This is a genomic window from Mesorhizobium tamadayense (assembly GCF_003863365.1).
Lineage (GTDB): Bacteria > Pseudomonadota > Alphaproteobacteria > Rhizobiales > Rhizobiaceae > Mesorhizobium > Mesorhizobium tamadayense.
In genome coordinates, this window is sequence record NZ_RQXT01000003.1 from 169,176 (window position 1) to 266,253 (window position 97,078).

Sequence of the window (97,078 nt, forward strand, 5' to 3'; positions counted from 1 at the left end):
ACATCGAGCTGACCTGCAGCGGCGCGCACCTCGCTGGAACGGTCGGCGGTGACCAATACGCAAGGCAGGTCCTGGCCGTAGGCGGCGCGCAGCCTGTCGATCGCGTCAAGCCCGGTGCCGCCGTCGAGATGATAGTCGGCAAGCACGACATCAGGCCTCAGCGCGCCCGGCCGCAACAAATCGCCCGACCCCGAAGCGGTCTCCACGCCGCAGCCCCAGCCTTCGAGCAGCAGCCGCATGCCGTCGAGTATGCGCGCGTCATTGTCGATGCACAGCACGTTGAGCCCGGCAAGTGAGGACGCCGCGTGCGGCGGCGTCTTGCCGACCTCGCGCGGCGGCGCCGCGACCACCGCGACCGGCAGGATGACGGAAAAGCGCGTGCCCTTGCCCGGGTTGGAGTAGATGCGGATTTCGAGCCTCAGCACCCGGGCGATACGGTCGACGATGGAGAGGCCGAGGCCGAGGCCCTCGGCCTCGCGCGCCCCTTCGTCCAGGCGCGTGAACTCGTGGAAGACGGTGTTCAGCTTGTCGCCGGCAATGCCGATACCGGTGTCGATTACCTGGATTTCCGCCAACACTCCGCGCCGCCTGACACCCACCAGGATCCGGCCCTCGCGCGTGTATTTGATGGCATTGGAAACAAGGTTCTGGATCAACCGGCGAAGCAAGTTGCGGTCGGTCATGACGCCGAGCGAGGACGGCATGATTTTCAGCCCGAGCTTCTTTTCGGCGGCAAGCGGGCGGAAGTCGTTGCCGATCTGGCCAAGCAGCCCGCCGAGGCTGAAGGCGGTGTCCTCGGGCTTCATCGCGCCGGCGTCGAGCCGCGAGATGTCGAGCACCGCGCCGAGGATGGTCTCGACCGATTCCAGCGAGGATTCGATGTTGATCGCTGCCTTGCCGGCCCGCCCCTTGCCGGCCTTCTCGATCAGCGACGAGCAATAGAGCCGGGCGGCATTCAGCGGCTGCAGGATGTCGTGGCCGGCGGCGGCGAGGAAGCGAGTCTTGCTAAGGTTGGCTTCCTCGGCCAGCATTTGCGCCTGCGCCAGCTCCTCATTGACGCGGGTAAGCTCGGCGGTGCGGCTCCTGACCCGCTGCTCCAGCGATTCGTTGGCCCGCTTCAGCGCCAGGTCCTGCTCGACGCGGCCGGAAATGTCGGCATAGGTGGCGACGATGCCGCCGTCCGGCATCGGGTTGGAGCGCAGCTCCAGGATGCGGCCGCTGGTCTTCAGCTCCATCTGCCATGGGCTGACGAAGCTGGTCAGCCGGTTGAGCATCGTCACCCGCTGGTCGGCGGGGATATCGCCGCGCTCGGCAAGATGCCGCAGGATCTGGTCGAGCGAGACGCCGACCTGGCCCATCTCGTCCGGCAGGTCGAACAGCGCCCGGTATTGCCGGTTCCAGCAGATCAGCTGGAAATCCCGGTCGAAGACGGTGATGCCCTGCTCCATCTGGTCGAGGGCGATCTGCAAGAGATCGCGGTTGTGCTGCAGCGCCTCGGTGGCGTCGTCGAGCAGCCGGAAAGCATCCTTGGAGTCGCGGTCGTTACGGCGGAACAGCAACGACAGGATCAGCCGCGCCGAGGACGAGCCGACGGCGCTCGCCAGCAACTGCTCCGAGAAGCGGATGACGTCCATGCTGGCTTGTTCCTTGCCGTGCAGGGAGACGTTCGCGTTCTTCTCGAAGGACTGGAAGGAGCGCTCGGTGCGCTCGACGCCGAGATAGCGGGAGATCGTGTCCTTGAGGTCGTTGACGGTGACCGCGGTGCGGAAGCGGCGCAGGCTCGGCATCGGACCCGCCTCGCGCGGCACGAAGATCGCCGCCTGGATGCGTTCCAGCGGTACGGACGCGCGCGACAGCGATCCCAGCACGAAGAACAGCGTGTTGACTGACAGGCTCCACAGCACGCCGTGGTTCAGCGGCTCGCCGACGGTGCCGAACAGCGCCTGCGGCCTGAGCGCCTCGAAGCCGAACAGACCATGGACGACAATGTCGGTATCGGAAGCCACCAGCGAAGGCAGGAGCAGCGTATAGCCCCACATCAGAATGCCGGCGACCATGCCGAGCGCGGCGCCCCGGCCGTTGGCGCGGCGCCATATCAGCCCGCCGATCAGCGCCGGAGCGAATTGCGCGATCGCGGCAAACGACATCAGCCCGATCGAGGACAGCCGCGCGCTGTTTGTGCTCTCGCGGTAGTAGAGGAAGGCGATGAACAGCATGATGAAGATCGACGCCCTCCGCACGTTGAGGATCAGTGTCGACCAGTCCTCATTGTCGGAAGAGGGAGTCTTGAGCAGACGGCGCACGAACAGCGGGATGATGAGGTCGTTGGAGATCATGATCGACAGCGCCACGCTCTCGACGATGACCATCGCGGTCGCCGCCGACAGGCCGCCGACGAAGGCGATCATCGCCAGCACGTCATGACCGCTGAATAGCGGCAGCGACAGGACGTAGAGGTCGCTGCTGGTCCTGGCGCCGACCAGCGACAGGCCGGCAAAGGCGATCGGCAGCACGAACAGGTTGATCGCCACGAGATAGAGCGGGAACACCCAGGTGGCGGTGCGCAGCTCCGCCTCGCTGCGGTTCTCCACGATGGTGACGTAGAACTGGCGTGGCAGCATCAGGATGGCAAAGCCGCTCAAGCTTGTCAGCACCAGCCATGTGGCCAAGGAGGTGCTGTAACCCATGGCCTGGCGCACCTGGTTGTTTGCGGCGAGCGTCGCCAGCATGTCGCCGGGGCCGCCGAAGATGAGAAAAGTCACCATCAGGCCGATGGCGAGGAAAGCGGCAAGTTTGACCACGGTTTCGACCGCCACCGCCAGCACCAGCCCGTCCTGGTGCTCGGTGGCGTCGGCGTGGCGGGTGCCGAACAGCACCGCAAACAGCGCCAGCAGCATCGCCACCACCAGCGAGATGTCGCTCACAAAAGGATCAAAAGAAGGCGGCGAGCCGGTATAGTGCTCGATCATCAGGCTGACCGAGCCGGAGATCGCCTTCAGCTGCAGCGCGATATAGGGCACGGCGCCGATCGTCGCGATCAGCGTTGCGATCGCCGCGACGGCAAAACTCTTGCCGTAGCGAGCGCCGAGGAAGTCGGCGATCGAGGTGATCTTCTCGCTCTTTGCGAGCCGGACGATACGGTTGAGCAGCGGGAAGCCGAACACGAAGACCAGCACCGGGCCGGTATAGATGCCGAGGAATTCGAGGCCCCGCTCGGAGGAGAGCCCGACCGAGCCGAAGAAGGTCCAGGAGGTGCAGTAGATGGCGAGGCTGAGCGCGTAGATGAAGGGTCGCGCCCGGCCGAGCCCGGCTGCCACCGAGCGCCGGTCGCCGACGCTCGCTATGGCGAAAAGCAGCGTCACATAGGCGATCGCGATGATGACGACGAACCAGCCTTGCACGGCTCGCACTTCCTCCCTGACCGGTCCTCACCTGGCCATCAAGACGCAACCACAGCTTGGAGCCTGAGTCCATCGCGGCTTTCGGCGCATATGTGGTTGATAGCGCAGGATAACCACAAACCGGTTCCTTCGCCCTTTTTCCGATTTTGCAACTGGGGGGTTTTGTTAAGGTTGGTTTGGGTCGGCGCCGGAGAGCCGGGCGGCAGCGCGGCCTGTCATGGCAAGGAGGGTCGAATGCTGAAAGAATTCCAGGAATTCATTTCCAAGGGCAATGTGATGGACTTGGCCGTCGGCGTCATCATCGGCGCCGCCTTTGGCAAGATCGTCGATTCGCTGGTCAACGACATCATCATGCCGATCGTCGGTGCGATCTTCGGCGGGCTGGACTTCAACAATTATTTCTTTGGACTGTCCTCGAACGTCCACTCAGCCACGCTGGCCGATGCCAAGAAAGAGGGCGCGGTCTTTGCCTATGGCAGTTTCATCACCGTGGTGCTGAACTTCCTGATCCTTGCCTTCATCATCTTCCTCATGGTCAAGGCCGTGAACAATCTGCGCAGGCGGCTGGAGCGTGAGAAGCCCGCTGTCGCCGCCGCGCCGCCCGCGGATGTGCAGCTTCTGACCGAAATCCGCGACCTGCTCGCCAAGAAGTAATCTCAAGACGAAGACGCTGGACCAAAACCCCGGCCGTTCGCGGCCGGGGTTTTCTGTTTGCGGCTTTCGTAAAAGGCGTTAGCAGTCGTGGAAAACCGGACGGATTCTTGCATGACCCTGATCCAGACCTTACGCACTGAGGCCCGCGCCGCGCCCGAAAGCGGCATTGTCGCCGTCGTCAAACATGGCCGCCTGCGCGAAGGCCTTATCCCGCTCTGGGCCGGCGAGGGCGACCTGCCGACGCCTTCCTTCATCAGCGATGCCGCCGCTCGCGGGCTCGCCAATGGGGAGACCTTCTACACCTGGCAGAAGGGCATTCCTGACCTCAGGCAGGCGCTCGCCCGCTATTACGCCAGGCATTTCGGCAAGCGCTTCGCCGAGGAAGAGTTCATCGTCACCGCTTCCGGCATGCACGCCATCCAATTGGCCATCGACGCCATCGCCGGCAGCGGCGACGAGGTGATCTATCTCTCGCCGGCCTGGCCGAATTTCGCCGCTGCCGCCGGTATTGCGGGCGCTGTTCCCGTGCCGGTCACGCTCGACCAGTCCGGCAATGGCTGGTCATGCGATGTCGACAAGATCGCGTCGGCGGTCACGGCTCGGACGAAGGCGCTGTTCATCAACACGCCGTCGAACCCGACCGGCTGGACCGCCGTCGCGGAGACCCTCAAAGCGATCCTCGATCTTGCCCGCGCGAAGAAGCTTTGGATCATAGCCGACGAAATCTATGCGCTGTTCCACTATGGCCATGGCCGCGCGCCGTCTTTCCTCGACATCGCCACCGACGATGACCGCATCCTGTTCGTCAACAGCTTCTCCAAGAACTGGGCGATGACCGGCTGGCGCGTCGGCTGGATCAAGACCCATCCCGCCTTGCAGCAGGTGTTCGAGAACCTGATCCAGTATTCGACCTCGGGCGTCGCCCAGTTCATGCAGCGCGGCGCGGTTGCCGCCCTCGACGAGGGCGACGGTTTCATCGTCGAGCAGGTGGAGCGCGCGCGAGCGGCACGCGATCTGGTCTGTGGCATCCTTGGCGAGACAGGCAAGGCGCGCTTCACCGTACCGCAGGGCGCGTTCTACCTGTTCTTCACCGTCGACGGCATCACCGATTCCCGCACCGCCGCCTTCGACATCGTCGACAACGCCAATGTCGGCCTGGCGCCCGGCACGGCCTTCGGCCCCGGCGGCGAGCACTTTCTCAGATTATGCTTCCACCGCCGCCTCGATCAGCTCGAGGAAGCGGCGCATCGCCTGGCGAAATGGATGAAGACAGTGTGAGACAGGCGGCTTCAGCCGCCTGACTTCGGCACCAGCAGCGGAATGATCCGGTCGCTCTTGGCGACGGCGGGGCGGCCGGATGCGGCATAGGGAATGCCGAGCGCGTCCCAGGTCTCGACCAGCGCGTCCTGCAGCTCGGCGATCAATGCGTCCGAGTGGAACGGCGTCGGCGTGATGCGCAGCCGCTCGGTGCCGCGCGGCACCGTCGGATAGTTGATCGGCTGGATGTAGATGCCGTGCACGCCGAGCAGCCGGTCGCTCGCCATCTTGCAGAGCTCGGGATCGCCGACCAACACCGGAACGATATGGGTGGCCGATTCCATCACCGGCAGGTCGGCGGCGGCAAGCACCTCTTTCGTGCGCGCTGCCTGGCGCTGCTGCGCGTCGCGCTCGGCCTGCGAGCGCTTCAGATGCCGGATCGAGGTGGTGGCGGCCGCGGCGATCGCCGGCGGCAGCGCGGTGGTGAAGATGAAGCCCGGCGCATAGGAGCGCACCGCGTCGATCACGGCGCTCGTGCCGGTGATGTAGCCGCCAAGAGTGCCGAAGGCCTTGGCTAGAGTTCCCTCGATGACGTCGATGCGGTCGGCCAGGCCCTCGCGCTCGGTGATGCCGCCACCGCGCGCACCGTACATGCCCACCGCATGGACTTCGTCGATATAGGTCATGGCGTTGTAGCGCTCGGCGAGCTCGACGATCTGCTTGATCGGCGCGATGTCGCCGTCCATCGAGTAGACGCTTTCGAAGACGATCAGCTTGGCGCGTTCGCGGCCGGCGGCCTGCAGCAGGCTTTCCAGATGCGCGACGTCGTTGTGCCGGAAGATCTTCTTCTCGGCCCCGGAGCGGCGCACGCCCTCGATCATCGAGGCGTGGTTCAGCTCGTCCGAGATGATCAGGCAGTTGGGCAGAAGCCTGGCGATGGTCGAGATCGAGGCCTCGTTGGAGACGAAGCCGGAGGTGAAGACGAGCGCTGCTTCCTTGTCGTGCAGGTCGGCGAGTTCATGCTCGAGCTCGACCAGCGGATTGGACGTGCCGGAGATGTTGCGGGTGCCGCCGGCGCCCGAGCCCATCTTGCCGGCCACGTTCTGGAAGGCGGCGATGACGTCCGGGTTCTGGCCCATGCCGAGATAGTCGTTGGAGCACCAGACGGTAATTTCCTGGGCGCGGCCGTTGGAGCGCCAGATGGCGCGCGGAAACTTGCCTACGATGCGCTCGAGGTCGGCGAAAACACGGTAGCGCCGCTCGGCATGGAGCTGGTCGATCGCGTCTTCGAAGAACCGCTGGTAGTTCATGTCGGCTTCCCAATTTTGCGCCGGGATCATAGTCACAGCCCTATGCCGCGTCCACCGCGCCACACCGGTCAAAATGCCACGCCCCAAGCCTGTTTCTAACGAGCACGGTTCGTGGCCTATTCCCTTGATGTGGATCAATTTTGTTTCAGTACGATGCCTCTGGCGGGAGGAACTGTTACGGACTTAACACTCAAGGAGTTGCTATTGGGGGGATGATAACGGGCTTGCGGCGGGGTTTCCAGTACGGCGGCTGTTAAGACAGTTTCCGATAAATCTTGATCAGCGAGGTAGATGATGACGGTTTTGGTGACGGGCGGTGCCGGCTATATCGGCAGCCACATGGTCTGGGAGCTTCTCGACGCCGGCGAAAGCGTCGTCGTCCTCGACCGGCTTTCCACCGGCTTCGAATGGGCAGTGGCGCCCGAGGCGAAGCTAGTCGTCGGCGACGTCGCCGACCGCGATCTGGTCGGCCGGATCATCCGGGAAAACCAGGTCGACGCCATCATTCACTTCGCCGGCTCGATCGTGGTGCCGGAATCGGTCGCCGATCCGCTCGGCTACTACGAGAACAACACCTGCAAGACCCGCACGCTGATCGAAACGGCGGTGCGCGAGGGCGTGCCGCATTTCATCTTCTCTTCCACCGCTGCCGTCTATGGCGGCGCCGGGCTGGAGCCGGTGCGCGAGGACGCGCGGCTGGCGCCGGAATCGCCCTACGGCCTCTCCAAGCTGATGAGCGAATGGATGCTGCGCGACGCGGGCCTCGCGCACGATATCCGCTACACGGCGCTGCGCTATTTCAACGTTGCCGGCGCCGATCCAAGGGGCCGCACCGGCCAGTCGACGCCCGGCGCCACGCATCTGATCAAGGTCGCCTGCGAGACCGCGCTCGGCAAGCGGCCCTTCATGCAGGTCTTCGGCAAGGACTATCCGACGCCGGACGGCACCTGCATCCGCGACTACATCCATGTCAGCGACCTGGCAGCTGCGCACCGGCTGGCGCTGCAGCGGCTGCGCGAGGGCGGAGAGAGCCTCGTCGCCAATTGCGGCTACAGCCACGGCTATTCGGTGCTCGAAGTCATCGAGAGCGTGCGCCGCGCCTTCGGTCATGATTTCGACGTCCGCATGGGCGACCGCCGGCCGGGCGACGCCGCCGCCGTGGTCGCCAATTCCGACCTTGCCCGCAAGGAATTCGGCTGGACGCCGCAGCGCGACGACCTCGACCAGATCGTCAAGGACGCGCTGGCCTGGGAGCGCATCCTGACCGGCAAGAACTCGGCTCGGAGCTGAAGCAGCGAGCTGTTGGGCCAAGGGCTCGTCCGGCGTGTCGGGACACGCTATTGAGGGTCTGAAGGCGGCGCGCGGAGGCGCATCGCCCGGTTCGATCCTTGAGGGGCGGCATGAAAGTTGTGGTGCTAGGAGCCGGCGTCGTTGGCACGGCGGCTGCCTACTATCTGGCTAAAGACGGCCATGAGGTGACGGTTATCGAGCGCCACGAAGCGGCGGCACGCGGTACCAGCCAGTCGAATGCCGGCCTGGTCTCGCCGGGCGACGCCACCGCCTGGGCCTCGCCGGCGGCGCTGAAGACCTTCCTGCGCGGGCTCTGGAACCACGATCTCGGCATCAAGGTCAGGCTGCGTCTCGATCCGTATTTTTATGCCTGGAGCCTGCGCTTCCTGCGCGAATGCACGGTCGCGCGGCTGTGCGCCAACACCGACATCAAGCTGAGACTCGCGCTCTATTCACGCGATTGCATCAATGCGCTCTCGGACGCGACAGGCATCCATTACGATGAGCGCAAACGAGGCATCCTCTACTTCTTCCGCTCGCAGAAGAGTTTTGACACCGGCACCGACAATTACCGCTACCTCGCCGACCATGGCCTGCCGATCGAGATCGTCGGCCGCGACCGGCTGGCCGAGCTGGAGCCGGGGCTCGCCGGCGTCAAGGACAAGATAACCGGCGGCGTCTATTCGCCAATCGACCAGACCGGCGATTCCAAGCAGTTCACAGACAGGCTCGCCGCCTATGCCGCCGAGAAGCTCGGCGTCAAATTCCTGTTCGGCACGACGGTCGAGGGCCTCGACATCGAGGGCGACCAGGTGCGAGCGGTGATGACCTCGGCCGGCCCGATTGCAGGCGACGCGGTCGTCATCTCCATGGGGCCGGAAAGCGGGCTGCTCGGCCGCCGCTACGGGATCGACCTGCCGGTCTACCCGGTGAAGGGCTACACCGCGACCATTCCGCTGGAGGACGAGAGCAAGGGGCCGACCATGGGCGGCGCCGACGAGGACCGGCTGATCGGCTATTCGAGACTTGGCAGCCGTCTGCGTATGTCGTCGACGGCCGAGTTCACCGGTTTCGACCGTACGTTCAAGCCGCGCGATTTCAAAAGCATCCTGGAAACCGGCAAGGATCTGTTCCCGGGCGCCTTCGACGAGAAGAAAGCCGTGCTGTGGGCAGGCTTGCGGCCGATGATGCCGAACTCGGTGCCGCTGATCGGCCAGGCGAAATACCGCAATCTCTACCTCGACACCGGCCACGGCCATGTCGGCTGGACCATGGCCTGTGGCTCCGGCAAATTCCTGGCCGACATCGTCGGCGGCCGCAAGCCGGAGATCGATCCGCAGGGGCTGCTCTACGGGACTGCGGGCTAAGGTGTCTTTAATTGCCGACCTGTCAAGCAGAGCGCTGCCAAGCCCTTGCATAATCGCGCCAGGCCGGATCCGCGGGCGGTTCGGTCCGCTCGCCTTTGCCCATCGCCTTAACACCATCCGACGCCAGCAATGCCGCGCCGATGCTGGTGCCGGTAGAGGTCTCGGACGTGATCACCGGCCGTCTTGTCGCGGCCGCAAGCATGCGGATGAACAGCCGGTTCTGCGCGAAGGGTCCTTCGACGGTCGTCGGCCCGTCGCTGCCGATCAGGTCGAGGCAGGTCGCGGTCATCAGCGCCAGATAGAACGAGATGGTAACGAAGCGCTGGCCGGGGCTCAAATCCTCGGCATTGCTCCACTGTGCGGCGCGATGCGGGAAAGGTCCGGAACCCTGCTGGGTGGCAGGCAGGAGCAGCGCTTTGCGCGCCAACACAGCGGCGACATCGTCCTCGCTCCACTCCTGCGGTTGACCCTCGGTGAGCAATGAGAACTCGCGCCCGCCCATGAACCGCGCCGACGGCAGGGGATCGCCGAGCGCGTTGACATTGACCAGCGTGTCGCGTGCGGGATCGAGTTTGACCTTCCGGCCGCCGACGGCCATCGATACCACCCAGGTGCCAGTCGAAACGACGGAGAAGGGCGGCCGATCGGACAACAGATGCGGCAACAGCGACGCGTTGGAATCGTGCAGCCCGCAGAGTACGGGAGTCTCGGGGTCGAGGCCAGTTCGTTGCGCGATCGCCGGCAGGATCGGCCCTAGCCGATCTTTCGCCGCCCGCACCGGCGCCATCAAATGGCGCCAGCCCATCGCGTCGACCAGCGACGAATAGTCGACCTTCCAAGGATTCCAGAGATCGGTATGGCAGCCGAGCGATGTCACCTCGTTGGCAGCCACGCCGGCAAGCCGCAGAGCCCAATACTGCGCATACATCAGGATCCCCGCCGTCTTCGCGAATTCGTCCGGAAAACGCTTCTGCTGCCAGAAAAGTTGTGCACCGATATTGAGGCCGGCCGGCAGGCGCGGAGTGCCTGTCTCGGCGAAGGGCGGGCGAACGGCGTCATAGTCCCCAAACAGCTCGTCGACGCCAGCGAATTCATAGTCGAGAACCGGCAGCGCAAGCCCGCCCTCGGCATCGAGCAGCACCGCCGTCGCGCCATGGGTGGTGATCGAGACGGCATCGATGTGCTGCTCGCGGTTCAGGCCCGCGAGGCTATCCAAGATGAAGGCCCACAGGCGCTCGACATCGTGATGCGGGTAGGGACCGTCGGTGGCGACGGCGTTGGCCGTGCGGCGCAGCGCCACTTCTTGCATGGTGGCGAGATCGACCAGCGCCACCTTGGCATTGGTCTTGCCGATATCGATGACGGCGACGTGGCGGATCATGCCATATGGAACATGGTTTCCAGCGGCGCCGCCACCGGCTCGTTGTCAGCCCTGGTCTCCATGAGATCGGCCATATGCGCCCACCAGCGCTGCATCACCGGGTGCTTCGGCAGATCGGCCATGCCATGGCCATCGCTGCGCCACAGCACGCCGAACAGGATGTCGGTTTCCTCGTCGAGGTGGATCGAATAGTCGGAAATGCCGGCCTCTCTCAGCAGCGCCACCAGCGACGGCCAGATCTCGTCGTGCCGCCGCTTGTACTCGGCCTTCATGCCGGGATTGAGCTTCATCTTGAAGGCGTATTTCTCCATCAGGCGAAGCGTCCTTCGCGCAGCCGCCGCCAGACGATGGGCAGCGCAATCACGATGATCAGCAGCAGGCCGATGAAGATCGACATGACGATGCCCGGTACGTTGAGCAGGCCGAGGCCGAAGGTCACCAGCCCCATGATGAAGGCGGCCAGCACGACGCCCAGGATGCTGCCGGCGCCGCCGAGGATCGAGACGCCGCCCAGCACCACCATGGTGATGGCTTCGAGCTCGTAGCCCTGCGCGATCGACGGCCTGGTCGAGCCGAGCCGCGAGGTAATCAGCACCGAGGCGATGCCCGACATCAGTCCGGTCAGGCAGAACAGGATGAACTTGATGCGGTCGACCCGCACGCCGGAGAACTGGCAGGCGACGGGGTTGCTGCCGATGGCAAAGACCCGGCGACCGAAGCTCGTGCGGTGGAGCACGAACCAGTAGATCAGCGCCGCGACGAGGAACAGCGCCAGCTCGAACGAGAAAACCCACCAGACATAACCCTGGCCGAAGAAAGCAAAGCTCTCCGGATAGCCCTTGTAGGCCTGGTCGCCGAGGATGATGAAGGCGATGCCTCTGAACAGGCTCATCGTGCCGATGGTGACGACGATCGAAGGCAGGCCGAGCCTGGTGACGAGGAGCCCGTTGAAGGCGCCGCAGCCGAGCCCGACCACGATGCCGATCAGCACCAGCACCGGCGCGCCGGCGCCGGCCTGCACCGCCATGCCCATCATCGTCGAGGCGAGCGCCACGATCGCGGCGACCGAAAGGTCGATCTCGCCGGAGATGATCAAGAGCGCCATCGCAAGCGCGATAAGGCCCTTTTCGGTGAAGTTGAAGGTCAGGTCCGACAGCGACCACGGGTCGAGGAAATAGGGCGAGGCGAAGCTGTTGATCGCGAAGATGGCGACCGCGATGACGACGAGCAGCGCCTCCCAGGAGAAGATCGCCGAGGAAAGCGGCTTGTCGAGCCGGTCGGGGATGTGGCGCGGGGCAGGGGTGTCGGTCATGCCGCTTCCGCCTTTCTGAGGATGATGCGGCCCTGCCGGCGTTCGCCGCGTGCGTTCAACACCACGGCCAGGATGATGGCGCTGCCCGAGATCGCCATCTGCCAGAAGGGCGAGATGTTGATGACTGGCAGCGCGTTGGAGATGATGCCGAGGAAGAGCGCGCCGAGCACCGCGCCGCCGACCGAGCCGATGCCGCCGGCGATCGAGATGCCACCGATGACGCAGGCGGCGATGATGTTGAGCTCATAGCCGTTGGCGACCTCGACCGAGGCGATCACATAGCGCGAGATCCAGAGATAGCCGGCGAGCCCGCCGATCATGCCGGAGATGCAAAAGACGATGAACTTGGTGCGGCCGACATCGATGCCGGCATAAACCGAGGCGGTCGGGTTGACGCCGATGGCATGGATCGAGCGGCCGATCTGCGTGCGCGTCATCACCACGAAGAACAGCGCGATCACCGCGATCGCGATCCACGACAGCACCGGCAGGCCGAGGAAGGCCGCGCGCTGGAAATTGATGAAGTCGGAACTCATCTGATCGGCGTTGACCCACGCGCCGCCGGAGACGACGAAGGTCGCGCCGCGATAGATGGTGAGCGTGCCGAGCGTCACCACGATTGACGGGATGTTCAGCCGCCACACCAGCAAGCCATTGATGGCACCGAGCACCAGCCCGACGAGCAGCGCAATGACGATCAACGCCGGGATCGGGATCGCTGGATGGGCGGCGTTCAACATCGCCACCACCATGCCGGTGAAGCAGAGATTGGACGCCATAGACAGATCGATCGAGCGCGTCAGGATCACCACCATCTGGCCAAGCGCCAGGATCATCAGGATCGAGGTGTCGTTGAACACCTGGCGCAGATTGGCCGGGTTGGCGAAGCCCGGGAATCGCGTGGAGATCAGCCCGATCAGCAGGACGATGCCGGCAAGGAGCCAGATCTCACGGTATTTAAAAAAGTTCTTCATGCCACGATCCCCGCGGCTGTTCTCACCAGCGTCTCGGCGTCGAGCCCCTTGTTGTCGTACGTGGCCGCGATGCGGCCCTCGCGCATGACCACGACGCGGTCCGACATGCCGAGGATTTCGGGCAGTTCCGACGACACCATGATCACCGACAGGCCTTGCGCCACCAACTCGGCCATGAAGCCGTGCACGGCCGCCTTGGAGCCGATGTCGATGCCCTTGGTCGGCTCGTCGAGGATGATCACCTTGGGCGCTGTCGCCAGCCATTTGGCGATGACCACCTTCTGCTGGTTGCCGCCCGAAAGCGTACCGACATCCTGGCTGAGCGATGAGGCGCGCAGATCAAGCCGCTCGGTGTAGGAGCGGGCGAGCGAGAACTCTTCCGCCAGCCTCAGCACGCCGGATTTCGAGGTGCGCCGCAGCGAAGGCAGCGAGACGTTCTGGAAGATCGGCAGGCCGATAACGACGCCCTGCTTGCCGCGCTCTTCCGGCACGTAGACGATGCCGGCCTCGATGGAGTCCGCCGCCGATTTCGGCGCGATCGCCTGGCCTTCCAGCGAAATGGTGCCCCGGCTGGTGCGCGTGATGCCGGCGATCGCCTGCATCACTTCGCTGCGTCCGGCGCCGACAAGGCCGTAGAAGCCGAGGATCTCGCCCTTGCGCAATTCGAAGCCGATGTCGTCGAATTCGGTCGGATGCGAAAGGCCTGCGACCGACAGCACCGGCGCGCCGATCTTCGGCTCGCGCTGCGGGAAGATGTGGTCGACGTTGCGGCCGACCATCATGCGCACGATCTGGCCCTGGCTGGCGTCCTTGAGCAGGCCTTCGCCGACCATCTCGCCGTCGCGGAACACGGTATAGCGGTCGGCGATGCGATAGATCTCGTCGAACTTGTGGCTGATGAAGAGCACGGCCTTGCCCTCGCTCTTCAGGAATTCGATCAAGAGGAAAAGCTCCTCGATCTCCTTCATCGACAGCGCGGCGGTCGGCTCGTCCATGATGACGATGCGCGCGTCGATCGACATGGCGCGCGCCACGGCTACCAGATGCTTGTTGGCGATGCCAAGGTCCTTCAGCCGCGTGTCGGCGTCGATGTGGCCAGCGCGCATCGTCTCCAGCACCTCGCGCGCATTTTTGCGCATGGTGCGCCAGTCGATGATGCCGAAGCGGGTGCGGGGCGCGTGGCCAAGAAAGATGTTTTCGGCGACCGAAAGGTCGTCGAACAGCACGGTTTCCTGATGGATGGCGGTGATGCCGTGGCCGAAGGCGGCATGGGCGCTGGGCAGCGCCGTGGCCTGGCCGTCGATGCTGATTTCGCCGGCGTCGGGCTGGTAGATCCCGGTCATGATCTTGACCAACGTCGACTTGCCGGCGCCGTTCTCGCCGATCAGCGCCGTGACCTGACCCGGATAGAGCGACAGGCTGACATTGTGCAGCGCGCGCACGCCCGGAAAGCTCTTGGAGATGCCGGAGAGCGTCAGGCGCGGAGCGGATGGCTGGGACAGGCCTGAAGGCTCTGGCCGTTCCGTCTCCATTTTATGTTGGGCTGTCGTGTCCATATCCGTATCAGGCCCTAAAGCAGGTCCGTTTGAAAATGCGGCGGGAACTATAGCCCGCCGCATCTGTTTGAAGGCGCCAGGATCAATAGATCTTGGAGAACTTCTCGATGTTGGTCTTGTCGAACTGGAAGGGCGGAGCCATCGCAGCCGAGTTGGTGTCGTCGAGCGTCACCTTGCCGACGCGGCCGATCGACAGCGTGGCGCCGGGCTTGGCCTCTTCCTTCTTCACTGCCAGGTCGTGGGCGAGGTAGATCGCCGAGTAGCCGAGGTCGATCGGGTTCCACAGCGCGACCGCCTGGCTGGCACCATTGTCGATGAACTTCTTGAACTCGGACGGCAGCGCCAGGCCGGTGACGTTGACCTTGCCGATCAGGTTTTCGTCGGTGACAACCTGCGCAGCCGCGACAACACCCACCGTGGTCGGCGCGATGATCGCCTTGAGGTTCGGATAGGACTTCAACAGGCCCTTCGCCTCATCCGTGCTCTTGGCCGAATCGTCATCGCCATAGACGGTGGCGACCAGCTTGATCTTCGGGAACTTCTCCGGCAGCACCTTCTTGGCCGCTTCGATCCAGGCGTTCTGGTTGGTCGCGGTCGAGGATGCCGACAGGATGGCGACATCGCCGCCTTCCGGCAGGTAGTCGGCGGCGAGCTTGATGATGGTCTCGCCGATCAGGTTGGTGTCCGACGGGTTGAGGTGGAGCTGGCGGCCTTCCTTGGCGACGCCGGAGTCCCACGAGATCACGGTGATGCCGCGATCCATCGCCTTCTTCAGCACCGGCACCAGCGCGTCGGCGTCATTAGCCGAAACGGCGATCGCGTTGACCTTCTGCGCGATCAGCGAGTTGATCACCTCGATCTGCGCCTCGGCGGTCGCCTTGGTCGGGCCGGTGTAGATGACGTCGACATCGCCAAGTTCCTTGGCCGCCTCCTCGGCACCTTTGTTGGCGGCGTCGAAGAAGCCGTTGCCGAGCGACTTCACCACCAGCGCGATCTTGACGTTCTCGGCATAGGCGGCATTCACGAACATGGCGGCGGAAAAGGCCGCCGTGACCAGCAGTTTCTTCAAAAAGCTCATCGAATATCCTCCCTTGAGCGTTGCATTCCATCGCCGCTGCGGGCGCGAGTTCTCCTCAGGCCTGCAGTGAAGATTCTTCCTTGTCGCTTGACTGCTTGCGGGCGACGACCAGCGCCACGCCCGCGGTTTCCAGCATCTTGGCCTCGCGGTCCTCGATGCCGTCGTCGGTGATCACGGTCGCGATGCGCGACAGCCCGCACAGGATCAGGCTGGAGCGCATGCGGAATTTCGAGGAATCGACCAGCACCACCAATTCGTCGGCCTGATCGATCAGCTTCTGCTCGGCCTGGATCAACAGCGGATCGCCTTCCATCAGCCCGAGCGGCCCAAGCCCCTGCGCGCCCATGAACATGCGGCGCGCATAGAAGTTGCGCGTCACGTCATTGTCGAAGGGTGACAGGATGATGTTCTGCTCGCGGTAGATCGTTCCGCCCGACAGCATCACCGTGTTCTTCGAATGTTTGAGCAGGTGCTCGGCGATCGGGAAGGAGTTGGTGAAGATCGGCATGCGGCGTCCGGTCAGGAAATGCACCATCTGGAAGGTGGTGGTGCCGCCATTGATGATGATCGGCTCGCCGTCCTTGCACAGGTCCACCGCTTCCCGCGCGATCGCCCGCTTCTGCGCGGCGTTCAGCGTCTCGTTGACCGAGAAGGGCCGGCCGGCAAGGCCGATGAACTGCGGCGGCGAGATCGCCTCGGCGCCGCCGCGCACGCGGCGCAGGCGTTTTTGCACGTGGAGGGCCGCGATATCGCGCCGGATCGTCGCCTCGGAGGAGTCCGTCAGGTCGACCATCTCCTGCACCGTCACCACAGGCTTTTCCTGGACGGCGGACAGAATGATCCTGTGGCGCTCTTTTTCGTGCATGGTTCCTCCCTGCCTGGCCATCTAGGCACTCACAACGCGCAGTGTCAATCATTTCCGATCAAATATTTTCATTGTGCAGTGCAATATGATCGATATTGATCGTTTGTGATTGACAAGAGCGTCTGTTGCGTAGACATTCCCGCCAAAATGGACCGCGCCTTTTTGCGTCCCAAGGGAGGATACACCTATGCTCGACAAGCGCTCCGGCTCGCGCCTCGCCAATCTGTGGGACGATGCAAAAGTCGAAGGGATGAGCGGCCCCGAGCTTCTGGTCTATCGCTCGAACACGCTCGGCTCCGACAAGCGCGTCACCAACTACGGCGGCGGCAACACCTCCTCCAAGGTCTGGCAGAAGGACCCGCTCACCGGAGAGGATGTCGAGGTGCTTTGGGTCAAGGGCTCGGGCGGCGACAGCGCCTCGATCAAGCTCGACGGCTTCGCCACCCTCTACATGGAAAAGTTGCGCGCGCTGAAGGGCCTCTATCGCGGCGTCGAGCATGAAGATCAGATGGTGGGCTACCTGCCCCACTGTACATTCAGTCTTAACCCACGCGCGGCCTCGATCGACACGCCGCTGCATGCCTTCGTGCCGAAGCCTCATGTCGACCACATGCATCCCGATGCGATCATAGCCATTGCCGCCGCCAAGGATTCCAGGGCGATCACGAAGGAAGTCTTCGGCGACGCCATCGGCTGGCTGCCCTGGAAGCGGCCGGGCTTCGAGCTCGGCCTGTGGCTGGAGAAATTCTGCCTCGAAAATCCCGATGCCAAGGGCGTGGTGCTCGAAAGCCACGGCCTGTTCACCTGGGGCGACACGCCGAAGGCGTGCTACGAGACGACGATCTCGGTGATCAACCAGGCGATCGACTGGTTCGAGCGCAAGTCGCAAGGCAAGGCGATCTTCGGCGGCGAGGTGGTGAAGTCGCTCGACGCGCCGGCGCGCCGCGCCATTGCCGCGAAACTGATGCCGAGGATCCGCGGCCTGATCTCCGAAAAGAGCCACAAGCTCGGCCATTTCGACGATCAGCCGGCGGTGCTGGAGTTCGTCAATTCGAAAGACCTGCGACCGCTGGCGGCGCTGGGCACCTCGTGCCCGGATCATTTCCTGCGCACCAAGATCCGGCCGCTGGTGATCGAGTTCGATCCGGCAAAGCCGGACGTCGACGCCGTCATCGCGCGTCTGGCAGACGACATTGCCGCCTATCGTGTCGGCTACCAGGCTTACTACGACAGCTGCAAGCACGCGGACTCGCCCGCCATTCGCGATCCCAATGCCGTTGTCTATCTGATGCCCGGCGTCGGCATGTTCACTTTCGCCGGCGACAAGGCGACGGCCCGCATCTCCGGCGAGTTCTACGTCAACGCCATCAACGTCATGCGCGGCGCCTCGACCGTCTCGTCCTATGTCGGCCTGCCCGCGCAAGAAGCCTTCGACATCGAATACTGGCTGCTCGAGGAGGCGAAGCTTCTGCGGCTGCCGAAGCCGAAGGCGCTGGCCGGCCAGATCGCGCTGGTCACCGGCGGCGCCGGCGGCATCGGCCGCGCCGCCGCCAACCGCCTGCTGCGTGAAGGCGCCTGCGTGGTGCTCGCGGACATCGACGAAGCGGCGCTCGCCGGCGCCCACGAAGAGCTGTCGAAGGCCTACGGAAAAGACTTCATCCGGCCGATGCGGATCGACGTTACTTCGGAAGATCAGGTCGCCTCGGGCTTTGCCGAAACTTCGGTCGAATTCGGCGGCATCGACATTCTGGTCTCCAACGCCGGTCTCGCCTCCTCCGCTCCCATCGAGGAGACCACGCTGGCGCTGTGGAACAAGAACATGGACATCCTGTCCACTGGCTATTTCCTCGTCTCGCGCGAGGCGTTCCGGCTGTTCCGCGCGCAGAAGATCGGTGGCAACGTCGTCTTCGTCGCCTCCAAGAACGGGCTTGCCGCTTCGCCCAACGCCGCCGCTTACTGCACCGCAAAGGCGGCCGAGATCCATCTGGCGCGCTGCCTGGCGCTGGAAGGGGCGGAGGCGCAGATCAGGGTCAACGTCGTCAATCCGGACGCGGTGCTGCGCGGCTCCAAGATCTGGTCCGGCGAGTGGAAGGAACAGCGCGCCGCCGCCTACAAGATGTCGACCGACGATCTGGAAGAGCACTACCGTTCGCGCTCGATGCTGAAGCGATCGGTCTTCCCGGAGGACATTGCGGAAGCGATCTACTTCTTCGCCTCCGACATGTCAGCCAAGTCGACCGGCAACATCATCAATGTCGATGCCGGCAACGCGCAGAGCTTTACGCGGTAGCCCTTCCTTCTCCCCGTTCTACGGGGAGAAGGTGCCGGCAGGCGGATGAGGGGCAGCGCCGGCCGAACGAGTACTGGGAGGAAATTGCAGTGTCCGAAACCATCATCTCCGCCGACCTCGTCGCCAAGCACAACGCGGCGCGCAAGGCCGAACTCGAGCGCGACTATCAATCGCTCGGCGAGCGCCTCGACCGGCGGGGCATCGCCATCGACGCCATCCGCGACAAGGTGGAAAAATTCGGCGTGGCGATCCCGTCCTGGGGCGTCGGCACCGGCGGCACGCGCTTTGCACGCTTCCCGGGCCCCGGCGAGCCGCGCGATATCTTCGACAAGATAGAGGACTGCGCCGTCATCGCTCAACTCACCCAGGCGACGCCGACCGTCTCGCTGCATATCCCGTGGGACAAAGCCGAGCCGAACCGGCTGAAGCAGGCCGCGTCCCGCTTCGGCCTCGGCTTCGACGCCATGAACTCCAATACCTTCTCCGACGCCAAGGACCAAAAACTCTCCTACAAGTTCGGCTCGCTGTCGCACGCCGACGCCGGCACGCGCCGGCAGGCGATCGAGCACAATCTCGAATGCATCGAGATCGGCAAGACGCTCGGCTCCAAGGCGCTGACGGTGTGGATCGGCGACGGCTCGAACTTCCCCGGCCAGGTCAATTTCGCACGGGCCTTCGAGCGCTATCTCGACGCCATGCGCGAGATCTACGCCGGTCTGCCCGACGACTGGCGGCTGTTCACCGAGCACAAGATGTACGAGCCGGCTTTCTATTCGACGGTCGTGCAGGATTGGGGCACTAATTACATCATCGCCAAGGAGCTCGGCGACAAGGCCTTCTGTCTGGTCGACCTCGGTCACCATGCGCCCAACGTCAACATCGAGATGATCGTGTCGCGACTGATCCAGTTCGGCAAATTGGGCGGCTTCCATTTCAACGATTCCAAATACGGCGATGACGACCTCGATGCCGGCTCGATCGATCCGTACCGGCTGTTCCTGGTCTTCAACGAGCTGGTCGATGCCGAGCTTTCGGGCGCGAAAGGATTCAATCCCGCGCATATGCTCGACCAGAGCCACAACGTCACCGATCCGATCGAGAGCCTGATGCTGTCGGCGGTCGAGGTGCAGCGCGCCTATGCGCAGGCGCTGCTGGTCGACCGCACGGCGCTCGAAGGTTTTCAGGAAGAGAACGATGCGCTGATCGCGACGCAGACGCTGAAAAGCGCCTACCGCACCGATGTCGAGCCGATCCTCGCCATGGCGCGCCTCAGGACCAGTGGCGCGATCGATCCGGTCGCTGTCTATCGCGAGGCCGGGTATCGGGCGAAGGTGGCGGCGGAGCGGCCGGCCGTCGCCAGCGGCGGCGGCGGCATCGTCTGACACGCTCCCCCTCATCCGGCCGCTTCGCGGCCACCTTCTCCCCCGAGGGGAGAAGAGGTTGGCATCGGCGCCCACAAGCTCCTCTCCCCTTGGGGAGAGGTCGGATTGCCCTGAATTCCCCTTCGCAATTCGGTTGGCAATCCGGGTGAGGGGGCTCTGCCAGGCGCTACTTCAATTGTTATTGGACTAACGCGCTCCGAGGGTTTTTCCTAGGCAACCCCACACCCCGGAGCCCCGCCATGCATATCACCCGCCGGACGCTGATCGCCGTCAGCCTTTCTCTCACCGTTGCCTTTACACTTCCGGCCGCAGTCTTCGCCGCCTCGCCCGCCCCGGCCAAGGGCGAGCACGGCATGGTGGTGACGGCCCAGCATCTCGCCACCGAAGTCGGCGTCGAGGTGCTGAAGAAGGGAGGCAACGCGGTCGATGCGGCGATTGCCGTCGGCTATGCGCTGGCCGTGGTCTATCCCAACGCCGGCAATATCGGCGGCGGCGGGTTCATGACCATCCGGCTGAAGGATGGCCGTTCGACCTTCATCGACTTCCGCGAGCGCGCGCCGCTTGCCGCGACCAAGACCATGTATCTCGACAAGGAGGGCAAGCCGGTGAAGGGCGCCAGCCTCGACGGCTATCTTGCCGTCGGTGTGCCAGGTTCGGTCGCGGGCTTCGAGATGGCGCGCGAAAAATACGGCACGCTGTCCAGGCAGGATCTGATGGCGCCGGCCATTGCCTATGCCAGGGACGGCTTCGTCCTTAACCAGGGCGACGCCGCTTCTTTCGCGGGCAGCGCCGCGCGGCTGGCGAAGGACCCGGCGGCGGCGGCCATCTTCCTGAAACCGGATGGCAAGACCTACGGCATTGGCGAGCGACTGGTGCAGCCGGATCTCGCCGCTTCGCTTTCGGCGATCTCCGAGAAGGGAGCCGACGCCTTCTACAAGGGCGGCATCGCCGATGCCATCGTCAAGGCCAGCGGCGCCAAGGGCGGCATCCTCGCCAAGGCCGATTTCGAGCAATATACGGTGCGCGAGCTGAAGCCCGTGACCTGCTCCTATCGCGGCTACGAGATCATCTCCTCGCCGCCGCCGAGCTCTGGCGGCGTGATCATCTGCGAGATCCTCAACGTGCTGGAGGATTATCCGCTGTCTTATCTCGGCGCCGGCTCTGCCGAGACGGTCCACGTCATGGTCGAGGCGATGCGCTACGCCTATGTCGACCGCAATTCGGCGCTGGGCGACCCGGATTTCGTCGACAATCCGGTCTCAAAACTGCTCGACAAAGCTTACGCCAAACAAATCCGCGACAAGATCGACCCATTCCGTGCCGGCGTCTCGAAGGATCTGATGCCTAAAGACTTCGGCGAGTCGAAGGAGACCACCCACTACTCGATCATCGACAATGACGGCAATGCGGTGGCGGTGACCTATACGCTCAACGGCTCGTTTGGCGCCGGCGTCGTCGCCGACGGCACCGGTATCCTGCTCAACAACGAGATGGACGATTTCACCCAGAAGCCGGGCGTGCCCAACCTTTACGGCTTGGTCCAGGGCGAGGCCAATGCCATCAAGCCGAAGAAGACGCCGCTGTCCTCGATGAGCCCGACGATCGTCACCAAGGACGGCAAGCCGTTCATGGTCATCGGCAGCCCGGGCGGCTCACGCATCATCACCATCACGCTGGAGGCGATCGTCAACGTCGTCGACCACGGCATGAACATCCAGGAGGCGATCGACGCGCCGCGCATCCACCATCAATGGCTGCCTGACACCATCTATGTCGAACCGTTCGGGCTTTCGCCCGACACCGAAAGGCTGCTGGCCGGCATGGGCTATCACCTCGACCTCGGCGACCAGACCTGGGGCCAGGCGGCCGGCATCCTGGTCGGCGGCAAAAGCCTGGCGGAAATCGGGAAGGGCGGCGGCGCGCGCTACAACGGCGCCATCGACAGCCGCGCCGCTTCCGGCGAGGCGCTTGGATATTAGATGACCAGCGTGACGGTTGAGGCGATGAGCAACACCGCGGCGATGCCGACGAACAGCGCATAGATGCGCGGCCGGTCGAGCAGCAGCGCGTTGCCGGAGATCCAGGCCGACGTGGCGCCGCCGAGCGCGAACAGGAAGCCGTTGCGGTGGCCGAAAGTCATCGAGGCGGCCATCAGGCCGCCGATGATCAGTGCTCCGAACACGATGATGACGGCGACGGCGTATTTCTCGAAATCGTTGCCGCTGCCCATCGCCGGCCCCATGGCGTTGAGATTCGGCAGATCGTCCGGATCGAAGGGGCTGGCCGAGCCATATTCGTCTTGACCGAGGGATTCGCGCATCATTCGTTCTCCGCTGAGCGGCAACAAACCATCAACGCTTGCCGATGGCAACCGGCAACGCCATCGCTGTCATGCGTTCGCCGTACGGCTGGTGCCAACGTGCCACGGTTTCCTGGACAGGCTCAACGACCGAGGATGCGCTCCGGTTCCACAGGCTTGATCTATCTGGAAAAATCGCTGCGCACGATGCCGTGCCGCTGCAGCTTATCGTAGAAGGTCTTGCGCGGGATGCCGAGCGCCTCGATCGTGCGCCGTACATCGCCGTCGTTGCGACCAAGTGTCTCGCGGATGATCTCGGCCTCGTAGCGCTCCAGCCGTTCCGGCAAGGGCATGGAGGCATCCGAGTCGGTCGGCTGAGGGGAAGGGTAGCCGCCGATCTCCTCCAGTCCGAGCACGAAGCGCTCGGCGAAATGGGCGAGCTCGCGGACATTGCCGGGCCAGTCGTGTTCCCTCAGATGACGCTGGACGGCCGCCGGCGCCGCAGGCACGGGGCGGTGGAAGCGGGCGGCGGCGCGCTCCGCGAAATAGCCGAACAGCAGCGGCACGTCGTCCCGGCGCTCGCGCAGGGGTGGGATCGAAAGCGTCACCACATTGAGCCGATAGTAGAGGTCCTCGCGGAAAGCGCCGCGCTGGCTCGCGTCGCCGAGATCGACCTTGGCGGCGGCGACGACGCGCAGATCGACCGGCCGAACCTCGTTGGTGCCAAGCGGCGTCACCTCGCGCATTTCCAGCACGCGCAGCATCTGCACCTGCGTCGAAGGCGGCATGCTTTCGATCTCGTCGAGGAACAGTGTGCCGCCGCTCGAATGCTCGATGCGCCCGATCCGCTTCTTCTGCGCGCCGGTGAAGGCGCCGGCCTCATGGCCGAACAACTCGCTCTCGATCACCGTCTCCGGCAGCGTGCCGCAATTGAGCGCTACGAAATTGCCCTTGGCGCGGCGGCTCCAGCGGTGCAGCAGGCTCGCCACCACTTCTTTGCCGGAGCCGGTCTCGCCGGTCACCAGCACGTCGACATCGGTGTCGGCAATTTGTCTGAGCGTGCGGCGCAGCCGCTCCATGGCCGGCGTCTGGCCGATCAGCGGCAGGCCTTCCTGCGCCTGCTCGGCCGCCTCGCGTAAGGAGCGGTTCTCCATCACAAGGCGGCGTTTCTCCGCCGCGCGCCATACACTTTGCGCCAGCCGGTCGGCCGCGAACGGCTTGGTGATGAAATCATAGGCGCCATCCTTGATCGCCTTGACCGCCATGGCGATGTCGCCATGCCCGGTGACCAGAATGACGGGGATATCCGGGTCGAGGTCAACCACGCGGTCGAAGAGCTGCAGGCCATCCATTTCGGGCATGCGGATGTCTGACACCAAGACGCCGGCAAAGCCGGCATCGAGGCCGGCAAGGGCCTCGCTTGCCGAGGAAAAGGCAGACACGTCAAAACCGGCAAGCTCCAGCGTCTGTTTTGTCGCCTTGAGCAGTTCGCTGTCGTCGTCGATCAGGATGACCGGATTGCCGTTCGTCATGTCGCGCCAGCCTTCGAGAGATGGATGGTGAAGCGGGTGCCGCTGCCGCTGCTTGCCACATCGATGCGGCCGCCATAATCGGCGACGATATCTTTCGAGATGACCAGGCCGAGCCCGAGCCCCCTTTCCTTCGACGTGTTGAACGGTGTGAACAGCGATTTCAGGATCGCGGGCGGGATGCCTGGGCCGTTATCGGACACGATCAGAGCAACGCCGTCGGCGGTTTCCGCGGCGGACACTTCGACCCGCGCACCGTCGCGGCCTTCCAGGGCTTCCAGCGCGTTCTGGAACAGGTTGATCAGCACCTGTTCGAGCCGCAGCCGGTTGCCCATCACCTTGAGCGCCGGTGGCGGCAGCGTGATCGCCAGCGCCTCCAGTCGCCCGGCAAAACGGCTCCTGAGCAATACGACCGCACCCTCGATGACGCTGCGCAGCTCGACCGGCTCGGCGGCGGTACGACCCTTGCGCGCGAAGGCTTTCAGCTCTTCGGTGATGGAGCCGATGCGCTCGGTAAGCGCTGCAATCGCGTCGAGGTTTTCCTCGGCCGGCGCGCTCTGCTTGCGCTCCAGGAAGACGCGGGCGTTGTCCGCATAGGCGCGAATGGTGGCGACCGGCTGGTTGATCTCATGCGCGACGCCCGCGGCAACCTGGCCGAGGGTCGCAAGACGGTTGGCCTGCACCAGATCCTGCTGCATGACCTGCAGTCTCGCTTCGGTGCTGCGGTGATCGGCGATCTCGGCCTGCAGCCGGTCTCGCGCGAGGCTCAGATCCTGGGTGCGCTCGACGACGCGGCGTTCGAGCTCCGCGCGCGCCGCCTGCTCGGCGGCAATCCGCATCTGGGCGGACTGCCGGCGCCACAACAGATAGGCGGCTAACGCAAGGAGCGGGACGAGGACGCCGAGCGCCAAGAGCCGCATTTCGCGCTGGGCCGAGGCGATGGGCGCCTCCGCCGGAACGAGATAGTCGAGCCGCCACGGCGTCGAGGGCACGGCCGTGGCTAGCCGCAGATATTCCGCGTCGCTGCCGCCAGGCGTGATGGCATGGACGAGCGCGACATCGGGGCTGAGCGGTCGCGGCCTCGTGATCGGCAAAGGCACCAGCGGCGCGTCGCCAAATTGCTGGCTTGCCCGGATCCCGGCAAGCACCGGCTGGCCAAGCGGCGCCGTCGTCATGAAGCGCCAGGAGGGCACGCTTGTGATCAGCACCACGCCATGCTCGTCGCTGACATAGGCCGGGCGGTTCGCCTCGTGCCAGTCGGCCTCGAGCTGGTCGAACTCCATCTTGACCACGACGACGCCGAGTGGGGCGGCCGCGCTGCCGACGCGGCGCGAAATGTAGAGGCCCGGCCGCTTGCTGACATTGCCGAGCGCGAAATACTCGGCTGTGCCGGACTGCATGGCCCCCGAGAAATAGGCGCGAAAGCCGTAGTCGTTGCCGACGAAGCTCACCGGCTCGCGCCAGTTGCTCGAAGCGATGGCCAGCCCGTCCGTGCCGGTAACATAAAGCACCGAGGCCTTGGTGCCGGAAACCAGCCCTTCGAGCTTGCGATTGAGCACGTCGATCGCGGCGGGGCTGCGCTCGGTCAGTGCATCATGCACCTGCTGGTCCTCGGACAGAAGCAGCGGCAGCGCGCGCGGATTCTCCAGCACCGCGCGCAGCAGCGCGACCTTGAGATTGGCGTCGGTGCGTCCCTGAGCGGCCAGCGCCTCGATCTCGGTCGAGCGGCCATAGAGGCCGGCGCCGTAGAGTGCTGCGGCAACGATCAGCAACGCTATCGCTGCAAACAGCAGCCAGGCGCGCCGCGCCCGCCCGGCAAGCAGTTCGGGTGTCAGGGGAGCGGCGGAGCGTTGCAGCATGCCGCATTTGTGCATGATTTCGCACAAAGCACAATTCGACCTATGCGGATCGCCGCACGCGGTATCTTGGACAGAAAATCTTTCAAGCCAAAAAGTTGAATGAAATCAGTCTGAAATGCCGTCGGCTCGAATCTGGCACGCGCGTTGCAAATGCTTACGCAGCAGCCGCGAGGCTGTGGAGGTCAAATGCCCCGGGAGGTCGAGCTTCTCGATCGGGGCTGAACGGAGGATATCATGCAGACGGCTATCGCTGCCGCGGAACCGCGCGGCAAAATTCCCTTTTACCGGCATCTCTACGTGCAGGTCCTGGTGGCGATCGCCGCCGGCATCCTGCTCGGCCATTTCTATCCCGACATCGGCGCCTCGCTGAAGCCGCTTGGCGACGCCTTCATCAAGCTGGTCAAGATGGTCATCGCGCCGGTGATCTTCCTGACGGTCGCGACCGGCATCGCCGGTGTCTCCGACCTGCACAAGGTCGGTCGCGTCGCCGGCAAGGCGATGATCTATTTCCTCATCTTCTCGACGCTGGCGCTCGTCGTCGGCCTGGTCGTCTCCAATGTCGTCCAGCCTGGCGCCGGCATGCACATCAACCCGGCGACCCTCGACGCCTCGAAGATCTCGACCTTCACCGAGAAGGCGCATGACACGACGATCGTCGGCTTCCTGATGAACATCATCCCCGACACCATCACCGGCGCCTTCGCCCAGGGCGACATCCTGCAGGTGCTGTTCTTCTCGGTGCTGTTCGGCGTGGCGCTGGCGCTCGTCGGCGACCGCGGCCGCCCGGTGGTCGATTTCCTGCAGGCGCTCACCGCGCCGATCTTCCGCCTCGTCGCCATCCTGATGAAGGCTGCCCCCATCGGCGCCTTCGGCGCCATGGCCTTCACCGTCGGCAAATACGGCATCGGCACGATCGCCAACCTCGCCTTGCTGATCGGCACTTTCTACCTGACGTCGCTGCTCTTCGTGCTGGTCGTGCTCGGCGCCGTCGCATGGTACAACGGCTTCTCCATCCTGGCGCTGATCCGCTACATCAAGGAAGAGCTGCTGCTGGTGCTCGGCACCTCATCCTCGGAAGCAGCGCTTCCCGGCTTGATGGCCAAGATGGAACGCGCCGGCTGCAACCGCTCGGTGGTCGGCCTGGTCATTCCGACCGGCTATTCCTTCAACCTCGACGGCACCAACATCTACATGACGCTGGCAGCGCTGTTCATCGCCCAGGCGACCGACACGCCGCTCACCTTCGGCGACCAGATCCTGCTGCTGCTCGTCGCCATGCTGAGCTCAAAGGGTGCCGCCGGCATCACCGGCGCCGGCTTCATCACTTTGGCCGCCACGCTCTCGGTCGTGCCTTCGGTGCCGGTCGCCGGCATGGCGCTGATCCTCGGCGTCGACCGCTTCATGTCGGAGTGCCGCGCGCTGACCAACTTCGTCGGCAACGCGGTGGCGACCGTCGTCGTGGCGCGCTGGGAAGGCGAGCTCGACCAGAAGCAGTTCGCAGCCGCCATGGCCGGCCAGCTGCCGGAAGAAGCAGACCTCGCGCTGTCAGGCGGCCTGCAGCCCGCCTGAGCGACCGAAGCAGTTCCAGGAAAAGTGTCCACCGGTTTTCCGTCCGGAATTGCGCCAACAAAAGAGGCATCCTCCCGATGCCGAACAGGCCGCGGCTCTGCCGCGGCCTGTTCTTTTTATCGGACGCCGCATAGGGTGCGCGGGCCGGTTTTCCCGCCGGTGTAACCATTCAGCCGTGAGGGCGGTCGATGAGCAGCGCGTTTCCCGAGATCTACCTTCTCCGTCATGGCGAAACGGAATGGAGCGCATCGGGCAAGCACACCGGCCGCACCGACATTCCGCTGACCGCGAGAGGCGAGGAGGCAGCGCGCGCCATTGCCGGTCGCCTCGCGGGCCTGACCTTCCAGGCGGTCTGGTCCAGCCCGTCGCAGCGCGCCTTCGACACCTGCCGGCTCGCCGGCTTCGGCGAACGCGCCGTGAAGAAGCCGGACCTGCAGGAATGGGACTATGGCGCCTATGAAGGCGTAACGACGAAGGAGATCCTTGCCGGGCGCCCCGGCTGGCAGCTGTTTCGCGACGGCTGTCCGGGCGGCGAGGCGGCAGCCGATGTCGGCTCCAGGGCCGACGCGATCATCGCCGGACTGCGCGCCGTCGCCGGCAATGTGCTCATTTTTTCCAGTGGGCATTTCCTGCGCGTGCTTGCGGCGCGCTGGGTCGGCCTCCCACCTCAGGGCGGCGCGCACTTCGTGTTCGATACCGCCAGCCTCAGCATCCTCGGCTATGAGCACGATCTGACCGAGCCTGTCATCCGGCGATGGAACCAGAATTAGTCCGGCCGGATAGCACATCGGATGCCTTGGAGATTGGGCGAAACGCCTTACGCCTCGTCATCCTATGGCGGAGCAAGGAGCGAAGCGACGCGGCGCAGACCATAGGATCCATGCCGTGGCTTCGACGAGTTGCGACGGTCCAGAATTCTGCTCCGCCGCGCTCTTGGCTAAGGTCACGGCATGGATCCTTGGGTCTTCGCACCGCTTCGCGGCGCTACGCCCAAGGATGACGACGTTAGGGGAGCTTCGAAACCATTGTGTCAAAAAGCTAAGCTGAAAGCATCGCCAGCTCCTCGGCCGTCAGATGCCGCGCCTTGCCTTTCGCCAGCTCGCCAAGCTGCAGCCGCCCGATCGCCACCCGCACCAGCCTCAGCACCTCGACGTCGAAAGCGCCGAGCAGGCGGCGGATCTGGCGGTTGCGGCCTTCGTCGAGCACGATCTCCAGCCACGCCGTGCGTCCGCCGCTGCGCAAGAGCTCGATCGAGCTTGCTGTCAGCAATTCTCCGTCGACGACTGCACCAGTGCGGAACCGCTCGAGCATCGCTTCGTCAGGGGCGGAAGCGATCTGCACGTGATAGGTCTTGGCGACATGCGAGGCGGGGTCGAGCAGGCCGTTCGCCCAGCGCGTGTCGTTGGTCATCAAGAGCAGACCTTCGCTTGCCTTGTCGAGGCGTCCGACCGCCGAAACGAAGGGCAGCTCTAAATCGGTAAGACAGTCATAGACGGTGCCTCGCCCTTCGGGATCGTCGCGCGTGGTGACCAGCCCGCGCGGCTTGTTGAGCATCAGATAGACTTTTCGCTCCGCGGCGACCTGCGCGCCATCGACTGTGATGCGATCGCGATCTGGATAGACGCGCAGCGACGGGTCGCGCGCCACCTTGCCGGCAACGCGCACGCGTCCCTCGCCGATCATGAGCTCGGCCTGCTTGCGCGAGCAGAATCCAAGCTTCGACAGCGCCCGGTTGAGGCTGACTTTCCCGGCGATGGGTCGTCGCGCGAGTTCGGCAGACGGTCGTACAGGCTTGCGTGTCATCGGCCGACAGATGCCATGCAACGCGACGCATGCGCAACCTGACAGGCTTAATGTTGACTGTTGAATTCATGTTTCGTAGTCAACCGGCTCGATGATGGATTTCGAAAACCTGGCATGTGGGAGAAGGAGCGGGGATCGTGACGGACAATCATGGCCTCGCCGGCGCCTTGGCAGACTGTTCGCCAGCACTCGGGACAAGAACCGGCGTGCGTAGGCGTCAGCCTTCCCGCATGACCCGGCGCGCCGCGCTTGGGCTTTTCGCACTACCTTTCGGGGCCATCCGGCCGGTTAATGCGACGGCGCGGCCGTTGCGCATCGTCTGCCTCGACGACGGCTTGGCCGAGACCTTGCTGATGCTCGGTGTCAGGCCGGTCGCCATCGCCGACCGCAAGGTCTGGGAGGAGTGGGTGGTCGAGCCGGCGCTGCCGCCGGAGGTCGCCGATATCGGCACGCTGCTCGAGCCCAATCTCGAATTTCTTCAGCAGCTCAAGCCCGACGTCATCCTCACCACCCCCTATCTCGATGGCATCAAGCCGCTGCTCGAGCGCGTCGCGCCGGTGACGACGATCGGCATCTACACGGACAACGGGCAGCCTTATCGCAATGCCGTCGAAGCCACTCGAAAGCTTGCCGGCCTAGTCGGTCGGGAAGCCGAAGGCGAGGCGCTGATCGAAGCGACCGAGGCAAAAGTCGGACGGGAACTGGCGCCGCTCGCCGCAAGGCCGGTCTATGTCGTGTCCTTCATGGATCCGCGCAACGTGCGCGTCTACGGCCGGATGAGCCTGTTCCAGGATGTGCTCGACCGCATCGGCATCCGCAACGCCTGGACCGCCGGGACCAACTACTGGGGGTTTTCGACCGTCGCCATCGACGGCCTGGCGACAGTCGATGACGCGCGTCTTGCCTATCTCGAACCCTTGCCCGCCGGAGCCGGCGGCACGCTCACCGAGAGCCCGGTCTGGAACGCGATGCCCTTCGTGCGCAATCGCTCGATCATGCGCCTGCCTCCCGTGCTGATGTTTGGCGCGCTTCCCGCTGCTGCCCGCTTCGCACGCGTGCTTGCCGAAGCGATGACAGCCCATGGCTGAAGGCTTCGGCAGCGTGGCGCAGAGCCGCGACATTGCGGCCGGCGCCAAACGCCGGGTTGCAGCCAGGCACGATTGGCGAATTGTCGCCATCCTGCTCTGCGCCGCCCTCGCCGCACTGGCTGCAGCGGCAACGCTTCGCAATCTATCCGTCCAACTGCCGTCGGCGTTCTGGCTAGACGCAGCGTTTACGCCCGACATCGACGACATGCGGCAGGTGCTGGTGCACTATGCCTTCCTGCCGAGGTTTTTCGTCAGCCTGCTCTGCGGCGCCGCGCTCGGCTTGGCCGGCACGGTGCTGCAGCAGGTGCTGCGCAACCCGCTTGCCTCGCCCGAAACCGTCGGCGTCTCCGCCGGCGCCTATCTGGCGCTGGCTCTGGCGACGCTCGCCGCGCCCTCGCTGCTTGCCTTCGGGCGCGAATGGGTGGCGCTTGCCGGCGCCTTCGCCGCCCTGGCGGCCGTGCTCGCGCTCTCCTGGCACAAGAGCTTGTCGCCGCTTTCCGTCGTGCTCGCAGGTCTCCTCGTCAGCCTCTATACCGGAGCGATCGGCGCAGCGCTGGTCGTGCTCAACCACGAATGGCTGGCGGGCCTGTTCATCTGGGGCGCCGGCTCGCTCGGCCAGCAGGATTGGGTAACGACGCTGTGGCTGCTGCCGCGTCTCAGCGCCTCCGCGCTGGCGATCGGCCTGATGACGCGGCCGCTGACTTTGCTCGGCCTCGCGGCCGCCGCGCTCGCCCGCATCGGCGGAGCGCGCCGGTTCGGTCAGCGGCTGGTAATGGCGCCGCTTCTGGGAGCCGCGTTGCTGTGGGCCGCCGATCAGGCGGTGCAGCTGGCGACCGGCCCGCAGGGCAACCTGCTGCCGACGGGCGCCGTCACCGCGCTGCTCGGCGCGCCGCTGCTGCTGTGGCTGCTGCCGCGCCTCAGTCTGGGCGCCGAACTTCCAGTGCTGGCGGCGGAGCGCCTGCCCAGGATACGGCGCTCGGGCATCCTGCTGGCGGCGATCGGTCTTGCCTTGCTTGTGGTTCTGGGTCTCGCCCTGTTTTGCGGACCCGGGCCGGACGGCTGGAGCTTCGCCTTCGGCGATCAACTGCAGCCCTTGTTGTCCTGGCGATGGCCGCGCGTGCTCGCAGCGCTTTCCGCCGGCGCCATGCTGGCGCTCGCCGGGCTGATGATGCAGCGGCTGACCGGCAATCCGATGGCAAGCCCGGAGGTTCTGGGCATCAGCGCCGGCGCCGCCCTCGGCATGGTGGTTGCGATGTTTGCCGTGTCCGATCCGGGCCGTCCCGTGCAGACCACGGCCGCCGCCGCCGGCGCCTTCGCAACTTTGCTCATCATGCTTGCCATCGGCCGCCGCGCTGCCTACGCGCCGGAGCGGCTCCTGCTTGCCGGCGTCGCGCTGACGGCCCTCTTCGACGCATTGATCTTGGTGCTCACCGCCGCCGGCGATCCGCGCGCCATGCTTCTCATCAACTGGCTGACCGGCTCGACCTATGGCGTCGATCAAGGCGCGGCGGTTCTGACGGCGTCGGTCGCGCTTTGCCTGTTGCTGACGGCGCCGCTGTTCATCCGCTAGCTCGACATGCTGCCGCTGGGCACGCCGGCGTTGCGCGCGCTCGGCGTCGATGTGGCAGGTATCCGGCTGCTGGTGCTGCTGATGGTTGCCGTGCTGACCGCCGCCGCCACGCTGATCGTCGGTCCGTTGACCTTCATCGGCCTGATGGCGTCGCATTTGGCCCGGCGCCTCGGCTTTGCCCGCGCCTTGCCGCAGGCCATCGGAGCCTTGCTTGCCGGGGCGCTGATCATGGTCCTGGCCGACTGGATCGGCCGCACTGCCATCTTCCCGCGCCAGATCCCGGCCGGTCTCGTCGCAACGCTCATCGGCGGTCCGGTGCTGATGTGGCTGTTGCGCCGCCACTGAAGATCAACCGGGCGGGGCAGGCAGCGTTTTGGGTGGGGTAAAGCACCGGCCTTTGGAGAAGCGGCGGCCGGCGCTGCTGGGTCATGGTTCCGGCGGTGCGCTCAACCGCCGGTAAGGAACGCCGTCGAAGGTTGCCGTCACGAAGCTCTTGACCGACATCCTGCGCTTGCGGCCGTCGCTGCAGGCATAGACCGGCCAGCCGGCCTCGCTGCATTCATATGCCGCGCAGATGCGGGCAAGGCAGTTGCCGACAGTCAGCCGGAAGCCACCCTTGCCGGCGAAGCCCTGCAGCAGGCTGCCATCGGCCGAACGCCACGTCCGCTGGCGAAACTCCGGCCGCAAAGCCGAGGGTTCGAGAGGGGCGGCGAGGTTGGCCGTTCCGGTACGCGCCATGAGCTGAAGACGGTAGCGGGCCATTCCGGTCGTATAGGCGGTCACAAGATCGGACTCGCGCGAATAGGCGGACGCCAGATCGGAGTGGTCGAAGAGACGAGGCAGCCTCTCGCCTGCTTCTGTTGGCCTCACTAAGGCAACAAGGGCGACAAGGGCCAGGCAAGCGCGCAACATTTCGATTTCCAGCAGCCATGCATATCTGGCCTGCCAGCGCCCCCGGCTGCCTTCCATACCATCCCGCCAAATGGCCTCTGGCGCAAGATCAGGCGTGGTTTCGCATCCGCGCCAGGCATCGGGCCTGGTCGCGCGGCCGGCCGAGTTCCTCGTAGCGGCCGGCTGCCTCTTCGAAGGCGGCGAGCGCGCGCACTTCCTTGTTCTGTTCCCGCCGCTGCACGCCGCGCGCTTCCCAAAGCGCTGCCGCCCAAGGGCCACCTTGCCACATGCCGGCGATACGTTCGGCGTCGTTCAGGCGGCGCTCGACCTGTTGGAGCTCTCCCGCCTTGGCAAGAGCGATTGCCGACGCGGTGCGCAATGCCATCGAGCAGGGCTGGCAGGCGCCCGGTGTCAGCAGCCGGTCGCCGGCGAGGATCTCTTCCGCCACCATTTTCGGCGTCGATGCCGCTCGCACGGCGAGCGCCTGCATGCGCATGATAAGATGCGGCGAAAGCCATGAGCGCTCGGCATCGGCGAGGCCGCGCCGGATCAGACGGCCGGCCCGCCATTTCTGGCCGCGCTCCAGGGCGATCTCGGCCAGCCGCTCGATGGCCAACACGCGGCCGGCGACCGCATCCGCCTCCAGGAGCAGCCGCTCGGCTTCGCTGAGGAACTGCTCGGCCTCGTCGAGGTCGCCCGAAAACAGCGCCGCCTCCCCGAGAAGCAGGCAGGCGAGACCACGTCCTGCGCTCGATTGCGCCTGCTCGGCGACGGCGAGCAGCTCTTGAGCCAGTCCTGCGACTTCGGCATGGCCTTTGGCGCTGCACAGACAGAACTCGGACAGGCAGAGGTGGCCATCGAAGACATGTTGCACGAAGGCCGGCTTGGCGCGGACCCATTCGATGAATTCGGACCGGAACAGTTGCGGCCATTGCGCCCGCATCATCGAGGCAAGCCCCAGCAGCGCGCTCGCTTCGCCAACTTCGCGCGGCAGGTCGGCAGCCAGCGCAAGATCGCGGGTCTGCCTGGCAATCTCGCTCGCCTTGTCGAACTCGCCGCTCTGCAGGTGCACCAGACCCCAGGCGAGCGAGGTGCGGATGCGCTCCGAGGGATTGACGGTCTCCGCGCCGGAGAGCGCCAGCGCCTTCTCGTAAAGCGCGATGGTCGCGGCACTCGGCCCGACGCCGAGCTCAGCATGCAGATTGTCGCGAAGCTGGTTGAACTGGCGGATCGCCTCGACCCGGTTGCCCGCATCGAGTGCGGCCTGCATCAGCGCGCATTGCGCCTGCTCGTCGGCCGGATCGAGCGCGATCAGCCGCTGCCACAGCCCGCCGATGCGCAGCAGGTGGCTGTAGCGCTGCTGTATTTGCGCGCGGGGAGCGTCGAGCCATTCGACAAAAAGATCGTCCGGCAAAAGCCTACCACCATAGTGGTCGGCCGCACGTTCGAAAGCGCTCTTGTCGCTGCCTCGGAGCGCCGTCCTGGCGGCTGCCTCAAAGCTTTCGATATCGATATCGAGCTCCGCATTGGGCGCAAGCGCGATGATGTCGTTGTTGATCTCGATGAGTTCATGGGCGCCGAGCGCACGGCGCGCGAAATGGACGGCTTTGCGCAGGTTGGCTCCGGCGGCCTCGGGGTCGGCGTCCGGCCAGAAAGTTTCCATCGCCTGCTCGCGGTGCATGCGATGGGCGGGTTGTAAGGCGAGGAGCTTGACCAGCGCCGCGGCGCGGTCACGCCGCCAGTCGGCCGCCGGGATCGGCCGGCCATCGACACTGACGGCGAAGCGGCCGAGCAGATGGATCGAAACGCGCATTGAGGCACCATCCGGAAGAAGGGGAGCCGGCGCCGAAGCCGTCACCGGCCATCGGCCGTCGAGGAACGCTGGCGGAACATAGATTTCCTAATATGCCCTCGCAATCGAATTCGAACCGGAAAGGAAATAACCATGTCACTCCGTATCGCAGACATCGCCCCCGACTTCACCGCCGACACCACGCAAGGTCCGATCTCCTTCCACGAATGGCTGGGCAAGGACTGGGGAATCCTGTTCTCGCATCCCAAGGACTACACGCCGGTCTGCACCACCGAGCTCGGCTACATGGCGCACCTCAAGCCCGAGTTCGACAAGCGCGGCGTCAAGGTCGTCGGCCTGTCCGTCGACCCGGTAGAGAAGCATGCCGGCTGGGCGAAGGATATCGCCGAGACGCAAGGCATGGCGCCGAACTTCCCGATGATCGGCGACCCGACGCTCGCTATCTCGCAGCTCTACGACATGCTGCCGGCTTCGGCCGGCAACAGTGCCGACGGCCGCACCGCCGCCGAAAACCAAACGGTGCGCAATGTCTACGTCATAGGCCCGGACAAGAAGATCAAGCTCGTCATATCCTATCCGATGACGACCGGCCGCAACTTCGACGAGGTGCTGCGCGTGGTGGACTCACTGCAACTGACGGCCAAGCACCGCCTGGCGACGCCTGTCAACTGGAAGCCCGGCGACGAGGTCATCATCGCGGGTTCGGTGTCGAACGATGAAGCAAAGCAGCTTTATCCGCAGGGCTGGAAGGAACCGAAGCCGTACATCCGCATCGTGCCGCAGCCTGTGCTGACCTGACAGCTCTGGCGTCAAGGTTTGGGCGGCGGGCATCGGCGGCGAGAGCATCGGAGACGCGCGTCCTCGCCGCCCTGGCAAAGACAATAAGCAAATTCAATCCGGCGCCTCGGCATGGCGCCAAGACGTGGGGAACCAAGATGAGCACTGCAAATAAACCGTGCATCGTCGTCCTGGGGGCAGGCTTTGGCGGCCTGGAACTGACGACGCTGCTTTCCGAGGCGATGGGCGACGGCATCGACGTCACGCTCATCGACAAGAGCGACACCTTCGTATTCGGCTTTTCGAAGCTTGACGTAATGTTCGGCCTGAAGGCGCCGGAGGCGGTGCGCCTGCCTTACAACCGCTACGCCAAGCCCGGCGTGCGCTTGCTGAAGCGCACCATCATCGCGATCGATCCGGAAAAGCGGCGGGTCACCACCGATGACGGCGTCTACGATGCCGACTACCTGATCGTGGCGCTTGGCGCCGAATATGATTTCGAGGCCACGCCCGGGCTGTCGGAAATCAATGAATTCTATACCGTTGCCGGGGCGGAGCGGCTGCGTGATGTGCTGCCGACCTTCAAGAAGGGCAGGGCGATGGTCGGCGTCTGCGGCGCGCCCTACAAATGCCCGCCGGCTCCAAGCGAATGCGTGCTGATGCTGCATGACTATCTGGTGCGACAGGGTGTGCGCGAGGCCTGCGAGATATCGCTGGTGCTGCCGCTCGGCAGTCCGGTGCCGCCTTCGCCCGACACCTCGAGGGCACTGCTTGCCGCCTTCGCCGAGCGCGACATCAAGTTTATCCCGAGCCGTCGCGTCGCCTCGGTCGACAACGCACGCAACGCGGCAGTGCTCGACGACGGCACCGAAATGCCGTTCGACCTTTTCCTCGGCGTTCCCAAGCATCGCGTCCCGCTGGTGGTTCTGGAAAGCGGCATGTCGGAGAACGGCTGGATCCCGGTCAACCCGCGCACGCTCGAAACGAAGTATGAGAACGTCTACGCCGTCGGCGACGGCGCCAACACCGGCACGCCCAAGGCCGGCGTATTCGCCGAGGGCGCCGCGCGCGCCGTCGCCAGCGCGCTCATCGCCAAGCTCCGCAGGAGCGGCAGCGGCACGCTCTATGACGGCTTCGGCACCTGCTACATTGAGTTCGGCGGCGGCCGCATCGGCAAGGTCGAGGTCGATTTCTTCTCGGGTCCCGCGCCAACCGGCAACTACTATGAGCCTTCGGTGGCGCTGCGCGCCGACAAAGAGACTTTCGGCTCTAGCCGGCGGTCAAGGTGGTTCGGTTTGTGAACCGACGATAGCCGAAGCGAAGGCGGCTCAAGGCACAGCTGTCAGGGGGAGAAGCGGCGCGCCGACGAATCCGGGGACGTCCCGTCGGCGCTGCTCAGCCGCCAGGGGCCGGCGGCAGCTCGAACAGCGTCGCCCCGTCCTCCCGTCCTCGCTCGACATAGCCGATCACCCGAAACCATCTTGCGACGTCCGGTCCCCGCAGCCAGCTGCGGGAATGGACGGGAAGGTTGCCGGCGAGCGCCTGGATGTGGCGGATGTGACGCCTGCAGAAGCGGACCGTCGCCGCCCTGAAGAAGTCCTCCTGCGCGGCAAACAGCGTGTCGGCCGCGTCGCCATGCTCATGCCAGGCGATGATGGCGACGGCCTTGTCGCCCTCGACCAGCGCATGCGCCCGGCCTTCCTTGAGGTTCATCATCAGGTTGTCGTACGCGGCCTTGCTGTCCTTGCCGGCCGCCAGGTACTCGTCCGACATTCGCTTGGACAGGCCACGGAAAACATCCTCGAGGTCTCCGACCGTCGCTGCGCGTGCTCTCATTGCTCCTCCTGACAGCCCGGCAGGCAGTTTGCACTATCGATGGGGGATCACCAAGCAAATGAAATCCGCCATCCGCCCGGTGCACGCAAATGCATTTCACTTTGGCCAGATCCCTAGTGCCGCGCCCATGCGACGCGTTGGCTCGATCGCCAATGGACACAGGTGTACATTCAAGCTAAGTTCGCGCTTCGCGAGGTCGGACGGCCTTCGTCGATCCGCAGTGGAACGGAATGGAATGGACCTTCGAGGCGGGACGAGCTGATTGCGCGGGTTTGGCATTGCACCGCCGACGCTGCGTTCTCAAAGCCCCTTCGCGCCGTTGCAATGCCAGTCGCGGGATGATGCGGGGCTTGAGCGCATGACAAGACACTATTCAGCGCTTTCACTCTTCAAGGAAGGCGTCGCTGGCCAGACCGGTTGGGAAAAGGCCTGGCGTTCCCCCGATCCGAAACCGCGCTATGACGCCATCATCATCGGCGGCGGAGGCCACGGCCTCGCCACGGCCTACTATCTCGCAAAGAACCACGGCGTCACCAACGTGGCATTGCTCGAGAAGGGCTGGATCGGCGGCGGCAACACCGGCCGCAACACCACCGTGGTGCGCTCCAATTACTTCTATCCCGAAAGCGCGGCGATCTACGGGCTGGCCCATAGCCTCTACAAGACGCTCTCGAAGGACTTGAACTACAATGTGATGTTTTCCGCGCGCGGCATCCTCACCCTTGCGCACAGCGAAGCGGGAATGGAGACCGCTGCAGGCAACGTCAACGCCATCCAGGTCAACGGCATCGACTGCGAAATATTCTCGATCGAGGACGTGCGTCGCGTCGTGCCGATCTACAATTTCAGCCCGCATGCCCGCTATCCGGTCTATGGCGGCACATGGCAGCCTAGCGGCGGCACCGCCCGACACGACGCCGTCGCCTGGGGCTACGCGCGCGCCGCCAGCCGTCTTGGCGTCGACATCATCCAGAACTGCGAGATTACCGACTTCATCATCGAGAACGGACGCTGCCGCGGCGTCGTCACGTCGCGCGGCGAAATCCGCGCCGAGCGTACGGGCATGGCGGTGGCCGGCCATTCGTCGGTGCTGGCGGCGAAGGCGGGGTTTCGGCTGCCGGTCAATTCCTACGCGCTGCAGGCCTGCGTGTCCGAGCCGGTCAAGCCGATCCTCGACACGGTGGTGATCTCGCCGGACACCGGCGTCTATGTCAGCCAGTCCGACAAGGGCGAGCTGGTCATCGGCGGCGCGCTCGACCGCATCCCGTCTTATGGCCAGCGCGGCAACCTGCCGGTGCTGGAAGCCGTGATCGCCGGCATGCTCAACATGTTCCCGATCTTCGGCCAGTTGAAGATGATGCGGCAATGGGCGGGCATCGTCGATGTCGTCCCGGATTCCTCGCCGATCATCGGTGAATCGCCGCTGCCCGGCCTTTTCCTGAATTGCGGCTGGGGCACGGGCGGCTTCAAGGCGATTCCCGCCGGCGGCACGCTGCTTGCCCATCTGCTTGCCACCGGCAGTCACCACGACATCAGCCGGCCGTTCGATCTCGACCGCTTCGCCCGCGGCCGGCTGATCGACGAGGCGGCCGGCTCCGGCATTGCCCACTGAAGGTGTAGAAAAAGATGCAGCTCTTTCCCTGTCCGTTCTGCGGGCCGCGCGAAGAAAGCGAATTTCACTATGGCGGCGAGGCCGGCAACCTGAGGCCCGACGGCGGCGACGTGACGGCCGAGCGCTGGGCCGGCTATCTCCATATGCGCGACAATCCGAAGGGCCCGGGCCGCGAGATCTGGGTGCATCTGACTTGCGGCGAGTTCTTCGCGATGAGCCGCGACAGCGTCAATCACAAGGTCTCGGGTTCTTCCACGCTCGGCAAATCGGAGCACGGCGCATGAGCGCTTCCCGTCTCGCCGATGGCGGCAGCGACATCGATCGCGCCCGTCCGCTGAGCTTCACTTTCGACGGCAGGCGCGTCGAGGGCTTCGCAGGCGACACGATCGCCTCTGCCTTGCTGGCGAGTGGCCAGGCCGTTGTCGGCCGCAGCTTCAAATATCATCGGCCGCGCGGCATCTGGGGCTCCGGCGTCGAGGAACCCAACGCGCTGGTCGACGTCGAGAGCGCCGACGGCCGCGTGCCGAATGCGCGGGCGACGACCGTGCCGGCCAAGGACGGCCTCGTCGTCAAGAGCGTCAACGCGTCGCCGACGGCGCTGGCCGACCGCAACGCGGTGCTCGACCGCTTTGCCCGCTTCCTGCCCGCCGCCTTCTACTACAAGACCTTCATGTGGCCGGACTGGCACCTGTTCGAGCCGCGCATCCGCGCCATGGCCGGACTTGGTGTCGTCGACCGCGACTGGAAGCCGCGTCAGGTCTCGGCCCAGATCAATCATCACTGCGACGTCCTGGTGGTTGGCGCCGGACCGGCAGGTCTCGCCGCGGCTGCCGGCGCGGCCGCGGCCGGGCACTCGGTCATCCTGGTCGACGACCGGACGCATCCCGGCGGATCGCTTCGCCACCGCGCCGGCGAAGTCGACGGTGTCGAAGGGACGGCGTGGGCCGAGGCAATCGTAGCCAGGCTGAACAGCGGCGGCCACCTCATGCTGAGCGATACGACCGCCTTCGGCCTCTACGATCACAATCTGGTCGCGCTCAATCAGCGGCACCACGACGGCCGGCCCGACACGCTGTGGCGCGTGCGGCCGCGACGCATCGTGCTGGCGACGGGAGCGATCGAGCGGCCCGTTCCGTTCGCCAACAACGATCTTCCGGGCATTCTCTCCGCCGATGCAGCACTTGCCTATCTGCGCCGGCACGGTGTGCTAGTCGGCCGCGAGATCGTGGTCGCGACCAACAACGACAACGCCTATGAGCCGGCCTCGGCGCTGGCGGCGGCCGGCGCCTTGGTGACGGTGGTCGATTGCCGGCGCGAGGGCGGCGCGCAGATGGGAACGGGTATTCGCGTCTTGGCCGGGCGTACGGTCGCGGCGGCGCGCGGACACAACACCGTCCAGGGTGTGCTGCTCGATGACGGCACGACCCTCGTGGCCGATTGCGTGCTTGTCTCCGGTGGGTGGACGCCCACCGTGCATTTGTTCTCGCAGGCGAAGGGTAAGCTCGCCTGGAGCGATCAACTCACGGCTTTCGTTCCGGGAGAGGCTGTCGACGGGATCGGCGTGGCCGGCGCCTTGGCCGGCACGGTCTCGCTTTCCGAAACCTTGGCCAGCGGCACGGCGGCTCTCGATGGGTTCGGCTCATCGTCGTCGCCGGTGCCTCACAGCACAGGAGTTGAGGCGACGCTAGGCGTTGTCGGCCTGTGGCCGAAGCCCAAGGCCAAAGGCCGTGTCTGGATCGACTATCAGAGCGACGTCACAGCCAAGGACGTTGAGCTTGCGGCGCGGGAGAATTTCGTCTCCGTCGAGCATCTGAAGCGCTACACGACGCTCGGCATGGCGACGGACCAGGGCAAGACATCGAACCTGAACGGCCTGGCGCTGCTGGCCGAGGTTACCGGCCGCGCCATCGCGGAAGTGGGCACCACGACCTACCGGCCGCCATTCACGCCTGTGCCCTTTGCCAGCCTGGCGGGATCGCGCCGGGGCAGCATGCACGCTCCGGTCCGCCGCCTGCCGCTGGAGGCAAAGCATCGCGCGGCACGCGGGGTGTTCCAGGAATATGGCGGCTGGCTGAGGCCTGCCTGTTACGGAAACGGAGAAGCCAGGGCCGCGATCCAGGAGGAAGCGCGGCGCGCCCGCCAGTCGGTCGCACTCTTCGACGGCTCGACGCTCGGCAAGATCGAGGTGATCGGCCCGCGTGCGGCTGAATTCGTCGACTTCATCTATTACAACACCATGTCGACCCTGAATCCGGGCCATTGCCGCTACGGCTTCATGCTGTCGGAAAATGGCGTCGTGTTCGACGACGGCGTGCTGGTTCGTCTCGACGAGCATCGCTTCATCGTCTCTTGCTCGTCGTCGCATGTCGCCGCCGTCCATGCTCGGCTGGAAGAGTGGCGGCAGGATCGTTTTGGTCGCGATGCGGTCTATATCCACAACGCCACCGCGCAATACGCGACGTTGACCGTGTCAGGCCCTAACGCGCGCGGGCTGATGGAAGCGCTCGATCTGGGTGCCGCGCTGGACGATACCAGCCTGCCGCACATGGCGGTCAGCGCCGGCCGCTTTGCCGGCGACGAGGTGCGCATCGCCCGGGTCTCCTTCACCGGCGACCGGAGCTACGAAATCTCCATCCGCGCCGACCGGGCCGAGGCGCTGTGGGAACGCATGCGGCAGGAGGCCCGCGCCTTCGACGCCGTTCTGCTCGGGCTCGAATCCCTGATGATCCTGCGCGCCGAGAAGGGGTACATCGTCATCGGCAAGGACACCGACGGCAACACCATGCCGCACGACCTGGGCGTCGCGGGGCCACGGACCAAGCGGACTAATGAGTTCGTCGGCCGGCGTTCGCTTTTCACCGAAGCGGCGAACAGATCCGATCGCAATCAGCTTGTCGGCCTGGCTGTCCGCGAAGGCGAGGCGCCGCTGGCGACCGGCGCGCATGGCGTGGAGAAGAGAGAGGGCCGTCCTCGAAGCATCGGCTTCGTCACCTCCAGCTATCAGAGCCCGACCCTGGGGCGCCCGGTCACGCTGGCGCTCATCGAACGCGGCGCCGCGCGGCATGGGGAGACGATCGACGTTCAACATCTCGGCGTCGTGCGGCAGGCAACCATAGTCGCGCCCTGCGCCTTCGATCCGGAGGGGAGGCGCCTGCATGCGTAACCTTGCCGAAAAATGGCCGTCGGCGCCGGACTGGGCGACGGCGGTGCTAGACAAGGACGAGGTCAGCGTGCGCACGCTGGGCGGATTGAACCAGCTTTTGGTCAGCGGCGATCTGGCGGCCTGGGCGCTGGCATCCGGCCTCGCCGGCGAGGGCGTCGGAGCCGGCGCGGTTGCCAGCGGCGACAGCTACATGGTGCGGATCGCACGCGATCGCGTTCTCGCCGTCGGCGAACAGGCGTTTCCCATCGCGGCCGGTTGGTATGAGGCCGGGTTCGCGGTCTCGGTCATGGATGCCGGGCTCCATGTGTTCGAGATCGAGGGGCCGGGCCTGGCCGGCCTGGTCGCCAGGGCCACGGCGCTCGATCCGGGGCAAGCCAGCCGTTCGGCTTCCGTGCTCTTTGCCGGCGTCAATGTCTTGTTCTACCGGTTCGGCAATGCCAATCGGGGGCGCCTCCACGTCGACCGCGGTTTCGCGCCTTACCTGTGGGAATGGCTCGAACAATCATCAGGATTGTAGTGGCGCGGTTTCGCGTCTATCTAGCCGGCGTCTAAATCTTGGCCGGCTCGCTATGCCTTCCGATTCCAGTTTTGATGAAGTCGCGCGACGGTCCGGTCTGATCGGCAACACCAAGGTGACGCGCGAGGACTGGATGAAGCTCGCGCTCGAGACGCTGATCTCCGAGGGCGTTGAAGCGGTGCGCGTGCTCGCGCTTGGGCAGAAGCTGAACGTCTCGCGCTCCAGCTTCTACTGGTATTTCAAGAGCCGCCAGGACCTGCTGGATCAGCTTCTGGACTATTGGCGCAACAACAACACCCGTTTCATCGTCGAGCAGGCCGGCCGGCCCGCCGCGACGATAACGCAGGCCGTGCTCAATGTCTTCGAGTGCTGGCTGGATGAATCGCTGTTCAATCCGCGGCTGGATTTCGCAGTGCGCGCCTGGTCGCGACAGTCCGCCGAAGTGCACCGGATCGTGAACGAGGAGGACGACGCGCGGGTCGATGCCATCCGGGCGATGTTTTCACGGCACGGCTATGAAGCCACGGAAGCGTTCGTGCGGGCGCGCGTGCTGTACTTCACGCAAATCGGCTATTACTCGCTCGAGATCGTCGAGCCGGTAAGCAACCGTCTCTTCCTGACGCCGGCCTACCTGCTCACGCACACCGGCAAGGAACCTCGCCAAGGAGAGGTGGAGGCCTTCGCCGAAAAGGTACGGTGGCGAACGCGCAGTTGAGCGGGGCCGGTTGAACGACCTGCGGAACGCCACGCACCGCCGCTTTCCTTGGTTGGAGATCCGGCCGGCAGAAGCGGCGCCTAAGCGGTCTTCATCGCATTGCAGATTTCTTCGACCAGCATTGCGGCCGAAACCGAGCCGGGGTCCGGATGGCCCAGCGAGCGCTCGCCGAGGCGCGCGGCGCGGCCGACGGTTGCGATCATGTCGCGTGTCGCTTCCGCACCCTGGCGGGCAGCGGCGGCTATGGCGTCGGCATCCTGGCCATCGACTGCCGCGTCCGCGGCCGGAGCCCAGGCGTCGAGCATCGTCTTCTGGCCGGGTTCCGCCTTGCCGCGCTGCACGATGCCGTCGCGCATCGCCGCAATGACGGTCCGCAACTCGCCGCTCGGCATCGATCCGCGCGGACCCGCGGCCTTACCGGCGCGCAGAAGGGCGGTCGCGTAGAGTGGCCCGGAGGAGGCGCCGACCGCGTTGAGAAAGCCTTTGGCGGCGGCATTGAACACATCCTGCAGCGTGCCCTCGGCTGCCCGGGCTGCGTCGGCCGCTGCCTTCATGCCTTGTTCCATGGCGATGCCGTGGTCGGCGTCCCCGATCACCCCGTCAAGCGCGCAGAGCCTGTCGCGCTCGGTCGCCATTCGTACGGAGAAGGCGCCGAAAAGGGCTTTCAAATCCCCGGTCGTGAACTCCATCGCGCTCAACTCCGGAACATGGCGCAGTCGCAGGGATGGTCGATCATGCGCTGCAATTCGTCATCGAGATGCATGATGGTGATCGACGCTCCGGCCATGTCGAGCGACGTGCAGTAGGGGCCGACAAGCGTCTTGTGAACGACGAGCCCAGCAGCCTTCAGGCGTTCCGCGATCCGGGCGTTCAGGATGTAGAGTTCCATCAGCGGCGTCGCGCCGAGCGAGTTGACCAGCATCGCGACACGATCGCCGGCCGGCGCCTTCATTTCCGCCAGGATCGCATCCATGATCTCGTCGGCGACATCGTTGGCCGAACGCAATGGCCCGCGCCGCACGCCGGGCTCGCCATGGATGCCCATGCCGATCTCCATCTCGCCATCGGGAAGATCGAAGCTTGGTCGCCGCGTCTGCGGCAGGGAACAGGACGAGAGCGCCACACCCATGGTGAAGGTGCGGTCGTTGGCATGACGGGCGATCCGCTCCACTTCGTCCAGCGGCATCATCATGTCGGCGGCCGCACCCGCCGCCTTGAAGATGAACACGTTGCCGGCCACGCCGCGGCGCTTTTGCCGTTGGTCGCGCGGCGCCGACGCGATGTCGTCGGTGGTCAGCACCGTGCGGGCCTCGATGCCTTCCATCTCCAGCAGCTCGGCGGCCATGTCGAAGTTCATCACGTCGCCGGCATAGTTGCCATACATGAACAGGACGCCGGCGCCGCCGCTCGCGGCCATCGCCGCGTCGACCGCCGGCTGCGGAGGGGGCGAAGCGAAGACGTTGCCGATCGCGGCGGCATCCGCCAGGCCCCTGCCGACATAGCCGAGGAAGGTCGGCTCATGGCCTGAGCCGCCGCCGATCACCAGCGCAACCTTGCCGGTCCGTGGACCGTGCCTGGCGACGACCGCACGCGGCGCGTTGTCCGGACGCCAGAGATGCTCGGGATGCGCGGCCAGGATGCCGGCCAGCATTTCGTCGACCGCCGCATTGCCGTCATTGATCAGCTTCTGCGTCAGGTTCATTGGCATCTCCCTGCATGGTCCTCGACCATGAGACTAGAGCGTTTCGCGGCTGCGTGGAATCGTTCTTCTTCTGGTCCAGCCAAGGTCGCGAAGCGGGAAGTATCGAGGGGTCAGCGAGCGTTGTACTTGGCGTCGACTTGATCGATGGCGGCGACATTGCCGGCCGAGCGCCCCTTCGGATCGAATGTCTCCTTGAGGAAGGCATTGGCGATCGCCTTGGCCAGCTCAGGCCCGATCACCCGCGCGCCCATGGTGATGATCTGGGCATTGTTCGATAGCGCGGCGCGCTCGGCGGAGTAGGTGTCGTGGGTGAGCGCCGCGCGGATGCCAGGCACCTTGTTGGCCGAGATGCAGACGCCGATCCCCGTGCCGCAGATCAGGATGGCGCGGTCGTATTTGCCGGCCAGCACGTCGTTCGCGACGCGGTCGGACAGATTGGCGTAGAACGGGTCAGGGCCGGCTTCGGTGCGCGACACTTCCGACACCTCGTGCCTGTCCTTCAAATGGTCGGCCAGGACCCTGGCCAGGCCCTCGCCGGCGCTGTCTCCCGCAATTGCAAGCTTCATGACCTCTCCTTCATATTTTGGCGAAGCATAGGATGTCGAGATAGCCCTCAACCTGCCAGGCGGCACGTCCGATGAACAACCCGTCGATATGCGGGCATGCGATGAGTTCGGCGCAATTGTCCGACGCAGAGCCGAATGCGGGTGAGTACGGCACGGCGCTTTCACCCGCCGAGACCGTCACGGATGGCCGAGAAATAGCGATCGGTTCCGACCTGCCCGCCCTTCAGCGCCACCTCCAGCCCGTCGATCGCCTCGAAGCTCGAATGAGCCACACAAAGCGGCGAGCCGGGAGATGCCGGCAGCGGCATCCTGACCGTCAGCGCATCGACACCCATCTGGCCGAGCGCATGGCTCGACGTGTCGCCGCCGGCGATGATCACACGCTTTAACGTCTGGTCCACCGTCAGCGCGCGAAGCAGTTCGCCGAGACCGCGGCCGAGCTTGTGGCGGGCGCCTTCCTGGCGGTCGATCTCGGCGCCGCGATCGGCCGTCGGGCCAAGCGCCGTATAAAGGATCACGCTGCGCCCGGCTTTCAGGCTGGCCTTGCCGGCCGCTGCGGCGCGCGCGATCGCGTTCTCGGAACGCTCCGAGACCAGCTCGAGCGGGTCGACCTCGATGCCGTCGAAACCGTCGCCCATCGCATGCCGGATCTGCCGTTCCGTCGTCGGCGAGCAGCTGCCCGACACCACCGCGATGCGGTCGGCGGCTCCCGGCGGCGGGAACACCCCGCTGCCCGGAGCGGTATCCCCCGCCCATTCGGAAAGCAGCGCATATTCGATGCCGGAGGAACCGACGACGAAGTGCCCGCCCGGCTTACGGCTGCGCCATATTTCCTTGCCGGCGAGCGCCTGCGTTTCGCGGCTGTCGACATCGATAAGCACGATGCTGCAGTCTCCGAGAAGGCGGTCCAGGGCGTCCGATCGCGACGGTGATTGCAGCGTCGCCAGGTCGAGCAGTCCCGAGGCCAGTTCCGTCTGACGTGACAGATGCACCAGGAGGTCGGCTTCATCCATCGGCGTCGCCGGGTGGCGGCTCATCACCGGGTGGCGATCGATGCGGTAGTATCTGTCGCGATAGGCCGCGAACAAATGGCCGAATGCGGTGTAGCGCTTGAGCTGCGGCGCGCCGACCACCAGCGGCACGCAGGCTTGCCCGAACACCGCGCGGCCGATCTCGATCGCCCGGCCGATGCTGCCGATCGTCGGGCTGGAATCGAAGGTCGAGCAGACCTTGTAGTGGCAGATCTCGGCCTGCAGCGTCTTCAGCCAGGCGAAAGCCTCTTCAAGATGCGTGTCCATCCATTGCGGCGTTTCGCTGCGGCTGGTTCCGGCAAGCCCAACGGCACGGCAATGCGCGAAGCGTGCCATCAGTCCGGCATCCGGCTTGCGCATGAAAAGCACGGTCGGCACGCCGCCGAGTTCCAGCGCTTCCATGACGTCGGTCGAGCCGGTGAGGTCGTCGCCATAATAGCTGAGGAGCAGGTCCTGCATGCTCAAGCCGCCTTGCCGTCGGCGAACTTCGCGATCGAGCGCGCCAGCTCGACATGGCTCCTGGCGAAGTCCTCGAGCGGAATGCCTTCGACCGCTGCCTGCCACGCCTGCTTAACGGCGCGCACGCCGGCGCCCGGCCCGTCCGGATGGCTGACGATGCCGCCGCCGCAGAGATAGAGGAGATCGACTGTGCGTCCCGTGCGCTCATAGGTCTCGGGCGCCTGTCCGCCCCACTGGCCGGAGCCCGCCACCGGCAGGGCGCAATCACCAGGCGAGAACAGCGGCGTCGTCACCGCCTCGAAGGAGCGGATGAATGAGTCGTCCGGCTCCCAGTATTTCGAGGCGATGCCGTTGATCTGGAACTGGTCGACGCCGAGCAGCCGCCAGAACTGCTGCCAGACCTTGAAATCCATGCCGAGGCCCGGATGGCGCGTGAGGATGTCCCAGCCGTTGCGATGCGCGTGCAGCACTAGGCCGGAGCGCTTCCTCAGGAACGCCATGCCGCCGAAGCCGATGGAGTTGATGTTGATGACCGCGCAATTGCCGCCGGCTTCAAGCACCAGATCGTGGTTGCGCATCATCTCGTCGGGATCGGCGTGCGAGATGCCGAAGGCGTACATCACCTTCTTGCCGGTCTTCTGCTCATGGTCGAGGATCAGCGGCATGATCGCCTTGACCCGCTCCGACAGCGGCGAATAGACCGGGCTCATCAGCTTCTCGTCGTCCTTGATGAAATCGACACCGGCCTCGATCAGCTCGCCGACCATCCCGGCCGTCTCATGCGGCCTCAAACCCAGCGCCGGCTTGACGATGGTGCCGATGATCGGGCGGCCCTCGACGCCAGTCAGCCTGCGGCTGCCGGCGACACCGAACTGCGGGCCGGGATGAGCGCCCCTGAATTCCTCCGGCAGCTTCATGTCGACGACGCGGATGCCGGACATGCCCCTGATCGAATAGGTGCCGCCGATCGCAATCGTCATCAGCGCCGCGAGATCGGTGCCGATCGCGTCGAACGGAAAGGCGATGTCGACGTCGGCGCGCCTGAAGGGACCGATGCCGCCCTCGGGTATCGAAGGTTGCGCCGCGTCCGGCAAATGCCGGATCGCCAGAACGCGCGCCGCCACCCGTGCCTTCAGCTCCTCGGTTTCCCCAGGCAACGCGACGAAGGTGCCGGTCGACTGGTCGCTGGCGATCTTGGCCGCCAGCGCCTCGATGCTCCCTGCGGTCTCGATGCGAAAGGTGAGGGTGATCATGGCCGGCCGTACCCAGTCGAAAGGCAGGAAAAGAATTCCCTGCGCTCGAAATCTGGTATAATGAGTACATAAGCATTGCAAGCAATATCCTGCCCGGCTGAGCGCCATGCGATAGGGCGACGGGCATTCCGGAAATTGCGGCTGCGGTGCTAGATTAGGACTGGGTCAAGGGAGTGATTCGCGGCGATGAACCGTTCGGAACCGATCGTCCGGCGCAAGCTTTCCGACGAAGTCTTTGTCAGGCTGAAGCGGCTGATCACCAGCGGCGAATTGCAGCCGGGCGACGACATGCCGTCCGAACGCGAACTGATGGAGCGCTTCGAGGTCGGCCGGCCGGCGATCCGTGAAGCGATGCAGGCGCTGAGCAACATGGGTCTCGTCGCCATCTCGCATGGCGAGCGCGCCAAGGTGCTGCAGCTCACCGCCAAGTCGATCATCAAGCAGGTCGACGGCGCCGCCAAGATCATCCTATCGTCGTCGAAGGACACACTCGAGCACCTGAAGAGCGCGCGCATCTTCTTCGAGCGCGGCATGGTCAGGGAAGCCGCCGAGAAGGCGACGCCCGAGGACGTGCAGCGGCTCAGGGCAACCGTCGCCGAGCAACGCGCCGCGCGCGGCGACGCCGAGGCGTTCATCTCCGCCGACATGCGATTCCACACTCAGATCGCGGCGATTTCGGGCAATCCGATCTATGTCGCGGTCAGCGAAGCGATGCTCGGCTGGCTGAAGGAATATCATACCGAGATGCTGATCTGGACCGGCAAGGAAAAGTTCACCCTGACCGAGCACGAGGAGATCATCGGCTGCATCGAGAAGAAGGATGCCGAAGGCGCCGAGAAGGCGATGATCAAGCACCTCGAACGCTCGCGCGCCCTCTACGTGATGAACTCCGGGAAGTAGCTTCCTTCAGCCGATCCTGGCTATGGCATAGGCCGGCATCGTCAGGCGTCCTGAAGCTGCGCCTGGGTCGAGCCTGCGCGCACCCGCTCCGTCCCAGATCGTGACCGGAGCTGCCGCTCCGCGAACTAGCGCCGAGGCGTCGACGGGCACGTCGTCCGCGGTGATGTTTGCCAGCCAGGCTGTGACGGCGCCGGTTGGCGAGCGGCCCGCCAGCGCGGCCACGCGATCGTCGCTGACGCCCGCAGCGATATGCGCATGGCCGGCCAGCGCGGCGAGGCCTTGCACCGCGTGGAAGATCGGCCGAGGCGTTCCTTCCTCGGCGGATTCGCTAGCTGCCGCCAGCACGCCGAACGGCCCCGTGAAGCTGGAGAGCGTCAGCATCTCCAGCCCGGCCGGCGCCACGCGCGCGGCATAGCCGATCGTCCAGGCGGCAGCGAACAAACCGGCATGGCGCGGATCGAGATTGGCCATGGCAATGCGCTGGCCGCGAAAATTCTCCTTGGTCGCGCCGCCATAGGGGTTCTGCCGCATGGCGATGGTCGAGGGTCCGATGCGATAGGGCTTCGCTCCGTAGATCGCCCGTGTCGACTGGGTGATGAAAGGCAGCGCCTCCAGCGATTGCATGACGCTAAGATCGTCGGCGGCGTGCACGATCGGACAGGTGCAGTGGGTGACGAAATCAAGCAAACCGGCGGGAACGCGCTTACGGTTGAGCTCGGTGAAATAGCTGAACATGCCGCCGCCGAGCCGGATGCCGGGGAAGGCGCGGCGGGCTGCGGCGTAGACATCTTCTAACGGCGGACAAGCCGGCCAGACGCTGCCGGGCGGCGTCGACTGGCGGTCGACCGAAGGTGAGACCGCGATGGCATCGAATCTCAAGCCTGCCCGGCGCGCCATCTCGGCAATGTCCGAGAGTTCAATGTCGAGATCGCCGGCGCAAGCGACGACGCATTCGAGGGTCGTCTTGGCGGGGAACCCGGCGGCTAGTTCGGCATGAGCCCGCAAGGCATCAAGGCCGTGGCCACGCGTCGGGTCGTAATGGAGGAGAAGCTGCTGCGGGCCAAGCTCAGACAGCAGCGGTAGTTCGTGCAAAGCCGCCTCGACATCCTCCGGATAAATGACCGCACCGACATCGGGCAGCTTCGCTCCGGTCTCGCCGGGCTCGATGCGGACCGGCTCGGCGCCGGTTGTCGCGGCAGTCACCTGGGAGTCGCCGGTGATGCGCAAGGTGATGGTCTGGCGCATCGGCTGGCCGACCGGCAGCACATAGGGCCAGGGCAGAGCGAGAGGCCGCACATAGGTCTTGTAGGAAGCATCGGACCAGTTGCGCTGGTCTTCCATCTCGAACGTGTCGCCTTCCATCCGGCATTCGGCTCTGACGCCTGGACGGACCTGATGGGTGATGGCGCGCATATCCTTGAAGGGCTGCCAGGGGTCGATCAGCAGCGGCAGTTTCGTGTCCATCACGCTGCCATCGGTATGCTCGACCTTGACCGCGCTGCCGGCGAGGCCGGCGATCGGATGCAGGATGCAGAAGCCGCAGCGATTGGTCTCGAAATCGCTTTCGGGCAGCGCGCTCACATCGAAACTGAGACGGCCGTCGGCATCGCCCTCGATCTTGGCGCCAAAGCCGAGCCGGCTTCCGCCCGGTCCTTCGCAGCGTGCCGAGTAGCGCACCGAGAAACTGTCATCGCTCTGTTCGATGACCAGATCCTCCAGCGCCAGCTCGTAGGTGCCCCAGTCACGATCGCGCACGATATAGGCGATGGCGCGCAGCACCTCGATGCCGCCATGCCGGATGGTGCGCAGATTGCCGTTGACGAAATCGGCGCTGAGCAGGCCGGCGCTGAGCCGAACCGGTTCGGCGTCGACCGCGTGCGTGCCGCAGAGGAGGAAGGGATCTTTGGTCATTAGAGCAGGTCGTCGATCCGCACCGGTTGCCGGCTGGCGGCACCGGCATAGGCGGCCTCGACCAGCGCGAAAGTCTTGAGATTGTCGGCGCCGGACGTCGCCGGCTCCTTGGCCGTCGTCAGGCAGTCGACCCAGTGCTTCTGGATCGCAACGACGCTTTCCTGGATGTTGTGCCAGGGCCGCGACGCCCAGGAAAGCAGCGGCGGCGAGACGTCGCTGACCGTGGTGCCGCTCTTGCCGGTAACCGTGAGTTGGTAGCCCTGCGCCAGCCGGATCGTGCCGTCGCTGCCGTCGAGCTCGATCAGCGTCTCGGGGAACGGCTCGGCGGCAAGCTTCGTCGCATAGCTGCAATCGACCATAGAGGTGGCGCCGCCCTCATGGTCCATGAGCATCGTTGCCACGTCCTCGCCGGAGATGCCGGGGTTGACGCGTGCGGTGCGCGCGGTGAGGTTCGAAACATCGCCGAGCAGGAAGCGGGCGATGTCGAGGATATGGATGCCGAGATCCTCGATGATGAAGCGCTTGCCCGTCGCCAGGTAAGGCTGCCCGGAAAACACGTCATAGGCCGACCGGAACGAGATGCGTCCGAAGAACGGCCTGCCGATCTCGCCGCAGTCGAGCACGGCGCGCACCGCCTGGATCGGCGACTGCCAGCGAAAGTTCTCGTGCACCATCAGCGGCACGCCGGCGTCGGCGCAGGCCTTCACCATGGCCTTGGCGTCGGCAAGCGTCGGCGCGAATGGTTTTTGGCAGATTGCCGGAACGCGGTGCGCGGCCGCCATCTCGACCAGCGGCCGATGGCTGCCGACGGTGGTCGCGATGTCGACGAAGTCGAGCGTCTCGCCTTCAAACAGCGCAGCCGCATCGGTGTAGCGCCGCTCGATGCCGAACTGGTCGCCGACGATCCTGAGTCGCGCGGGGTCGCGGTCGCAGATCGCCATGATCGAAGCGCCGTCGATGTCGTGCCAGGCATGCATCTGGTTGACGGCGAAGAAGCCGCAGCCGATCAGCGCTCCGCGCAATTCCGCCATGCTCAGCCCGCCTTCGCCATCTGCATCAGCGTCACGCGGCTCTGCAGCCGGCGCTGCGCCTGGTCGACGACGACCGCGACGATGATGACGAGACCCTTGATCACCATCTGCCAGAACGAGCTCACCCCCATCATCACCAGCCCGTCGGAAAGGATGCCGATGACGAAGGCGCCAACGATCGTGCCGCCAATCGTGCCACGGCCGCCCGACATCGATGTGCCGCCGAGCACGGCGGCTGCGATGGCGTTGAGCTCGAAGCTCTCGCCTGTCGCCGGGTGCGAGGCCATCAGCTCGGACGAGATGATGAGGCCGACGATCGCCGCGCAGAAGCCGGAGAACATGTAGACGAACATCTTCACCATGTTGACCCGCACACCCGAGATCCGCGCCGCGCGCTCGTTGCCGCCGACCGCGAAGATGTGCCGTCCGAGCGGCGTGTACCTGGCGAGATAGGCAGCGCCCAGCGCCACCATCATGAGGATCCATATCGAGACCGGCAGGCCGAGCAGCCGGCCGGCGCCGAGATAACCGAAGCCGGTGGTGCCGAGGTCCGGCTTGCCGACGAGGTTGGGGAAGGTGCGGCCGTCCGACGACAAAAGCGCAAGGCCGCGCGCGACATAAAGTGTCCCGAGCGTGGCGATGAAGGGCGCGACGTTGAGCCTGGTGATCAGCAACCCGTTGACGGCACCGATCAGTATGCCGACGCCAAGCGTGATGAGGGCGATCTCGACGACGTTGAAATAGACGGTGTAGCCGAATTGCAGGTCGATGCCATTGAGCACGAGATAGCCGGCGACCATGCCGCACAGGCCGACGATCGAGCCGACCGACAGGTCGATGCCGCCGGTGATGATGACGAAGGTCATGCCCATGGCGAGGAAGGCATTCAGCGCGACGTGCTTGGCCATCAGGATCAGATTGGCGGCCGACAGGAAGTTGGGCGCCGCGATCGAGAAGAAGACCAGCACGGCGATCAACGCGATGAAGGTCCTAAGCTTCATCAGCGTCAGCAGCACGGAGCCGCTGGATGTGGGTGGCGCGGCAGCCTTGGCTGGAATGTCGGTCATCGGCGTTGCTCTCCGTGCACGGGTCCATGGCCAAGCGCCGATGCCGCGACGATCGCCGCTTCCGTCGCCTCGGCGCGTTCGAACATGCCCGTCAGCTTTCCGTTGCTCATCACCGCGATCCGGTCGGACAGCGCCATCACCTCGTCGAGATCCGAGGTGGCGAAGAGGATGCCCAGCCCATCGCGCGAAAGCTTGCGCATGGTGCGGAAGACATCGGCCTTGGCGCCGACATCGATGCCGCGGCTGGGCTCGTCCATCAAAAGCACCTTCGGCCCGGTGAGCAGCGCCTTGCCGATCACAACCTTCTGCTGGTTGCCGCCCGACAGCGACGAGACTTCCTGCGCCGGGTCGGCAACCTTGATTGCCAGCTCGCGCACCATTTGCGTGACGGCCTGCCACTCGGCGCCGCCACGGATATGAAACAGGCTGACGAAGCGCGACAGGCTGGCCAACGTCAGGTTGCTGGCGACGGACAGGATCGACACCAGTCCCTCGCGCTGCCTGTCTTCCGGGATCAGCGCCAGGCCGCGCCGGATGCGTCGCGCCGTGTCGCGCTCCTTGACCTGCTTTCCGTCGATGAAGATCCTGCCGCTTGCCTGGCCGTGGCGGCCCATGATGCAGTCGAACAGCTCGCTGCGTCCGGCGCCCATCAATCCGTAGATGCCGAGGATCTCGCCAGCGCGCAAGGAGAGCGAGACATGGTCGACCGCAAGTCCGCCGGTGACGCGGGGCAGGCAGATTTCCTCGGCGCGGAACACCTCGTCACCTGGGACATGGCCGTCGGCCTTGGCGAAATCCTTGGCGTCGGAGCCGATCATCTGCCGCACGATCCACTGCGTGTCGACGTTGCGCATCTGCTCCTGGCCGGTGATGCGACCGTCGCGAAGCACGGTGATGTAGTCGCCGATGCGGATCAGCTCTTCCAGCCGGTGCGAGATGTAGACGATCGCCACGCCGCGCGCCTTGAGGTCGGCGATCACCTTGAACAGGATCTCGACTTCCGCCGCGCTCAGCGCCGAGGTCGGCTCGTCCATGATCAGGATGCGCGCGTCAAGCGAGACCGCCTTGGCGATCTCGACCAACTGCTGCTGGCCGATGCGCAGGTCCTCGACCAGCATGTCGGGTCTTATGCCGGCTTCGAGCTGTTCCAGGAATTCGGCGGCGCGCCGTTCCTGCTCCCTGTGGTCGATCTTGCGGAAGGCGTTGGTCAACTCGCGCGTGGCAAAAATGTTCTCGGCGACCGAGAGATTGCCGAACAGGTTCAGCTCCTGGAACACCATGCCGATGCCGCGGCCGACGGCGTCTCCCGACGATGAGAACGAAACCTCGTTGCCGTCGAGCAGGATGCGGCCCGCGGTCGGCTGCTCGACGCCGGCGATGATCTTCATCAGCGTCGACTTTCCCGCGCCGTTCTCGCCGACGAGCACGTTGACCGCGCCCTTGCGCACCTCGAATTTCGCATGCTTGACCGCAACGGTGCCGGCATAGACCTTGGAGATATCCTCCAGCTTCAGGATGACGTCGTGACCGGGCGAGGAACTCATGGCTTCGGCCCGATCTCGGCCTCCGCCGGCGTCACCAGCGGCAGGTTCTGGGCGCTTTCGATCGTGTAGGCGCCGAGCACCTTGGCGGTCCGGCCCTCCAGCCCGTCGCGCGACAGCTTGGACAGCACCATCTTGTCGGCATAGGCGTTGAAGGCCTTGCCGAACTGGGCGAAGTCGATCTGGTTGGTGAAGTCGTTGAACTGCACGAAATCCAGGCTGTCGCGAATGGCGGTTCCGCGCATCGCCGGCCCGATCTGCACCCGCGCATCCGCCTTGCCGTCGCCATCGACGTCGACATCGATGGTTGCCGCGCGCGACTGCGTGTTGGCGGCGATTATCTTGCCTTCGACGCGCACCGCGAAGGTCCACGGCGAATTCGCCTGCTTCTTCGGATTGCCGTATTTTGCGCCGGCGGCGGCTGGATCGGTCTTCGCCAGCGCATGGACTTCGGCAAACGGCCCAGCCTTCTGCTGCAGATAGGGGATGACCTTCGAGGCCCAGATATCCTTGACCCTCTTGTCGGGATTGAAGGCCGAACTGTTGTCGCTACCGCCGCCTTGCGCCGATGGCGTCGGCAGTATTTTGCAGGCGCTCAGGCTGAGGCCTGCGAGCGCGGCAAGGGGCAGCCCAAGAGTCAGCCAGGTCAACTTGTTCGGCATGGCGGTCAAAAAGCACTCGGATAATGAAATGGAGGCGAGGGACGAACGAGCGTTCGCCCCTCGCAGCTTCGATCGCGCCGACTCAGTTCTTGAGCGCGAAGGTCTCCAGCTTGGGCGCATTGTCGCCGTTGATGAGGACGCAGTCCATGAGCTGCTTTTCCTTCTCGGGCGACTTCTTGTTCTTGATGAAATCGCTGGCCTGCTCGACGGCCATCTGCGCCTGCGCAAAGGCCGGCTGCAGCACCGTCGCCTTGATGCCGCTGGAGGTGATGGAGTCGCGCACGTCGTTCGAGCCGTCGAAACCGACGACGATGACATCCTTGCGGCCGGCGGCGGCAAGTGCCGCATAGGCGCCCATCGCCATCGTGTCGTTGCCGGAGATGACGCCCTTGATGTCGGGATTGGCCTGCAGGATTGATTCCATCTTGGAATAGGCTTCGGTCTGGCTCCAGTTGGCTGACTGCTGCGCCACCATCTTCAGGTCCGGATAGTCGTCGATGACGTCGTGATAGCCTTTGGAGCGGATGCCGGCATTGGTGTCGGACTCCTTGCCGACCAGCTCCACGAAATTGCCCTTCTCGGCCATCAGCTTGACGAATTCCTGCGCGCCGAGCTGGGCGCCCTGGTAGTTGTTGGAAACGATCTGCGCCACAGCGACGCCGGTGGCGTTGATCTCGCGATCGATCAGGAATGACGGGACGCCGGCGTCCTTGGCCTTCTGCACGGCGGCAACGGTTGCGTCGGCGCCGGCATTGTCGAGGATGATCGCCTTGGCGCCGCGGCCGATCGCAGTGTCGATCAGTTCCGATTGCTTGTTGGCGTCGTCGTCATGCACCAGCACCAGCGTGTCGTAGCCGAGCTCCTTGGCCTTGGCCTCGGCGCCGACGGCTTCCGCCTTGAAGAACGGATTGTCGTGCGAAGGCGTGATGATGGCGATCAGGTCCGCCGCATAGGCCGGCATCGCGCCGCCGAGTGCAAGCACGCCGGCGAAAGCTGCAAGCGTCATTCTGCGAGTGAGTTTCATGAAGTCCTCCCGTTGAAAAAACCTGCCCCGGACGACCGAGGCCATTTGTCTGAATTCGTCAGGCGGTGCAGGCCGCGCCGCTCGGATCTTGAACGCCTTTGCCGGCGTTTATCCGAACCTGGCCTCGCTGCCGGTCCCGCCATCCTCCTCCGCTCGTCCCAGCAATCCGAGCCTGGACAGCTAAAGCTAACTGGTATGATGAGTCAATCACTAATTCAGGTGATATGTATCTGATGCACGACTTCCATCCGGCTGCCCTTTTCAAAAGGCAAACGGATCGACGCGTCAGGTGATGCGCTGGATGCTGGCTGCGATCTCCTCCGGCTCGAAAACGCGCTTCCAGTCGTCGCGCATCAGCACCGGCTTGCCGAATTCGATCGCCTTGTTGCAGGCGTCCGAGAACACGCCCTTGGTTTCGCCGAAGATGACGGCTCCGAGCACGTTCATGTGGCCGAGCAGGAAGTCGAGCGCCGCCTGCCGGTCGACGCCGCGCGCCACGACCTCGTCGAGGGCTTCCTTCATGACGACGAGCAGCGAGGCGCAAACCGTTTCCGAAAGGCCGGGCTCGAGCAGCGCCATCTGCTCGACGGTGACCCGATGCGAGCGCATCACCGGCGCCCAGATGATCCGGGCGATCTCCTCGCCCTTGGCGTAGTCTTCCTCCGGACCCTGCATCAGGGCGCTGACGAAATGCTGCTTGGCCTTGACGCCGCCGAAGAAGTCCTTCTTGGCCGCCATGTCGGTCTCGTCGTTGAAGATCGGCGGATGGCAAGGATGGGTGACGAAGTAGGTCAGGTCCGAACGCTTGGGCAGATGACCGGCAAAGGGCGCCGCGGCATCGAGCACAATGACCATCGTACCCGGCGCCAGCTTGCTTTCGATGCTGGCCGCCACCTTGCCGATATGTGTATCGGGAACGGCCAGGATGACCACGTCGGCGCCCGCGAGCGCCTCGTCGACGCTAAAGGTGTCGATGCCGAGCCCGGTCTTCAGCCGCTCCTTGCCCGCTTCGCTGATCTCGACATGGCGGATTGTGTAAGGCGACCCGCGAAAGTTGGTCGACAGGCGGTAACCCATTTTTCCGCCGGCACCGAACAGCGCAATCGTTGTCATCTAACCCTGCTCCTGATGTTCAGACGACGGTCAACGCAATCGTCATCTTATATACTGGTATGATCACTCTACCACGATTTGGCAAGAAGAATCGTCTGTTGTCCGTCCGTCATTCCGGCCGAGCTGCCGCGGTGTTCGCGTCCGTTCTCGCCGTCGGGTCCTTGTCGCCGTCCGCGAGGTCGACGGACGCACGCCCCGCCAATGCCTGCCGCCCGGCCAGCGCCAGCACGAAGATGACGACGATGCCCTGCACGATGTCCTGGGCGCCCGGAGGCAGGCCGATGATCTGCATGGTGGTGACGATGAGGATGAGCAGGATGCTGGCGAAGAGCGTGCCGAGCGCGGTTGCCGAGCCGCCGAAGATCAGCGTTCCGCCAAGCACCACGGCGGCGATCGACTGCAAGAGATAGGGCTGGCCCATTTCGAGGAAAGCCCCGCCGATATAGGCGCCGAGCAGCAGCCCGTCGAGCGAAGCCAGAACAGACGAGATGATAAAGGCCGCCGCGATGATGGGGCCGTTGCGGATGCCGGCGAGCCGCGCCGCGGCGCGGTTCTGGCCGACCGCAGACAGCAATTGCCCGAACACGGTGTAGCGCAGCACGAAGGACGTCGCCGCCACGCCGATGATGGCCATGATGGCCATGATCGGCACGCCGGAAATGCGCCCCGTCGCCAGGTCCTTCAGCGCCGGGCTGACGGCGAAGCCGGCTATCGCCTTGTTCGACAGAAGGGTAGCGGTCGCCAGCACATAGCCGGTCGCCAGTGTCGCGATGATCGCAGGGATGCCGAGCCCGACGACGAGCAGCGAGTTGAGCGTTCCGACGGCAAGGCCGAGCAGGATGGCGGCGACCACGCCGACGGCGAGGTTCGCGTCCTGGCCCTTGACGGTGAGCAGAGCGACAAAGGCGCTGAGCGTGATCACCGAGGCGACCGACAGGTCGATGTTGCCGCGCCCGGTCGTCACCACGAACATCTGGCCGACGCCGACGACCGTCAGGAAGGACGCCGACAGAATGACGCCGGACAGGCTGGACAGGCTGAAGCGGTTGGTGACGACGGAGAGCACCAGCCACAGAAGCAGCACGCCGAGCGCCGACCAGATCCAGCGGTTGCGCTGCGCCCAGATGCCGAAGCCGGCGAGTGCGTTCATGGCTCGCTCCTGCGGTCGGCGGTCAGGCTGCGCAGCGTCAGCAGCGCGACCAGGATCAACCCTTGCGTGGCGGCGTTGTAGTCGCTGCTGACGCTGAGCGTGCCGAGCAGCGCGCCGATCAATGACAGCGTCACCGCGCCGGCGACGGCGCCGATCGGCGAGATGATGCCGCCAAGCAGCGAGCAACCGCCCATCACCACGGCGGCAACGCTGAGCAAGGTATAGGAATTGCCGGAATTGATGTCGCTCGCCGTGTTGATGGCCGTCAGCGACAGGCCGGCGGCAGCGGCGAACACTCCGGCGATGAGATAGCGCACCAGCGCGTAGCGCGTCGGCGACCATCCCGAGCGGATCATCGCAGCCGGGTTGTTGCCGAAGCCGCGCAGCACCACGCCGAGCGGCAGCCGGTCGATGACGAGCACGATCAGCGCCACAGCGGCGATCAGGACGATCGACGTCGGCACGAAGCTGAGCGACCAGTTGAAAAGCATCGACAGCCAGTCCGGGCTGGCGCCGCCCGGCGTCGGCTGCAGCGCATAGCCGATGCCCACCCAGATGAAAGATGCGCCGAGCGTGACGACGATTGCGGGAATCTTGCGCGCCTGGATCAGGCCGCCAAGCCCCGCATAGGCGGCTACCGCCACGACTAGTGCCAGCGCGCCTAGCCACGGCTGGTCGTAGAGCAGCGTTGCGCTGAGCACGCTAACCAGGCCTGCGAAGGCGCCGACGCCGAGATCGATCTCGCTGCCGCCGACGATGAACACCTGCGCCGCCGTCACCAGCACCAGCGACAGCGCCGGCAACAGGAGCAGATCGAGCCCGAAAGTCGAGGCGACCGCCGGGTTGATTGCGATCATGATGGCGAGCACGGCGGCGAGCCCGATGAACGGCGCCGCATCGACCAGCCGGCGGCCGAGCTTCGCCATGGCGGCCTGGTTTCGCGTCGTGCTCGCTTGCCTGTCCGTCGATTGCGCGAAGGAGGCGCCCACGATCGCCTGCTCGGTGATCGCCTCGCCTGCCAGTTCCTTGACGATCCGGCCGCCGGAAAAGACCAGCACGCGGTCGCAGGCGAGCAGTTCCGTATCCTCGGTCGTGTGCCAGACCAACGCGCGGCCGCCGCGCGCGACCTCGTTGCAGAGCCGGTAGAAATCCTGCTTGGTGGCGATGTCGACGCCGCGCGTCGGGTCGTCGAGCAGGATGATCGGCGTGTCGGCGACCAGCGCCCGCGCCACCAGCGCCTTCTGCTGGTTGCCGCCGCTGAGCTCGGTGATGTTGGACTGGAAGCGCCGGTCGTCGAGCCGCAGGCGGCCGGCGGCACGCGAAGCGGCATCGCGGCTGGCGCGGTCGGAAACGACACCCAGCGCCGGGCGACGCGCAAGCGCGCCGATGCTGATGTTGCCGAGCACGCTCCACAGCGGGAACAGGCCTTCCTTCTGCCGGTCGCCGGCGATGAAGCCGGCATCCGCATGCCTGGTGACAGCAGCGTGTTGCTTTCTGCCGGGGTTGAAGATCGCGTGCAGCAATTCCTTCTGCCCGCTGCCTTCGAGACCTGCCAGCCCGACGATCTCACCGCGCACGATGTCGATGTCGCGTCCAAGTTCTGCCGTCAGCGGTCCGGAGAGCCGCACCAGAACATCCTCCGAGGATGCGGCCGCGACGGCGTGCTGATGGACCGGATTGGCGTCGCCGCCCATCAGTTGCACTAGCTTGCCGATCGAAGCATCCGCGGCGTGGCCCTGCCAGGCGGTGCGGCCGTTGCGCAGCACCACGACTTCGGTGGCGATGTCGATAATTTCCTGCAGCTTGTGGCTGATGAAGATGAAGGCGAGCCCGGCTTTCGCCCGCTCGCGAATGAAGGCCCTGAGCTGCTTCGAGCGGTCGAGGTCGAGCGAGGATGTCGGCTCGTCGAGCACGATGAGCTTGACGCCGGGTGTCGCCGCGGCGCGCGCGATCTCCACCATCTGCCGCTCGGCGATGGTGAGGTGTCCGACCTCAGCGTCGGTGTCGATGCCGTTGCCGGGAAAGACGGCGTCCAGGGCGGCGCGGGAGCGGGCGCGGTAAAGCGCGCGCCAGCCGGGCCGACTGGCGGAATCGTTCGGGGTTTCCAGGAAGAAGTTCTCGGCGACGGACAAGTTGGCGCAGAGCGAAAGCTCCTGGTGCACCATGCGGATGCCGCGGCGCTGCGCTGCGCCGGTGTCGTAGCCGGCGAAAGCCACGTTTTCGCCGGCAAAGGAAATCGCGCCGAGCGTCGGCCACATCGCGCCGCACAGGATGCGCATCAGCGTCGATTTTCCGGCGCCGTTGCCGCCGACCAGCCCGATCACGTCGCCGGCGCGGACGGAAAGATCGATCCCCGCATTGGCGAGCGTCGGCCCGAAACTCTTGGTGATCCCGCTCAGGGAGACGACGCTCGGCCCGGCAGGAGCTGCGACGGCAGCGGTGCCCTGTACGGCGACGGCGATGTGGGACATTCGTCCTCCGATTCTGCGCGGGCGAGGATCGGGCGCGGCCGTGCGGCGGCGCCCGATCCCTAGGCTGGTTGCCTTATTTGCTGAGCAGGTTCTGCTTGACCCAGTCCAGCGAATAGCTCGGGCTGATGATCTGGCCGCCCGGCAGCTTCGCGTAGTCCTTGAGGTTGGCGGCGTCGACCGTCGCCACCGGCATGATCATCAGCTTGGGCGCCTTGGCGCCCTTCAGCAGCGACAGGCCGAGCCAGAAGGCGGCGCCGCCGATGCCGGGCGTGGTGTTCATCGAGACGGTCTGGTAGCCGTTCCTGGCGTTTTCGTGGGCCCACCATTTGACGAAGTCGGTGCCGCCGCCGCCTTCGATGACCGGCATCTTGTCCTTGTAGTCGGCGCCATACTGGACGAAGGCCTGCGCGATGCCGACATCGTCGCTGCCGCCCTGGCCGAGCACGGCGTCGACATGGGGCAACGAGGGCAACACGTTGGCGATCGCCGCCTGCGCCACCGATGCCGTCGCCTGGCCGTAGACGGTTGCGACCACTTTGATGTCGGGATATTTGGCCAGCACCGACTGCTGCGCGTTGAACATGTCGTTGTCGGGCGCCGAACCCTTCACGCCGCGCACCTGGATGACGTTGCCCTTGCCGCCCAGCATCTTGAACACGGCTTCCGCCTGGGCGGCCTTGTAGCCCTTGAAGTCGAAATTGAGCTGGTAGTTGCAGGGCGCCGAAGCGACCGAATCGAAGGAGATGACGATGATGCCGGCCTTGCAGGCCTTTTCGATGATGCCGTTGACTGCGGTCTCCGAGGCGGCGTCGACGGCGAGCACGTCGACCTTCTTCAGGATCAGCTCGGCGATCTGGCTGTTCTGCTGCGCGACCGAGCCGTCGCCGTTCATGACGATATAGTCGGCGATCTGCCCGGCGGCCTTCGCTTCCTTGGCCGAAGCCTCGAAAGCCTCCACCATCTGGTGCCGCCAGGTGTTGCCGTAATAGGCATTGGCCAGCGCGATGACGGGGGCGTCCGGTGACGCCATTGCCGGCAGCGCAGCAACACCTGCCAGTGCGACGCCGGCGAGCGCCGCAATGATTGAAACTCTCATAGCTATTTTCCTCCCAACGAACGACTGGCTTGAAGCCCTCGGCACAGCGCATCTGCTGACGATGACGCTATGTCAGGTACACATTATACCAGCATACCAAATAGGCAAGCGCTTTGCTGGTCTGGTCGCGTAGCCGCTCGATGGAAGGAAATCCGCTGCGCATGGCATTCTGTGAAGCGCGGCCGCAGGCACCGGTGTGTGCCCTGGATCGGCCGAATTGACGCATTCCGGTCTTCCGCATTGGCGCGAAGCAATCACGGTTGCGATGACGCGGCACTGGATAGCGGCGAGGTCGCGGGGACGACCCAGTCCGGATTTCAGGCCGGAAACAGGAATGCCGCGGCGGGATCGAAGAAGATTTGCTGGCCTGAAGCGGAATCGGCGTCGCCCGGTTCGGCTGTATCCGAAGTCGGCCTGACATCAATCTCTTCGCCCGACCCGGTGCGGGCCACGACGCGCCGGCGGTCGCCGAAGAAGGCCGTATCGACGATCTCGACAGCGAGTGACGCGTTCCCCGGCGCGGGCATCAGGCGGAATGCTTCCGGCCGGACCATCAGCCTGGCTTTCTGGCCGTGGCCGAGCGCATGTGTCGCTTTCACGCCCTTGATGATGGAGCCATCGGCCAGCCGCACAACAGCTGTGCCATTCTCGGTTTCGAGATGCTCCGCCGTCAGGAAGTTGGAATTGCCGATGAAGCCGGCGACGAACTCGCTCGCGGGCCTCAGATAAAGGTCTTCGCCGGTGCCGATCTGCTCGATGCGGCCTTCCTTGAACAGAGCGATGCGGTCGGAAAGGTGCAGCGCCTCCTCCTGGTCGTGGGTGACGTAGAGGATGGTGACGCCGGTCTCGCGGTGGATGCGGCGGATCTCGGCCTGGATCTCCTGGCGCAGCTTCTTGTCGAGCGCCGACAGCGGCTCGTCCATCAACAGGATCGGCGGATCGTAGGCGAGCGCGCGGGCGAGCGCGACACGCTGCTGCTGGCCGCCCGACAGCGCGCCCGGATAGCGGCCGGCGAAGCTTTCCAGGCGCACCAGCGCCAGCATGTCGGCGACCTTGCGCCTGACCTCGCTGTCCGGCCGCCCGCGCACGCGCAGCGGAAAGGCGACGTTCTCGGCGACGCTGAGATGCGGGAACAGCGTGTATCGCTGGAACACCATGCCGATGTTGCGCCTGTGCGACGGCACGGCAAGCAGCGACTTGTCTTCCAGCAGCACGTCGCCGGAGGTCGGGTCCTGGAAACCGGCGATCGCGTAGAGCGTCGTCGACTTGCCGGAGCCGGACGGCCCGAGAAAGGTCAGGAATTCGCCCTTGGGCACATCGATGGTGACGTCATGGACCGCGACGAAGGCGCCGAACGCCTTTCTCACCGCGCGAATGGACAGGAACGGTCGGGTCATCTGGACAGTCTTCTGCGAAGGAGTGCGGTCACGACCATCAGGGCGAGCGTCAGGCCGACGAGCAGGCTGGAGGCGGCGGCGACAACCGGGCTGAGGTCGGCGCGCAGGCTGCCCCAGATCTTGACCGGCAAGGTCTGCAGGGTCGGGCTCGCCATGAAGATCGCCACCACCACCTCGTCCCAGGAGGCGAGGAAGGAAAAGATCGCCGCCGAGAAGATGCCGATGCGGATCGAGGGCAGCGTGATCCTGAGCCTCGCCTGCAGCGGACTTGCTCCGCAAACGATCGCCGCATCCTCGATGGATTTGTCAAAACCTTCGAGCGCGGTGGCGATCGGAATGATGGCGAAGGGCAGCGCCAGGATGGTGTGTGCAATGACGAAGCCGGTCGTGGTGCCGGCAAGCCCGATGCGCAGGAAGAAGGCATAGATGGCGATGGCGAAAACTACCACCGGCAACACCATCGGCGTCAACAGCAGTCCGCGCAACAATTGCCGACCGCGAAATTCGCCCCTGACCAGGCTGAAGGAAGCGAGCAGGCCGATGACGACAGCCAGGATTGCGACCATGGCGGCAATGCGCGCGCTGGTCAGCGCCGCATCGATCCAGGCCGGATCGGCGAGCAACTCCTGATACCATTTCAGCGTCCAGCCGGGCGGCGGAAAAGCCAGCCAGCGCGACGAGCCGAACGACAGCAGCACGATGAAGATCACCGGCAGCAGGAGGAAAGCGGCAACGAGCGCGGTGAAGCCGGCAAGCGCCGCGCGCAGCCATCCGAGCCGGTCGTAGTCGAGCAGCATCTCAGAGCCCTCCGCCGAGGCGCCTGGCGCCAACCATCCGCAGCTGGATCGCGTAGAGCGCCATTGTGACGACGAGCAGCACGAAGGCGGCAGCACTTCCGAGCCCCCAGTTGAGCAGCGACTGCACCGTCTGGGCGATCATCTCGGCCAGCATCATGTTCGATGTGCCGCCGAGCAGCGCGGGCGTCACGAAGTAGCCGAGCGACATCACGAACACCATCAGCCCGCCGGCGGCGATGCCGGGTAGCGACAACGGCAAGAGGATGCGGCGGAACGCCTGCAACGGGCTTGCGCCGCAAAGGGCTGCGGCGCGCAGCGTCATCGCGTCGATCGCGCGCAGCGTGCCGACCAGCGGCAGGATCATGAAAGGCAGCATGATGTAGACCATGCCGATGGTGACGCCGGTCAGGTTGTTGATGAGCGGCAGCGGCTCATGGATGATACCGAGGCCCATCAGCGCCCGGTTGATCACCCCGGTGCGCTGCAAGAGCACCATCCACGCATAGGTGCGGGTGAGGAGGTTGGTCCACATCGACAGGATGATGATGCCGAAGACGATCGAGCCGAGCGCCGGCGGCATGATCGCCAGCATCCAGGCAACCGGAAACGCCACGATGATGGTGACTACGGTGACGACTGCCGCCACCAGGAAAGTGTTGAGGAACACCCGCACATAGGTGCCGCTGCCGAACAGGGCGGCGTAGTTCTGCAGGCCGGGCTCGGGATCGGTGACGCTGCGCAGCAGCAAGGCGACCACTGGCACGATGAAGAACAGGCCGACCAGGGTGAGCGCCGGCAAGGCGCCGCCGCTGCCGGCGGGCAGGCCGGCAATCGAGCGGCGTCTGAGGGAGTTTCCTTGCATCGGGCGGTTCCGTTGTCCCGAACGGGCGCGGCGTGCCGCGCCCGTTTGGTTTCCTATGGCGCTACTTGGTCTGCCAGGCGTACCAGCGCGTGGCGATCTCGTCGCGATGCTCGGCCCAGTAGTTCATATCGAGGTTGATCTGGCCGTCGACATGAGCGTCGGGCAGGCCCTTGACCACGTCGGCGGCCATCTCGGCCTTGGCCTTGGTGTTGATCGGCGCGTAGCCGCTCGCCTCGGCGAATTTGGCCTGGCCGCTCGGGCTGGTGGCAGTGGCGAGGAACTTCATGGCGCTATCCTTGTTCTTGGCGCCCTTCGGCACGACGAGGACGTCGGCGGCGGTGAGGTTCTGGTTCCAGGAGACACCGACATCGGCGCCGTCCTTCTCGAGCGCGAAGACGCGGCCGTTCCAGAGCTGGCCGAAGGCGGCCTCGCCCGAAGCGATGAGCTGCTGCGACTCGGCGCCGCCGCCCCACCAGACGATGTCGGACTTGATGGTGTCGAGCTTCTTGAAGGCGCGGTCGAGGTCGAGCGGATAGAGCTTGTCCGCTGGCACGCCGTCGGCCAGTAGCGCTATCTCGATCACGCCCGGCGCAGACCATTTGTAGAAGGTTCGCTTGCCGGGAAACTTCTTGGTGTCGAACATGTCGGCCCAGCTCGTCGGCTCGCCCGAAACGGCGCCCTTGTTCCAGGCGAGCACGAAGGAATAGTAGAAGCTGCCGACCGCATGTTCATTGCTGAAGCGCGGGTCGAGATCGGCCTTCGGCACGGCGGCGAAGTCGATCGGTTCGAGCAGCCCGTCCTTGGCCGCCTTGATGGCGAAGTCCATCTCGACGTCGACGACGTCCCAGGTGACGTTCTTGGCGTCGACCATGGCCTTGAGCTTGCCGTAGTCGGTCGGGCCGTCCTGCAGCACCTTGATGCCGGAGCTGGCCGCGAACGGCTCCGCCCAGGACTTGGTCTGCGCTTCCTGCGTGGTGCCGCCCCAGCTGGTGAACACCATTTCATCGGCCTTGGCGGCGGTTGCCGCCAGCAGTCCGGCGAGGACGCCGGCTAAGATCAGTTTCATGTCATTCTCCTCTGATTGGTTGTTCCGTTCCTTGTTCTTGTCGACGCACCTTCGTCATGCCGTTCTCAGCGCATGACGAAAGGATCTGGGATGGGCTCGTCCGAGGTCTTGATCCAGACCGATTTCGAGCGCGTGTAGTCGCGGATGGCGTCGAGCCCGCCTTCGCGGCCGAGGCCCGACAGGCCGTAGCCGCCGAAGGGGACGAGCGGCGAGACGGCGCGGTAGGTATTGACCCAGACGACTCCGGCATGGATGTCGCGCGCCATGCGGTGCGCCTTGCCGAGATTGCTGGTGAAGACGCCGGATGCCAGGCCGAAGGGCGTGTCGTTGGCGAGCGCCAATGCCTCGGCCTCGGTGTCGAAGGCGAGCACGCTGAGCACCGGCCCGAACAACTCCTCGCGCACGCAGGGCAGACTGGCGTTGCCGGCGTCGATGATGGTCGGCGCGTAGTAAAAGCCGGCGCCGATTTCCGGACGCGCCCCTCCGGTGACCAGCGTGCCGCCGGCGGCGAGGCTCTCGGCCACGACCTTCTCGATCCAGTCACGCTGGCGCTGCGTGGCTAAAGGCCCCATTTCGGTCGCCGGATCCTGCGGGTCGCCGATGCGGATCGCTTCGGCCTTGCGCTTCAGCCGGCCGAGGAATTCTTGCCTCACGGAGCGCTCGATGAGCAGGCGCGAGCCGGCAACGCAGCTCTGGCCTGTCGCGGCAAAGATGCCGGCGACGACCGCATTGGCGGCGCTGTCGAGATCGGCGTCGGCGAAGACGACGACGGGGCTCTTGCCGCCAAGTTCCAGCGTCGTGTGGGCGAGGTTCTCCGCCGTGTTCCTGACAATGGCGCGCGCCGTCGACGGGCCGCCGGTGAAGGCGACGCGCGAGACCAGCGGATGGCTGGTCAGGCGCCGGCCGCACTCCTGCCCGAAGCCGGTGAGGATGTTGACGGTGCCGGCGGGAAAGCCGGCCTCGTGGACGAGTTCAGCAAAGGCGAGCAGCGGCGCCGGGCCGTCCTCGGATGCCTTGAGCACCACCGTGCAGCCGGCGGCCAGCGCCGGGCCGAGCTTGACCGCCGAGAGGAACAGCTGCGAGTTCCACGGCACCACCGCGGCAACGACGCCGATCGGCTCGCGGCGGATGGTGACGTCGAGGTCCGCCTTGTCGATCGGCACATGCGCGCCTTCATGCTTGTCGGCGAGCCCGCCATAATAGCGGTAATAGTCGCCGACATAGGCGATCTGGGCGCGCGTCTCGCGGATGATCTTGCCGGTGTCGCGCGTCTCCAACTCGGCCAGGCGTCCGGCATTGGCGGCGACGAGGTCGCCGAGCTTGACTAGCAGCTTGCCGCGCGCGGTTGCCGTCATCGTCCGCCACGGGCCTGAGCGCAACGCGCGGTGCGCCGCCTCGACGGCGCGGTCGACATCGGCTTCGGATGCCGCCGGCATCTTCGCCCACGGCGCGCCGGTCGAGGGATCGACGCTGTCGAAGCTGGCGGACGGCTCGTCGAAGCGGCCGTCGATGAAGTTCCTGAAAAGAGCGTCGGTCATGGAGGCTCGCGATCAGAGGAAGGCCGGCATCACCCGGTCGATGAACAGTTGCAGCGATTTCTTCTTGCGCTCGTGCGAGAGGCCGCTGTCGATCCAGATCGAGTACTGGTCGTAGCCGAGCGCCTCATAGGCCTTCAGCCGGGCGATGACTTCATCTGCCTCGCCGATCACGAGATTCCTGCGCATCTTGTCCGGCGCATATTGCGGCATGGCGGCAATCTCGTCGGCGGTGAGCGGCTCCAATATACCCTGGTGCACCGGCTTCTTGTTCTGGAACCAGGCGCCGAACTGGCAGTAGAAGCTCGACAGGTCCTGGGTGAGCCGATCGGCATCGGCCGCGTCCTCGGCGACGAATGTGTGCATCAAAAGCATGATCTCCGGGCGCGGGATCTCGGGATGAGCGGCGCATGCGGCGTCGAAGCGCTGCATCAGGCTTGTCACCTCGTCGTCGCCGGAGGCCAGCGGCGTCACCTGGACATTGCATTGATTGGCGACGGCGAAGTCGTGTGAGTTCGGATCGCGCGCCGCCACCCAGATCGGCGGGTAGGGTTTTTGCACCGGCTTCGGCGAGGAGGTGGTCGGCGGGAATTGCCAGAACTCGCCGGAGTGCTCGTAGTCGCCGTCCCAGAGGCCGCGGATCGCAGGCACCATCTCGCGCATACGCTGGCCGGCGCCCCAGGCGTCGAGTCCGGGGAAGACGCGCTGATATTCGTAGCTGTAGGCGCCGCGCGCGATGCCGATGTCGAGCCGGCCGCCGGTGATGACGTCGGTCATAGCCGCCTCGCCGGCGAGCTTTATCGGATGCCAGAAGGGCGCGATGATGGTTCCGGTGCCGAGACGGATGCGGCTGGTCCTGGCCGCCAGATAGGCGATGTTGATGAACGGATTGGGCGAGATGGTGAACTCCATCCCGTGATGCTCGCCGATCCAGGCGGTCTCGAAGCCCGCTTCTTCCGCCAGCACGACCAGCTCACCCAGCTCGCTCAGCAGCTCCGAATGCGGCTTGGCGAGGTCCGGGCGTTCCATATGCACGAAGAGCGAGAACTTCATCCCTGGTCACCTGTGTTGAAGCCAGTGGTCCTGGCGAGCGGCCTCACCTCGCCTTCGACCTCGTTGCCGACATAGACGCCGAATGCGTCCTCAGTGCATTCGCGCACATAGCGGGTAAGCATCGAGCGGATCGCCGGATCGGCGATCTTCAAGCCGTCTATCGCGTCGATGTCGATCAGCCGGATGCCGCGATCGCTGGAGGCCGGCACGTCGAAGGTACCGCGATAATAGACATGCGTGCGCGAAGCGTTGCCCGCGTCGTCCCAGACGGCGAAGAGGAAGCCGAGCTGGGCCTCGATGGCCTTTGCGGCCAGAAGCCCGTTGAGGCTCTTGCCGTCGTTTGCCGAGCCCAGTCCCCGGCCGCGCGGCAGCTCGAGGAAGCCGTCCGTCGTTTCCAGGAACAGGACACGGCCGCCGTTTTCGAGAATGGCGCCGACATCGGTGCCGGGAAGGGCGGCGGCCAGCGCCTCCTGGCTGAGGCCGGGCGTGATGTAGGCGCCGCGGCAATAGCCGAGCGGCTGGGCGGAACTGTGCTGGAAGTCACGGACGCGGCCGATGAGGATCGAATGATCGCCTGCCTCCACAAGCCGCTCCATGTCGCAGTCGAAGGTTGCCACCGAGCCATCCAGAACCGGGCTGCCGGTCTGTCCCGGGCGCCAGTCGACCGAGGTGAACTTGTCCGCCGCTTTCGAGGCGAAGATGCCGGAGGCCGCTTTCTGGGCCTCGTTCAAGATATTGATGGCGAAGCTCTTCGATGTCGCGAAGACAGGATGTCCCAGCGCCTTGTGGGCGATGCAGACCAGCACCAGCGGCGGATCGAGCGACACCGAGGTGAAGGAGTTGGCGGTGAAGCCGCGCGGCTCGCCTTCCGGTCCGATCGTGGTGACGATGGTGACGCCGGTAAGGAAAGATCCCAGCGCGCGGCGGAACTCGCCGCTGTCGAAGCTGGCGACCGCTGCCGCTCCGTCGCTTTGCTCCAGCCTTTCACCTTCGTTGAGGAAATCGACGATGTGGCGTGTGGTGAGATCGGGTGCCGCCACCGCCATCATATGCCTCTGGCCGGGGAGCACGGTGCATCGGCCATGCGGCGCGAGTCTCGCCATGGCGGCCGACATTGCCGGCGAGGAGTTCTTGTCCTGTGAGCCGGTCATGAACAGCGCCGGCACGGCCAGCGTCCGCAGGCGCTCGGCGTGGTCGCTGTCGGCGCGGGCGAACAAGCGGTAGGTGCGGGCATAGCCTTCGGGGTCGACCTCGCTCAATGCTTCCGCCGTTTTCCCGGCGGCCGCCGTGAGCTCGGCCGGAACCGGATCGCCAAACCAGCGAGCGATGGTCTGGGCGGCACCCGCCGCATCGCCGCGGCCGGTGAGCGCCGCCGCGCGCTCGCGCACGGCTTGGGCCAGATCGGGCGGCCGGTGGAACACGGCGTTCAGCGAAACGACGCGGCGAATACGCTCCGGCGCCATGAGGGCAAGTTCCTGCGCGACGAGCGCGCCCATCGAGTGGCCGACGACCGATACGCTTGTGAGGCCGAGATGATCGAGCAGCCGGATTGCCTGCCTGGCATAGTCGGCGAGCTCCGGCACCTGCGGCGGCAGCGGCGAGCGGCCGTGGCCAAGCATGTCGATGGCAATGACGTCCCAACGGTCCGCCATCCGCTCGATCTGCGGCTGCCAGATCGCCGCGTTCATGCCGACGCCATGGATGAAGAGCACCGGCGCGCCCGATCCGGCGCGGATGAAGCTGGTGCCGTCGGGCGCGGCGGCCCGGCTCCATTGAGGTGCGACGGCGTCAGCCATGCAGGTCGCCCACTTCCTTGAGGTCCTGGTAGCGGTCGCCGATGCGATGATGCGGGCGGCCGCCGATCGAAGCGCCGAGCGCCACCACCAGCTCATCCGGCGCCGGCGCGTCGCCGATCTGGAAATGCACGGTCAGATAGTGCGAGCGCCGGCCTTCGTCGTTCTTGTCCATCAGCGGGATCATGATCGGCGTGTTCGGCCCGCCGCGCAGATTGGTGAAGGCAAGGTAGGTCTTGGCGCCGACGGCGCGGCGATAATGGTTGCCGAAATGCAGCGTGTGGATCAGCGCCGAAGCGTGCTCGATCTCGCCTGACGTGCCGCAGATGGCGGCCTTGCCGTAGCCCTCGATCGCCTCGCCGGAGCCGGCGGCAGCGATGATCTCGCGGGTCAGGATTTCTCCGAGCACCGGCGCGCAGGCGCGGATCTCGGGCGAGAGGTCCTCGGTGAAGCCGCGTCCCGCCCAGGGGTTGGTCACCACCGCGGCGACGCCGATCAGGCGCAGCGGCCGCGGCGCTGTCTTGCCGCCTTCGATCAGCGTGTTCTCGCTGTAGGTGACGATCTTGCGAATGGCCGGCTGCATGAAAACCTCTGTCGGGCGGCGCCAGAAAGCGTCGTTTCGTGTCTCGTCTTATGGTATACCATACTATGGAGCACCAAATACCTTGTCAATCGGCTATGGAATCTGTTTTCGTGGCGGCGCAGGGAGCAAGCACATGCAGGACGACACGCTTCGCATCGATCGCAGCGCCAAGACCTTGAGAACATTGGCTCTCGAGCGCATGCGCGAGGCCATCATGGATTTTCATTTCCAGCCCGGAGAAAGGCTGGTCGAGCGGCCGCTTTGCGACCAGCTCGGCGTCAGCCGCTCGGTAGTGCGTGAGGTCTTGCGGCAACTGGAGGCTGAGGGTCTCGTGCAGATGATCCCCGGACATGGGCCGGCGGTGGCCAAGCCGGATCTCGGCCGCACCGACGAGATCTACGAGCTCAGGGCCTTGCTCGAAGGGATCGCGGCGCGCGCCTGCGCGCTGTCTGCGACCGAGGCGCAACTGGCCGCACTGGAGCATGCCCTCGGCGAACTCTTCGAAGCTTGGGCGTCCGGCAAGCCGCCGGCGGTGATGCGGGCGACGACGGGGTTCTACGAAGCGCTGTTCGAGGCCGCGGACAAACGCGTCGCCTGGGAGATCGTCAGCGGGCTGAACGTGCGCATCAACCAGTTGCGTTCGATGACGATCGCCTCGGCGAACCGGCGCGAGCCGGCGATCGCCGAGATGAACGCGATCATGGATGCGATCCGGGCGCGCAAGCCGGAGGAAGCGGAAGCCGCGGCGCGGAGGCACGTCGAATCCGCCTGGAAGATCGCGCGGGACAAACTGCGCCTTGACCCTCACATCTAATGCGCTTCACCGTTTCACGGAAGCGCCGAACCGCTCTATCTCTTTGTTTTCACGCAATTCCAGACGGAAGGCTACGGCGAAGTCGCCGAGCCTAACCGTTCCACACTTTTCCTGGAATTGCTCTAGCCATCCCACGCTGCCCGAAGGCGGACTCCCGCCGCCCCCAGGGAGGGTCCAACCGCCAGCCCCGCCATTGTCGGTTTCGTACCAAGCTGCCTTTGGTACGTTTCCGACACTAACTTTCCGTTTCGACCTTTTGTAGGCAGGTGGCGAAGGGGCCATCGTGCATCAATTCGATTTCCGCTGTCATTGTCGTGCCATACGGCGTAAGGTCGCTCGATCGTCGGCAAATTTGCACGGGCGCGGACGACTGGGAGATCGAATGGCTCTTGCCCTTCTTTGGGTAGAGCCATGACCAGTCCAGAGAATTTTCCTTACAGGAACGAATTGCTGCGGCGCATGAGCCAGCCTGATTTGGCGCTCCTGCAACCCCACCTCGAGCGGTGCGCACTCGATCTGAGAATGACGATGGAGACTGCCGGTTCAAAGATCGGGGCGGTCTACTTCCTGGAGGAAGGCCTCGGCTCCATTGTTGCTATGAATCCCAATGGAAAGGATGCCGAGGTTGGACTGATCGGCTTCGAGGGAATGACAGGCTCCGCTCTGGTGATGGGCGTTGATTACGCTGCGCTCGAATGCTTCGTTCAGTTGCCGGGTAGCGCAATGCGAATTGAAGCTGATCCATTCAATTCCGCTCTCAGCAATAGCCCAAGCCTGCGGCTCTTTCTTTTGCGCTATGTCCATGCCCTCCACATCCAGACCAGCTATACCGCCCTGGCAAATGCACGAACGAAAGTGGAAGACCGCTTGGCGCGATGGCTGCTGATGTGTGCCGACCGGGTGCATGGCGGCCATCTTGCAATCACTCACGAGTTTCTATCGGTCATGCTCGGCGTGAGACGTCCCGGCGTTACTATCGGGCTCCAGGTACTGGAAGGGCGCGGGCTAATACGCTCGCGACGTGGCGAAATCACCATTCGAGACCGGGACGGCCTTGTGGCACACGCAAATGGTGCCTATGGGCAGTCGGAGGCTGAGTATCATCGCTTATTCGGGAACATCGCCCGGCTTTGATTTCCGGTTGTCGATCGCGTATAATTTCCTGGTGGCCTCGTCGGCTGCCACGCCAATCAGCGCGTCGAACTCTGGTACCTGATCGATATGACCGCCCGATGCGACGGACCTTCGGATCTGAAGCAGCAGGAGCCTGGCATCGTGCAGGACGGAGGAAAGGTCGTTCTTGTGCATGGCTCGCCTCATCGTAAGATAGTCGAGAGACCGCGCCGGCAGGCCGTTCTTGCCCAATATACGCTATTCGCAAGAGAATTGTCGGAAACGTACAAAACTCGACGTACGTGTAACGAGCTTCGAGCGATTTGGTTGCGCCGCTCGGGCCGTGCGGGCCACATGCTTCCTTTTCGCCGCCAGGGGCGGCCATGCCCTGACGATCCGTGCCGACGCCGGAGAGCTACAGGAGAGCCATCACGTTATTCGTGCAGGTCAAAGGCGACAAACAGCCCGCGGCCGGTCGCCTCCATCACAACCATCGCCACCAATTCGCAGTTGCTCTCGCGCAGATGCGGCCCACGTTCGCGAATGCGTATAATAGCGGTCCTGACGGAAATGATGGCACCATCCAAATCCATGCTAACAGCTTCCTGCACAAGTTCTTGCGCAGTAGGTCCATGTAGCGTTTGGACGTCCATCTCTAAGCCTCCCCGAGACAGAACCCAAACATTTTGCGGCCCACTCCTGCAGAAATCAACGTCGCAAACGTACCAAGTCACGAGGCCTGAATGTTTGGTACCAATCCGCGAGCGGCGATCCGATAGTCGCGCGGCTCGACGCTGATGAACTGACAGGTTTCGATGAGCGAGGCGCCGACGCCCCAGTCCGCACCGCCGTCCGATCCGCAACGCTATCTGTTCGTGCGCATCTTCTGCCTTGGATTGATGCCCCCGGCGGCTGTCGTATCGTTTTCAACGTCGCCCTCGATGGTGTTTTCGCCCTCGAGTTCTAATTCATCGCCTTCCTTGATTGTGCCCTTCGAGGACCCAATGCCGGGATTGTTCTTGAGATCGGCGTCGCTCGGCTTCTTCCACTTGGGATGTTTGGTTCCAGTCATGACACATCTCCTTGAGAGAGAGACCTGTTCCAGAAACAGCAGGATGTGACGATTGTTCCGCTCCGCTGCGGCTTCCTGCGGCAACAGCCTAAAGGCCAAACGGATATGTGTCTGGGACGCCTGTCGCGGCGTGCTCCGGCCCAATCGGGGTTACCGCAGTGGTCTCGTCAAACCAGACGAAGGCATCGAATTGCTGGGCGAGAGAAACGTCCGCGTAGTGGCTGTGCAATTCCGTTTCCGGCCGATAGATGACCCCGATGAACCGCTCCAGCCGGCGCTCCAGAAGCCGCCTGCGCAGGCCTTCGTCGCGGCTGAAATCGAGCAGGAAGCGTGCGATGCCGCAATCGTGACAAAGCCGCTCGTAGCTGTCGCCACGGGAAGGCCGGATCGATTTCACCTCCATCTTGCCATCCCAGTCGGAGGCTGCGGCGACCGTTCCCGAATGTGTGCCGAAGCCGATCAGCGCTGCCTCGTCACCGAAGCGTTCCCGGCAAAGCTGGCCGACATTCACCTCGTCCCGGACGGTGCCCATCTCGGTGTAGCGGGCGTCGCCAATGTGAGAGTTATGCGCCCACACCACTGCCTTGGCGTTCTGGCCGCGCGCCTCAAGCAAATGTTCCAGGGTTTCGAACATATGAGTGTCGCGCAGATTCCACGACTGCGAGCCGCCATAGTACATGGTTCGATAGTAACGCTCGGCTGAAGCGACAAGCCTTGCGTTCTGCGTGGCATCGAGCAGGTCCGCGCCGTCTTGCCCGGCACGTTCGAGTTGCCTCGCCAGCATGTCTCGGCATTGCTGCAGCACCGCTTTCTCGCAGTCCTTATAGCCATCGGTAAGTGCCGCGCGGCCGTAGGTGGAGGGTTCGTTCTGCCACGGCGTCAGGCAGCCGTAGCGTTCGCGGGCAATGGCTGCCGCCTGCGGATCGACACGGTCAAGATACTGCAGGACCGCAGCGATGGACCCGCTCATGTTGTAGATGTCGAGACCATAGAAGCCTGTCTGGCGGAACGGCTCGAGCTTTTCATTATGCCTCCGCAGCCAGTCGACAAACGCTGCGACATCGGTGTTGCGCCACATCCAGGTGGGAAATCGCTGGAACGGTGGATCAAAGCTGGCTGGAGACAGTCGGTGGCGGACGTAGCGATCGATCGCCGCGGCGTCGGGCCAGTCGGCCTCGACAGCCACGATCGTGAAGCCGTGCTCCACGAGCCTTCGGGTTATCGCGGCGCGGGCTCGGTAGAACTCGGACGTGCCATGACTGGCCTCGCCCAGCAACACGACGCGCCGATCAGCAAACCGGTCGAACAGTTCGCCGAATGCCGGATCGTCGAAATCCGGAAGCGGTTCGGCCGCCGCTGCGATCATGTCCGGCAGTCTGCGAGCGGTGCGGGTCAGACGATCGGTCACAGTGCGGTCGCCGTTTTCGGGCCAGCCTTGCTCGCCGATCAGGGGAACAAAGCGCACGCCGCCGAAATCTTCCTCGGTGTAGGTCGCCGCTCCGGTTCGCACGACCTTCAGAAGGCGCTGCTCATCCTGTTCGTCGCCGATCGGGATGACCAGCCTGCCGCCGACGTCCAGTTGCTCCTGAAGCGCCGCCGGCGCGCCTGGTCCACCTGCCGCGACAATGATGGCGTCGAACGGAGCGGCTTCGGGCCAACCTTTGGTGCCATCGCCAGTCCGCACCTCGATATTGCGATAGCCAAGTTTATCGAATCGTCGTCTTGCTGTTTCCGCCAAACCGGGGTGCCGCTCGATCGTATAGACATGCTCGACGATGCGGCTCATTACGGCGGCCGCGTAGCCGGAGCCTGTGCCTACCTCGAGCACATGATCGCCCGGTCTGACTTCCGCCATTTCGATCATGAGGGCGACGATGTAGGGCTGCGATATCGTCTGGCCGTCGGCGATCGGCAATGGCCCGTCTTCATAGGCGAATTCTTCGAAGCCCGGATCGACAAAGGCTTCGCGCGGAACCTCGCGCATTGCTTGCAGGATCTCCCGATCGTGGATGCCGCGGCGGCTGATGTGGACGTCGACCATCCGATTGCGTTCACGAGAAAGATCTAGCAATTCTTCGTCTCCCGTATCCTTAGCTCACGAGCTCACGGGCTTGTTCCCGGCGCGGGCCATCGGCGACATCTGGTGCCTTTCTCTCCTGGATCCCTAACCCGTGCGGGGCCTCAAGGTTCCTCGCGGTGCATGAGGGATTCTTGGACCTGGTTGTACTCGGGCACCAACACCGATGGCGCATACAGTCCGGCCACGTATCGCCGTCGTAAGCTCTAGCGACATGCTGTCGCTCAATACGTTCTTATCTTCGGCCTGACACCGCGCTCGATTGGGCTCTGTTCTGCGACAACATATCCCCAGCGATAACTGCCAGGAGAGTGTCGGCGCCCTGCATTCGTCGGCGGAACATGGGCCACGGGGGCGCTGCCCTGCACGAATGCTGCTGAATGAAGGTTTTGCGACAGCGTCATACGCGGTCGTGGCCAAACTAGACAAACATCATGACGATAGTCGCGCCGAGGACTATCAGAACTAGCCCGCCAAGAAGCATTGGCAGAAGACTGTTGTCGGAGTCGATACCAGAATCGATCTCCCTCGGGAACGGCTTGTCCTTCTTCTTTGGGTCAGGCATCGGGCGTCTCCATCGGAGCAAAACGGCGTGTAACGAAACAATCATGCGACGTTGTGCGCGGCGCCGTTTCTAGCGGGTCTTTTCGGGCTGCCAAGGAAGTCCTTCGGCGTCAGCATGATGTCGGCCAGCGTGTAGCGGTCCAGGGTGCTCTGGAACGAGGCAAAGGCGACGGACTGCTCGTGAAGGCGGGTTACGGCGCTCTTGTGCTGGCCTTAGAAGGCCTTGCGTTTTGGGCCGATGCACTCAGCCTCCGGCAACGGATCGACGCACGTCTATGGTGATTATCGACGCCGACAGAGCCGCGCCCAGCCGCCCACCGTCCCGACAACACCGCGCGGAGGCGCAACGAAGCGGTCTGTCCGCATTCACCCCAGAGCTTCCCGACGGCGGTCACGCCATCGCCGACATCTGCCGAAATCCGAAATCCCCATAGCCATCGCCTGTGGCCCGCGGGTTCCTTCCTCGGGGACTTTCGTACGCCTGCCGGCACCCGAAACTCTTCACGATCTCGGTCATCTAAGCCATCCCGGCCGCCCACCAAAAGCGGTCATAGCTGGTGTCAACGCCACGGGCGAGGTTGCGCCATGAGCAGATCTCCACAATGATTCCAGGAAGATCGCGTTTCGATCCCAAAAACGGACTTCGCAGTGTCCTTGCGGATGCCGGCTGGACCCAGATTGCACCCTTAGGCGCGTGGCGGCACAGCTGCACAACAAGCAATGCACCGGTGAGGGACAGCTGATGGCGACAAAAAAGCGCGGGTTGCTTCTGATCGAACCACGTCGAACGTCGCCTGTCTCGTTTGCAAATTTTTGCCCATTCGGCGCTTGCTAACCGTGGCCGAACACTCTTGCAGTTTCAAATAATATCCCGTAGGCTGTTTTCATATCTGAAAGAAAATTTGTTAAATTCTTTCCATTTATGAAAGCCTGAGCGTTTGCGGGAACATCTCGATCAGACCGACCGGCGACTGGTCAAGCTGCTGTCGCAGGATGCGCAGCTTGGCGTCAATCGCCTCGCCGAGAAGATGGCGATCTCGGTGCCGACTGTGCGCATGCGGCTGCGCAACCTACTCGACCGCAACCTGCTCAAGATCGTCGGGCTGCTCAACCTGACCGAGCGCCCGGAACTGATTTCGGCGATCGTCGGCATCAACGCGCAGGGGCGCGGCCGCGCCCGGGAACTGGCGCAGCGTATCTCCGAACTGCCTTTCGTGAACTCGGCCTCCGTCGTCACCGGGCGCTTCGACATCATCGTCGACGTGACCGTGGCCGGCGATGTCGCCGATCTCTATCGCATCACCAGCGAGTTGATCCCTGGAGCGGGTATTCCAGGTGAAGTCGTGCGCAGCGAGACCTTCGTCGTCATGGCGTCCTGCAACAAGTGGGTCAGCCTGCCGGAAGGCTGCTGGTCGGAGGAAACGCCGGCGCGCAAGGAGCCGACATGAAGATCGCGGTTCTCGGCGGTCTCGGCTTGCAAGGCCGGGCGGCGATCGCCGATCTCGTCGCCAGCGCAGGTGTCGAAGAAGTCGTCTGCGTCGATACCGCGCCGGACGGGGCGGCTCGGCTTGGCGGCTTGACCGACCTTGGGCGCGTTCGTTTCGTCGTCCCTGAGGGAGCGATCGGCACGGTGCTGGCCGATGTGCTGACGGGCGTCGACGCGGCCATCGACCTGTTGCCGCAACCGCTGATGCGCGAGGCAGTGCAAGCCGCCATCGCGACGCAAACGCCGCTGGTCACTACCAACTACAGCAAGGCCATCGCCGATCTCGCTCCGGCGGCGGAAAAGGCCGGCGTTTCAATCATGACCGAATGCGGGCTCGACCCCGGCATCGACCTTGTGCTTTACGTGCGTGCCGCCCGGCAGTTCGACACCATCACCTCAATCGATTCCTATTGCGGCGGCATCCCCGAGCCGAAGGCGATCGCCAAGCCGCTGTGCTACAAGGTGAGCTGGAACTTCGACATGGTTCTGGCCAGCCAGAACCGCGACAGCGTGATGATTGAAGACGGTGGGCGGGTCGAAGTTCCGGCCGGCCGGCAGCACGACAATCACTTTATTCACGAGATCGAAGTCGCGGGCTTGGGCCGCCTGGAAGCCTTCCCCAATGGCGACGCACTGCATTATGTCGAGATGCTGGCGGCCGCCAAGGAGCTGCGCCGCTCCGGCCGCTATACGCTGCGTTGGCCGGGGTGGTCGGAGTTCTGGGCACCGCTCAAAGAGCTTGGCTTCCTCTCCGAGGACAAGCTGCCTGGCCTCGGCACCAGCCCACGCGAGTTTCTCGGCCGGCTACTCGGGCCGCAATTGCAATATGGCGCCGACGAGAAGGACCTTTGCGTGATGCGCAATGTCTTTTCGGGCGCGCAAGGCGGCCGCGGCAAGACGGTGACGTCGGATCTGATCATCGAACGCGACCTCCAATCCGGCCTGTTCGGCATGAGCCTCGGCGTCGGCTACCCCGCGAGCATCGTGGCGCAGATGCTGGCGCGGGGCGATATCGCCACTTCCGGCCTGCTCAACCCGCTGCTGCATGTGCCTGACGGCCGCTTTCTCGACCAACTGGCGATGCGCGGCATCCGGGTCACTGAGACGGTCCGTTGGGATTAGGAGTTTTCGAGCGGTAGTCGCCGCCGGCATCGGCACTGCTGCTCAAAAAGCACCCCGAAGGGTGGAACACCAACGACAGAATGGAACAACAAATCAAGGAGGAATGCCCAATGAAGATTGCCAAGCTTTTCATCGCCGGACTTGCGCTCGCCGGGCTCACCACTGCTGCCAGTGCGGGAACCCTGGACGACATCACCAAGCGCGGCGAACTGCGCGTCGCCGTGCAGACGCAAGGACCGCCCTTCTCGCTTGTTGGTGCGGCCGGCGAACGCACCGGCAGTTCGGTCGAACTTGCCGAACTGATGGCCAAGGAAATGGGCGTCAAGATCACCTTCCTCGACTTCGACTGGGACGGGTTGATCCCGGCACTGCTTTCGGGCAAGGCCGATCTGCTGGTCGCCGACATGACGCCGACGCTGGCGCGCGGCATGAAAGTCGCCTTCACGACGCCTTACATGTATACGGGTAGCACCGTCTTCACCAAGGCCGACAGCAAGTTCAAGACCACCGAGGACTGCAAGGCCAAGGGCACCAAGATTGCCGTGCTGTTGGGTGCCACCGGCGAGAAGGAAGCCAAGACCGCCTTCCCCGATGCCGACATCAAGAGCTACAAGGGCGGCGGTCCGCTGCTGCTCGACGCCGTCAATAACGGCCAGGCAGATTGCGGCGTCAACGACATCTCGGCGGTCAAGGGTCAGTCGACCGCCTATCCGGCCGGCAGCTTCACCATCATGCCCGACCTCCTGTCGAAGGAGCCGCTTGCGTTCGCCACACGCTATGACGAGCCGGACCTGCTGGTCTGGATGAACCTGTTCCTCAGCCAGGTCAGCATCGACGGCCGCCTGCAGAAGAACCTCGACTACTGGGTCAATTCCGACGCCTGGAAGAAAGACCATTAAGCAGCGATAGATCCGGGCGGTTTCGCGCGCGCCTGGCGCCGCGAAACCGCCCGGAATTCGCTTCGTCCGCTTTGGGGAAACCACCTGGCGATGCTCGAAAACTTCAGTTTCCGCACCATCGTCGAATATCTGCCCCTGTTCGGGCAGGGCCTCATCACGACCGTGTGGCTGTCGGCGTTGTCCTTTGTCGGCGCACTCGCCGTCGGCATCGTGCTCAGCGCCATGCACCTGCAGCGTGGCTGGCTGTTTCGCGTGCCGGCCAAGGCCTATATCGACGCGGTGCGCGCCACGCCGTTGCTGGCGCAGCTCTATTTCCTCTATTTTGGCCTGCCGCGGCTCGGCTTCATCCTGCCCGAGCTCGTCGTCGGCATTCTCGCCTTGTCGCTGAACAGCGGTGCCTATGTCGCCGAGATCATTCGCGCCGGCATCCTGTCGATCCCACGCGGCCACGCGGAGGCCGGCGTCGCTTCAGGGATGACCTACGTCCAGCGCATGCGCTTGGTCATCCTGCCGCAAGCGTTCAAGGTAACGATCCCGCCGCTGCTCGGACAGGCGATCGTGTTGGTCAAGGATTCGGCGCTGCTGTCGCTGATCTCGGTCGCCGAATTGACGCGCGCTGGCCAGCTGCTCGCCTCCGACCGCTTCATGCCGGCCGAAGGTTTCATCACCATCGCCGCCTTCTATCTGATGCTCTATTACTGCCTCAAGGGGCTGGCGGCACTGTCCGGACGCTGGCTCGGCCTGGCAGGGGCACGGACATGATCTGGCAGCAATTGCAAAGCCTTGTCGGCAGCTATCCCCTCGCCGTGCGCGGCCTCGGCATGACCGTGATGCTGTCGCTGATCAGCCTGGTGCTGGGCACGTTGCTCGGCTTTGGCCTCGGCGTCCTGCGAACCGGCGGCAACAGGCTGATCAGTACGGCGATCGGCACCTGGGTCGACCTGATCCGTGGCACACCGTTCCTGGTGCAGATCTTCCTGATCTTCTTCATCCTCCCCGAACTCGGCGTCGAGCTCGACGCCTTTACCGCCGGCATCATCGCGCTGACCAACCTGGCTGCCTGCTTTATCTGCGAGATCGTCGTCGCCGGCATCCGCTCGGTGCCGACCGGCCAGGTCGAGGCGGCGCTGGCATCGGGCCTGTCACGCTGGCAGCGGATGCGCCAGGTCGTGCTGCCGCAGGCGATGCGCATCGTGCTGCCGCCGCTGGTCGGGCAATATGTGCTGCTGATCAAGGACTCCTCGGTCGTTTCGGCCATCGGGCTCACCGACCTCACCCGGGTTGGCTGGCTCGTGGTGCAGCGCGTGCCGAACGGCCTGCTGGTCTTCTTCCTCGTCGGCCTCGGCTATTTCATCGTCTGCTATCCGCTGATCATGCTGGCCCGCCGGCTGGAACGCCGCATGGGCGCGGCGCATGGCGAGGTGCAGCTGTGACGTCGCCACTGATTACGAAAGGTCGCACCGGCATGATCGAATTTCGCGGCGTCAACAAATGGTTCGGCGCGCTCAACGTGCTGAAGGACATCACGCTCAGCGTCGAGCCGGGCGAGGTGGTCGTCGTTTGCGGCCCGAGCGGCTCGGGCAAGAGCACTTTGATCCGCTGCATCAACGGCCTGGAGACGATCAGGGACGGCGATCTGGTGGTCGACGGCCGGCGCCTCGGTGATCCCGCCACCAACATGACGCTGCTGCGCGCCGAGATCGGCTTCGTCTTCCAGTCGTTCAACCTCTACCCGCACAAGACGGCGCTCGAGAACGTGACCCTGGCGCCGATCCATGTGCGCAAGATCCAGCGCGCCGAGGCCGAGAAGGCCGGGCGCGAGCTACTGGCCAAGGTCGGCCTTGCCGACAAGGTGAATGCCTATCCCGCGCAACTGTCCGGCGGCCAGCAACAACGCGTTGCAATCGCACGCTGTCTCGGCATGCGCCCCAAGATCATGCTGTTCGACGAGCCGACCTCGGCGCTCGATCCGGAGATGATCTCGGAGGTGCTGGACGTCATGGTGGCGGTGGCCGAGGAGGGCATGACGATGATGGTGGTGACCCACGAAATGGGCTTTGCCCGCAAGGTCGCCCAGCGCGTGGTGTTCATGGATGCCGGCGCGATCGTCGAGAGCGGCACTCCGGAGGAATTCTTCTCCGACCCGAAGACCGACCGCAGCCGCGCCTTCCTGAGCAAGATCCTGCGGCATTAGGGTCGAGACTCAGTCAACTGGCTGCATGCAAATAGGCCGGCTCGAGCAGGCCCGGATAGGCTCTGTTCGATCGCCAGTTTGCGCAGCAGCGCGCCGAGGCCGCGGTGGCGGTCGATCCAGGCGGGGCGATCAGCCCCAGCGCGGTGTAGGGGATGATTCTGCGCCCGACTTCCTCGCTGCTGCGGCCGGCCGCCGCCCCATACGCGACCGGAAAGGTCATCACTATGTGTGGGAAGTCAAGGCGATGATAATCCGGGAACCTCCCGGCGCTGGAAAATTGTGGGCACGGGGTTTGAAGCTTCGCGACTCCCGAATGGCGCGGACGCCAGCTTTACGATGCTGCCCAACGGAAGCCCGGCTGCAATCGTCGCGCTCCATACAGCTCGCCCGGTGGAATCTCGCGTCTCGGTTGCCTGTTCCTCATGATATCGATAACATATACCCGCGATGCGATTCCAGAAGGTGGTGTATGAAGGGGGACAAAGGCCATGTGGCGATGCGTGAGGTATCTGCCCCGAACCGGCCGGCGCGGCCGACCACTGGAGCAGCATAATGGGCAAGGCCGCATCGTCGAGGCCCATTGAAAGCCAGGCGCCGACGATGGCCGACGTGGCGTTGCGCGCCGGCGTGTCGGCCATGACTGTTTCGCGCGCCCTGAAAGAGGGGAGCCGGGTTTCCAAGGCCACGCGCGAAAAGATTATGGCTGCCGTCAACGAGCTTGGCTACGTGCTCGACCAGTCGGCCGGTAGCCTTTCGTCGCGCAAGACAGGTTTTGTCGCGGCGATCGTTCCCTCGATTAACAATTCCAACTTCGCCGACACGGCACGAGGCATAACCGACGAGTTGGAGAGCACCGGCCTGCAGCTGCTGCTCGGTTACACGGACTACACAGTCGAGAAGGAAGAGAAGCTGATCGAAGCGATGCTTCGCCGGCGGCCAGAAGGTATTATTCTGACAGGCGGTGCCCATACGGAGCGCGCCCGCAAACTTTTGAAAAGCGCCGGCATTCCAGTGGTCGAGACCTGGGAGTTGCCGTCAAAGCCTATCGATCAGGTGGTCGGGTTCTCCAACGAGGAAGCTATGGGTCTTCTGGTCAAGACGCTGGCCAGGAAAGGTTACCGAAAGTTCGGATACATTGGCGGCACGACCTCGCGCGACACGCGTGGCAGCCAGCGACGCGAAGGCTTCGTAAGAGCCATTGAGGAACTCGGTCTACCCACTGGCCGCCTCGTTTCCTTCGGCGTTCCGCCCATTTCGATCGAGCAGGGCGGCCAGGCCATCGTCAGTATGCTGGAGCGCTGGCCCGACACCGAGGCGGTGCTTTGCGTGTCGGATCTTTCAGCCTTCGGCGCACTGATGGAATGCAAGCGCCGCGGCATGAAGGTTCCGCAAGACATCGCGATTGCGGGCTTCGGCGATTACGAGGTTGCCGCGTTCTGCCATCCCGGGATCACCACCGTAAATGTGGACTGCTACGGCATCGGTCGGCAGGCCGCTCGCAGGCTCATCCAGGTTATCCGCGGCGCCGAGAAGAAGCAGGGGCAGGAGATCGTCCTGACCGGTTATCGCGTCGTGGAACGTGAGAGCACCTAAGTCCTCGCCGGCTCCGGGCGAACGGGTCAGAACGCGATCTGCACCTTCATCGATCTGTCTCGATTGCCGGCGATCTCGAAAGCCGCGACCGCTTCGTCGAGTGAATAGATGCCAGTCAAAAGCGGTTTCACGTCGACGCGGCGCTGGTTGATCAGGTCGACCGCGAGCGCGAACTCGTCGTGGAAGCGGAAGGTGCCGCGCAGCTCGATCTCCTTCGCGACGATCTGGTTTTGCGGTATTGAGATATCACCTCCGAGCCCGAGCTGGACCAGCACGCCGCGCGGCTTCAAGACATCAAGGCCCGCCCGGACAGCGCGTTCGTTGCCAGAGGCCTCGAACATCACATCGAAGCTGCCTTTCTCGATATTATAGGCGCCGAGCTTTTCGCCGTTCGTCGCAACGTTGATCGTGCGGTCGGCGCCGATCTCCAGCGCCTTCGCCAGCACGCCGTCCATGACATCGGTGGCGACGATCTCGCGTGCGCCATGAACGCGCGCCGCAAGAATGCAGAGTGCACCGATCGGTCCGCAACCGGTGACCAAGACACGCTTGCCGAGCAAGGATCCGGCCCGATTGACGGCGTGAAGCGTCACCGCGAAGGGCTCGGCGAAGGCGGCTTCGTTGATGGAGACCTGGTCGGCAATCTTGTGGCATTGCCACGTCTCGGCGACCAGGCGCTGGCGGAACGCGCCTTGGATATGGGGCATCGGCATGGCGCTGCCGTAAAAACGCATATTGAGGCACTGGTTCTGCATGCCTTTGAGACAGTACTGGCAGGCATTGCAGGGTCGGCTTGGCGAAATCGCGACGCGGTCGCCGACAGCCAGTGTGGAAACGCCACTGCCCGTAGCCTTCACCGTGCCGGCAACTTCATGGCCGAGGATCATCGGTTCGCGGAGGCGGACCAGGCCGAATCCGCCGTGGTTGTAATAATGAAGGTCCGAGCCGCAGATGCCGCCGGCTTCGATGGCGATCTCGACCTGTCCTTCGCCAGGCATGCCGGGATCGGTCTCTTCGATTCTCAGGTCCTTTGCGGCGTGGATGACGATCGACTTCATGGCTGGCGTCCCTTCTCAGACAACCGACGTCAGCAAGGCCTGGCCACTAAAATGCGCGGCGAGATTGTCGCGAACGAGCTGGCCCATGGCTTTGCGGGTTTCCACCGTGCCGCTGGCGTGATGCGGCTGCAAGACGACATTGGAGAGCCTGAGAAAACGCTCGTCGATGGTCGGCTCGTTCCAGAACACGTCAAGCCCGGCGCCCTTGATGCTGCCCGTTTCCAGCGCCGCAAGCAGCGCCGTCTCGTCGACCGTGCTGCCGCGCGAAATGTTTATGATGATGCCATCCATACCGAGCGCCGCCAGCACAGCCGCATCGATGATGTTCTTCGTGCCTTCGCCGCCGGCAAGCGTCACGATCAGGAACTCGCTTTGCCGCGCCAGCTCGACGAGATCGCCGACAAAGGTATAGGGCAGGTCGTCGCGCTTGCGCAGGTCGAAATAGGCGATGGTGCAGTCAAAGGCGGCCGCGCGCTTGGCGATCGCCGCGCCGACACGGCCCAGGCCGACAATGCCGAGCCTTTTTCCGCAGACGCGCGTGACCAGCGGCATGTTGCCCTCGCGCCAGCTGCCGTCGCGAACATAGCTGTCGGCCTGCGGGATCTTGCGTGCCACGGCCAGCAGCAGCCCGATCCCGATATCGGCTACGTCCTCGGTCAGCACATCGGGCGTGTTGGTGACGCGGATGCCGTTTTTCCTGGCATAAGCAAGGTCGATGGCGTCGGTGCCGACGCCATAGCAGGAAACGATTTCGAGTTTGGGCAACTTCGCCATCAGCGCAGCACTTGCGCCGAGCTCGCCGCGCGTCGCAATGGCACGGATGGCTTCGGAATGGGACGCGATCAGCGCGTCTTTATCCTCGGTCCGCCAAAGCTTGTGGACGCGATATTTCGCTTCGAGGTCTCCCATGTCCCAATCCGGATAGGGGCCTGTCATCAATATGTCGGTCACAGCGTTATCTCCTCCGCGAGGTCACTTTTACCATTGACTATGTTATCGATAACATTCATGTCAATAGGCACTGGCGGTGCAGCGGCGGAAATAATATCCGCTGTCAGGGATGTACCTTCGGAGGATCACGTGGGCAGTTCATTGTTCGACTTGACCGGCATGCGGGCGCTGGTCACTGGCTCTGGGCAGGGCATCGGTCTTGCCCTGGCGGAAGGTCTGGCGCAGCACGGCGCCGAAATCGTACTCAACGGCCGCACCGCCGGGAAGATCGAGGCGGCCGCCGCTGCGCTCTCGGCGAAAGGCTTCAAGGCCAGCAGCGCCGTCTTCGACGTTACAGATCAGGCAGCCGTCGTCGAGGGCGTCAGCAGGATCGAAGCGACCATTGGTGCGATCGACATTCTCATAAACAATGCCGGCATGCAGTTCCGCACGCCGCTCGAGGATTTTCCCGCCGATAAATGGGAGCAGCTGCTGCGGACCAACATTTCGAGCGTGTTCTTTGTCGGCCAGGCGGTGGCGCGGCATATGATCCCGCGACGTCGCGGCAAGATCATCAACATTGCTTCGGTGCAAAGCGAACTGGCGCGAACCAACATCGCGCCCTACACGGCGACGAAGGGCGCGGTGCGCAACCTGACCCGCGGCATGTGCGCCGACTGGGCGAAGCACGGCCTGCAGGTGAATTCCATCGCGCCGGGCTATTTCAAGACGCCACTCAACCAGGCGCTGGTCGACAATCCCGAATTCTCAGCCTGGCTGACCAACCGCACGCCGGCGGGCCGCTGGGGCGATGTCGACGAACTGGTGGGCGCGGCAGTGTTTCTGGCCGGCCCCGCTTCATCTTTTGTCAACGGACACACGCTCTATGTCGATGGCGGAATCACGACCTGCCTTTGAGGCTCCGCTCATCGTCGTGATGGGTGTCAGTGGCTGCGGCAAGACCAGCGTCGGCATCGACATTGCCGCACGGCTTGGCCTTGCCTTCGTCGAAGGCGACACGCTGCACCCGCGCGGCAATGTCGAGAAGATGTCGCTGGGCATGCCGCTTACCGACGATGATCGCTGGCCGTGGCTCGATGTGGTCGGCGCGGCGCTACGCCAGGCAAGACAGGAAGGCCGCGGGCTCGTCATAAGCTGCTCGGCCTTGAAGAAATCCTATCGTGATCGCCTTCGCCATGCGGCGGGCGGCCCGGTGTCCTTCGTGTTCCTGGAGGGATCGCGCGGTATCCTGCAGACCAGGATGGCCGACCGCCGCGGGCATTTCTTTCCGCCGGCCTTGCTCGACACCCAGTTGGCGGCGCTGGAGAATCCGGCCGGCGAGGAGTTGGTGATCACCGTCGATATCGATGCTGCGGTCGACCGGATCGCCGATCAGGCACTGAACAGGCTTGGCGCGCTCGGCGCCGTAGCCGCTGCCAAGACCAGGAAAGAGGTACGTTGAGATGACCCAAGCGTCAGCAAAGGTCGCCGTTGTCGGCGCCGGCATCATGGGATCGGCGATTGCCACCCGCCTGATCGAGGCAATGCAGCAGGTCACGGTGTTCGACCTCGACAAGCCCAAGGTCGCCGCCCTGACGGCGAAAGGCGCCATCGCTGCCGCCTCGGTCGTCGAGGCAGCGCGGGCGAACGACTTCGTCATCCTCAGCCTCAACCATGCCGACATCGTGCGATCCGTCGTATTCGGCGACAACGGTGTCGCCGCGGCGGCATCGCCAGAGAAACTGCTGATCGACATGTCGTCCATCGACCCGGCCGACACAGCACAAATGGCGATGAAGCTCGCAGCCGAGACCGGCATGAAATGGGTCGACTGCCCGCTTTCGGGCGGTGTTCCCGGCGCGCTCGCCGGCCGATTGACGGTCATGGCTGGCGGCGACCCCGCCGACTTCGAGCGTGCCCGCACGGTGATGCAGCACCTCTGCGCCAACTACACGCTGATGGGAAAGAGCGGGGCCGGGCAGACGACCAAGCTGATCAACCAGCTTTTCTGCGCGGTTCTGTTCCAGGCGATCGCCGAAGCGGTGAAGCTCGCCGAAGCCGGCGGCGTCGATCCAAAGGCAATTCCGGCAGCACTCAAGGGCGGTCGCGCCGATTCCAGCATCCTGCAGGAGTTCATGGCGAAGTTCGCCGACCGCGATTTCTCGCCGACGGGCCGCATCGACAACATGCTGAAGGATCTGGATTCATTGCAGTCATTTGCGCTGAAGACCAAGACGCCGCTGCCGATGACCGGCCAGCTGGTTGAGATCCATCGCCTGCTTTGCGCTGCTGGTCTGGGGCCGAAGGATTCGGCCGAAATGATGCGCCTGCTCGACGGCAAGATCGGCTGATTGGCCGTCCCTGATTTTGTTGCTTGACGCCCAGAAATGTTATCGATAACATCATTTGGCGATCTTGGGAGGAACGCATCTTGGCCGCAGAAAAACTGATCGAGTTCAAGTCGATTACGAAGGAGTTCGGCGGCACCCGCGCGCTCTCCGACGTGACGCTCGATCTGGGCAAGGGCGAGATCCTGGCGCTGCTCGGCGAAAATGGCGCCGGCAAGTCGACGCTGATCAAGACGCTCGCCGGCATCTACCGGCCCGATGGCGGCAGCATTCTGTTTCGCGGCGAGCCCTATCACCATCGCCCTCCTCAGCCGAACCAGCGCCAGCCCGTCGCCTTCATTCACCAGGATCTCGGACTGATCGAATGGATGACCGTCGGCGAGAATGTCGGCCTGGCCCAGGGATTTTCGCTGCGCTCCGGCCTGATCGACTGGCGTTCCACGGAAGAACGTGCGCACGAGGCGCTGAAGCTGGTCGGCTGCGATTTCGACCCGACGACACGGGTCCAGGATCTGACCCGCACCGAAAAGTCGCTGGTCGCCATCGCCAGGGCGCTGGCCACCGAGGCCGATGTGCTGGTGCTCGACGAGCCGACGGCCAGCCTTCCGGCCGAAGAGGTCGAGCGGCTGTTCGACGCCATCCGTCCGCTCAAGCAGCGCGGCGTCGGCATGATCTACGTCTCGCATCGTCTCGACGAGATCTTTCGCATCGCCGACCGTGTCGCCGTGCTGCGCGACGGCAAGCTGGTCGGCCAGAAGAATGTCGCCGACACGAGGCCCGACGAACTTGTCGAAATGATCGTCGGCCGCCCGGTAAGTCAGGTGTTCACCAAGGCGGAGACGCAGGCCGGCGAGACGATCTGCGCGGTGCGCGACCTGGTCTGCGCAGGCGCTGGCCCGGTATCGTTCGAAGTGCGCAGGGGTGAACTGCTCGGCCTGGTTGGCCTGCGCGGCGCCGGGCAGGAACTGGTCGGCCGGGCGCTATTCGGCTGCCAGGCCTTTTCAGGCTCGGTGACGATCAACGGCGTTGCGCCCGACCTGTCGAGCCCGATCGCAGCAATGTCATCTGGGGTCGGCCTGATTGCGCGCGACAGGACCGAGGAATCGATCGCGGGCTCCCTGTCGATCCGGGAAAACAGCTTCCTCAACCCCGGCGCCGGCAAGCGCGGCCTGTTCTCCTTTCTGGCGCCGCACAAGGAGGCTGCCCTCGCACAGGCGATCGGCGGCTCGGTCGGGCTGCGCCCCAATGATCCGAACCTGCCGATCGAGGCCTTGTCCGGTGGCAATCAGCAAAAAGTAGTCGTCGGGCGCTGGCTCCATACCGGTCGAAAGCTGCTGATCGCCGAAGACCCAACCGCCGGTGTCGACGTCGGCGCCAAGGCCGAGATCTACCGCCTGATCGGCCGTGCGCTGGAAGCAGGCCTCGCCGTCGTCGTGGTGTCGACCGATTTCGAGGAGATCGCCCATATCTGCCATCGCGCCCTGGTGTTTTCGCGCGGCTGCATCGTTCGCGAACTGGTCGGCGATCAACTGACCACATCAGCCGTGATCACCGCCGCATCGGCTTCCGAAGCCGCCTGACCGTTCTGGAGCAAAGCCATGCAATCGATCGAATCCAGCGCACTCGAGCCGACCCGTGGCGAAATGGCCAGCCTGTCCAGGGCGCAGAAGATCGTCCGGCTGCTGCCGGTCTACGGGCTGGTGATCCTGACGGTGCTGCTGATCCTGCTGTTCTCGATCCTGTTGCCAAACACCTTCCCGACGCTGCTCAACCTGCGCTCGATCATCTCCGACAAGGCGATAATCGCGCTGTTGTCGCTGGCCGCGATGATCCCGATGGCGTCCGGCCGCATCGACCTGACCGTTGGCTATGGCATCGTGCTCTGGCACATCCTCGCCATCAGCCTGCAGACCATGTTCGGTGTGCCCTGGCCGCTGGCGGTGCTGATCGTGCTGCTGCTCGGCGCCGCCACAGGTTTCCTCAACGGACTGCTGGTTGAAGTCGCGCGAATTGATTCCTTCATCGCCACCCTCGGCACCGGCACTGTGCTCTATGCGCTGGCGCTTTGGCACACCGGCGGCCGGCAGGTGGTGGGCGTGCTGCCCAACGGCTTCTACTCGCTTAATGGCACGATGGTGTTCGGGCTGCCGATCACCGGCCTCTACGTGCTGGGGATCGCGGTTGCACTCTGGATCATCCTCGAATATCTGCCGATCGGCCGTTACGTCTATGCCATCGGCGCCAACCCGAAGGCCGCCGCGCTGAACGGCATACCGGTGCGTCGCTTCGTCATCGGCGCCTTCGTCTCGTCGGGCCTGCTGACGGCGCTGACTGGCGTGCTGCTCGCCTCCAAACTTCGCATTGGCCAGGCCAGCGTCGGGCTGGAATATCTTCTTCCGGCGCTGGTCGGCGCCTTTCTCGGCTCGACCACTATCAAGCCTGGGCGCGTCAATGTCTGGGGCACGATGACCGGCGTCATCATTCTCGCCGTCGGCATCTCGGGTATCCAGCAGTTCGGTGGCTCGTTCTTCGTGGAGCCCTTGTTCAACGGCGTGACACTTTTGGTTGCAATCGGCATCGCCGGCTACGCCCAGCGCAAGCGCGGTACCGCCCACAGGGCCGGGGTCAAGCATGTTCCGCAATCTGCAAAGTGATGGGACAGGCTCGAGACATGAGGATCGATCGTCGAATTTGGCTGCCGGGCCGGGTGGCAGCCTCCGTTCCGCCGACGCGCCCAGGGGGCATGGCGTGAGCGATTACGAAATTCTGGACACGCGCTTCGCCAAGCTGATCATCGGCCATGCCAAGCTCGAACAACTATGGACCGGCAGCCGTTGGGCGGAGGGACCGGTCTATGTCCCGGCCGCCAGGCATCTTCTGTGGTCGGACATCCCGAACGACCGGTTGCTGCGCTACGACGAATGCGACGGCTCCGTCAGTGTCTTCGAAACGCATTGCGGCAACCAGAACGGTCATACGCTCGACCGCGAGGGCAGGGTCGTCGCCTGCGAGCATGGTAGACGCTGCGTTTCGCGCCTCGAACATGATGGAAGCTGGCGACGTCTTGTCGAGACCGTCCACGGCAAGCGCCTCAATTCGCCCAATGACGTGGTCGTAAAATCGGATGGGACGATCTGGTTCACCGATCCGATCTACGGCATCGACAGCCACTATGAAGGCATGATTGCCCAGCCTGAGATCGGCGGATCCTACGTCTACCGGTTCGACAAAGCCAACGGTGAGATCGCAGCGGTCATCACCGATCTGGTCCAGCCGAACGGACTGGCGTTTTCGCCTGACGAGACGATCCTCTATGTGTCTGATACCGGCGCCAGCCATGTTCAGGGGGTGCCGTGTGCGATCAAGGCGTATGATCTTGCCGAGGATAGCCGCTCGGCACGGGCGCGCGGCACACTGGCTGAGTGTGACGCCGGTTTCTTCGACGGGTTCCGAGTCGATCGCGGCGGCAACCTCTGGGCCTCTAGCGCCGATGCAGTCCGCGTCTATGCGCCGGATGGAACGCTGATCGGCCGCATCCTGGTACCCGAGATCGTCTCCAACCTCTGCTTCGGCGGCCCCAAGCGCAACCGCCTCTACATCACCGCCCAGACATCGCTCTATTCCATCTATGTCAACGCGCATCCTGCCGGTGTGGGCCCGGTGGCGGGACATGGCACCAGCAAAACCCGCCGGAAGTTGAGTTACAATTTCTGAAAACCAAGGGAGGAACCAACATGCATCGCAGGACAATTTTGAAATCAACAGTCGCCTGGATGGCCGTAGCCATCGTCGCTCCGGCCCTGTTCGCCGGGCAGGCGCGAGCAGATGCGATGGTCGATGCCATGGCCGTCGTGCAGAAATACGCCCAGAAGGCCACCGCCTGGGACGGGCCGACCATCGGTCCGAAGGCGCAGCCGGGCAAGACCATCGTGGTGCTTGCCGGTGACCTCAAGAACGGCGGCATTCTCGGCGTCACCAACGGCGTGGAGGAGGCGGCGAAGGCAATCGGCTGGGAGGTCAAGGTGATCGACGGCGCCGGCTCGATCGGCGGGCGCACCGCCGCTTTCGGTCAGGCTATGGCGCTGAAGCCGAACGGCATCGTCATCAACGGCTTCGATGCGGTCGAGCAGGCGCCGGCGCTGGAACAGGCAAAGGCCGCGGGCATCCCGCTGGTCTCCTGGCATGCGGGACCGGTCATCGGGCCCGACGAAAAGAACGGCGTCTTCGCCAATGTCTCGACCGACGCCATGCAGGTCTCGACCGCTGCGGCCGACTGGGCCTATGCCGACGCCAAGGGCAAGCCCGGTGTGGTTATCTTCACCGACTCGACCTACGCCATCGCCATCGCCAAGGCTGACAAGATGAAGGCGGAAATCGAGCGGCTGGGCGGAAAGGTGCTCGAATATGTCGACACGCCGATTGCCGAGACTTCGCAGCGCATGCCGCAGCTCACCACTTCGCTGCTGCAGAAATACGGCGATGCCTGGACGCATTCGCTGGCGATCAACGACCTCTACTTCGACTTCATGGGTCCGTCGCTTGCCGCGGCCGGCAAGGCCGGCACCGACGCGCCGATCAATGTCGCCGCCGGCGACGGTTCGGAATCAGCCTATCAGCGCATCCGCGCCGGGCAGTTCCAGAAGGTGACGGTCGCCGAGCCACTCAACCTGCAGGGCTGGCAGCTGGTCGACGAGCTCAACCGCGCCATCGCCGGCGAGAAATGGTCAGGCTACCTGTCGCCGCTGCATGTCGTGACGGCCGACAATGTCGAGTTCGACGGCGGCCCCAACAATGCGTTCGATCCCGGCAACGGTTACCGGGACGAGTACAAGAAAATCTGGGGCAAATAGGCCCGCAGCTATGCGGGCACATTATGGGATGCGCCCGCAAGCCGATGTCATTCCAACCGCAAATCAGGAAATTTCGGTCCTCGAACTGCTGCCAGCGGGCGATAGCTGTCTCAACCGCAGAAACTCAGGAAACCTTGACCATGATCATTCGCTACGCTCTCTTCGAAGGTAAAATCCACCCCGGACAAGAGGGCGAGTTCCGTCGCTTCGTCAAGGAGAGGCTGGTGCCGCTGTGGACGCAGTTTCCCGGAGCCGAGGAAGTGCGCGTTCTGGACGGCACGGCACGGGATGAGGGCGCCCCCGTCTATGCCATGGCGCTCGCCATCCGCTATCCCAGCATGGACGCTTGCAACGCAGCTCTGCAGTCCGACGTCCGGTTTCAGAGCCGTGATGTGACTGGCGAACTTCTCAAGATGTTTACCGGACGTGTCCATCATCATGTCTTCGAGGCGAACGAATACGCTCCTGCCTGATCAGAGTAACAACTGGCGAGCGGCGATCCCGCCACGATCAGAGAGGTCCTTTCCCCGTCTAGCCATTTCCCCCGACGGATCCGGCGCTATCACCAGCTATCAGTCGCGGGGCCATACGAAACAATACAGGCAGAGTTCTGATTTTGGCCCACGAAAAAGCCAATGAGATCAAATAGTTTGAATACGTCCTCCGGGCCCACCATACGTCCTTCGCGGACCGGAAAGGTGACTGAACGGAATCCTCCTAGGCACTAGGAAGACGCGGGTCAACCTCGAGGGGGGTCAAAGGTGTGATCACAAAATTAGGCTCTGAAGATTCTGTTGCACAGAAGTCCGACAGCGTGCGGCTTGCGTCACTCGGCGGCGCAATGACACCGATCGACGCGACGCTTTCGGAACCGGAAATTGTGACCCATTTGAGACATTCGCGTCGGGCCTTGGCTATTGCGGCGGCAGGGTGCCGAACAGGCTGACAAGGGCCACCACGCCGACCCCCAGGGCCAGTTCGGCCAGTGTGCAAAAGCGCAAACCTCGCAAGGCAGCTCCGCGGGTTCTTATCTTCGGGACCAGTAGGTATCGATTGACGATTGCAAACCCGATCATCGCGGCGACCAAAGCCCCCTTGCAAAGCAGAAGCGCTTGGTAGGGCGATCAAGTATCGGTCGGCCACTGGCCGAGCACCAGTGCCACATTGACAATGCCCGACGCGATGACCGCCGCCACTGCTATGTGGCCAAGGCCCGAAAATCGCCGAAGTACATCAGAAATTTCCAACCGCAGTTCGGCATCGCCAATCTTTCCAAGGCGCAGCAGCAGTGGAGCCAGTGCGCCCAGCCAAAAGCCGCCGGCCAGAAGGTGGACGACATGGCTTGCGCGACTTATCCAGCCTTCGGCCCCGTCCAGCATCACGGCATGGCCGATGAAGCCCAGGCCGCCGAGATGGAAAGCCGCCAACACGCACAACAGCCTCCAGTGGCCGCCCGGTCGACTTAGGACCAATCCTACCAGGAGGGCAGTCAGCAGCAGGTGAAACTGCCAGACATGCCCGAATTCCGTATCCGCGAGAACGTCATACCAGGTGATCGGATCGTCGCTCCACCCGTCTCCCATCTCGCCCGAGGCAAGGAAGAGCCAGGCGAGGGCACTCAAAAAGGCAACGACGGCCGCAAACCTGACGATGCGCCAGAGCGCTGCGTCAAGTGAATTCGCAAGAGCCGGCGGAGCCAGCCAGCCTTGAAAGGCGCCGACCCCAAACAGGACCAGCGCTGAGCCATAGTGAAGAACGCGACAAAGGACGAGCGCGCCGTTCACACGTCACCTTACTGCATCGATTGGAAACTGTAGGAGCCTTTGGTCTTGTGGCCATCCGTCGACAGAACGTGCCAATCAACCGTGTATTTGCCATCAGGAAGCGCCGCCTTGAACGGGACGATGAGCAGCGTGTTGTCTTTCGGGTCCAGCGTAGCCGGTCCCGTCGCCACGGCATCCTTCTTGGGTCCGACAACCTTGACGCCGGTGAACTTCAGTTCGACCCCTTCCGAAAATTTGAGCTTGAGCTCCGTCGGCGCCGGCGTCGCCATGGAACCGGCTGCCGGCGTTGCCGAGACAAGCTTTGCGTGGGCAGAAGCTGCCCCCGCGAAAGATGCTCCTACCAGCAAGCAGACCACGAAAAGCGACAAAGCAAAGGATTTTGAGCGAGGCATGGGAAACTCCATCTTCGCGAGAAGGGGAGGCTATTGCCGTCAAAAGTCAGCCACGAGGTATGCCGGGCGGGAATAGGGTTGTGGTTCGGTGGCAATTCTCTATTTGGCACCACCGACCGGTATCATGAGGTGCTCGTAAGGGGTCCCCGCCCACATCACCCAGGGCTGTGTCATGTCCGCCATCTCGCCAGGTCTCGGATAGTCCTTGATTGTTCGTTTGCCGCCATAGTTGAATACCATCACGTGCGGCGGCTCCTGCATCCACTTCATTCCCTTCGGTGGCTTCTTTGCAAAAGGGTCTACGTTGCTGGGCGTAGTACCGCCCTGGAGCATGTAGCCGAAGCCCACTTTGCCCTTCGGCGGCTCACTCCTATTCACCAACGCCATAACCCACTCTAGGCCGTTTGCGTCGACGCAGTTCGGATCGTTAGCCGGATTGGTCGGATCGTCTGGAATGCAGGTGAAGTTGTTCGTGCCTTTCCGAAGTGTCCGCACCTTTCCCTTCGCATCGAAGGCGATCACTGTTGCATTTTTTCCGATCGATTCCGGAGCTGCCGATACAGCGTTGGCAATCATCTCCTCATCGGTTTTCGGAGACGAAAACTCTCCTTTGACCTCTTGGCCAATCACGGCGGTCGACCAAACAAAAGCAGTTCCGCAAATCATCGAAACCAACGACATGCGCATGAGGACCTCCCCAATCGTGGACATTACCGGCGGGATGCCAGGCTCTGTCGTCGAGCTATTCACGTCCCATTTCGACCCTACGTCAAATCAAACTTACCCAACGGCAACCCCGTTTGGCCCCCGGCAGTCGCACGACCTTTGAGATGTGGCAGCAAGTTCTCGATCAGAAGGCCATGCTCTTAAATCTCGGGCTCGACATGTCTCTCAGAGGGTCTCCCGCAATTGAGAGCTAAGCTGTTTTTGGAAAGAAGAACCTACCTCGCAGAAAGGCAGCTACGATGATGACCGCTCATGGCGCAACGAAGCCCTTCGAGCTTCCGGCATCGAGTCCTTCCTCAAAGTGTAAGCTTGACCCTCATGTGTGCCTCCCTGGATTATCGAACTGACCTACGGCGCGGTTGGCAGCTTCGGCGGTAGTGAGGGCGGAGCCACATCAGGGATCGAAAAAACTACCGCGAAATCATACCACGCAAAGCCCACATCCTGGGCCGCTCAGCGATCCGTGCGGTGATCGACGGCAACGACGTGCAAATGGGACGGTTGAGCGTCGCGAATGCCGCTACCGAAATGCCAGATAGCGACGGCAATGGAGATGAAGCCGCTGGACGCGGCTATAGGCGCCCATCGACGAAGATGAGAGGCCCACAAGCGTCGTAAAATACCACCACTAAGTTGGAGGTAGAGGCGCAGCATGAAGGGTCGGTGTCGGTACCGAGTTCTGCGACGATGAACGACACACTGGGCCATCAAGTCGGCAATAAACGTGACGTCGCGCGAGAGGCGTCGAGCTTGGCCACGGGGACCGTGCATTACTGCCGGCGCGCTGTGGCCAGTTGAGGTCTTCGATCGAGAGCATGGGCTCGCCCGACGGATC

At 64.4% G+C, this 97,078-nt stretch carries 83 protein-coding genes and 3 pseudogenes (1 of these 86 running past the window's edge); 36 read left to right on the plus strand and 50 right to left on the minus strand.

What is annotated here, in order from left to right; translation table 11 throughout:
* Window positions 1-3,401: the 5' portion of a PAS domain-containing hybrid sensor histidine kinase/response regulator gene (locus EH240_RS04020; protein ID WP_124996124.1), read on the minus strand. Its footprint begins 85 nt before the window's first position; the window shows 3,401 of its 3,486 coding nt (coding positions 1-3,401); its start codon is at window positions 3,399-3,401; its stop codon lies beyond the left edge, outside the window.
* A gap of 234 nt (window positions 3,402-3,635) precedes the next feature.
* Here EH240_RS04020 and mscL point away from each other — a divergent pair, with 234 nt between their 5' ends.
* Both mscL and EH240_RS04030 read left to right on the plus strand, forming a co-directional pair.
* Complete coding sequence (gene mscL / locus EH240_RS04025; protein ID WP_124996125.1) at window positions 3,636-4,055, plus strand: large conductance mechanosensitive channel protein MscL; 420 nt, start codon at window positions 3,636-3,638, stop codon at window positions 4,053-4,055.
* A 111-nt stretch (window positions 4,056-4,166) separates the two neighbouring features.
* Window positions 4,167-5,333, plus strand: coding sequence for a pyridoxal phosphate-dependent aminotransferase (locus EH240_RS04030; protein WP_124996126.1), 1,167 nt, complete (start codon window positions 4,167-4,169; stop codon window positions 5,331-5,333).
* 11 nt (window positions 5,334-5,344) lie between these two features.
* On the opposite strand, the gene hemA is transcribed toward EH240_RS04030, so the two are convergent.
* A complete protein-coding gene (gene hemA / locus EH240_RS04035; RefSeq protein WP_124996127.1) occupies window positions 5,345-6,622 on the minus strand; it encodes a 5-aminolevulinate synthase in 1,278 nt (425 codons plus the stop codon).
* Between the two features lie 294 nt (window positions 6,623-6,916).
* Here hemA and galE point away from each other — a divergent pair, with 294 nt between their 5' ends.
* Both galE and EH240_RS04045 read left to right on the plus strand, forming a co-directional pair.
* Window positions 6,917-7,912: a UDP-glucose 4-epimerase GalE gene (gene galE, locus EH240_RS04040; RefSeq protein WP_124996210.1), complete on the plus strand. Its 996-nt coding sequence runs from the start codon at window positions 6,917-6,919 to the stop codon at window positions 7,910-7,912.
* 110 nt (window positions 7,913-8,022) lie between these two features.
* Entirely contained in the window at window positions 8,023-9,279 is a 1,257-nt protein-coding gene (locus tag EH240_RS04045; protein ID WP_124996128.1) for a D-amino acid dehydrogenase, read from the plus strand.
* A gap of 22 nt (window positions 9,280-9,301) precedes the next feature.
* Here EH240_RS04045 and EH240_RS04050 read toward each other — a convergent pair whose 3' ends face one another.
* The 7 genes from EH240_RS04050 to EH240_RS04080 form a co-directional block, all read right to left on the minus strand.
* On the minus strand, window positions 9,302-10,660 hold the full coding sequence (locus tag EH240_RS04050) for an FGGY-family carbohydrate kinase (protein WP_124996129.1): 1,359 nt from the start codon (window positions 10,658-10,660) through the stop codon (window positions 9,302-9,304).
* Entirely contained in the window at window positions 10,657-10,971 is a 315-nt protein-coding gene (gene rhaM, locus EH240_RS04055; protein WP_206075219.1) for an L-rhamnose mutarotase, read from the minus strand. The genes EH240_RS04050 and rhaM overlap by 4 nt, the downstream gene beginning before the upstream one ends.
* Entirely contained in the window at window positions 10,971-11,972 is a 1,002-nt protein-coding gene (locus tag EH240_RS04060; RefSeq protein ID WP_124996130.1) for an ABC transporter permease, read from the minus strand. The genes rhaM and EH240_RS04060 overlap by 1 nt, the downstream gene beginning before the upstream one ends.
* On the minus strand, window positions 11,969-12,946 hold the full coding sequence (locus EH240_RS04065; RefSeq protein ID WP_124996131.1) for an ABC transporter permease: 978 nt from the start codon (window positions 12,944-12,946) through the stop codon (window positions 11,969-11,971). Before EH240_RS04065 ends, EH240_RS04060 begins: the two co-directional genes overlap by 4 nt.
* On the minus strand, window positions 12,943-14,502 hold the full coding sequence (locus EH240_RS04070; protein ID WP_124996132.1) for a sugar ABC transporter ATP-binding protein: 1,560 nt from the start codon (window positions 14,500-14,502) through the stop codon (window positions 12,943-12,945). Before EH240_RS04070 ends, EH240_RS04065 begins: the two co-directional genes overlap by 4 nt.
* Before the next feature lie 82 nt (window positions 14,503-14,584).
* Window positions 14,585-15,580 carry a rhamnose ABC transporter substrate-binding protein gene (gene rhaS, locus EH240_RS04075; protein ID WP_124996133.1) on the minus strand — a complete coding sequence of 332 codons (996 nt, stop codon included), beginning with the start codon at window positions 15,578-15,580 and terminating at the stop codon, window positions 14,585-14,587.
* 55 nt (window positions 15,581-15,635) lie between these two features.
* Window positions 15,636-16,445 (minus strand): DeoR/GlpR family DNA-binding transcription regulator, encoded by an 810-nt coding sequence (locus tag EH240_RS04080; protein ID WP_124996134.1) that lies wholly within the window; start codon window positions 16,443-16,445, stop codon window positions 15,636-15,638.
* 187 nt (window positions 16,446-16,632) lie between these two features.
* On the opposite strand from EH240_RS04080, the gene EH240_RS04085 reads away from it, so the two are divergent.
* From EH240_RS04085 to ggt, 3 genes are all read left to right on the plus strand, one after another.
* The gene (locus EH240_RS04085) at window positions 16,633-18,735 is read left to right on the plus strand and encodes a bifunctional rhamnulose-1-phosphate aldolase/short-chain dehydrogenase (RefSeq protein WP_124996135.1); all 2,103 of its coding nucleotides are present in this window, start codon (window positions 16,633-16,635) and stop codon (window positions 18,733-18,735) included.
* 89 nt (window positions 18,736-18,824) lie between these two features.
* Window positions 18,825-20,117, plus strand: a complete 1,293-nt coding sequence (gene rhaI, locus EH240_RS04090; protein ID WP_124996136.1) for an L-rhamnose catabolism isomerase — start codon at window positions 18,825-18,827, stop codon at window positions 20,115-20,117.
* 239 nt (window positions 20,118-20,356) lie between these two features.
* Window positions 20,357-22,096, plus strand: coding sequence for a gamma-glutamyltransferase (gene ggt, locus EH240_RS04095; protein ID WP_124996137.1), 1,740 nt, complete (start codon window positions 20,357-20,359; stop codon window positions 22,094-22,096).
* Here the strand turns inward: ggt and EH240_RS04100 are convergent.
* From EH240_RS04100 to EH240_RS04110, 3 genes are all read right to left on the minus strand, one after another.
* On the minus strand, window positions 22,093-22,440 hold the full coding sequence (locus EH240_RS04100) for a hypothetical protein (RefSeq protein WP_167483910.1): 348 nt from the start codon (window positions 22,438-22,440) through the stop codon (window positions 22,093-22,095). The genes ggt and EH240_RS04100 overlap by 4 nt on opposite strands.
* A gap of 158 nt (window positions 22,441-22,598) precedes the next feature.
* Window positions 22,599-23,948, minus strand: coding sequence for a sigma-54-dependent transcriptional regulator (locus tag EH240_RS04105; RefSeq protein ID WP_124996138.1), 1,350 nt, complete (start codon window positions 23,946-23,948; stop codon window positions 22,599-22,601).
* A complete protein-coding gene (locus tag EH240_RS04110; protein ID WP_124996139.1) occupies window positions 23,945-25,804 on the minus strand; it encodes a sensor histidine kinase in 1,860 nt (619 codons plus the stop codon). Before EH240_RS04110 ends, EH240_RS04105 begins: the two co-directional genes overlap by 4 nt.
* A 234-nt stretch (window positions 25,805-26,038) precedes the next feature.
* Between EH240_RS04110 and EH240_RS04115 the strand changes: the two genes are divergently transcribed.
* Together EH240_RS04115 and EH240_RS04120 are read left to right on the plus strand one after the other, a co-directional pair.
* Window positions 26,039-27,373, plus strand: coding sequence for a dicarboxylate/amino acid:cation symporter (locus EH240_RS04115; protein ID WP_124996140.1), 1,335 nt, complete (start codon window positions 26,039-26,041; stop codon window positions 27,371-27,373).
* 188 nt (window positions 27,374-27,561) lie between these two features.
* Window positions 27,562-28,143 (plus strand): histidine phosphatase family protein, encoded by a 582-nt coding sequence (locus EH240_RS04120; RefSeq protein WP_124996141.1) that lies wholly within the window; start codon window positions 27,562-27,564, stop codon window positions 28,141-28,143.
* Window positions 28,144-28,411: 268 nt separating this feature from the next.
* Here the strand turns inward: EH240_RS04120 and EH240_RS04130 are convergent, their stop codons facing one another.
* On the minus strand, window positions 28,412-29,176 hold the full coding sequence (locus EH240_RS04130) for a pseudouridine synthase (RefSeq protein WP_124996142.1): 765 nt from the start codon (window positions 29,174-29,176) through the stop codon (window positions 28,412-28,414).
* A gap of 230 nt (window positions 29,177-29,406) precedes the next feature.
* Between EH240_RS04130 and EH240_RS04135 the strand changes: the two genes are divergently transcribed.
* On the plus strand, window positions 29,407-30,264 hold the full coding sequence (locus tag EH240_RS04135) for an ABC transporter substrate-binding protein (RefSeq protein ID WP_124996213.1): 858 nt from the start codon (window positions 29,407-29,409) through the stop codon (window positions 30,262-30,264).
* Window positions 30,257-32,179, plus strand: a pseudogene (locus tag EH240_RS04140) (iron ABC transporter permease). The gene EH240_RS04135 and the pseudogene EH240_RS04140 overlap by 8 nt, the downstream one beginning before the upstream one ends.
* Before the next feature lie 81 nt (window positions 32,180-32,260).
* Here EH240_RS04140 and EH240_RS04145 read toward each other — a convergent pair.
* Together EH240_RS04145 and EH240_RS04150 are read right to left on the minus strand one after the other, a co-directional pair.
* The gene (locus EH240_RS04145; protein WP_245435821.1) at window positions 32,261-32,746 is read right to left on the minus strand and encodes a hypothetical protein; all 486 of its coding nucleotides are present in this window, start codon (window positions 32,744-32,746) and stop codon (window positions 32,261-32,263) included.
* Between the two features lie 88 nt (window positions 32,747-32,834).
* Entirely contained in the window at window positions 32,835-34,538 is a 1,704-nt protein-coding gene (locus EH240_RS04150) for an AfsR/SARP family transcriptional regulator (RefSeq protein ID WP_124996143.1), read from the minus strand.
* A 132-nt stretch (window positions 34,539-34,670) separates the two neighbouring features.
* Here EH240_RS04150 and EH240_RS04155 point away from each other — a divergent pair, with 132 nt between their 5' ends.
* The gene (locus EH240_RS04155; RefSeq protein ID WP_124996144.1) at window positions 34,671-35,336 is read left to right on the plus strand and encodes a peroxiredoxin; all 666 of its coding nucleotides are present in this window, start codon (window positions 34,671-34,673) and stop codon (window positions 35,334-35,336) included.
* 137 nt (window positions 35,337-35,473) lie between these two features.
* The gene (locus EH240_RS04160) at window positions 35,474-36,616 is read left to right on the plus strand and encodes an NAD(P)/FAD-dependent oxidoreductase (RefSeq protein WP_124996145.1); all 1,143 of its coding nucleotides are present in this window, start codon (window positions 35,474-35,476) and stop codon (window positions 36,614-36,616) included.
* Window positions 36,617-36,710: 94 nt separating this feature from the next.
* On the opposite strand, the gene EH240_RS04165 is transcribed toward EH240_RS04160, so the two are convergent.
* Entirely contained in the window at window positions 36,711-37,151 is a 441-nt protein-coding gene (locus tag EH240_RS04165) for a hypothetical protein (protein WP_124996146.1), read from the minus strand.
* A gap of 358 nt (window positions 37,152-37,509) precedes the next feature.
* On the opposite strand from EH240_RS04165, the gene EH240_RS04170 reads away from it, so the two are divergent.
* From EH240_RS04170 to EH240_RS04190, 5 genes are all read left to right on the plus strand, one after another.
* The gene (locus tag EH240_RS04170; RefSeq protein WP_124996147.1) at window positions 37,510-38,763 is read left to right on the plus strand and encodes a sarcosine oxidase subunit beta family protein; all 1,254 of its coding nucleotides are present in this window, start codon (window positions 37,510-37,512) and stop codon (window positions 38,761-38,763) included.
* Between the two features lie 14 nt (window positions 38,764-38,777).
* On the plus strand, window positions 38,778-39,047 hold the full coding sequence (locus EH240_RS04175; RefSeq protein ID WP_124996148.1) for a sarcosine oxidase subunit delta: 270 nt from the start codon (window positions 38,778-38,780) through the stop codon (window positions 39,045-39,047).
* The gene (locus EH240_RS04180; protein ID WP_124996149.1) at window positions 39,044-41,926 is read left to right on the plus strand and encodes a sarcosine oxidase subunit alpha family protein; all 2,883 of its coding nucleotides are present in this window, start codon (window positions 39,044-39,046) and stop codon (window positions 41,924-41,926) included. Before EH240_RS04175 ends, EH240_RS04180 begins: the two co-directional genes overlap by 4 nt.
* Window positions 41,919-42,443 (plus strand): aminomethyltransferase family protein, encoded by a 525-nt coding sequence (locus tag EH240_RS04185; RefSeq protein ID WP_124996150.1) that lies wholly within the window; start codon window positions 41,919-41,921, stop codon window positions 42,441-42,443. The genes EH240_RS04180 and EH240_RS04185 overlap by 8 nt, the downstream gene beginning before the upstream one ends.
* Before the next feature lie 133 nt (window positions 42,444-42,576).
* Window positions 42,577-43,158, plus strand: a complete 582-nt coding sequence (locus EH240_RS04190) for a TetR/AcrR family transcriptional regulator (RefSeq protein ID WP_245435822.1) — start codon at window positions 42,577-42,579, stop codon at window positions 43,156-43,158.
* A gap of 80 nt (window positions 43,159-43,238) precedes the next feature.
* Here EH240_RS04190 and dhaL read toward each other — a convergent pair whose 3' ends face one another.
* From dhaL to oiaX, 6 genes and pseudogenes are all read right to left on the minus strand, one after another.
* Complete coding sequence (gene dhaL / locus EH240_RS04195) at window positions 43,239-43,847, minus strand: dihydroxyacetone kinase subunit DhaL (RefSeq protein ID WP_124996152.1); 609 nt, start codon at window positions 43,845-43,847, stop codon at window positions 43,239-43,241.
* A 5-nt stretch (window positions 43,848-43,852) separates the two neighbouring features.
* On the minus strand, window positions 43,853-44,866 hold the full coding sequence (locus tag EH240_RS04200; protein WP_124996153.1) for a dihydroxyacetone kinase subunit DhaK: 1,014 nt from the start codon (window positions 44,864-44,866) through the stop codon (window positions 43,853-43,855).
* A gap of 104 nt (window positions 44,867-44,970) precedes the next feature.
* Window positions 44,971-45,426 carry a D-erythrulose-4-phosphate isomerase gene (gene derI / locus EH240_RS04205; RefSeq protein WP_124996154.1) on the minus strand — a complete coding sequence of 152 codons (456 nt, stop codon included), beginning with the start codon at window positions 45,424-45,426 and terminating at the stop codon, window positions 44,971-44,973.
* 10 nt (window positions 45,427-45,436) lie between these two features.
* Window positions 45,437-45,544, minus strand: a pseudogene (locus tag EH240_RS04210) (triose-phosphate isomerase); the annotation flags it as partial.
* Between the two features lie 43 nt (window positions 45,545-45,587).
* The gene (locus tag EH240_RS04215) at window positions 45,588-46,916 is read right to left on the minus strand and encodes a four-carbon acid sugar kinase family protein (protein WP_124996155.1); all 1,329 of its coding nucleotides are present in this window, start codon (window positions 46,914-46,916) and stop codon (window positions 45,588-45,590) included.
* A 2-nt stretch (window positions 46,917-46,918) separates the two neighbouring features.
* The gene (gene oiaX, locus EH240_RS04220; RefSeq protein ID WP_124996156.1) at window positions 46,919-48,169 is read right to left on the minus strand and encodes a 3-oxo-isoapionate-4-phosphate decarboxylase OiaX; all 1,251 of its coding nucleotides are present in this window, start codon (window positions 48,167-48,169) and stop codon (window positions 46,919-46,921) included.
* Between the two features lie 186 nt (window positions 48,170-48,355).
* On the opposite strand from oiaX, the gene EH240_RS04225 reads away from it, so the two are divergent.
* Window positions 48,356-49,069 carry a transcriptional regulator NanR gene (locus EH240_RS04225; protein ID WP_124996157.1) on the plus strand — a complete coding sequence of 238 codons (714 nt, stop codon included), beginning with the start codon at window positions 48,356-48,358 and terminating at the stop codon, window positions 49,067-49,069.
* 6 nt (window positions 49,070-49,075) lie between these two features.
* Here EH240_RS04225 and apnL read toward each other — a convergent pair whose 3' ends face one another.
* The 18 genes from apnL to EH240_RS04315 all read right to left on the minus strand — a co-directional run bounded on the left by apnL (window position 49,076) and on the right by EH240_RS04315 (window position 71,221).
* Complete coding sequence (apnL, locus tag EH240_RS04230; protein ID WP_124996158.1) at window positions 49,076-50,980, minus strand: D-apionate lactonase; 1,905 nt, start codon at window positions 50,978-50,980, stop codon at window positions 49,076-49,078.
* Window positions 50,980-52,011, minus strand: a complete 1,032-nt coding sequence (locus EH240_RS04235) for a Gfo/Idh/MocA family protein (protein ID WP_124996159.1) — start codon at window positions 52,009-52,011, stop codon at window positions 50,980-50,982. The genes apnL and EH240_RS04235 overlap by 1 nt, the downstream gene beginning before the upstream one ends.
* Window positions 52,012-52,013: 2 nt before the next feature.
* Window positions 52,014-53,078 (minus strand): ABC transporter permease, encoded by a 1,065-nt coding sequence (locus tag EH240_RS04240; RefSeq protein WP_124996160.1) that lies wholly within the window; start codon window positions 53,076-53,078, stop codon window positions 52,014-52,016.
* Window positions 53,075-54,622 carry a sugar ABC transporter ATP-binding protein gene (locus EH240_RS04245; RefSeq protein ID WP_124996161.1) on the minus strand — a complete coding sequence of 516 codons (1,548 nt, stop codon included), beginning with the start codon at window positions 54,620-54,622 and terminating at the stop codon, window positions 53,075-53,077. Before EH240_RS04245 ends, EH240_RS04240 begins: the two co-directional genes overlap by 4 nt.
* Window positions 54,619-55,281, minus strand: coding sequence for a DUF2291 family protein (locus EH240_RS04250; protein ID WP_124996215.1), 663 nt, complete (start codon window positions 55,279-55,281; stop codon window positions 54,619-54,621). Before EH240_RS04250 ends, EH240_RS04245 begins: the two co-directional genes overlap by 4 nt.
* An 82-nt stretch (window positions 55,282-55,363) precedes the next feature.
* On the minus strand, window positions 55,364-56,305 hold the full coding sequence (locus tag EH240_RS04255; RefSeq protein ID WP_124996162.1) for a D-ribose ABC transporter substrate-binding protein: 942 nt from the start codon (window positions 56,303-56,305) through the stop codon (window positions 55,364-55,366).
* A gap of 285 nt (window positions 56,306-56,590) precedes the next feature.
* Complete coding sequence (locus EH240_RS04260) at window positions 56,591-57,418, minus strand: phosphogluconate dehydrogenase C-terminal domain-containing protein (protein ID WP_124996163.1); 828 nt, start codon at window positions 57,416-57,418, stop codon at window positions 56,591-56,593.
* 109 nt (window positions 57,419-57,527) lie between these two features.
* On the minus strand, window positions 57,528-58,568 hold the full coding sequence (locus EH240_RS04265) for an ABC transporter permease (protein WP_124996164.1): 1,041 nt from the start codon (window positions 58,566-58,568) through the stop codon (window positions 57,528-57,530).
* On the minus strand, window positions 58,565-61,039 hold the full coding sequence (locus EH240_RS04270) for an ATP-binding cassette domain-containing protein (protein WP_124996165.1): 2,475 nt from the start codon (window positions 61,037-61,039) through the stop codon (window positions 58,565-58,567). The genes EH240_RS04265 and EH240_RS04270 overlap by 4 nt, the downstream gene beginning before the upstream one ends.
* Window positions 61,040-61,112: 73 nt before the next feature.
* On the minus strand, window positions 61,113-62,135 hold the full coding sequence (locus EH240_RS04275) for an ABC transporter substrate-binding protein (RefSeq protein ID WP_124996166.1): 1,023 nt from the start codon (window positions 62,133-62,135) through the stop codon (window positions 61,113-61,115).
* Between the two features lie 317 nt (window positions 62,136-62,452).
* Window positions 62,453-63,532, minus strand: a complete 1,080-nt coding sequence (locus tag EH240_RS04280) for an ABC transporter ATP-binding protein (RefSeq protein ID WP_124996167.1) — start codon at window positions 63,530-63,532, stop codon at window positions 62,453-62,455.
* Window positions 63,529-64,329 carry an ABC transporter permease gene (locus EH240_RS04285; RefSeq protein WP_124996168.1) on the minus strand — a complete coding sequence of 267 codons (801 nt, stop codon included), beginning with the start codon at window positions 64,327-64,329 and terminating at the stop codon, window positions 63,529-63,531. The genes EH240_RS04280 and EH240_RS04285 overlap by 4 nt, the downstream gene beginning before the upstream one ends.
* A gap of 1 nt (window position 64,330) precedes the next feature.
* Window positions 64,331-65,191 carry an ABC transporter permease gene (locus EH240_RS04290; protein ID WP_124996169.1) on the minus strand — a complete coding sequence of 287 codons (861 nt, stop codon included), beginning with the start codon at window positions 65,189-65,191 and terminating at the stop codon, window positions 64,331-64,333.
* Window positions 65,192-65,252: 61 nt separating this feature from the next.
* Entirely contained in the window at window positions 65,253-66,257 is a 1,005-nt protein-coding gene (locus tag EH240_RS04295; protein ID WP_124996170.1) for an ABC transporter substrate-binding protein, read from the minus strand.
* Window positions 66,258-66,322: 65 nt separating this feature from the next.
* Window positions 66,323-67,795: an aldehyde dehydrogenase gene (locus tag EH240_RS04300; RefSeq protein ID WP_124996171.1), complete on the minus strand. Its 1,473-nt coding sequence runs from the start codon at window positions 67,793-67,795 to the stop codon at window positions 66,323-66,325.
* Between the two features lie 12 nt (window positions 67,796-67,807).
* On the minus strand, window positions 67,808-68,845 hold the full coding sequence (locus EH240_RS04305) for an LLM class flavin-dependent oxidoreductase (RefSeq protein ID WP_124996172.1): 1,038 nt from the start codon (window positions 68,843-68,845) through the stop codon (window positions 67,808-67,810).
* Window positions 68,842-70,641 (minus strand): alpha/beta fold hydrolase, encoded by a 1,800-nt coding sequence (locus EH240_RS39610; protein ID WP_124996173.1) that lies wholly within the window; start codon window positions 70,639-70,641, stop codon window positions 68,842-68,844. The genes EH240_RS04305 and EH240_RS39610 overlap by 4 nt, the downstream gene beginning before the upstream one ends.
* Window positions 70,634-71,221 carry an amino acid synthesis family protein gene (locus EH240_RS04315; protein WP_124996174.1) on the minus strand — a complete coding sequence of 196 codons (588 nt, stop codon included), beginning with the start codon at window positions 71,219-71,221 and terminating at the stop codon, window positions 70,634-70,636. Before EH240_RS04315 ends, EH240_RS39610 begins: the two co-directional genes overlap by 8 nt.
* 133 nt (window positions 71,222-71,354) lie before the next feature.
* On the opposite strand from EH240_RS04315, the gene EH240_RS04320 reads away from it, so the two are divergent.
* Together EH240_RS04320 and EH240_RS04325 are read left to right on the plus strand one after the other, a co-directional pair.
* Window positions 71,355-72,035 (plus strand): GntR family transcriptional regulator, encoded by a 681-nt coding sequence (locus EH240_RS04320; RefSeq protein WP_124996175.1) that lies wholly within the window; start codon window positions 71,355-71,357, stop codon window positions 72,033-72,035.
* Window positions 72,036-72,446: 411 nt separating this feature from the next.
* Window positions 72,447-73,169 (plus strand): Crp/Fnr family transcriptional regulator, encoded by a 723-nt coding sequence (locus EH240_RS04325; protein ID WP_124996176.1) that lies wholly within the window; start codon window positions 72,447-72,449, stop codon window positions 73,167-73,169.
* Here the strand turns inward: EH240_RS04325 and EH240_RS04330 are convergent.
* From EH240_RS04330 to EH240_RS04345, 4 genes are all read right to left on the minus strand, one after another.
* A complete protein-coding gene (locus tag EH240_RS04330; protein WP_124996177.1) occupies window positions 73,143-73,343 on the minus strand; it encodes a hypothetical protein in 201 nt (66 codons plus the stop codon). The genes EH240_RS04325 and EH240_RS04330 overlap by 27 nt on opposite strands.
* Window positions 73,344-73,582: 239 nt before the next feature.
* Window positions 73,583-73,801: a hypothetical protein gene (locus EH240_RS04335; RefSeq protein WP_124996178.1), complete on the minus strand. Its 219-nt coding sequence runs from the start codon at window positions 73,799-73,801 to the stop codon at window positions 73,583-73,585.
* Between the two features lie 212 nt (window positions 73,802-74,013).
* Entirely contained in the window at window positions 74,014-74,220 is a 207-nt protein-coding gene (locus EH240_RS04340; RefSeq protein ID WP_124996179.1) for a hypothetical protein, read from the minus strand.
* Window positions 74,221-74,308: 88 nt separating this feature from the next.
* A complete protein-coding gene (locus EH240_RS04345) occupies window positions 74,309-76,291 on the minus strand; it encodes a protein-L-isoaspartate(D-aspartate) O-methyltransferase (RefSeq protein ID WP_124996180.1) in 1,983 nt (660 codons plus the stop codon).
* Between the two features lie 1,508 nt (window positions 76,292-77,799).
* On the opposite strand from EH240_RS04345, the gene EH240_RS04360 reads away from it, so the two are divergent.
* From EH240_RS04360 to EH240_RS04395, 7 genes are all read left to right on the plus strand, one after another.
* The gene (locus tag EH240_RS04360; protein WP_124996182.1) at window positions 77,800-78,309 is read left to right on the plus strand and encodes an Lrp/AsnC family transcriptional regulator; all 510 of its coding nucleotides are present in this window, start codon (window positions 77,800-77,802) and stop codon (window positions 78,307-78,309) included.
* Window positions 78,306-79,469: a saccharopine dehydrogenase family protein gene (locus EH240_RS04365; protein WP_124996183.1), complete on the plus strand. Its 1,164-nt coding sequence runs from the start codon at window positions 78,306-78,308 to the stop codon at window positions 79,467-79,469. Before EH240_RS04360 ends, EH240_RS04365 begins: the two co-directional genes overlap by 4 nt.
* A gap of 110 nt (window positions 79,470-79,579) precedes the next feature.
* The gene (locus tag EH240_RS04370; RefSeq protein ID WP_124996184.1) at window positions 79,580-80,368 is read left to right on the plus strand and encodes an ABC transporter substrate-binding protein; all 789 of its coding nucleotides are present in this window, start codon (window positions 79,580-79,582) and stop codon (window positions 80,366-80,368) included.
* A 90-nt stretch (window positions 80,369-80,458) separates the two neighbouring features.
* Complete coding sequence (locus EH240_RS04375) at window positions 80,459-81,130, plus strand: amino acid ABC transporter permease (RefSeq protein ID WP_124996185.1); 672 nt, start codon at window positions 80,459-80,461, stop codon at window positions 81,128-81,130.
* On the plus strand, window positions 81,127-81,801 hold the full coding sequence (locus EH240_RS04380) for an amino acid ABC transporter permease (RefSeq protein ID WP_124996186.1): 675 nt from the start codon (window positions 81,127-81,129) through the stop codon (window positions 81,799-81,801). The genes EH240_RS04375 and EH240_RS04380 overlap by 4 nt, the downstream gene beginning before the upstream one ends.
* Before the next feature lie 32 nt (window positions 81,802-81,833).
* Window positions 81,834-82,562, plus strand: coding sequence for an amino acid ABC transporter ATP-binding protein (locus EH240_RS04385; protein WP_124996187.1), 729 nt, complete (start codon window positions 81,834-81,836; stop codon window positions 82,560-82,562).
* A gap of 552 nt (window positions 82,563-83,114) precedes the next feature.
* Window positions 83,115-84,155 (plus strand): LacI family DNA-binding transcriptional regulator, encoded by a 1,041-nt coding sequence (locus tag EH240_RS04395; protein WP_124996189.1) that lies wholly within the window; start codon window positions 83,115-83,117, stop codon window positions 84,153-84,155.
* Between the two features lie 26 nt (window positions 84,156-84,181).
* Here EH240_RS04395 and EH240_RS04400 read toward each other — a convergent pair whose 3' ends face one another.
* Both EH240_RS04400 and EH240_RS04405 read right to left on the minus strand, forming a co-directional pair.
* Complete coding sequence (locus EH240_RS04400; RefSeq protein ID WP_124996190.1) at window positions 84,182-85,213, minus strand: L-idonate 5-dehydrogenase; 1,032 nt, start codon at window positions 85,211-85,213, stop codon at window positions 84,182-84,184.
* 15 nt (window positions 85,214-85,228) lie between these two features.
* Window positions 85,229-86,149 (minus strand): 2-hydroxyacid dehydrogenase, encoded by a 921-nt coding sequence (locus tag EH240_RS04405; RefSeq protein WP_124996216.1) that lies wholly within the window; start codon window positions 86,147-86,149, stop codon window positions 85,229-85,231.
* Window positions 86,150-86,323: 174 nt separating this feature from the next.
* Between EH240_RS04405 and EH240_RS04410 the strand changes: the two genes are divergently transcribed.
* From EH240_RS04410 to EH240_RS04445, 8 genes are all read left to right on the plus strand, one after another.
* Window positions 86,324-87,061 carry an SDR family oxidoreductase gene (locus tag EH240_RS04410; protein WP_245435828.1) on the plus strand — a complete coding sequence of 246 codons (738 nt, stop codon included), beginning with the start codon at window positions 86,324-86,326 and terminating at the stop codon, window positions 87,059-87,061.
* On the plus strand, window positions 87,030-87,605 hold the full coding sequence (locus tag EH240_RS04415) for a gluconokinase (RefSeq protein ID WP_124996192.1): 576 nt from the start codon (window positions 87,030-87,032) through the stop codon (window positions 87,603-87,605). Before EH240_RS04410 ends, EH240_RS04415 begins: the two co-directional genes overlap by 32 nt.
* A gap of 1 nt (window position 87,606) precedes the next feature.
* Window positions 87,607-88,494: an NAD(P)-dependent oxidoreductase gene (locus tag EH240_RS04420; protein ID WP_124996193.1), complete on the plus strand. Its 888-nt coding sequence runs from the start codon at window positions 87,607-87,609 to the stop codon at window positions 88,492-88,494.
* An 80-nt stretch (window positions 88,495-88,574) separates the two neighbouring features.
* Window positions 88,575-90,071, plus strand: coding sequence for a sugar ABC transporter ATP-binding protein (locus tag EH240_RS04425; protein WP_124996194.1), 1,497 nt, complete (start codon window positions 88,575-88,577; stop codon window positions 90,069-90,071).
* Between the two features lie 18 nt (window positions 90,072-90,089).
* Window positions 90,090-91,145, plus strand: a complete 1,056-nt coding sequence (locus tag EH240_RS04430) for an ABC transporter permease (RefSeq protein WP_124996195.1) — start codon at window positions 90,090-90,092, stop codon at window positions 91,143-91,145.
* Between the two features lie 94 nt (window positions 91,146-91,239).
* Window positions 91,240-92,205 (plus strand): SMP-30/gluconolactonase/LRE family protein, encoded by a 966-nt coding sequence (locus tag EH240_RS04435; RefSeq protein WP_124996196.1) that lies wholly within the window; start codon window positions 91,240-91,242, stop codon window positions 92,203-92,205.
* A gap of 20 nt (window positions 92,206-92,225) precedes the next feature.
* Window positions 92,226-93,341 carry an ABC transporter substrate-binding protein gene (locus tag EH240_RS04440; protein ID WP_124996197.1) on the plus strand — a complete coding sequence of 372 codons (1,116 nt, stop codon included), beginning with the start codon at window positions 92,226-92,228 and terminating at the stop codon, window positions 93,339-93,341.
* A 140-nt stretch (window positions 93,342-93,481) separates the two neighbouring features.
* Window positions 93,482-93,814, plus strand: a complete 333-nt coding sequence (locus tag EH240_RS04445; protein ID WP_124996198.1) for a hypothetical protein — start codon at window positions 93,482-93,484, stop codon at window positions 93,812-93,814.
* Between the two features lie 441 nt (window positions 93,815-94,255).
* Here EH240_RS04445 and EH240_RS39995 read toward each other — a convergent pair.
* The 4 genes and pseudogenes from EH240_RS39995 to EH240_RS04465 all read right to left on the minus strand — a co-directional run.
* A pseudogene (locus EH240_RS39995) lies at window positions 94,256-94,453 on the minus strand (CopD family protein); the annotation flags it as partial.
* Window positions 94,454-94,465: 12 nt separating this feature from the next.
* The gene (locus EH240_RS04455) at window positions 94,466-95,125 is read right to left on the minus strand and encodes a copper resistance protein CopD (RefSeq protein ID WP_124996200.1); all 660 of its coding nucleotides are present in this window, start codon (window positions 95,123-95,125) and stop codon (window positions 94,466-94,468) included.
* Window positions 95,126-95,133: 8 nt separating this feature from the next.
* Window positions 95,134-95,529 carry a copper homeostasis periplasmic binding protein CopC gene (gene copC, locus EH240_RS04460; protein ID WP_342634069.1) on the minus strand — a complete coding sequence of 132 codons (396 nt, stop codon included), beginning with the start codon at window positions 95,527-95,529 and terminating at the stop codon, window positions 95,134-95,136.
* An 87-nt stretch (window positions 95,530-95,616) separates the two neighbouring features.
* Window positions 95,617-96,204 carry a hypothetical protein gene (locus EH240_RS04465; RefSeq protein WP_245435823.1) on the minus strand — a complete coding sequence of 196 codons (588 nt, stop codon included), beginning with the start codon at window positions 96,202-96,204 and terminating at the stop codon, window positions 95,617-95,619.
* Window positions 96,205-97,078 lie beyond the last annotated feature (874 nt).

Coding starts and splice junctions, on each gene's coding strand:
- EH240_RS04295 (WP_124996170.1), bottom strand. CDS start 66,257: ATGAAACTGATCTTAGCCGGCGTCCTCGCCGGACTGCTGGCGGCAACC.
- hemA (WP_124996127.1), bottom strand. CDS start 6,622: ATGAACTACCAGCGGTTCTTCGAAGACGCGATCGACCAGCTCCATGCC.
- EH240_RS04105 (WP_124996138.1), bottom strand. CDS start 23,948: ATGACGAACGGCAATCCGGTCATCCTGATCGACGACGACAGCGAACTG.
- EH240_RS04270 (WP_124996165.1), bottom strand. CDS start 61,039: ATGTCCCACATCGCCGTCGCCGTACAGGGCACCGCTGCCGTCGCAGCT.
- ggt (WP_124996137.1), top strand. CDS start 20,357: ATGCATATCACCCGCCGGACGCTGATCGCCGTCAGCCTTTCTCTCACC.
- EH240_RS04335 (WP_124996178.1), bottom strand. CDS start 73,801: ATGGACGTCCAAACGCTACATGGACCTACTGCGCAAGAACTTGTGCAG.
- EH240_RS04325 (WP_124996176.1), top strand. CDS start 72,447: ATGACCAGTCCAGAGAATTTTCCTTACAGGAACGAATTGCTGCGGCGC.
- EH240_RS04400 (WP_124996190.1), bottom strand. CDS start 85,213: ATGAAGTCGATCGTCATCCACGCCGCAAAGGACCTGAGAATCGAAGAG.
- EH240_RS04065 (WP_124996131.1), bottom strand. CDS start 12,946: ATGAAGAACTTTTTTAAATACCGTGAGATCTGGCTCCTTGCCGGCATC.
- EH240_RS04290 (WP_124996169.1), bottom strand. CDS start 65,191: ATGCAAGGAAACTCCCTCAGACGCCGCTCGATTGCCGGCCTGCCCGCC.
- EH240_RS04050 (WP_124996129.1), bottom strand. CDS start 10,660: ATGATCCGCCACGTCGCCGTCATCGATATCGGCAAGACCAATGCCAAG.
- oiaX (WP_124996156.1), bottom strand. CDS start 48,169: ATGATCACCCTCACCTTTCGCATCGAGACCGCAGGGAGCATCGAGGCG.
- EH240_RS04405 (WP_124996216.1), bottom strand. CDS start 86,149: ATGACAGGCCCCTATCCGGATTGGGACATGGGAGACCTCGAAGCGAAA.
- galE (WP_124996210.1), top strand. CDS start 6,917: ATGACGGTTTTGGTGACGGGCGGTGCCGGCTATATCGGCAGCCACATG.
- EH240_RS04430 (WP_124996195.1), top strand. CDS start 90,090: ATGCAATCGATCGAATCCAGCGCACTCGAGCCGACCCGTGGCGAAATG.
- EH240_RS04135 (WP_124996213.1), top strand. CDS start 29,407: ATGACCCGGCGCGCCGCGCTTGGGCTTTTCGCACTACCTTTCGGGGCC.
- EH240_RS04170 (WP_124996147.1), top strand. CDS start 37,510: ATGACAAGACACTATTCAGCGCTTTCACTCTTCAAGGAAGGCGTCGCT.
- EH240_RS04340 (WP_124996179.1), bottom strand. CDS start 74,220: ATGACTGGAACCAAACATCCCAAGTGGAAGAAGCCGAGCGACGCCGAT.
- rhaM (WP_206075219.1), bottom strand. CDS start 10,971: ATGGAGAAATACGCCTTCAAGATGAAGCTCAATCCCGGCATGAAGGCC.
- EH240_RS04300 (WP_124996171.1), bottom strand. CDS start 67,795: ATGACCGACGCTCTTTTCAGGAACTTCATCGACGGCCGCTTCGACGAG.
- EH240_RS04375 (WP_124996185.1), top strand. CDS start 80,459: ATGCTCGAAAACTTCAGTTTCCGCACCATCGTCGAATATCTGCCCCTG.
- EH240_RS04110 (WP_124996139.1), bottom strand. CDS start 25,804: ATGCTGCAACGCTCCGCCGCTCCCCTGACACCCGAACTGCTTGCCGGG.
- derI (WP_124996154.1), bottom strand. CDS start 45,426: ATGAAGCTTGCAATTGCGGGAGACAGCGCCGGCGAGGGCCTGGCCAGG.
- mscL (WP_124996125.1), top strand. CDS start 3,636: ATGCTGAAAGAATTCCAGGAATTCATTTCCAAGGGCAATGTGATGGAC.
- EH240_RS04215 (WP_124996155.1), bottom strand. CDS start 46,916: ATGCAGGACCTGCTCCTCAGCTATTATGGCGACGACCTCACCGGCTCG.
- EH240_RS04030 (WP_124996126.1), top strand. CDS start 4,167: ATGACCCTGATCCAGACCTTACGCACTGAGGCCCGCGCCGCGCCCGAA.
- EH240_RS04285 (WP_124996168.1), bottom strand. CDS start 64,329: ATGCTGCTCGACTACGACCGGCTCGGATGGCTGCGCGCGGCGCTTGCC.
- EH240_RS04115 (WP_124996140.1), top strand. CDS start 26,039: ATGCAGACGGCTATCGCTGCCGCGGAACCGCGCGGCAAAATTCCCTTT.
- EH240_RS04255 (WP_124996162.1), bottom strand. CDS start 56,305: ATGAAACTCACTCGCAGAATGACGCTTGCAGCTTTCGCCGGCGTGCTT.
- EH240_RS04085 (WP_124996135.1), top strand. CDS start 16,633: ATGCTCGACAAGCGCTCCGGCTCGCGCCTCGCCAATCTGTGGGACGAT.
- EH240_RS04465 (WP_245435823.1), bottom strand. CDS start 96,204: ATGCGCATGTCGTTGGTTTCGATGATTTGCGGAACTGCTTTTGTTTGG.
- EH240_RS04060 (WP_124996130.1), bottom strand. CDS start 11,972: ATGACCGACACCCCTGCCCCGCGCCACATCCCCGACCGGCTCGACAAG.
- copC (WP_342634069.1), bottom strand. CDS start 95,529: ATGGAGTTTCCCATGCCTCGCTCAAAATCCTTTGCTTTGTCGCTTTTC.
- EH240_RS04275 (WP_124996166.1), bottom strand. CDS start 62,135: ATGAGAGTTTCAATCATTGCGGCGCTCGCCGGCGTCGCACTGGCAGGT.
- EH240_RS04415 (WP_124996192.1), top strand. CDS start 87,030: ATGTCGATGGCGGAATCACGACCTGCCTTTGAGGCTCCGCTCATCGTC.
- EH240_RS04225 (WP_124996157.1), top strand. CDS start 48,356: ATGAACCGTTCGGAACCGATCGTCCGGCGCAAGCTTTCCGACGAAGTC.
- EH240_RS04130 (WP_124996142.1), bottom strand. CDS start 29,176: ATGACACGCAAGCCTGTACGACCGTCTGCCGAACTCGCGCGACGACCC.
- apnL (WP_124996158.1), bottom strand. CDS start 50,980: ATGACCAAAGATCCCTTCCTCCTCTGCGGCACGCACGCGGTCGACGCC.
- EH240_RS04070 (WP_124996132.1), bottom strand. CDS start 14,502: ATGGACACGACAGCCCAACATAAAATGGAGACGGAACGGCCAGAGCCT.
- EH240_RS04185 (WP_124996150.1), top strand. CDS start 41,919: ATGCGTAACCTTGCCGAAAAATGGCCGTCGGCGCCGGACTGGGCGACG.
- EH240_RS04365 (WP_124996183.1), top strand. CDS start 78,306: ATGAAGATCGCGGTTCTCGGCGGTCTCGGCTTGCAAGGCCGGGCGGCG.
- EH240_RS04420 (WP_124996193.1), top strand. CDS start 87,607: ATGACCCAAGCGTCAGCAAAGGTCGCCGTTGTCGGCGCCGGCATCATG.
- EH240_RS04380 (WP_124996186.1), top strand. CDS start 81,127: ATGATCTGGCAGCAATTGCAAAGCCTTGTCGGCAGCTATCCCCTCGCC.
- EH240_RS04235 (WP_124996159.1), bottom strand. CDS start 52,011: ATGGCGGAATTGCGCGGAGCGCTGATCGGCTGCGGCTTCTTCGCCGTC.
- EH240_RS04145 (WP_245435821.1), bottom strand. CDS start 32,746: ATGTTGCGCGCTTGCCTGGCCCTTGTCGCCCTTGTTGCCTTAGTGAGG.
- EH240_RS04150 (WP_124996143.1), bottom strand. CDS start 34,538: ATGCGCGTTTCGATCCATCTGCTCGGCCGCTTCGCCGTCAGTGTCGAT.
- EH240_RS04305 (WP_124996172.1), bottom strand. CDS start 68,845: ATGAAGTTCTCGCTCTTCGTGCATATGGAACGCCCGGACCTCGCCAAG.
- rhaS (WP_124996133.1), bottom strand. CDS start 15,580: ATGAGCTTTTTGAAGAAACTGCTGGTCACGGCGGCCTTTTCCGCCGCC.
- EH240_RS04155 (WP_124996144.1), top strand. CDS start 34,671: ATGTCACTCCGTATCGCAGACATCGCCCCCGACTTCACCGCCGACACC.
- EH240_RS04245 (WP_124996161.1), bottom strand. CDS start 54,622: ATGAGTTCCTCGCCCGGTCACGACGTCATCCTGAAGCTGGAGGATATC.
- EH240_RS04370 (WP_124996184.1), top strand. CDS start 79,580: ATGAAGATTGCCAAGCTTTTCATCGCCGGACTTGCGCTCGCCGGGCTC.
- EH240_RS04240 (WP_124996160.1), bottom strand. CDS start 53,078: ATGACCGACATTCCAGCCAAGGCTGCCGCGCCACCCACATCCAGCGGC.
- EH240_RS39610 (WP_124996173.1), bottom strand. CDS start 70,641: ATGGCTGACGCCGTCGCACCTCAATGGAGCCGGGCCGCCGCGCCCGAC.
- EH240_RS04175 (WP_124996148.1), top strand. CDS start 38,778: ATGCAGCTCTTTCCCTGTCCGTTCTGCGGGCCGCGCGAAGAAAGCGAA.
- EH240_RS04280 (WP_124996167.1), bottom strand. CDS start 63,532: ATGACCCGACCGTTCCTGTCCATTCGCGCGGTGAGAAAGGCGTTCGGC.
- EH240_RS04445 (WP_124996198.1), top strand. CDS start 93,482: ATGATCATTCGCTACGCTCTCTTCGAAGGTAAAATCCACCCCGGACAA.
- EH240_RS04120 (WP_124996141.1), top strand. CDS start 27,562: ATGAGCAGCGCGTTTCCCGAGATCTACCTTCTCCGTCATGGCGAAACG.
- EH240_RS04330 (WP_124996177.1), bottom strand. CDS start 73,343: ATGCACAAGAACGACCTTTCCTCCGTCCTGCACGATGCCAGGCTCCTG.
- EH240_RS04440 (WP_124996197.1), top strand. CDS start 92,226: ATGCATCGCAGGACAATTTTGAAATCAACAGTCGCCTGGATGGCCGTA.
- EH240_RS04045 (WP_124996128.1), top strand. CDS start 8,023: ATGAAAGTTGTGGTGCTAGGAGCCGGCGTCGTTGGCACGGCGGCTGCC.
- EH240_RS04320 (WP_124996175.1), top strand. CDS start 71,355: ATGCAGGACGACACGCTTCGCATCGATCGCAGCGCCAAGACCTTGAGA.
- EH240_RS04260 (WP_124996163.1), bottom strand. CDS start 57,418: ATGACAACGATTGCGCTGTTCGGTGCCGGCGGAAAAATGGGTTACCGC.
- EH240_RS04265 (WP_124996164.1), bottom strand. CDS start 58,568: ATGAACGCACTCGCCGGCTTCGGCATCTGGGCGCAGCGCAACCGCTGG.
- EH240_RS04385 (WP_124996187.1), top strand. CDS start 81,834: ATGATCGAATTTCGCGGCGTCAACAAATGGTTCGGCGCGCTCAACGTG.
- EH240_RS04190 (WP_245435822.1), top strand. CDS start 42,577: ATGAAGCTCGCGCTCGAGACGCTGATCTCCGAGGGCGTTGAAGCGGTG.
- EH240_RS04100 (WP_167483910.1), bottom strand. CDS start 22,440: ATGATGCGCGAATCCCTCGGTCAAGACGAATATGGCTCGGCCAGCCCC.
- EH240_RS04160 (WP_124996145.1), top strand. CDS start 35,474: ATGAGCACTGCAAATAAACCGTGCATCGTCGTCCTGGGGGCAGGCTTT.
- EH240_RS04250 (WP_124996215.1), bottom strand. CDS start 55,281: ATGCCGAACAAGTTGACCTGGCTGACTCTTGGGCTGCCCCTTGCCGCG.
- EH240_RS04395 (WP_124996189.1), top strand. CDS start 83,115: ATGGGCAAGGCCGCATCGTCGAGGCCCATTGAAAGCCAGGCGCCGACG.
- EH240_RS04165 (WP_124996146.1), bottom strand. CDS start 37,151: ATGAGAGCACGCGCAGCGACGGTCGGAGACCTCGAGGATGTTTTCCGT.
- dhaL (WP_124996152.1), bottom strand. CDS start 43,847: ATGGAGTTCACGACCGGGGATTTGAAAGCCCTTTTCGGCGCCTTCTCC.
- EH240_RS04180 (WP_124996149.1), top strand. CDS start 39,044: ATGAGCGCTTCCCGTCTCGCCGATGGCGGCAGCGACATCGATCGCGCC.
- EH240_RS04315 (WP_124996174.1), bottom strand. CDS start 71,221: ATGCAGCCGGCCATTCGCAAGATCGTCACCTACAGCGAGAACACGCTG.
- EH240_RS04200 (WP_124996153.1), bottom strand. CDS start 44,866: ATGCCAATGAACCTGACGCAGAAGCTGATCAATGACGGCAATGCGGCG.
- EH240_RS04080 (WP_124996134.1), bottom strand. CDS start 16,445: ATGCACGAAAAAGAGCGCCACAGGATCATTCTGTCCGCCGTCCAGGAA.
- EH240_RS04410 (WP_245435828.1), top strand. CDS start 86,324: ATGCGGGCGCTGGTCACTGGCTCTGGGCAGGGCATCGGTCTTGCCCTG.